The organism is Nocardioides baculatus, from assembly GCF_016735675.1.
In the GTDB taxonomy this organism is placed as follows: domain Bacteria; phylum Actinomycetota; class Actinomycetes; order Propionibacteriales; family Nocardioidaceae; genus Nocardioides; species Nocardioides baculatus.
Genome location: NZ_JAERSG010000005.1, coordinates 1 through 111,909, shown reverse-complemented (window position 1 = coordinate 111,909; position 111,909 = coordinate 1). Strand labels below are relative to the sequence as shown.

Genomic DNA, 111,909 nt, shown 5'->3' with positions numbered 1-111,909 from the left:
CCGTGTCGGACGGCATGAGGAGTGCCGCACTCAGACCCCGCTCGACGTGCCCGACGACGATCGCGACCATCGCCAGTGCGCGGGCGACGTCGACGCTGCGGTCACGCGCTGTGGTCCCCTCGGTCCTCACGGGGCACCACTATGGCCGACGAGCCGTACGATTCCTGCCATGTCGTCGGCACCCGTCGCTGTGCTCGTCCTCCTGCTCACGCTGTCCGCCGTGCTGCTGACGAGCGGAGCAGCAAAGCTGCGCGACGCGCGGGCGACACAGGATGCCTTCGTCGCGCTGCGCGTGCCGAGCGTGGTTCCGGTCGGCCCGAGCGCAGCTGCCCTCCCGTGGGCGGAGATCGTGCTCGCCGTGCTGTTGCTGGTGTCACCGGCCGCCGTCGCCTGGCTACCCGCGGCGCTCGTCCTGCTGCTGATGCTGGCCTACACCGCCCTGATCGCCCGGGCCCTGCGGTTCGACGAGTCGGTGTCGTGCTCGTGCTTCGGCAGCATCGGCAGTCACGAGGTGGGGCCGCGGACACTGGGTCGCAACATCCTGCTGTCGGTCATCGCCGCCATCGTGCTCTGGTACGCCCTCCAGGGCGGCTCGGCCGTCGACGCGTTCGGCGAACTGGGTGCCGCCGGTTGGTGGGCGCTGCTGGCGACGGCCGCAGCCGTTGCGGTTGCACTCCTGGTGGCCGCGGCATCGTCGTCTGCCCATTCCGCCGAGCGCGACGTCCTCCAGGATGCGGAGATCGCGGACTACGAGCGGCAGCCGATCCCCTACGGGGTCGTCCACCGCCTCGATGGACACCCGCTCACGCTGGTCGAGGCCGCCACGTCCCAGGCGCGCCTGGTCATCGCGCTCAACGCCAACTGCGGCCCGTGCGTCCGGACCGGGGAGAAGATCGACGAGTGGGCGCGGCGCCTCCACCCGGTGATCGGCGTCATCGTGGTCTACCCCGACGAGCACGCGGCGAGGGGACAGACCGGACACTCCCCGGAGCTCTCGACCTACGAGCCGGACTGGAACGTGCGCAGGGTCTTCGGTCTCCTTCCGCCCTCGGCCGTCCTCCTCGGTGCCGACGGCTTCCTGGCAGGCGGACCGGTGTCCGGCGAGGACGAGGTGCGCGATCTCGTCGAAGCCGTCTTCATCGAGCTGGGGGCACCTCCGCCAGAGCAACCCGTCAGCTGAGGCGGTCTCGATCCAAGGACAGCTCGGACGCACGGAATGCAGTCGTCCAGGTCGTAGGCATGGCGCGCGGAGACGGTTGACCCACAGCGTGGCCGCCAACAGCGCCGCCAAACATCCGTTCGGCACGCCAGGTCGTCGGCCGGAATCCAGTCCACGGGCCCTCCACTCAGCTCGGCCCACGAGGTCTTCACATGAGGGCCTGCCCTGAGCACGGCTTGTGAAACCACACCTGTACGTCAACCTCATGGTGGACACTCGTGCGGAATCGACAGAAAAGGAACGCCGACACATGACGCAACAGCACGATCACCACGGGCACGAGAGGGCGTCGACCCTGTCGACCGGGGTGAAGTGGTCGCATCTCGCTCTCTTGGGCACAGTGCTGCTCACGTATGGTTTCGAGCTGTTCAACTTCAATGTCTCGGTCGACGAGCCGCTCTACTGGAACATGTCTCGCGTCGAGATGCTGGAGGTCTGGAGCAACCAAGGGCGGTGGGGCATGGGTCTTGCGGCCCTGCTGCTCCCGTCGACCAACGTCCCGCTCGTTCCCCTCGCGCTCGGACTCGCCCTCAGCGTCGCGGCGTTCTGGTGGACGGCTCGCCGTGTGTTCGACCTGACCGAATGGGAGTCGGCACTCGCGGTCTCCCTCGCGATGAGCCTGCCAGCGCTCGTCTTCCACTTCAGCTTCATGATCAACGCCTTGGGCGTGGGCATCGCGTACGCCGCCTGCGCGGGTTGCGCGGCTGTACTGATGACAAGACACACACCGCTCTCGACGGTGGCCGCGACAGCGCTCGGAGCCGTCGCGATCGGCGTCTACGAAAGCTTCGCATTCGTGCTCGGGGTGACCTTGTTGGCCCTCATCTGGCGAAGCCCCAAGCTGTCAACCGTCCTGCGCTGCGCCGCCGTCGCGGTAGGGGCGACCGTGACGTGGTTCCTCGTGAGGTACGTCTTCATTCTCGCCCTCCCGCGCGAGGGCGGTAACTACGTGACCAGCATGGTGGACGTGAACGGTGCCGTCGCAGATCCGGTCACGCGGGTCGTCGATGCCGCGAGCCGAACGTTCGGCATCATTGTCGAGCGCTGGCTCTATCTCGGCTACTCGAACCCGCTGCCAGCCATCTTCGTCGGCATCGTCTTCATCGCCGGCGTACGTGTGGCGTGGTCGCGAACTGCAACTGCGCGGCTGTGGAGCATGCTCGTGCTGATCGCGTTGCCGATCATCCCGTTCGTGGCGGCTGTCATGACGCGCGTGATCTTCCAGAGGTCGATGGTCTACCTGCCCCTGATCGTGGTGATGGTGCTGGGCGTGGGGCTGCCGGCCATGCGCGATCGGTACCGGTCGTGGGCCGGTCACGCGATGGTGGTGCTCGCCATACTGGCCGTTGCGGGCAACGCCTCGCTCGGCAACGGCATCTTCTACTCCGGCACGATGGTGTACGAGGAGGATCTCGCTGTCGCAGCGAACGTGGCAACGACCTATCGATCACTGCCGGGCGACTTCACCGCACCGCTACCGGCAGTCATCGCTCCCCGGTCGGACGAGTACTCCAGACCGCCCGCCTGGTCCGGACGAAGCACCTTCGAGGCTGGAGTGATGGGAACGGATGGCGAGGCACTTCGCTTCCTGCAGATGCGCGGCATGAATGTCGTCGATCCCAGCTCCGATGAGCTGGAGCGAGGACATGAGCTGCTCCAGTCCATGCCTGCCTACCCCGAGCCGGGATACATGCAGGTCTCCGAAGGACTGCTGCTCATCAACCTTGAGACAGTTGCCGAACGGTGATGGCCACCCGGACGGTGGCCCCGCGCCACATCAACGCACTCCGCCCACCTTTCTAGGATCACCACGTGCCTGACGTCGCCATCTCCGTCGTCGTACCCACCCGGGGAGGGGTGTCCCGACTGCCTGGGCTGCTCGAGGCGCTCGCTCGGCAGGACCTGGCGGACCCATGGGAGGTGATCGTGGTCCTCGACGGCGAGGTGGACGGCAGTCGGGCACTGCTCGAGGAGTACGCCGACCGCTTGCCGCTGCGCGTGATCACACGCGAGGGCTCGAACGGCGTCGCTGCCGCCCTAGCAGCAGGCTATGCCGAAGCCGGCGGAGAGATCGTCCTGCGCTGCGACGACGACCTGTCACTTCCACGTGGACTTCTCGCGGGCCATCTTGCCTGGCACCGCGATCGGTCCCACGACGCGGCACCTCTCGGCGTCATCTCGTTGACGCGGGACGTCTTCGAGGACTCGCCTTACGCGGAGTCCTACGGCCGTCCAGCCAACGCGCGACTTCTGTCCGAGGCCTATTCACGCCCTGCGGACGAGAGGTGGAGGCACTGGGCTGCCTGCAACTCCGTGCCCAAGGCCGCATACGACGCAGCCGGAGGCTTCGACCTCACGATGGGCTATCGCGAGGACTCCGAGCTGGGGTTCCGGCTCGCGCGCTCGGGCGTAGAAATCGTGATCGACCCGGCCCTCGAGGTGGAGCACCGTGGACCTGCTCCCGACACGGCCGCCCGGGCCGCGCGTGCCTTCACCTCGGGGGCCTCTGCGCTCGACCTCGAGGCACGCCACCCCGGCACCCGTCCGACGACGACCAAGGCGGGCGGCCCGTGGAGCAGGGCCGTCGCTGCGGCCGCGGACCGGATCGACTCTCGGACCTCGGCCGCCGCACTCGGGGCCCGCGTGGACGCCGCGCTGCCCCGGATGCCACGGCGGGTGCGTGGAAAGGCAGTTGCATGGGTTGTCGAGGCGGCCGCGGTCGCTGGCGGACGAGTCGGCGACTCCGAGTGGGTCAGGCACGCGCCCTCGGCAATTGACTCCGTGAGCGTGGTGGTGCCCCACCACGGTGACCCGACTCCCACCCTCGCCCTCCTTGACCAGCTGGCAGTCCAGACGCATCCGGTGCAGGTGATCGTCGCCGACGACGCGTCACCCCAACCCTTTCCGGACCGTCCCGGGATCCAGGTGGTCCGGAGGCGATCCAACGGGGGCTTCGGCGCCAACGTGAACTCAGGAGCTGATGCAGCCACCGGCGATGCCGTGCTGGTGCTCAACAGCGACCTCACCATCGAGCCCACCTTCGTGGCCGAGATGGTCGCCGCTGCTCGGATGCACCCCAGTGCCGTGCTGGCACCACGGATGGTCGACGAGCACGGCCAGGAGGCGTGGGTCGGCCGCGACTTCCCGCGTGTCCGCCACCAGGTCGCTGCGTGGCTGACTCCACTCGCTCGCTTCCGCGGTACCTCCGCCTGGCACCGAGCGGTCGGCCATGACGTACGCGCACACGGAGCCGAGGCCGAGGTGGACTGGGTCGTGGGTGCCGCGATGTGGATCCCAACGGCAGAGTTCCGTGCCGTCGGCGGCTTCGACGAGCGGTTCTTCATGAACTCCGAGGAGGTCGACCTCCAGCTGCGCCTCCGCGGGCGCGGCGTCAAGGCCGTGGCCCTCCGGACACCCACGGTCGTCCATGAGGGTGGGGGCTCGTCACCCTCGGAGTCGCGGCGACGCTGGCTGGTCCAGGGGCAGATGCTGTACGCCGCCAAGTGGGGATCGCGGCGTCGACTGCAGGCGGCGCTCACGGCCGCGACCGCTGCCAACTTCGTCGTCAACTCGATGCGTCAGGCCGCGGGGCGGCAGATCGATGCTGCCGAGACCGCCCGCATCGAACTGTCTCTGATCCGAGGCAGACGTTGACGCGGGCGCTGGTCCTGTCCGAGCACGACCTGGACGCTTGGAGCGAGCGGTTCCAGCGAGCGGAAGTTCCGGCTGGTCTTCCCTACGGCGTCGACGCACTACGCGATGCAGGATGGACGCTCGAGTGGGTTCCGCGGTCGCCCCGTCCCGCGTGGAGCAAGGTGCGCGACGTCATCGAGCACCGCGCCGGTTTTCCTGTCGAGCGGGCCCTCCGCGGTACGGCTGCCGCGGCCCGCAGCGACGTGGTGCTGGCGCTTCTCGAGCAGCAGGGGGCCGCTGTGTCGACGGCACGCCGGTGGCGCCTGCCTCCCTACGCCTCGAAGCCGCTCGTTCTCTTCTCGGTGTGGCTCGCCGAAGACATCCGTTCGGCGGCGCCCGAGGCACGGCGGCAGCTGGCCAAGCGATACTCCGGCGCCGACCTCATCACCCACATGTCGGTGCACGAGACCGAGATCCTCGAAGACGCTGGGATCAGCCGTGACCGGACCTTGCCGGTGACTTTTGGAGTGAACGACGACTACTACACACCGGGTACCGGTCCCCGCGACATCGAGCTCCTCGCCGTGGGCCAGGACAGGGGCCGCGACTACCGGACGCTGTTCGACGCTGTTCGCGGGACCGATCTCGTGCTGACCCTCGTGTGCGCCCCGGCCAACGTGGCCGGACTCGATGTCCCGGACAACGTCCGGATGATGGGTCTCGTACCCCTGGCCGACTACCGCGAGCTGCTCAGACGAGCACGCGTGGTGGTCGTTCCTACCCACGAGCTCGCCTACCCCACCGGACAGAGCGTGGCACTCGAAGCTGCCTCGACAGGAGCGTGCGTTGCAGTGACCGGGACGCAGGCGATGCGGGAGTACTTCGAGGACGGCACAACTGCTCGCCTCGTCGACGTCGGTGACGCCGAGGGTTGGCGACAGCTGTTGCTCGAGCTCCGCGACGACCCGGCTCAACGAGCAGCGCTCGGTGCCTCAGCTCGTGTCGCTGCGCAGACCAGGTTCAGCGCGCGAGGCATGTGGGCGGAGATCGCCGCGTCCTGCGTGGAGCGAGGGCTGGTCTGAGGACGGTCCGTGACCGGCCCTCAACCGATCCACGTCGAGCGGACGATGTCCCGGAATCGTTCGCGCCCGTACACGCCTTGCGCCCACGTCTGCACCCGGTCCGAACGGAGCTGGGCCACGCCGGGATCGTCGAGCACGGACACCAGCGAGGCGGCCAGGGCCTCCGGCGCGTCGGCCAACCCTGCGTACAGGTCCTCCCCCTCGATGCCTTCGGCTCCGACGCTGGTGGTCACCACCGGCACCCCGTGGCACATGGCCTCGACAGTCTTGAACTTCACCCCCGCGCCCTGGAGCACCGGGACCAGCGCGGCAGACGCTTCGGCGTACTCCGCGAACAGGTCGTCGACGAAGCCCGCCAGCACGACGCCACCGTCAGGACCCAGATCTGCCACCCGGGTCCGCAGCTCGTCGGAGGCGCCACCACCGACGAACCGGAGCACCGCGTCGGGACGCCGAGCACGCACGAGCGGCCAGATGTGGTCGATCGCCCAGAGTGCGGCCTTGTTGTTCTCGTCGCGAGCGAGGTAGGACACGACGATCACCACCGGCTCGTCTGCTCGCTCGTGCCGGGGCTCGGCGCCATCGGACAGGGGCGGGTGCACGACAGTGTGCAACGGGTTGCCGAGCAGGTCGGCGTCCTTCTGGCTGAAGACCAGGACCTCGTCGAGCTGCTCCACCATCCGCGCCTCGCGCGCACGCGAGCGCCTGGCCACTCCTTGCCAGTAGCGCCGCTCGTCCTCCGTGGTCTGCGGCTCACGCGAGAATGACTGGCTCATCACGTCGTGGAAGGTGCCGGTGATCCGGGCGCTGGGATTGATGCGCCGAAGAAGGCGAACCAGGCGGATCGACTCGGAGTACTGCAGGTCGATGATGTCAGCCGCCTGCACTGCGGCTCGCGCCTCCTTCGAGCGCAGCAGGCCAAGCACGAACGCCGCCGACGGCATGCCCGGATCTCGCTTGTGCCGCCACGTCGTGTCGGCGAGGTGGGCGAGACGGTTGAGCACACGTCGGACGGGCCCACGTCCGGCCTCGTGCCCGAGCAGGAGCATCCGCCCCGGAATGCCTGGACGCGTTGCGGCCTCGTGATTGAGCTGGTTGCCGACGGTGAGCATGGTGAGGTCGGTCTCCGCGTCCAGAAGGCGCTGCAGCTCGAGGAGGTAGCGACCTCCCGCGTGCGGCACGCCCTCGTGTCCGACGTACATGCTGATCAGCACCACGCGGGGTCGGGTCACGCCTGCGATCCTTCCAGACCTGACGCACCTAGACTTCCGAGCGTCCCGACGAAGGAGCGCAGATGTTGCGGCTGATCCTGGCCCCCCACATGGACGACGAGGCCATGGGGTGCGGCGGCCTGATGGCCAAGCACCCGGACGAGTGCGTGGTCGTCGTGATGACGGAGAGTGGCGAGACCCGCGCCCGCGAGCACGTCGAGGCGATGAAGATCCTCGGTGTCGCCGAGTCGCGCCGCCTCGGCTTCCCCGACGGACAGACCCCGCAGCACATGACCGAGATGGTCGGTGCGATCGACGAGATCATGGCCGAGGTCAAGCCCGACGAGCTGTACCTCCCCTATCCCTCGCTCCATCAGGACCACATCGCGGTCTACGAGGCCGGCATGCGGTCGTGCCGGGTGTCGATGTCGCTCGACCACTGGTTCCCGCCGAGCGTCTACGTCTACGACATTGCGGTCTACGACGTGAACCTCTACCCCACCGACCTCCGGTGGAACGTCTTCGAGGCGCTGACGGAGGAGCAGATCACCGCCAAGGAGGCGGCCTGCCAGGCCTACCAGTCGGAGATCCCGACCGAGGTGCACCCGATCAACAGCGTCCGACAGATCGCCGGTGCGCTCGGACAGGTGCGGCTCGTGCCGTATGCCGAGCAGTTCGCGCTCGTCCGGACGGTCCGCCGGTGAAGGTCGCGATCCACCAGCCCGACCTCCTGCCGTGGCCGGGGTTCTGGTTCAAGATGGTCAACTGCGACCTCTTCGTCCTGGCCGTGCACGACCAGCTCCAGAAGCACTGGGTGCAGCGCCGCGTGATGATGCGCGAGACGTGGGTGACGCTCCCGTTGGAGACCAAGCCCCACCTGATCCCGATCAACCAGACGACGGTGAAGCCCGGCTGGCAGGACCACCTCGAGTCGTCGATCACCGGTCGTTACCGCAACGCCCGCCACTGGAAGGACCGCAGCGACGATGTGCTCGCGATGGTCCACGCTGTCGACTCGCACAACCTTGCCGACATCAATCACCAGCTGATCCTGTCGATGCGCGACTACCTCGGGATCACGACCGAGGTCGTGGTGACAGACCCACCGCAGGAGAAGGCGGCCGACCGTGTGCTCGAGCAGCTCCAGATGGTCGGTGCGACGTCGTACCTCTCCGGCACCGGCGCGAAGGACTACCTCGGCGACGAGGCGCAGGCCAAGTTCCGAGAGCTCAAGATCGGCCTCGAGTTCTCCGACCACCACAAGACCACCGGGGACTCGATCGTCACGGTCCTGATGGACTACGACGATCCGATGGACATCGTGGCGAGGGCGGCAGCGCCTCACTGAGGATCAGGGAGCCGCCACTGAGTGGGGATGTCCTCGACAACACTCCAGCGTGGATCGAGCTGCCATGCGGCACCGCCAAGATCGGTCCGGATGTGGAACCACGGAGCGACGACCTGCTCCGGCCGGCCGGACCGCCACGCGCTCAGGTAGCCGCCCCAGTAGGAGAACGTCGAGTTGGTCAGCACGAGCCTCGACGCGTGGGACAGGACCGCAAGATGCACCTCCGGCGGCCGACCGGTGTCCTCGAAGTCCAGCACCTCGCACCGGCGCGACAACCACCCCAGCTCCGCCTTGCACCACTCGATGCCGTCGGAGACGACGAGTATCCGCCGGATCGGCCCACCGACCGCAACGCTTCGGTCGAGCGCGACACGCAGGTAGTCGTGGACGTCGAAGCCGTAGTTGCGCCAGTTCGACTCGTTCGTGACGTAGTCCCCTCGCCTGACGTTGACCACGACGCCATCGTTGCCCAGCCTGAGGCCTGCGGGCACGCGGTCAGCGTCGAGGAGGCCGCTCGGTTCGAGGAAGCCTTCGATGAAACGACCGAGGGTGCTCTCGTCGAAGTGGGGACCGAACTCGTTGTGCAGCCCGCGCTCACGACGATCCGTCAGACGTACGTCTTCCCGATCGACGACCAGCTCGCGCGCCGGGTCACCGAACAGGGGCATCCACCGCTCCATCGCTGACGTACGCAAGCAGACCATGTCAGCACCCTGCCGGCGCTGGTCCCACGCGTGCATCCAGTCGTAGAGGAAGTTGCCGAGGTGCGCCGTCGGCTGGGTCCACAGGACGGTGCGCGGACCGCGACGGACCCACCGGTCCTGCGCCCGGTCGGCCGCCTTCCGAACTCGCCAGTGCATCAGCCGCTCACGTCTCGCCGGACCTGACGCCCTCGCCGGCCAGCACCCACTCCGGCTGCCAGCCGCCGGGGAGCTCATCGACGAAGCTCCACTGCTGGTCGTACTCGTAGCACCGTCCCGGGCCGTAGCGGGCCTGGAAGAACGCAGGCGCCCAGACGCTCGTGCGGCCCAGCGCCGTGGCGGCCACTGCTGCGCCCCAGATCGAGAAGGTGGAGTTGGAGATGACCAGTCGCCGAGACGACGAGACGTCCCTGAAGTTGTCGATCGGACCCTCGTCAGGGCCCGGGTAGGTGACCTCGTCCGCGACACCGGACAACCACGGGAGGCGCTGCCGGCACCAGGCCTGGTCGTCGGAAACGACGTGCACCCGTCGGACCGGCCCGTCTGTCTCGACGGCGGACGTGACCGCAAGGTGCAGGTAGGCGGACAGGTCAATGGCGAACTCCGGGCGGTGGACAGGGTTGCTGTAGTAGTCCCCACGCCGGACGTTGAGGGTCAGGACATCGTCCTGTGCGAGCTCGGAGTCCGCGAGGCAGGACAGGGCGGGCGACGTGAGCAGCCAGTCCCGGATGAACGCTGCCCGGCTCTCATCGGTGTAGCCCCGCGGATCACCCGAGTGCTCGAGCGGCTGGGCCCAGTGGTGGGCCCGCTGGTCGAGCGCCTTCACCTCCCCCGGCTCGAGCAACCACGGCTGGACGTCCGGGAAGTAGGAGATCCAGTAGCGCATCTTGTCGATCACGAGCACGCGCGGTGATGGCTTCTCGTCGCGGTGCGCATGGGCCCACGCCCAGAGGTAGAGCTGGTTGCCGAACCCCATGAAGTCCGGGGTCCAGTTCACCACGCGACGACCGAGGCCACGGCGCGCCGCGCTCAGGCCCGGGGCCGCGATCTTCCGTGCGACGTCCTTCGGTCCGCTCATCCGCGCAGGCCCTCGATCCGGTCCAGCACCCGCCGACCCGCACCGCGTACGACGACGCGCGCGCGGTTGTAGGGGTCGGTGGCCGGAGCGTGGGCCTGGTAGTGCTCCAACGTCACGGCCTCAGGCAGCAAGGACGGTGACCCGGGTGCGGTGATCGCGGCGAAGGCTGTGCTCAGGCGCTCCCGAACCAGCTCGCCGCTGTGGCGGGAGCGGACCCAGTCGTGGCCGCGACGCGCTCGGTCATCGATGACCGCCCGGTCGTGCTCGAACCAGTCCATCGCCTCGAGCGTGCGGTCGCACATTCCGACCACGTCGGAGTCGGCGATGACGGACGCGTGCTCGGCGAGCATGTACTCCTTCGCTCCGTCACCGGTGAAGCCGACGACGTAGCAGCCCGAGGCCATCGCCTCGGCGCCCGGAAGACCGACGCCCTCGCGCTCGGCCCCGAAGAGGAAGATCGCGGCGCGGCCGAGCTCGTCGGCCACCTGCTGCTGGGTCATGCCGTCGATGAGCACGATCTCCCAGTCACCGAGACGTCCCGAGCGACGTACGAGCTGGACGGCACCGAGCAGGTCCTCGCGCCGGCGGCGAGGCATCAGCGCGATGCGCTTCTCCTTCGCGCCGGGCTGGAACCAGTCCTCGATCTGCACTGGCACGTTGTGCAGCGGGAAGCCGTCGTGACAGGCGCGGTCGAGGAAGGTGTGGATCGCGTCCGACACGGTGATCGCGGCGGTCGCGTGCGGCCAGCCCGGGTAGTCGCCCGGCTCGTCGGTGAGGAAGTCGGAGTTGGCGAAGACGAAGTCCATGCCCTGGCAGAGCATCACGACCGGCTGACCCTCCGACAGGAAGCTCCACTTCGAGCCGCCCGTCTCAGGCATGACCAGGACGTCACCGGCCGCGAAGTCGAGCTCCACCCCGGTGTCGACCGGAGCCGTCGAACCCCACGACTCGTACGCGAACCCGGAAGCGCCGTGCCAGACACGAGCGTCGTACCCGAGGGCGCAGAGGTGCTCGACGTAGCGGTAGATCACCTTGATCCCCCCGCTGGGTGTCGGGAGGTCAGGCACCATGAAACGGATCGTCAAGAGCTCCACCTGCCGGGAATGTCCTCCACGACGGCACCCTAACTCTCGAGGCGCCCACGCGAGGTCGATGCGGCAAGGCAGACTGTGCGCGTGCGCAGCCTCACCGGTCCATCACTCCGACGTCTGGCCGGCGTCCTCGGCTTCCCGCCCGGGACCGGCGCACTGATCGACCACCCGACTCGCAAGCGGCTCGTCGTCTCCATCGGCCTGTCGGCGTTCCTGGCGGTGCTGGACATGGTCGGCGTGCTCGCCATGCTGCCGATGATGCAGTACGTGACAGGGCAATCGCTCGACTCTGGCGCCGTCGGGAAGGTGGGCGATGCGCTGGGCGACCCGGAGCCACGCGTCCTCGTGCTCTCCCTCGCGCTGATCATCTTCGGCGCGTTCGTTGCGAAGGACGTTGCGGCCCTGCTCGTCAAGCGATGGCAGCTGCGCTTCATGGCCATCCAGAACATCAACATCTCTACGCAGATGCTGCGGGGATACCTCACGGCTCCCTACTGGTGGCATCTCAGTCAGACCACCGGTGACAAGCTCTGGACCGTCCAGGGCGCGGTGGCGATGGGCTACGCGGGTGGGCTGGCGTCCGCGATGGGCGCTCTGACCGAGGTCTTCACCATCACCTTCATCTTCGTTTCGCTTCTCGTGATCTCGCCCACCATCGCACTCGCCGCCGGCCTCTACTTCGGCATCGCCGCCTTCGTGGTCCAGCGGATGATCCGCCCACGCATCCAGGCCGCCGGCGAGCGCACCCGGATCGCATCCCAGGCTGTGTCCAAGTCCAGCCTGCAGTCCCTGACCGCGGTGAAGGAGATCAGGCTGCGCCGGGCTCACCAGCCGTTCGTCGACGAGTTCCGGGAGAAGAGCACCGACGGCGCCGAGGCCGAGGTCCGGGCACAGATCCTGACCTCGCTGCCGTCCTACTTCCTGGAGATCACGTTCGTGCTGGGCATCGGCGTGCTGGCTGCGGTTGCCACCACAGGGGAGAGCGGCCAGAACGGGCTGGTCCTGCTGGGCCTCTTCGTCGCGGCGGGCACGCGGGTGCTGCCCAGCTCCGTCCGCCTCATCAGCGCGCTGTCCGGCGTCCGCTACGCCAGGGCACCCCTGGAGCATCTGGTGGCCGTCCACGATGAGATGCAGGTGAGTGCCAAGGAGGAGGAGCAGCGGGTCGTCACGGACGAGGTCCCGACCGGCGACCTGACTCTCGCCGGAGTTCACTACGCCTATCCCGGACGCCCCGAGGTCGACGTGCTGGACGGAGTGGACCTCGAGATCCCCTCCGGCACCTCGCTCGCCGTCGTTGGCATGAGCGGGGCCGGCAAGAGCACCCTGGTCGACGTCATCCTGGGTCTCCAGCACCCGCAGCGGGGCGAGATCCGGGCGGGCACCGTCTCCGTCTTCGACAACCTGCCCGCATGGCAGCGACAGCTCGCGGTCGTGCCCCAAGAGGTGACGCTCCTCGACGTCAGCATCAGCGAGAACATCGCCTTCAACGAGCCGCTCGACCCGACGCGACTCGCCCACACCATCGAACGCGCACAGCTCCAGGACCTCATCGACGACCTGCCTGACGGTCTCGAGACCCTCGCTGGCGAGCGCGGCATGCGCCTGTCGGGTGGACAGCGTCAGCGCGTCGGCATCGCGCGCGCGCTCTACCGGAACCCTTCTCTGCTGGTGCTGGACGAAGCCACGTCAGCGCTCGACAACCAGACCGAGCGCAGGATCACCGACACGATGGAGAGCCTGCGCGGGACAGTGACCGTCATCGTCGTCGCTCACCGGCTCTCCACCGTCCGCCACTGCGACCGTTTGGTGTTCATGGAGAGCGGCAAGGTCGCGAGCGCTGGAACATTCGAGGACGTGCGCTCGGAGAACTCGACCTTCGCCCGTCTGGTGGAGCTCGGCTCTCTCGACGCACCCGCATCCTCGGCCGAGTCACCGCTGCGGGCCGGTCGGGGCAGATGACCCGGGTGCCGGCCGACACACCCCGCGTCTCCGCGATCATTCCGCACTACGGCGATCCGGCGCTCGCGCAGCAGGTCGTCGCCGACCTCCACGACCAGACAAGCGGCCATCTGCTGGAGGTGATCGTCGTGGACGACTGTTCGCCGACTGAGTTCCCCGACCAGTCGGAGGTCGTCGTCGTACGCCGTCAAGACAACGGTGGCTTCGGTGCCGCCGTCAACAGCGGCGCCGCTGTGGCCCGAGGCGAGCTCCTGATGGTCCTCAACAGCGACGTCAGGCTCTCGCACGACCTCGTGGCGCGCCTCGTGGAACAGGCCACGCCGCTGATGCCGGCGGTGGTGGGGCCCCGCACCACGACCCCGGCGGGCGCCGAGGAACCGACCGGCCGTCGATTTCCGACCACCCACCACTGGGTGATCGAGCGTCTGGTGGCGCTCCAGAAGTTCTCGGAACAAGGCTGGTACCAGCGCGCCACTGGGCGTGTGCGCCCTCGCGATCCCCACCCGCGGAAGGTGGACTGGCTGCAGGGATCGCTGCTCCTGCTCCCGGCGAATGCCTTCCGGGCCGTCGATGGTTTCGACGAGCGTTTCTACCTCTACTCGGAGGAGGTCGACCTGCAGAGGCGATTGTCCGACGTCGGAGTGAGTGCCTGGTTGTTGCCCACGGTGTCCGTCGAGCACGAGGGCGGCTCGTCGACAGACTTCGACCGGTCGAACGAGTGGCTGGTGCGCTCCCGCATCACCTATGCGGACAAATGGGGAGGCCTGAGGTCCCTGCGGCACGCCATGCGCGCCGTCGCTGTGGTCAACTTCGCCACCCGATCCGTCCAACGGGTGGCGGGCCGACCGACCGCTCCGCGCGTGGCATGGAGGCGGGAGATGCGTGCTGCGAGCACGCCGCCATGGCCGTCGCCCCCGGACGTCGAGGAGACATGACCGAGCCTGTCAGCGACCGCCTCCCGGCATGAACCAAGATCCCCGCAGGCGGTTCTTCAGACCGGGCGCGCGGATGTTCTCGTGCGCGTAGTACCCATCGGTCCAGGTGGCTCGCAGCCTCGAGTGGTTGCGCATCCAGGAGTCGACGCGCTTCTCGAAGAGCTCCCCGCCATAGTCGGGATAGCGGTCGGACGCGGGGTGCGACTCCCCGTAGATCTGTGCGGAGAAGTCTGACGTCCGCACCAGGTACATCTGGTCGGAGAACCCGTACCCCAGGAGGAAGTCGCCGTCGCGATCCTCGGACTCGGCCTCGACGGCCGTGATGTCCGACGTCCAGCTGAGGTTGACCACGGCGACATCCGGACGCCGACGGAGGAGGTCAAGAGCGTCTGGCAGCCAGTTGTACTCCTGGCTGAGGATCGTGTCGCCCGCGAAGTGCAGTACATGGTCCGTCGTCGCCAGGTAGATGCTGACCAGCTCGCTGATCGAGTAGACGTACCCGCGGCCCAGGTCGGTCACGGTGAGACCGAAGTGGTCGAGGGCGGAGGCGGCGTGGTCCTCGACGAACACGACGTCGTCGACGAGTCCTGCGGCGACCACCGAACGCGCGCGACGCTCGACGGCCCGCCGGTTGTCGACGTTGTTGACATGGACCACGCGCCTGGCGAACTCGAAGCAGTTGCGGTCGAGCGCCGCGGACAGGCGCTCCTCCGTCAGGACGACGCGGTAGTCGCCCTCCCACACCTTCGTCTCGAAGGTGACGCTGGGCGCTGCGTCGCCGGTCTCAGTGCCGTCGCCCATGGCGGATCCTTCCCAGGGCCGCCCGGGCCCGCAGCACGAGGAGTCGGCGCGCCGACGGGCTGCGTACGGTGCCCCAGGCACCCAGGTCGGCGAGCTTGGACGCGTCGTGTGAGCTCATCGCCTCGTCGAGCGCGGCCGCGCTCATCGCGCGCCACACGTGAACGGCCTTGGGGCGGGACCCGAACCACTCAGGACGCCGACTCCGTAGCCAGCCATGGAGCTCGGACTCGTCGGGCGGTGCCACGTAGGTCAGCACTCCCCCGCCGCGTGCTCGCGACCGTCCGAAATGGTCGAGTGCCATGTCGTCGGACACCCCGAGCACCCGCTCTGCCGCCGAGGCCGCGAACTGGTACTCGGTGTGGCTGAAGGCGAGGAGCTTGGCCGCGAGAGCCGCCGCGTCGAACCCCATGAACGACAGGTGCGCTCCCCGCTCGCCGGTCACTTCCGGAAGCTCCTCGTCCAGCCGCAGAGCGTGCAGGTCACCTGGAAGGTCGCGAACGGGCATTGCCTTTGTCTTGAGGAACGGGGTGTCGAGCTCAAGACGCCAGTTCGCTCGACGGTAGAACGTGTCCAGCGGGACCACGACAGGCCCGTCGACGGTCTGAAGCGCTTGCGCCTGAGAGGAGCTGGGGAACTCGTCGACATCACCCAGCAGGACAACGCTGTCTTCCTCGAGCTGCTGCAGTCGCTGCAGCAGCGTCGTTCGGGCGAGACGTTCGCGATCCCACGCGCTGTCATCCCGACCCGGTGCGTAGATGACGATCTCCATGCGGTCCGCGTACTGCGCGAACCGGTCAAGATTCTGAGTGACGTGGAGCGGCTTGGGCTCGCCGGTGAAGGTCTGCGCCGACTCCGCGATCACGAAGCGGTCGACATATGGCGACAGGTGCTCGAGCCTGAGCTCGAGCAGGTCCAGCTCGTCATTGACCGGCACCGAGTCCACCACCACTCGTCTGCCCGGCATGGGATGAAGACTAGCGATCACTACCGGACGAGATGGTGTGCAAAACTGCCTGGTCATGCGCCTCATCGACATCGCACGTGAGGTCAAGCACGCGCAGCTCGTCGCACGCCGGAGACTGGCTCCCCGCCTCGATCCCGCCCGCGACCGCGTGCATCGCCTCGTCGACACCGTCCGGCCTTTCACCTACTCGGACGGGTTGTTTCCCGAATCGTTCATCGCCGAGACACCGAAGGTCGCCGTTCACGAGAGCGGGCCGGCTCCGGTGCGTGTCTTCGCGTTGTGGACCGGCGACAACCAGATGTCCGTCAACCGCGCCGCGGCCTTCGCGGACCTGGAGTCTCGGCTCCCGATCACGCTGATCACCCCGGCCAACCTCGAGGAGTGGGTAGTGCCTGACGCCCCGCTCCATCCGGCGTACGACCACCTGTCCTTCGTGCACCGCTCCGACTACCTGCGCGCGTACTTGATGCATCACCACGGTGGCGCCTACCTCGACATCAAGCGGGAGTACGGCGACGTCCTCGCGGCGGTCAACTCGCTCAACGCCTCGCCCCAGCACTGGATGATGAGCTTCCGCGAGCTCGGCCCCCACACGGTGGCTCCCGAGCAGGGTGAGGTCGGCGCAGCCCTCCGGCGCCACTATCGACTCCTCCTCGCGATGTGTGCCTTCGCCGCCAAGCCCGGGTCACCCCTCACGCACGAATGGCTGGCGGAGGTGCATCGACGACTGGACCACTACAGCCCCGCACTGCGGGCCAGCCCCGGCAATGCGCTGGGGGACAACGACGGCTACCCCATCCCGTGGACCGCGATCCTCGGTGGCGTCCTGCACCCGCTCTGCTTGAAGTACCCCGAACGCCTGATGATGGATGACGCGTTCCGTCCGTCGTTCCGCGACTACCGGTAGGGATGGCTCCGCAGCTCGTCGTACATGGGGTCTGTCGCTCCGGCCTGGCCGATCATGACGTTGCCGGTGTCATGGAGCAGCTTCGATCGCGCGCTGCATCTCGACCTCGAGGTCATCCGCCAGGAAGAGCGACCCGTAGGCATTGAGGTGCTCGGGGTCGCGGTACAGCGTCGTCCGGCCGTCGACCGCCGAGCACGTCACGGCACCACAGAAACGGTCGAACGGCGACCACAACGAGACGTTCTCGAGCCGTTCGGCCACGTCCGCATCGACGCCGAGGCCAGGACCTTGCACATCGAGCACCTGCTCTCGGCTCACCGTGCACGACGGATTGATGATCCCGTACCTGCAGGGCGACCCGTTGGCACCGACATACGGAACATCGCCAATGAGGAGCACCGGCACGCCGGCCGTGTCCAGCTGCTCCAGTACCTCGACGTTGCCGGAGACCCAGGCGTCGGGGTCTGACGCGCGATCGAGGGCGGACTGCGCGGTCACGACGAGATCGACCTTGTTCTCCGTCGCGAACTCGGTGCGCCACGCGGTCAGCTCGGGGCAGTTCGACACAAGGCCCGCAGTAGGCACGGCTGGCCCGACGTAAGGGCACGCTGCACCCGTGGCCATGACGACGTCGTACCCGAGATCGTTGCCCGCCTCGACCACGCCGTCCGACAGGCCATCGGCGTGCGAGTCGCCGACCAACATGATCGTGCCGGCGGACGCTCGGCCCTCGACCGGAAAAGTGCAACGGTCGAAGACGCCTGGGTCGGCCTCACCATCGACGAAGCACCCGGACCGCACTCCGAGAGTAGGGGCTGCGACGGAGTCTCGCTGGCCCTTGATGCGGTCGCTCCCCCAGCCGGTCGACACACCGCCCAGGACCGCCGCGGCGACGATCGCGGGAAGCGCCGTCGCGACGACGGCGACGCGCCAGGTCGAAACCGTCCCGAGCCTGATCGGATTCTCCACGTAGCGGTAGGCAACCATCGCCGGCACGACCGAGAGGAGTGCGCCCAGCAAGGGCAAGATGGGGAGGTCGAGGGGCACGATCGTCGAGAAGACGATGAATGGCCAGTGCCACAAGTAGAGGCTGTAGGAGCGATCCCCGATTGCCGACATCACGGGGGTGGACAACAGGCGGGTGGGAAGCGAGGACGACAAGGAGGTGCCGGCGGCGATGAGCATCGCCGTCGATGCGACCGGCACGAGTGCGATCGCGCCGGGGAAGGGGAAACGCCCCTCGCTGAGCAGGCCGGCGGACACCACGAGCCCGGCTGCGCCGACGGCAGCAGCAACACGCGTAGGTATGGCGCCCAGGCCGCGGAGCCGGGAAGCGGCGAGAGCGACGAGGGCGCCCGCTGCGAACTCCCACGCCCTCGTCAGGGGCACGTAGAAGGCGAATGCTGCGGGCACAGTGATCCCCGGCGGCGTGACCAGTTCGTACGACAGCACCACGCTGGCGAGCAACGACAGCGCGGCAACCACAGCCACCACTGCCGTCAGCACCGATCGCGACCCACCGACGCGACGGCGCGCGGCGAGAAGCACGATGAAGGGAAAGACGAGGTAGAACTGCTCCTCCACCGAGAGCGACCAGGTGTGCAGCAGCGGGTTGTCGGCGGCACGCTCCGCGAAGTAGCCAAAGACAGGGACCCTGTAGAGCACGGCGTTGGCGCTGAAGAACGACGCTCCGAGCGCCGTCTGCGCCGTCAGCTCCTGTCCTCCTGCCCGGGTGAGTGGCGACTGCAAGAACACGGAGAGGACCAGGACCGTCGTCAGCATCAGCGCCAGAGCTGGGGCCAGCCGCCGAAGGCGCCGTCCGTAGAACCGCCGCAGGTTGATCGTTCCCGACCTACCGTGCTCGCGCAGCAACAGCCCAGTGATGACGAACCCCGAGATCACGAAGAACACGTCGACCCCGATGTAGCCGCCCGGCACTGGCAGTCCGGCGTGGAATGCAATCACCATCAGGACCGCAATCGCTCGAAGGCCCTGAACGTCCGGCCGACGCGAGTGCTTCATCTGGGCTTGCACAGTGGACCGCGCTTCAGGCAGGTCGACTCGTGACATGAATGGAGATCCTGCCTCCTTCGAACCGACGGCGCGGGAGTTCCCGCAGACTCATCCACCGGCCCGGTCACTTGGTGCTCCAAGTGTTCTCCTCCAGCGGTGGTGCACCGCCCCGAATGACACAGGAGGCCACCTATAGTCCAGCGGTATGGCGGATTCCGAGCTGACGCACCTGTGGCAGGCACACCTTCGACTACAGGCGGACCTCTTCCGAGCGCCGGCCAGGCGTTATCAGGACCGAGCGCGAGCGCGTTCCACGGGGATCTTGAATGACCTGTTCTTCGCGCTCGTGGACGCCGCCCGGCCCGATCTCTTCGTCGAGGCCGGGGCTTTCGAGGCTGAGACGTCGCTGCACATCGCACGCACCCACTCCGACTGTTCGGTGATCGCTTTCGAGGCAAACCCCGACAATCACGCCCACTTCGCGAGGTTGCGAGAGTTCGACCGGAATGGGGTGCAGTACCTCAATTTCGCACTCACTGACGCGCCGGGCCCTGTCACATTTCATCGGCAGACCGTGAACGGGTCCACCATCGTCGGCCACAGCTCGTTGCTCGAGCGGAGCGCGAACCATGACGGACCGGTGCAGCCCGTCACGGTCCAAGGAGTGCGGCTCGACGATCACACTCCTGACGCCGCCCGTGTCGCCATGTGGGTGGATGTCGAGGGAGCGTCCGGACAAGTCCTTCGCGGCGCCGCTCGGCGTCTCGCTGCGTGTGACGTCCTGAAGATCGAGGTCGAGGAGGAACCGTTCTGGGAGGGACAGTCGCTCGCCACGGACGTCATTAGTCAACTGGGGGACTCAGGGCTGATTCCCGTAGCTCGCGACATCGAGCAGCCGAGCCAGTACAACATCGTTTTCGCCAGCACGCGTTTGCTGCGTCAACGACCTGCCATCGAGGCCATCGAGCTGTTCATCGCCCGAGCACAGGACCATGCGTCATGGCCCGTCGTCGAAGCCGTAAGGGCACACCCGTTCTACGGCAGGGCGTCATTCGCCATCCGCAAGAGGATGGGCGACATCTGACGATCCGTCGCTCAGAATGGGGCGGGGCTCGGCCGCTGCCTGACCGCACATCCGCACCGAGCAACCCTGTGGAATGATCAAGCGCATGTCTCGGGGCAGCCGGCACCTGCCTTCTCTGACGAGCCTTCGGTTCTTCGCCGCAATGCTCGTCGTCGCGTACCACGCTGCCCATCAGTCGACGCCGGCTGACGGCCACGCGTTTGCCAGCTTGCGGTTCGGCTACTTGGGCGTCACCTTCTTCTTCGTCCTCTCAGGGTTCGTCATGGTGTGGTCGGCACGCGATGGAAGTGCGGCTGCGTCCTACTACCGTCGGCGATTTGCTCGGGTATGGCCGGTTCATGCATTGACACTGGTCGCAGCCGCGACGTTGGTCGCGGCCGGAGTACTGGAGAGCCGCACCGGACTGGGCACGACCACGGCGAACGCGCTGCTGTTGCAGGCATGGACCATGGAGCTGAGCGTCGCGTACTCCTACAACAGCGTCGCGTGGTCGTTGTCGGCCGAAGCGTTCTTTTACGCGGTATTCCCTCTGCTCTACCTCGTCTTCCGACGGCAGGCGCCCACCTTGGCCATTGCCGTAGGGGTCGGTTGGCTGGTGCTGGGCGGCTTACTGGCCGAGGCACTGGCTACGCCAACAGCGACCTACGCGCTCACCTACACCTTCTCCGCATACCGAGTGGGCGAGTTCCTGATCGGCATGGGCATTGCGCTCCTCGTCCGCACAAACGACTCATCGGGTATCCGTCCGTTCCTCGCGGTCGCCTTCGCGGCTGTTTCTTACGCTGGCCTGATCGTCGTAGACCGGCTTTCCGCGGGCACACTTGGCGACCACCTGTGGGTCGTCTCCCTCATGTTCATCCCTGCTGTCGCGCTCATGCTCGTGGTCTTTGCTCGCCGCGACCTGAACGGCGACGAGGGATGGCTGAGTAGTCCTGCTCTCGTCCGACTCGGACGCTGGTCGTTCGCGCTCTACATGGTGCATGAGCTCGTCCTGCGAGTTGCTCGCCCGTTCATGCTCGGTCGGCCGTGGACGGCGGTGATCTTCGTGGCCTGCGCGATCGCACTGTCGGGTGCGGTGTACCGATTGGTTGAACAGCCCATCGAGAGGCGGATGCGCGGTTCACGGAAGCCCGCCGCTCAGCTCGACAACATCCCCGCATGACAAGCCCGGCTGCGGATTGGACTCTGAGGTGAGTTGGCCCGCAGATCGCCACTGCCCACAGATGCACGCATTACGGTTAGGCAGATGACCAGCGTCTCGATCGTCATCCCTTGCTACAACGGTGGCGACATGGTGCTCGCGGCGGTCGCGTCAGCCCTTGGTCAGACCCACGACGAGACGCAGGTGGTGGTCGTCGATGACGGGTCTTCCGACGAGGCCACGCTGCGTGCGCTGGACGAGCTGCGAGATGACGGTCGCGCGCTCGTGCTGAGCCAACCGAACGGCGGGCCGAGCGCAGCACGAAACCTCGGGATCGAAATGGCGTCAGGCGAGTACATCCTTCCCTTGGATCATGACGACGAGATCCACGCCGACTACGTAGCAAGGGCAGCATCGGTCCTGGACTCGGAGCCTGCGACTGGCATCGTCTACGCGCGGGCCGAGCGATTCGGTGCATCCGAGGGCGAGTGGGACCTTCCGGAATTCAGCCTGAAGGCGATGTTCGCGCGCAACGTCATCCACGCCTGCTCGATGTACCGCCGAACGGACTGGTCTCTGGTCGGCGGCTACTCGACCGAGCTACGCAGCGGCGACGAGGACTACGACTTCTGGCTGAAGATCCTTGCGCTGGGGCGCGGCGTCGTCCGACTGGACGAGATCCTGTTCCGCTACCGAGACGTGGGGTCATCGCGCGCACACGTCATGACACACGCCGACCGTGTCGAGGCGCTGGCCCGGATCTTCGCGGCAAACTCCGATCTCTACGTAGAGCACGCGGACGCGATGGCAGAGATGCTCATCGAGCACCAGCGGCAGTGGGACATGTTGGCGCACTTCAAGAAGCGCTACGGGCGGATCGAGGATGCGATCTCCCGGGCGGGCGGCTTCCGAGCTCGTCTGACCGGTCGAGGTCGCACTGCTCACTAGACTGGGCGGGTGACCCTGACCCAGCGGCTGACCGAGGCACGGCCGGCCCTCCGGTGGCGCGCAGGCCAGTTGGCGACACGGCTCGTCTACGCGCGGGCGTTCGGCGGCATCGGCGATGGGACTGTCATTGTCCGCCCTCACAAGTTGCAGGGGGTTGAGCGGATCCACCTCGGCACCGGCTGCTCGGTCTTCGAGGGCGCCTGGCTGGCGAGCGAGCCGGACGGCGGTGACCTGCGGATCGGAGACAACACCTACCTCGGCCACGACGTCCACCTCCACGCCTACGACGCCGTCACGATCGGGTCGGGCTGCGTGATCGCCGACGGCGTGTTCGTCGGCTCGTCCGACCACGATCGTGACGACCGGCACCTCGTGCATGGCACCGGCGCGATCACCATCGGTGACCGTGTCTTCCTGGGCCAGAGGTGCGTCGTGCTCGGTGGGGTCACGATCGGCGACGGCGCGACGATCGGCGCGCACGCCGTGGTCACCAAGGACGTCGCGCCGGGCCAGACGGTCGTCGGGATCCCCGCTCGTCCCGTCGGGGCGTGAGCCGATGAAGGTACTGGTGGTCAGCCCCGGCTTCCACGGCTACCACTCCGCCATCTCGGCTGCGCTGTCCGCTCGCGGGCACGACGTGACGACCCACGTGTACGACGACCACGGCGGTCTGGCGGGTCGAGCGTGGCACCAGCTGCGTCACCAGCTCCCGCACCGCGTCGGCGCCGGTTCGCTCCGACGACTGGCCCGGGAGGAGACGGTGCGGTCCGCGGCCGCGGTCGACCAGACCCGCCCTCAAGCCGTGCTCGTGGTGAAGGGCGACCGGCTGGGAGAGCAGTTCTGGACCGCGATCCGCGGGTTGCCGCGCATCATCTGGCTCTACGACGAGCTCCGACGCACGCAGTGGAGCGCCGAGCGACTGCAGCCGCTCGGTCCCGTGGCGACCTACTCCGCCCTCGACACGGCCGACCTCGATGCCGCAGGCCTCGACGTGCGTCACGTCCCGCTGGCGTTCGACCACCGACTCGTGCCACACCCCACCAGGCGCCGCGACCAACCGGTCACCTTCGTCGGGGCGCGCTACCCGTCGCGCGAGCACGTGCTGGCCGCGCTGGTCGCTGAGGGCGTGCCCGTCAGGGCCTACGGTCGCGACTGGTCGGGGCACCCCGTGGACCGCCTCCGCACCTGGCGCGTGGGTGCCCCGTCGATCCCAGCAGGACGGGACAGGTCGCGCGCCGACGCCTACGACCTGATGACCGCCTCGGTCGCGACGCTCAACCTGCACGGCGACCAGGACGGCTTCACGATGCGCACCTTCGAGGCCGCCGGCACAGGGACCGTCGAGCTGATCGACCGCGCCGATGTGGAGGGCCTCTACGAGCCCGGCGTCGAGGTGCTGCCCTGGAGCACGCTCGAGGAGCTCGTCGAGCTGTGCCGCCGCAGCATCGTCGATCGGACCTGGACCGACGCCGTCCGCACCGCTGCGCGGGCGAGAACCCTTGCCGAGCACACCTTCGACCACCGCGTCGCGGTCCTGGAGGACGCATGGGACACGGCCTGAGGCATCCCGGTGACCTCGTCGCGTGGCGCCGCTGGCACGAGTCGCGCCACCCGCTGCGTCACGCCGTTCGCACCGCGCGCTCGCGCATCCGCAAGCCGGCCTCGGCCCTGGTCGACGTGTTGGAGCCCGAGGGCGAGCCCGACGTCCTGGTGGCGGTGGAAGCGACCCATGCCAGCGTCCGCCATGCAGTCGCCGCTCCCCTCGACCACCTCGACCCCGGCCGGACGATCGTCGTCGCACCCACCGGCTGGCAGGCACCACCGGGCTTCGCCGGACACCGACGCCGGGCGACCGACCTCGCCGGGCTGACCACGTCGGCGCCACCGCGCGCGGTGCTGGCAGCAGGCCACTACACGGAGATCGGCAGTGCTGCCTACGACCTCGCCGAGCGGCACGGAGCGACCTTCTTCGTCGCGCAGCACGGAGCCCTGACGCCGTTCGCTCCGCCGCTCCCACGTGCTGCTCGCCTTCTCGCCTGGAGCGAGAGCGACGGTGACTTCTGGACGGAGGGTCGGCAGGACGTGCAGGTGTCCGCGACCGGGAGTCAGCTGCTCTGGACCGCGGGTCTCGTGACGGGCGCCAGCGCGCCCTCCTCGACCAGCAGTGGAAGCGCCAACGCGCCTTCCTCGACCAGCAGTGACAGCGAACGCCTCGTCTACCTGGGCCAGGGGCACGCGGCCGAGATCTCGCGCGCCCGTCTGGCCCACGCCGCGCTGGTCACCTGTCGCGAGCACGGCGCCGCCTACCGGCCGCACCCGTCGGAGCGCGACGTGACCTCGCGTGCGGTGCTCGGGGCGTACGCCCGCGCCGGCATCACGATCGACACGAGCGGCGTTCCCCTGGTCGACCTCGACGCGCCGATCGTCAGCGTGTTCTCCACCGGCGTGCTGGAAGCCGCCGCACGCGGGCGCCGGGCGTGGGTCGACTTCCCGCGACCTCCCGCATGGCTGGGTGAGTTCTGGGAGCGTTACGGCATGCACCGCCTCGGCACCGCGCCCACGCCCGCGCCAGACCAGCCGAGCGTCGAGCCCGCCCGCCGGATCGCCGAGATCGTGACCGAGGCCGCGCGATGACGCTCTGCGTGATCCCCGCCCGGGGCGGCTCGAAGGGCGTGCCGCGCAAGAACCTCCTCGACGTGGCCGGCAAGCCGCTGATCGTCTGGACGATCGAGCAGGCGTTGGCCGTCCCGGGCCTCGACGTCCTGGTGTCCACCGATGACGAGGAGATCGCCGAGGTCGCGCGCGCGGCCGGCGCCCGGGTGCCGTGGTTGCGACCAGCCGACCTGGCCCAGGACACCACGCCGACCGAGCCGGTCGTCCGCCACGCCATCGAGCAGGTGAGTGCCGACCGCGGTCGCCCGGAGGCGGTGATGCTGCTCCAGGCCACCTCGCCCGTGCGCCACGCCGACACGCTCGCGCGAGCGTTGACGGAGTTCACGGCCACCGGCGTGGACTCGATGGTCGGCGTGGTCGAGCAACCGCCGTTCATCTGGCAGGCGGGAGACCCGCCCTCGGCGGCGTACGACGTCACAGCGCGTCCACGCCGGCAGGACCTGACGGAGTCCACGCGGCGCTATCGGGAGACCGGTTCGCTCTACGTCACCCGCACCGAGGTCTACGAGGAGCAGGACAACCGGCTCGGCGGACGGATCGGTCTCTTCGTGATGGCGGAGGACGAGGGCATCGACATCGACACCGAGCTGGACGTCGCCCTTGCGGCGCGCTTGTTGACGGCGCGTTGACCAGACTGACCGCGCGATGTCGCTCGTCCCTTTACGGTTGAGGCGCACCACCACCCACGGAAGGCCTCTGCGTTGATCATCGAGCGTGACCTCACGCCCTACGTCGTCTACTCCGGCGACCCGGTCCTGCGCGCGCTGGAGAAGATCACCGCCAACCAGGCGCGAGTGATCTTCCTCGTCGACTCGCACGGCCACCTCGACGGTGTGCTGTCCGACGGCGACTTCCGCCGCTGGGTGAGCGGCGCCGCCAGCCTCACCGTCGACGTGCCGGCCATCGAGGCCGCCAACACCTCGCCGCGCAGCCTGCCCATCGGCAGCAGCCCCGCCGAGATCTCCCACGCCTTCGGCTCCGGCATCGACCACGTCGCCCTCGTCGACGAGCGCGGCCACCTCGTCGCGATCGCGATCAACCGCGCCGACGAGCTGCGGATCGGCCGCCACGTCGTCGCCGCCGACGCGCCCACGGTGCTGATCTCCGAGATCGGCATCAACCACCAGGGCGACGTCTCGCTGGCCAAGCAGCTCGTGGACCTGTCCGTCGAGGCCGGCGCCGACATCGTCAAGTTCCAGCTCCGCGACATGGAGTCGGTCTACCGCCAGGGCTCGTCGGGCTCGGGCGGGGAGGACCTGGGTCCGCAGTACACCCTCGACCTCCTCGCGAAGTACAACCTCGAGGCCGACCAGCTCTTCGAGGTCTTCGACCACTGCCGCGACGCCGGCATCGAGGTCATGTGCACCGCGTGGGACCCGGTCAGCGTCGACCGGCTGGTCGACTACGGTGTCCCGTCGCTCAAGGTCGCCTCCGCCGACATGACCAACCACGCGCTCCTGCGCCACATGGCCGCGAGCGGGACGCCGATGGTCATCTCGACCGGCATGTCCACTGAGGGCGAGATCCGCGAGACCGTCGAGGTGGTCCGCAGCACCGGCGTCGCGCACGCCTTCCTGCACTGCCAGTCGACCTACCCGGCGCCCTTCAAGGACATCAACCTCGCCTACCTCACGCGACTCGCCGAGCTGACCCAGGCACCGGTGGGCTATTCCGGGCACGAGCGCGGCTTCCACGTCCCGGTCGCGGCAGTCGCCCTCGGCGCGCGGATCATCGAGAAGCACTTCACCATCGACCGCGGCCTCGAGGGCAACGACCACAAGGTCAGCCTGCTGCCGGGCGAGTTCAAGGAGATGGTGCAGCGCGTCCGCGAGATCGAGGAGGCACTCGGCACCGCGGCGCCGCGCGCGGTCTCCACCGGCGAGATGATGAACCGCGTCAACCTCGCCAAGTCGCTCGTCGCCGCCCGCCGGATCGAGGTCGGCGAGACGCTCACCGACGCCGACATCGACATCAAGAGCCCCGGCCGCGGCCTCCAGCCCAATGCGTACGACAAGCTCGTGGGTCGCACGACGACGCGAGCCCTCGAGGCCGGTGACTTCTTCTACGCCACCGACCTCGGCGATGCGGCGCCACACGGCCGCGCCTACGACTTCCGCCGCCCCTGGGGGCTGGCCGTCCGCTACCACGACGTCGACGCGATGACGAAGGACACCACCCCCGACTTCCTGGAGTTCCACTTCTCCTACAAGGACCTCGACCTGCCGGTCGCGGAGGTCTTCGCGAAGTACCCCGGCGGCCTGCCGATGGGCTTCACCACCCACTCCCCCGACCTCTTCGCCGGCGACTTCCTGCTCAACCTCGCCTCCACCGACGACGACCACTGGGAGCGCTCGATCCGCGAGCTCCAGCGCGTCGTCGACACGACGCGCGAGATGCAGCAGCACTTCACGCGGAGCGCCGACGCGAAGGGCGAGACCGAGGGACCGGTGATCGTGGCCAGCCTGGGCGGGTTCACGACCGACGCCTTCGTGACCCCGGCCGAGAGGGAAGCGATGTACGACCGGGTGGCCGCCGGGCTCGCCCGCGTCGACGACTCCGGCGTACGCCTCTGCGCGCAGACGCTGCCGCCCTACCCCTGGTACATGGGCGGCCAGCTCTACTGCAACCTCTTCGTCGACCCGCGCGACACCGCGGCCTTCGCCGAGAAGCACGCCCGGCGGCTGTGCTTCGACGTCTCTCACTCCAAGCTCTCGGCCAACTACCTCGGGATGTCGTTCGCCGAGGCCACGGACCTCCTCGCGCCGCACAGCGAGCACCTCCACCTCGTCGACGCGACCGGCGTCGACGGCGAGGGCGTGCAGGTCGGCGACGGCGAGATCGACTGGGCCGTCCTCGCGCAGCAGCTCGACACGATGTCGCCGGGCGTCAGCTTCATCCCCGAGATCTGGCAGGGCCACGTCAACGACGGCGAGGGCTTCTGGATCGCCCTGGAGCGGCTGGAGCAATGGTTCTGACGCAGCCGACCGCCCTCTGGGCGATCCCGGTGAGCGACCTGGCCGGGGTGGCGCGCCACGTCCTCGACGTGGCACGCAACGGCATCCCTGGCTGGCGGCTGGTGTTCCTGACCCCGCCCGGCGACCTGCCGCGCGAGCTGCGCGCGGTCGGCGCCGAGGTGGTCGAGGGCGACTTCGGACCGGCGCACGGGCTGCGGTCGTCCGCGCGGACGCTGCGCAAGGTCGTACGCCGTGAGCGTCCGGCGGTCGTGCACACGCACCTGGCCTACGCCGACATCGTCTCGGCCCTCGTCGTGCGCGGGCCGCGGCTCGTGACGACCGAGCACGGCATCGCCCGCGACGACGTGGTCTACCACCGCTCGACGGCCAAGGGCCGCGTGATGGCGCTCGCGCACACCGCCCGGATGCGGCGCTTCGACGCGGCGATCGCCGTCAGCCGTGCGACCGCCGACGCGATGGTGCAGAAGTGGCACCCGAAGGTGCCGATCACCGTCATCCCCAACGGCGTCGACGTGGTTTCGAGGCTCGCTCCGCTCGCACCTCAACCATCAAGGGAACCCGGACTGCGGGTGCTGTCGCTCGCACGACTGTCGCCGGAGAAGCGGCTCCCGGCACTGGTCGACGGCTTCGCCGCGCTGCACCGGACGCACCCGGAGGCGCGACTCACGTTGGCCGGGACCGGGCCGGAGGATGCCGCGCTGCGCGCGCAGGTCGCGCGGTTGGCGCTCACCGACGCCGTGGCCATGCCGGGGTTCGTCGACCCCGACGTCGCCATGGCTGAGCACGACGTGCTCGCGATGCTGTCGGTCTGGGAGAACTGCTCGTACGCACTGCTCGACGCCGCCGCGCGCGGCATGGGCGTGGTGGCGAGCCCCGTCGGGGGCAACCCGGAGATCCTGCCCGCGAGCTCGCTCGTCGATGCCGCCGACTCCGGAGCCGTCGCCACCGCCCTGGCCGCCCAGGGCCTCGAGCCCGAAGTGCGTCCGGGCCTGGTCGACTGGCCGTCCGTCGCCGAGATGTGCGCGCGGGTGGCGTCGACGTACGCCGACGCCGGAGCACGGGCGTGAGCACCAAGAACACGCCGTGGGCACTTCCGGACAAGACGGTCGCGCGCGCCGACGAGGCCGACCGCGAGATCCGGATGAGCGACTTCGCCCTCCTCGCGCTGCTGCCCGTGCGCTCGATCGCGGTCGCGGGCTTCCCGCTCAACGAGCTGGCGATCGTCGCCCTCATCGGCCTGTGCCTCTTCCGGTCCCCGCGTGGCGGGGCCCGGTTGCCTGTTCAGGTCGTGCTGACCATCGGCGGCCTGCTCGCCGTGCTCACCTACTCCGGGCTCGCGAACGTCGGCTCCAACGAGGCTGACTGGACGCGTCGCGTCGGGCACGTCGTCATCATGGCGGGCCTCATCTGGGCCGGAGGAACCGGGCGACTCTCGCTGAGGTCGGCTGGCGCCGGGATGGCGACAGGGTTTGCCGTGGTGATCGGGCTCGCGATCGTCAAGGTGGGTGGCGACTACTACCCCGGACGGCTGACCGGCTACCTGGCGGACCCCAACGCTGCGGCGTACTTCATCGCCGTGGTGGGGATCATCGCCATCTTCTTCTGCGACGAGCGCACGAAAGTGCGGATCGCCGTCGCCGTCCCGATCGTGGTCGGACTCGTCCTCGTCTACTCCCGCACCGGCCTCCTCGCCGGCGTGTTCGCGGCCGTGTGGCTGCTGCTCGGACGCCGGCTGGGTCAGGTGGCGGGCGCCGTGCTCGCCCTCGTGATGGTCTGGGCCGTCAACAACATCCCCGAGAGCCTGACCACAGTCGGCCCCTTCTCGGACCGCTCCGGCAGCGACAAGCTGCGCCTGCGGATCATCGCGCAGGAGCAGGTCGAGCTCGCGGGAGCGCCGTGGTACGGCAACGGGCCGGGCTCGGCCACGGTGGAGATCCGCAACCTCACCTTCTACTTCCACAACAGCTACCTGGCGACCCGCCAGGAAGGCGGCTGGGTGGCTCTGGTTCTCGTCCTGCTGCTGCTGGCCTATTGCTTCGTCAGGCTGTCTGCCCAGTCCCGGAACGGTGACCTCCAGGCCGCGGCCTGCCAGGCCGCCATCATCAGCACCGGCGTCATGGCCATCACCCTCGGTGAGGTCCTGCTCGACACGCCGGTGAGCGTCGTCGTCGCGTTCGCCCTCGGCCACGCGCTGCGTCGCCCTGCCGAGGACCCACCCGATGGCTGAGCGGATCCACCTCGCCGCCAACAACGCCGACCTGGGCGGTGGCGAGCAGATGCTCGTCCGCGCCGCTGCCGCACTGCTCGACCTGGGCCACGACGTGGCCGTGGTCGCCCCCGACTCCCCGACCGAGGTGCTCGACGCTGCTGCGGGACTGGGCGCCGTGCCCGTGGCGATCCGGGCCGACGGCCGGAAGCAGTACATGCGGCGCCTGCGGTCGTGGGACCGGACGCAGAGGCGCGGACTGCTCTGGTGCCACGGCCTGGTCCCCGCGCTCGCCACCGCCGGCCATCGGCGTCGCATCGTGCACCTCCACCAGCTGCCGCGCTCCCGGGCACAGACGGGTGCGCTGGTGGCCGCGGGCATCGGGAGCGAGCGGCTGCTCGTGCCGTCGCAGTTCCTCGCCCGCCAGCTCGGCGGAGCCCAGCCGTTCGCCAACTGGACGGACGACGCGCCACGCCGCTCCGGGCACGACCGGGCGAGGCGCGTCGGCTTCCTGGGTCGGCTCTCGACGATCAAGGGGTTGGACGTGCTGGCAGAAGCACTGGCCCAACGAGGCCTCGACGACGTCGACCTCGTGGTGGCCGGCGACGAGCGCTGGGTGCCCGACACCGATGCCCGGCCCGTCCGCGAGGCGCTCGCAGCGCTGGGAGATCGGGTGAGCCTGCTGGGCCGCGTCGACTCCCCGGACGCGTTCTTCGACCAGGTGGACCTCGCCGTCATCCCGAGCCGCATCGCCGAGTCCTTCGGGCTCGTGGTGGCCGAAGCGATGGCGGCCGGGGTCCCCTTCGTGGTGTCCGACGCCGGAGCCCTCCCCGAGGTGGCCGGTCCGGCCCACCCGTGGGTCGCACGAAGCGGCGATCCGCACGACCTGGCGCGGACGCTGCGGGACGCCCTGTCGGCCGACACGGAGCAGGTGAGGACCGTGACCGACGCCGCCCGAAAGCGTTGGGAGGACGAGTACTCCCCAGCGGCTGGCCGCGAGCGCGTACGACGTCTCCTCGAGGAGCTGGGGGTGTGATGGCACAGCCGACCGTGGCGATCGCCCACGACTACCTCACCCAGCGCGGTGGCGCCGAGCGCGTCGTGCTCAGCCTGATGCGGGCCTTCCCGGACGCGCCGGTCCACACCACGCTCTACGATCCCGCGGGCACCTACCCGGAGTTCGCCGACGCCGACATCCGCACCTCGCCGCTCAACCGGCTCGGCGCGCTCCGGCGCGACCACCGCCTCGCGCTGCCCCTGCTCGCTCCCGCAGCGTCGCGCATGCGCATCGATGCAGACGTCGTGGTGGCATCGAGCAGCGGCTGGGCCCACGGCTTCCGCACCGCGGGTCGCACCGTCGTCTACTGCCACAACCCAGCGCGCTGGCTCTACCAGACCGACGAGTATCTCGGCGGTCCCGCGTGGCGCTCCCCCCTTGGACCGCCCGTCCTCGCCCTCCGCCCGATGCTGCGTCGCTGGGACCGCCGGGCAGCCGACGGCGTCGACGTCTACCTCGCCAACAGCCGCGTGGTGCAGCAGCGGATCGCGACGACGTACGGTCGCGAGGCGGAGCTGCTGCCGCCGCCGCACGGCATGGACGCCGCGGCCGACCAGGACCCCGTGACCGAGCTGACGGGCTGGGACCCGGGCTACGCGCTCGTCGTGTCCCGCCTGCTCCCCTACAAGAACGTCGACGCCGTCATCGAGGCCGTCCGCGGCACCGGCCGACGCCTCGTGGTCGTCGGCCACGGGCCCGAGGAGGCGCGCCTGCGGGCCACGCTCCCCGACCACGTGCGCCTGCTCGGCGGGCTGAGCGATGCCCAGCTGCGCTGGGTGTACGCCCGCGCGGGCGTGCTGGTCGCAGCGAGCCACGAGGACTTCGGGCTGGCGCCGCTCGAGGCGGCCGCCTTCGGCGTGCCGGCCGCAGCCCTGCGGGGAGGTGGCTTCCTGGAGACCGTCGTCGAGGGCAGCACCGGGCTGTTCTTCGATCGTCCCGATCCCGACGCCATCGCCGCGACCCTCGCGCTAACGGATCGCCACGACTGGGACGCTGACACAATGAGGGCGAGGGCCGAGCAGTTCGGGGAGGCACGGTTCATCGACAGGATCCGAGCCATCGCGCTCGGCGAGACCGACGGCCCAGGGAGGGGTGGACCGCATGCGCCCTGAGGGCATCAAGCTGCTCCCGTGGCTGGTCGGCACCATGGACCTCGCGATGATCGCCATAGCGACTGTCCTGGCGATCCGCTTCCGGGTCTCGCTGTCGATCTTCGACACGGCCGGCGACGTCCTCGAGAACTCAGCACTCGCCAGCGTCTTCTTCGTCGGCACCTGGCTGGTGATGCTGGTCTTCTTCGGAACCTACGAGCTGGACGTCTTCGGCGCCGGGACCGAGGAGTTCAAGCTCGTCGTCAACGCGTCGTTCTTCACGGCGGCGCTGGTGGCCACCATGGCCTTCCTCATGCAGTACCCGCTCTCCCGCGGGTTCTTCGTCCTGCTCTTCCCGATCGGCGTGCTCCTGCTCGTCCTCGGCCGGCTGCTGACCCGACGGCTGATCCAGAGGTTCCGGGCCGCGGGACACTTCAACGAGAAGGTGCTGCTGGTCGGCACGCCCGGCTACATCGGCGAGATCCACACGGTGCTGGCCCGCGAGAAGTGGCTCGGCTACCAGGTGATGGGGTGCCTCGTCCCGAGCGACTACGCGGGGCTGGAGACGACGTCGACCGGGATCCCGGTGCTGGGGCACAGCGAGGAGGTGCGGGCGGTCGTCGACGAGCTGAACCCCGACATCGTCTTCTTCACCGCGGGCGCGGTGAGCTCCTCGACGGCTCTGCGCCGCCTCGCGTGGGACCTCGAGGACCACGCCCACGTGCAGATCATCGTGGCACCCAACGTGACCGACGTGTCGAGCGAGCGGGTGCGCATCCGCCCGGTCGCTGGGCTGCCCCTCATGCACCTGGGCCGCTCGCGCTCGCAGCTGGCCACGAACGACGCCAAGCGTGCCTTCGACGTCGTCGGCGCGCTGGCGATCCTCGCCGTGCTGTGGCCGTTGCTCCTCGGCCTGATGCTGTGGATCAAGAGGCACGACGGCGGACCGGCGCTCTTCCGGCAGACCCGGGTCGGGCGGGAGGGGGCGGAGTTCACCTGCCTCAAGCTGCGCTCGATGTCGGTGGACGCCGAGCAACGACTGACGGAGGTCGAGGCGCGCGACCACGTGCTCTTCAAGAGCACCGAAGATCCCCGGGTGACCAAGCCCGGACGCTTCATCCGCCGGTTCTCGCTCGACGAGCTGCCGCAGCTCATGAACGTCCTCCGTGGCGAGATGAGCCTCGTCGGTCCTCGACCGCCGCTGCCGTCCGAGGTCCAGCAGTACGAGGACGACATGCTGCGCCGGCTCAACGTGCTGCCCGGCATGACGGGTCTCTGGCAGGTCTCCGGTCGCTCCGACCTGTCCTGGGAGGACACCGTCCGGCTCGACCTCTACTACGTCGACAACTGGTCGATGGTGCAGGACCTGCTCATCCTGGCGCGCACCGTCAGCGCTGTCGTCAGCAGCCGCGGAGCCTACTGACGCGCGGCCGCCGGGCTCACGCCTTGGTCGCCTTCTCCGCCTTGCTCGTGCGAGCGGCCTTGTCGACCTTGCCGGTCTTGTCGGTCTTTGCAGCCGACTTACGCCGACGGCCCTTGCCGGCCGTGGAGTAGGCGTCGAGTGCCTTGTACTCGGACTTGTACCCGCCGCCGTAGCCGCCGTAGCCGCCGTAACCGCCGCCGTAGACGATCGCGTTGGCGCCCTTCACGGGGGCCTTGTTGAGCACGACTCCCAGCAGCCGGCTGCCGACCTGGTCGAGGATCCGGCGGCAGTGCTGGCTCTGCTCGATCTGCGTCTTGCCCGACGCCTGCACGAGGAGGGCTCCGTCGCAGAAGGCGGACAGGAGGCCGGCGTCGGTGACGGGCAGCAGCGGAGGGGCGTCGAGGATGACGAGGTAGTCGACCGCGAGGTCGTCGATCATCTGCTTCATCTTCAGCGACCCGAGCAGCTCGCTGGGGTTGGGCGGGATCCGACCGGCGGGGAGGAGGCTGAGGTTGGCCATCCCGGACTCGACGATCACGTCCGTCACGTCGATGTCGCCGGCGAGGGCCTGAGTGAGGCCGACGGCCCCGTCGACCTCGAACGTGGTGGCGATCATCGGCCGACGCAGGTCGGCGTCGATCAGCAGCACCTTGGTGCCGGCCTGCGCGACCAGGCGCGCGATGTTGGACGACACGGTCGACTTCCCCTCGCCGGGCAGGGCCGAGGTCACCACGATCTTGCGCGGCTCGTTGTCGATGTCGACGAAGCGGAGGTTGGTGCGCAGCTGGCGGAACGCCTCGGCCGCCTTCCCGAGGTCGCCCCGCACCCCGCGGTTGCTGCGACCGAGGACCTCCTCCTTGGGGATCACGCCGAGCACGGCCGCCCCTGTCGCTTCCTCGACATGCTTGGCAGACCGCACCTTCCGGTCGATCAGGCGACGCGCGATCAGGAAGGCGTAGGCGATGGCCAGGCCACCAGCCGCTCCCTTCATCGCCGCCCTCTCGTAGTCGGGCGTGAACGGCGCGCCCGGCAGCTCGGCCGGCTCGAGCGGGATGATCTTGGTGAGGCCGGTGTCGCCGTCGACCTCCTTCGCCACGACGACCACCGCCTCGACCACAGCATTGGCGAGGTCGCGCGCCTCCTCGGGAGTCGTCCCGATCGCCGTGATGGTGAGTGCGTTGACGTCCGCGTCGACCGACGGCGTGAAACGACCGGCGATGGCGGCCGGCGGGACGTCGAGGTCGAGCTCGTCGATCACCTCCTGGGCCACCGGGGTCTTGGTGGCGAGGTAGGCGTAGAGGTTGGCCTTGTCCTCCGCGAGCTGGCTGTTGCCCTGCTCCGTGCCCGCGTCGGTGGCGTTGCCGACCCGTACGAGGCCCGACGAGGTCGCCGCGTAGAGCACCGGCTCCCGGGTCGTCTTGGCGATCATCAGGAGGGCGCCCAGGATCGTGCAGCCGATGAGCACCCACACGTAGGCGCGGCTCAGCCGGACGAAATCGGCAAACGTCATGCTCGCGAGTCTAGGCCGTGACACGCTGCCGTCCGGTCATAACGACGGACACCGCCGGGCGCGCTGCTGGCACGATGGCCCCCATGACCCAGGAGGCGAGCGCGGCGACGGGCCAGATGCCGATCGCGGCGCGTGTCCACCTCGCCCACGCCGTGGTGCAGAAGCTGGCCGACGACCGCGGGATCGACCTGCTCCACCTCAAAGGTCCGGCCGTCCTCCCCGGACTGCGGGCGGACGGCCGCCAGTCGAGCGACGTCGACGTGCTCGTGCGGCCCTCCCACCTCCACGTGCTGGTCGCGTCCCTGGAGTCGGTGGGCTTCGAGCAGCGCACCGACTTCGCCACCGGGTCGGTCTTCGCGCACGCCGCCAACTGGTGGCACGACCACTGGGGCTGGGTGGACGTCCACGTGTCGTGGCCCGGAGTCACGATCGACTCCGAGCGCGCGTTCGAGGTGCTGTCCCGCGACAGCGTCCGGCACCCGATCGCGCACCGCGCGTGCCCCGTCCCCGGCCGCACGGCGCAGCGTCTCGTACTCGTCCTCCACGCCGCCCGCTCGGGCGGAGGTCCCGATGTCGAGGGCGCGTGGGACGCCGCCGACCCCGCCGAGCAGGCCGAGGTGCGTGCGCTGACGGCCGAGCTGGGCGCCGAGGTCGCCCTCGCCGCAGGCATCGGGGAGCTCGAGCTGCACCGGGGGGCGCCGACGTACGCGCTGTGGCACCAGTTCGTGCACGGCGGCACCCGGCTGGACGAGTGGCGCGCTCGGCTCGCTGCAGCGCCCGGCGCCCGGGCCAAGGCCGATCTCCTGACCTCCGCCCTCCGCGTCAACCGCGACCACCTGCGGATGGAGCTCGGTCACGCGCCGACGCGGCAGGAGGTCCGCTCGCGCCAGCTGCGACGGCTGCGTCGCGCGGCCGACGAGCTCGCGCGGCGGGTCACGCGCCGATGACGACCTACCGGATAGCCGACGACGTGGCCTGGGTGAGCCACGAGGAGCTGGACGCCGAGGGGATGCCCTGCGCCTACGTGACGCGGCTGCCCCAGGGTCCACCGACCACCCTGAACGGCCCGGCCTGCGTCGTGTGGCTGGCGCTCTCCGAGAACGGTTCGCACGACGACATCGTCGCGGCGGCCGCGCTCCTGTGGGGCATCGATCCCGACGAGATCAGGGGCGACGTGCTGGCCCTGCTCGACGAGCTGGTCGCGCTCGGGCTCGCAACGGCAGGCTGACGGCCACGGCCCCCAGCAGCGCGCCGACGGTGTTGGCCGCGACGTCGCCCCAGCTGCCGTCCCGCTCCAGCCAGCGCCACTGCGCCTGCTCGATCAGGGCGGACACCACGAAGGCGGCAGCGGTCGTCACCCACCACCAGGGCCGACGGAGCGCCAGGGTCAGCAGCACGCCGAAGGGCACGAACAGCAGGACGTTGAGCAGCACGCCGTAGTCCTCCGGCGAGACGCGGCCCGGGGCGATGGGGACGTCGTGCCGGAAGAACACCCACAGTCGCACCGTCAGCCGGTTCAGCTCCCAGCCCCACGGCTGCGTCACGAGGATGGCGAGACCCACCCCGTAGGTCGTCAGCAACGCGAAGACGTACCTGCGATCGCCGACCCACCCCACGCCGCCCACCCTAGAGTGACCGGCGTGAGCAGCGAGGAGGTCTCTCCCGAGGTGGTGGTGGAGGCCCTCGGCGTGCCCGTGGGCATCCCCGTCACCGGCGAGGCCGCTGCCCGGCTCCGGCACCAGTGGAGCCGCTCGCTGACCGACCGCGACCCGGCGACCGTGGTGCAGCTCGACCACCTCGAGATCGAGCACGAGATCGCCCACGACTACGCCGTCACCTCCCTGGTCACGATGGCGGCGCTCGACGCGACCGCGGGGCTCCGGATCAACCTCCACGCCGGCGCGGTCGCGGACGAGCGGGGCCGCGTGCTCGCCGTGATCGGGCCGTCCGGCTCCGGCAAGACGACCGCGATCGGACTGCTCGCCACCCGGCTCGGCTACCTCTCCGACGAGACCGTCTCCCTCGACGAGTCGCTGCTCGTGCACGGCCACCCCAAGCCGCTGTCGGTCATCACCGACCCCGACGAGCCCCACCTCAAGAAGTCGCTGTCGCCCGATGATGCCGGGCTCCTCAGCCCTCCCGCCGAGTCCCACCTCCACCGCATCGTGCTGCTCCACCGCGGCGACGACGACGCCGGGCTCGTGCCTGTTGATCCGGCGTACGCCATCGCGGAGGTGGTCGCGCAGACGTCCTCCCTGCTCCGCCTCGAGGACCCAATCCTGCGGCTCGCCGAGACGATCGACGCCTGCGGGGGCGTCTGGAGCCTCCGCTACCGCGAGATCGGGGCGCGGCTCGACGACCTCGTCGGGCTGCTCGACCGAGAGCCACGCCCCAGCCCGGCCCGCCGGCACCACCCCGGCGGACCGGCGACCGAGCCCGTCGCGGGTGCGTGGCGCCGCGCGGCGTGGGTCGACGCCGTCGAGTACGACGAGGAGGTCGTGCTGATGGTCGATGCCGAGGTCCGCGTGCTCGCGGGGCTCGGCCTCCTGCTGTGGGTCGCACTGGAGGTCCCCCAGGCTCTCGACGAGCTCGTCGCGTCGACCACCGCGGTGCTGGGAGAGCATCCCGAGGCGGGGGCGCTGGTGGCCGACGCGCTCGCCCTGCTGGCCGGCGACGGGCTGCTGCTTCCACCCGGCTGACCTATTGCCTTGTGCACAAGGCATGGGCAAAATGCTCTCGTGAACGATCAGTACGACGATCTGCAGCGGCAGATCGACCAGCTCGTCGCCCAGGTGAAGAGCAATCGCGACGACATCCAGGGATTGACCGAGCGCGCCGACGCGGCCGACCTGCGCGCCGATGCCGCCCGTGACCGGGCGGACGACCTGGAGGCGCGATCCGTCATCGACCGCGAGCTCATCGCCGAGCTCCACACCGACGGGGTGGTCCGGCAGGAACACGTCGCGGAGCTGGAGGCGGCGCTCGCATCGTCGCGCACGATCGGGGCCGCTCTCGGGATCCTGATGGCCAGCCGCAACATCGGGCAGGCGGAGGCGCTCACCGTCCTCAAGGAGACCAGCCAGCGCACCAACACCAAGCTCCGCGACCTGGCCGCCACCCTCGTCAACGGCACCGAGGTCTCGGCCTAGCCGCTTCGTCCGACGGCGTGGGCCGCCGGTAGCGTGCAGAACATGACCGCTCGCCGCCAGCTGCCCACGGAGGAGTCGCGCGACCTCCTCGCGCTCACCCGCGAGATCGCGACCAAGGAGCTCGCGCCGCGCTCGGCGGAGGCCGAGGCGACCGAGACCTTCCCGCGTGACGTCTTCGCGATGCTCGGTCAGGCCGGCCTGCTCTCGCTGCCCTACCCCGAGGAGATGGGTGGCGGCGACCAGCCCTACGAGGTCTACCTCCAGGTGCTCGAGGAGATCGGCGCGGTGTGGGCGTCGGTCGGCGTCGGCGTCTCCGTGCACGCGCTCTCCTGCTTCGGGCTGGCCTACTTCGGCACCGACGAGCAGCGTGCCGAGTGGCTGCCCGACATGCTCAGCGGCGACCTCCTCGGCGCCTACTGCCTCTCCGAGCCGCACGCCGGCTCCGACCCGGCCGCGATGCGTACGACCGCGCGCCGCGACGGCGACTCCTACGTCCTCAACGGCGCGAAGGCGTGGACCACCCACGGCGGCCACGCCGACTTCTACAAGGTGATGGCGCGGACGTCCGACGACCGCAACGGCATCTCCTGCTTCCTCGTGCCCGCCACCGCCGAGGGCCTCTCGGCCGACCCGCCGGAGCGCAAGATGGGGCTCACCGGCTCGGCCACCGCGACGATGCGCTTCGACAACGTCCGCGTCTCCTCCGATCGCCGGCTCGGGGAGGAGGGCGAGGGGCTCAAGATCGCGCTCGCCGGCCTCGACTCCGGCCGGCTCGGGATCGCCGCCGTCGCGGTCGGGCTCGCCCAGGGGGCCCTCGACTCCGCGGTGGCGTACGCTCGCGAGCGGGAGACCTTCGGCACCCGGATCATCGACCACCAGGGCCTCGCCTTCGTGCTCGCCGACATGGAGGCCGCGATCGTCTCGGCCCGCGCGACGATGCTCCACGCCGCGCGCCTGCGCGACGCCGGCCTGCCGTTCTCCCGCGAGGCATCGGTCGCCAAGCTCGTCGCCACCGACAACGCCATGAAGGTCACCACCGACGCCGTCCAGGTCCTCGGCGGCTACGGCTACACCCGCGACTTCCCCGTCGAGCGCTACATGCGCGAGGCGAAGGTGATGCAGATCTTCGAGGGGACCAACCAGATCCAGCGGATGGTCATCTCCCGCTCGCTCGCCAAGGACAACGCGGGCGGGATCTCCTAGACGTCGGTGACCCGCACCCCGGCGTGGGCCTTGTAGCGCCGGTTGATGGAGATCAGGTTGGCGGTCAGCGCCTCGACCTGGTGGGCGTTGCGGAGCCGGCCGCCGTACATCCCGCGCATGCCGGGCACGACGTCGGCCAGGGCCTGCACGAGGTCGGTGGCCTCCCGGTCGTCGCCGAGGACGAGGACGTCGGTGTCGACGGACTCGACCGACGGGTCCTCGAGCAGCACGGCGCTGACGTTGTGGAAGGCGCCCACGACGCGCGACCGGGTGAGGATCGCGGCAGCCTGCTGGGTCGCAGAGCCCTCCTCGACCGGGAGGGCGTAGGCGCCCTGCTTGTCGAAGCCGAGCGGGTTCACGCAGTCGACGACGACCTTGCCGGCCAGCTCATCGCGGAGCGACTCGAGCAGCTCGGCGTGGCCGTCCCACGGGACGACCACGAGCACGATGTCGCCGGCGACTGCGGCCTCGGCGTTGGACGCCCCGCGCACGCGACCGACGGCGGCGAGGTCGTCCGCGGCGGAGGCGGCCCGGGCGGCGTCGCGCGAGCCCAGCACCACGTCGAGCCCGGCAGCGGCGAAGCGACGCGCCAGCCCGCGGCCCTGCGGTCCGGTGCCCCCGAGCACGGCGATGGTCAGGGCAGCGAGGTCGACGTCCATGCGGTCGACGCTAGCGAACGTCGTACGACGCCCACCCCGAGGGCTGTTGTCGGCCCGCGGCGGTCGAGCAAACGTGGGGACATGTCCAAGCGCATCGCATTCCTGACCGCAGCCGAGGGCGTCGAGGAGGTCGAGCTGACCCAGCCGTGGAAGGCCGCCGTCGACGCCGGCCACACCGCCGAGCTCCTGTCCCTCGACGAGGGCGAGGTCCAGCTCTTCCAGCACCTCGACAAGTCCTCCACCCAGCGGATCGACCGTCGCGTCAGCGACGTCGCCGTCGCCGACTACGACGCACTCGTCCTCCCCGGCGGCGTGGCCAACCCCGACGCCCTGCGGGCCGACGAGACCGCGGTGTCGTTCATCCGCGACTTCGTCGACTCCGGCAAGCCCGTCGCGGCGATCTGCCACGCACCGTGGACCCTCGTCGAGGCCGACCGGGTGCGAGGCAAGCGCCTCGCCAGCTGGCCGAGCCTGCAGACCGACATCCGCAACGGCGGCGGCGAGTGGGTCGACGAGGAGGTCGTCGTCGACGGCAACCTCATCACCAGCCGCAACCCCGACGACATCCCGGCGTTCAACAAGGCCCTGCTCGACGCTCTCGGCTGACCCTCCCCCAGACGGGGGTGTGGCGCTCATCACGCTCATGCGGCATGCTGAGTGGAAGCGCTTCCACCCCCGTCTCGGAAGGTCCTCCATGCCCCGCTCCCGCCTCGGACGCCGTACGCCCGGCGTCCTGACCGCGCTCCTCCTGACCGCCGCGAGCCTCGCGGCCACCTCCGTGCTGCCGGCGCAGGCCGCAGCCCCGCCGCCGGCCGTGGCCGCTCCCGACCTCGGTGACCGGGTCGTCGTGTTCGACCCCTCGATGCCGGTCGCGCAGATCCGTGCGCGAGCGGACGCGATCTGGCAGCAGCAGGTCGACGCCGAGATGTCGTCGGAGCGCTGGAGCATGCTGTTCCTCCCAGGCACCTACGGCACCGCCACCGACCCGTTGCAGATCAAGGTCGGCTACTACACCGAGGTCGCCGGGCTCGGCGCGTCGCCGGGCGACACCGTCATCAACGGCAAGGTCGAGGTCTACAACCGCTGCCTCACCGACGGCCCCACCGAGACCTACTGCGTCGCGCTCAACAACTTCTGGCGCTCGCTGTCCAACCTCACCATCGACGTCAACGGCACCGGGCAGGACGGCTGCCGGCAGTCGGCCAACTTCTGGGCGACCTCCCAGGCCGCCTCGCTGCGCCGCGTCGACATCCGCGGCGGCAACCTGTCGCTGATGGACTACTGCACCGCCGGTCCGCAGTTCGCCAGCGGCGGCTACCTCGCCGACTCGCGCGCCGGGACGGTCATCAACGGCTCGCAGCAGCAGTGGCTCACCCGCAACAGCGAGGTCGGGTCGTGGTCCAACGGCGTCTGGAACCAGGTCTTCGCCGGCACCATCGGCGCCCCCTCCGAGGCGACCTTCCCCAACCCGCCCTACACGACCCTCGACCGGACGCCGCTGAGTCGCGAGAAGCCGTTCCTCCACGTCGCCGACGGCCGCTGGATGGTCCGCGTGCCCGACGCCCGCCGCGACTCGCTCGGCACGACGTGGGCCGCCGGCACCACGGCCGGCCGCGACCTCCCGCTGTCGTCGTTCCACGTCGCCCGGCCGAACGACTCCGCGCAGGTGCTGCGCCGGGCCCTCGACCAGGGCCGCAACCTCCTGCTCACCCCCGGCGTGTACGACGTCGACCGCAGCCTCACGGTCCGCCGCGACCACACCGTGGTGCTCGGGCTGGGCCAGGCCACGCTGACCGCCGTCGGCGGCGCCACCCCCGTCGTCGTACGCCCGGACGCGACCGACGTCGTGCTCGCCGGCATCACCGTCGACGCGGGCACCCGGCTCTCGGCCAACCTGATGCACCTGCAGGGACACCCCGGTCGCTCCGGCCACCACCGCCCCGGCAGCACGCCGACCACGACCCTCAACGACGTCTACTTCCGCGTCGGTGGACCGCACGTCGGCAAGGCCGACACGTCGCTGCGGATCGACGCCGACGACGTGCTGATCGACCACGCGTGGGTCTGGCGCGCCGACCACGGCATCGAGGGCTTCACGGCCGGCGCGAGCGGCGACACCGACCGCTGGAACACCAACACCGGCCGCGTCGGGCTCGTCGTCGACGGCGACCGCGTCCGCGCGACCGGCCTCTTCGTCGAGCACTACCAGCAGCACAACACGATCTGGAACGGCGAGGACGGCGAGGTCGTGCTCTACCAGAACGAGCTGCCCTACGACCCGCCCTCGCAGGCCGACTGGACCCGGCCGGACGGCACCCTCGGCTGGGCCGGCTACAAGGTCGGCGACGGCGTGCGGCGTCACCAGCTCTACGGCGGCGGGGTCTACGTCTTCAACCGCAACGATCCGACGATCGTCACCGAAAGCGGCTTCGAGGTGCCGGACCGCACGGGCGTGCGCCTGCACCACGTGCTGACCGTCAACCTCGACGCCGGCACCATCCAGCACGTCGTCAACGACACCGGCGACCAGGTCGACAGCACCCGGTCCGGCCTGCCGAGCTACGTGGTGGACTACCCGGCTCCCTGAGCCCGGACCAACCAGCGACCCAGCAGCGTCCCGTCCTGCTCGAGCAGCAGGGCGGGGCGCGCGTCCACGTCGACCGTGGGCCCACCCGCGATGCGCGGTCCGTCCCCGGCGACCAATCGCGGCGAGATGGTCCAGCAGAGCTCGTCGACGACACCCGCGGCGAGCAGGTCACCGAACAGCGACGGCCCTCCCTCGCAGAGCTGGTCGCGCCACCCGCGGTGCAGCAGCTCCGCCTTGAGTGCCACCAGGTCGATCTCGTCCTCCCCCAGCACCAGCACGTTGTCGTGACCGAGCAGCTCGCGCGCACGGTCGAGGCCCTCGGACGACGACACCGTGGCCATCAGCACCCGCCCGCGCGGCGCCTCCCGGAGCGTCGGCGGCACGTCGGCACGACGGCTGACGACCACCACCGGGACGGCGGGGACGTCGTACTCCTCGTCGCGGATCGTCCCGGCACCCACCACGAGGCAGTCCGCGTGCTTGCGCAGGGTGTCGAAGACCCGCTTGTCGGCGTCGTTGTTGATGCTGCCGCTGAGTCCGTCGGCGCCGGTCGCCGAGCCGTCGACGGTGCTGACGAAGTTCACCCGCAGCCATGGCTCGCCGCGAGGCGCATAGGCCTCCTGCAGCTGGTCGTCGGAGAGGTCGCGAAGGCGTTGCAGCTCGAAGGAGTCGGTCACCGTTCCATCCTGCCCTCTACCCTTTCGGGCGTGATCACCCTCGCGGACCTGGCCGCGCTCCAGAACGCCCACGGCGACGCCTGGGCCAGCCCGGTCGCGCCGGTGGTGGTCGACGGGCCACGCGGCTCCGTCGTGATCGGCGACGGGCCGGTCACCCTGATGGGCTGCGTCAACCTGTCCCGCGACTCGACCTACCGCGAGAGCATCGCGACGAGCCCCGCCGACGCCGTACGCATGGGGCGGGTGCAGGCCGCGCAGGGGGCAGGGATCATCGACCTCGGCGCCGAGTCGAGCACGGCGAAGGCGGCCCGCGTCGCCGCCGACGATCAGATCGCCGCCCTCGTCCCCACCGTCAAGGGCCTCGCCGCCGAGGCGGTCGTCTCCGTCGAGACCTACGAGCCCGACGTCGTGCGTGCGTGCCTCGACGCCGGCGCGCGCATCCTCAACATGACCGGTCGCGAGCACGAGGACGAGATGCTCAAGCTCGCCGCGGAGTACGACGCCGCTGTCGTGCTGTGCTTCGGCGAGACGGCCAACGTCCGCGAGATCTCCGACGTGCCCCCCGACGCCGACCCGTTGCCGGTCCTGCTCGACCACTTCGCGCCCCGCATCGCCCACGCCCGCGCGCTCGGCACCCACCGCGTGGTCATCGACCCCGGCATGGGGTTCTACTACGGCAACCTCGTCGACCCGCTCACCCGCGCGCGGCACCAGGCCCGGGTGCTTGCGCAGGGCTTCCGCCTGCGCCCCCTCGGCGTACCCGTCTGCAACGCCGTCCCGCACAGCTTCGACCTCTTCGGCGACGAGTTCCGCAAGGGCGAGGGCTTCTTCGGCGTGCTCGCCACCCTCGGCGGCACCCACCTCGTCCGCACCCACGAGCCCGCCCACCTGCGGGTCGTGCTCCGGGCGCTCGACGAGCTCGACGTGCGCTGAGACCTCAGTCGAGGAAGCCGCGGACGCCGGCGACGAGCCCGCGGGCGTAGCGCGCCCGGCCGGCGGCGGAGGTCATCACCCGGGCCTCGGCGGCGCTGCGCATGTTGCCGAGCTCGACCATCACGGTCGGGACGTCGGAGAGGTTGAGGGTGCCGAGGTCGGAGCGGACGTCGAGGCCGTCTCCCCCGGCGATGTAGTTGGCGGGGGCGAAGCCCTTCGCGACCAGACCGGACTTCACGTCCCTGGCCAGGCGCGACGACGGCTCGAAGATGTCGTCGGTCCACGGTGCCCGGTCGGCCGGGGCGATCACGTGGAAGCCGCGGGCACCGGCGGCGTACGACCCGTCGGCGTGGACCGACAGCTTGAGGTCGGCGTCGATCGAGTTCCCGGCGCGACCGCGGGCGTCGACGCACGGACCCCAACGGTCCTGCCGGTTGCTGTGGCGGGTGAGGACGACCGTCGCGCCGAGCGCGCGCAGGCGCCGGGCGACCGCGCGCGAGACCTGCCACACGAACGTCGCCTCGGCGTAGCCGCCGTCGGTCGCGGTGCCGGTGGTGTTGCACGGCTTGGTGAAGCCCCCGGCGGGGACCGGGCGGTTGATCTGCTGGGGGAAGCGGTGGTTGCCGAGCTGGTGGCCCGGGTCGATGACGATCGTGCGACCGTCGAGCGGTCTCGAGGGCTGCGCCGACGCGGACCCGGGCGCGGCCAGCCCGGTGAGGACCAGCAGCGCCGCCGCCGCGAGCCGCAGGATCACCCGGCGAAGCCCTGCGGGTTCTGCGACTGCCAGCGCCAGGTGTCGGCACACATCTCGTCGACCGTCTTCTGGGTGCTCCAGCCGAGCTCGGCGTTGGCCTTGGACGGGTCGGCGTAGGACGTCGCGATGTCGCCCGCGCGTCGCGAGACGACCTCGTAGGGGAGCTCGCGCCCGACGGCGCGCTCGAACGCGTGCAGCATCTCCAGGACGCTGGTGCCCTTGCCGGAGCCGAGGTTCCAGGTGTTGACGGGCTCGTCGGTGGTCTCCAGCGCCTTGAGCGCCGCGATGTGGCCGGCGGCGAGGTCCTCGACGTGGATGTAGTCGCGCACGCCGGTGCCGTCGACGGTGTCGTAGTCGTCGCCGAAGACCATCAGCTTCTCGCGCTTGCCGACGGCCACCTGGGCGATGAAGGGCACCAGGTTGTTGGGGATGCCGGAGGGGTCCTCGCCGATCGTCCCCGACGGGTGCGCGCCGACCGGGTTGAAGTAGCGCAGCAGCGCGAACCGCATCTTCGGCGACGCCACGGCGACGTCGCGCAGGATCTGCTCCTGCATGACCTTGGTCCAGCCGTAGGGGTTGGTCGCGTAGGTGCGGCGGTCCTCGGTCGCGCCGGCCTGGTCCTCGCCGTACACCGTGGCGCTGGAGGAAAAGACCAGCTTGTCGACGTCGTAGCGCTGCATCGCGCGGACCAGGGAGAACGTGGAGACGAGGTTGTTCTCGTAGTACTCCAGCGGCTTCTCGACGCTCTCGCCGACCGCCTTGTAGCCGGCGAAGTGGATGACCCCGTCGAACTCCTCGGTCGAGAAGAGGTGCTCGGTCTTGTCGTGGTCGGTGAGGTCGAAGGAGTGCAGCGTGATCCGCGTCCCGGTCAGCGCCTCGAGCCGACCGAGCACGGTCGGGTGGGCGTTGCTGAAGTTGTCGACGATGACCACGTCGTGACCGGCGGCGATGAGCTGGACGACGGTGTGCGAGCCGATGTAGCCGGCGCCGCCGCTGACGAGGATCTTCATGCGGCCACCCTAGGACAGGGCCTCCTGACAGACTGAGCCCATGCCCAGTGCTCTGATCACCGGAATCACCGGCCAGGACGGCCTCTACCTCGCCGAGCTGCTGCTCGAGAAGGGGTACGACGTCCACGGGCTGATCCGCGGGCAGAACAACCCGCGCCGCGAGCTGGTCCAGAAGGTCGTCCCCGAGGTGCAGCTGCACAACGGCGACCTCACCGACCTCTCGAGCCTGATGCGCGCGATGCGCGACTCCGACCCCGACGAGGTCTACAACCTCGGCGCGATCTCGTTCGTCGCCTACTCCTGGGAGAACGCCTTCGTCACCAGCGACGTGACGGGCATGGGCGTGCTCAACATGCTCGAGGCCGTACGCCTCCACGCCGGGGACGACCCGGCGAGCATCCGCTTCTACCAGGCCTCGAGCTCGGAGATGTTCGGCAAGGTGCAGGAGGTGCCCCAGAAGGAGAGCACCCTGCTGTGGCCGCGCTCGCCCTACGGCGTGAGCAAGGTCTACGGCCACTACATGACGATCAACTACCGCGAGTCCTACGGCATGCACGCCTCGTCCGGCATCCTCTTCAACCACGAATCGCCGCGCCGCGGGCCCGAGTTCGTCACCCGCAAGATCAGCCAGGCCGTCGCCCGGATCCACCTCGGCCAGCAGAAGGACATCACCCTTGGCAACCTCGACGCCCGCCGCGACTGGGGCTTCGCCGGCGACTACGTCGACGCGATGTGGCGGATGCTCCAGCAGGACGAGGCCGACGACTACGTCATCGCGACCGGCGAGACCTGGTCGATCCGCGACTACCTCGAGCTGGCGTTCGCCCACATCGGCATCGACGACTGGGAGCCCCTGATCAAGCAGGACCCCCGCTTCATGCGGCCCGCCGAGGTCGAGCTGCTCATCGGCGACGCGTCGAAGGCGAGGGACAAGCTCGGCTGGTCGCCCACGGTGTCGTTCGCCGAGCTCGTGGCGATGATGGTGGACAGCGACATCGCCGCCGCCAAGGCCGGCTGGTGACGGCTCGCGCCTTCATCACCGGCATCGGCGGACAGGACGGCACCTATCTCGCCGAGCGCCTCGTCGCCGAGGGCCTGGAGGTCCACGCCCTCGTCCTGACCGCTGACGGCCACCCGGCGCACTGCCCGGACGAGATCGTCCTCCACCCGGGCGACCTCGGCGACGTCGAGGCCACCCGCCGGCTGGTGCTGGAGCTGGCGCCGCGGGAGGTCTACAACCTCGCCGCGATCAGCTCGGTCGCCCAGTCGTGGGACGAGCCCGACCTCACCGCCCACGTCAACGGGCAGGCAGCGGTCGCGCTGATGGAGTCCGCGCGCCAGGTGGGCGGCGTACGCCTCGTGCAGGCGTCGAGCGCCGAGATCTTCGGGGAGGCGGCCGAGTCGCCGCAGACCGAGGAGACGCCGATCCGGCCGGTGAACCCGTACGGCGCCGCGAAGGCCTTCGCCCACCTCTCCGCCGGCGTCTTCCGCCAGCGCGAGGAGCACGTCTCGAGCGTCATCCTCTACAACCACGAGTCGCCGCGGCGCCACGAGCGCTTCGTGACCCGCAAGATCACCTCGACCGTGGCCGCGATCGCCCGCGGCGAGGCCGACGAGCTGGTGATGGGCAACCTCGACGCGCGCCGCGACTGGGGCTGGGCGCCCGACTACGTCGACGCGATGGTCCGCGCCGCGCGGGCCGACCAGCCGGGCGACTACGTGGTCGCGACCGGGCGCGCCCACTCCGTACGCGAGTTCGTGGCGGCCGCGTTCGCCGCCGCGGGCATCGACGACTGGGAGCCGCTGGTGCGCCAGGACGAGCGGTTCTTCCGCCCCGCCGACCCGACCGAGCTGGTCGGTGACGCGTCGCGGGCGCGCGAGGTGCTCGGCTGGGAGCCGACCGTCGGGTTCGAGGAGATCGTGGCCCGGATGGTGGCGGCCGACCTCTCCTGACCCCCGGAGCGACGCGCGCTTCCGGTCCCAAACTGGAGCCTCACCCGCGAAGTTTCGGGGTCAAGGCTCCAGTTTCCCCGGGTACCCGGGGATCGCGACCAGAGGCGCCGACCTCAGCCGTGCTCGATCAGGCCGCGCAGGTACTCGCCGTAGCCGCTCTTGCGCAGCGGCTCGGCGCGCTCGACCAGGTCGTCGTCGGAGAGCCAGCCCATCCGCCAGGCGACCTCCTCGGGGGCGCCGACCTTGAAGCCCTGGCGGCCCTCGATGGTGCGCACGAAGTTGGAGGCGTCGTTCAGCGAGTCGAACGTGCCGGTGTCGAGCCACGCCGTCCCGCGGGGCAGCACCTCGACGTGGAGGCGGCCCTCCTCGAGGTAGCGGCGGTTGAGGTCGGTGATCTCGAGCTCGCCGCGCGGCGACGGCTCCAGCTCGGCGGCGTACTGCACGACGTCGTTGTCGTAGAAGTAGAGGCCCGGCACCGCGAAGTCGCTCTTCGGGTGCTCCGGCTTCTCCTCCAGCGAGAGCGCCTTGCCCTGGTCGTCGAACTCGACGACGCCGTAGGCCCGCGGGTCGGCGACGTGGTAGCCGAAGACGGCGGCCCCGTCGAGGTCCTTGAAGCGCAGCAGCTGGGAGCCGAGGCCCGAGCCGTAGAAGATGTTGTCGCCGAGCACGAGGGCCGAGCGCTCGCTGCCGATGTGGGCGGCGCCGATGATGAAGGCCTGGGCGAGGCCGTCGGGCGAGGGCTGCGTCGCGAAGGTCAGGTTGATCCCGAACTGCGAGCCGTCGCCGAGCAGGCGGTGGAACCCGTCGGCCTCGTGCGGCGTGGTGATGATGAGGACGTCGCGGATGCCGGCGAGCATCAGCGTCGAGAGCGGGTAGTAGATCATCGGCTTGTCGTAGACCGGCACCAGCTGCTTGCTGATGCCCTGGGTGATCGGGTGCAGCCGCGAGCCGGTGCCGCCGGCCAGGATGATTCCGCGCATGGGGGTCACCCTAAGGGGCCACGACCTGCGGACCGTGCTGGCACCATGTGGGCATGCCGTCCACCCGTCGTCCGTCCGCCAGCACGTGGCGACGACGGCTGCTGCGGCCGGGCACGATCATCTCGGTCCTCGTCCTGCTCCTGATCGGCCTCGCGCTCCTGGCGATCCCCTTCCTCAAGGCGCCGGGCAACGCCAAGGCGGCGAAGGCCGACCTCGAGTCCGCGAAGGTGTCGCTCAGCAGCGGCGACGTCGCCGCGGCGCAGACGGCGATCGAGAGCGCCCGCAAGCACGCTGACGAGGTGCAGGGGGCGATGCAGGGCATCGGGGGCGACATCTGGAGCCTGGTCCCCGTCGTCGGCGAGCCCGTCTCGGACGTACGCCACCTCGGCAACGCGCTCGACAACATGACCTCGGCCGCCGAGATCGCCGTCGCCGCCTGGCCGGCCGTCGACGGTGACGACGCGACGCTCTTCGCCGACCAGTCGATCGACGTGCCGACGCTGCGCACGCTCGTCTCCTCGGTCGAGGAGGTCAGCCTCCACCTCGACACCGCTCAGCTCGAGCTCGGCGAGGTCAACGACTCGGCCCTCGGCGTGGGGACGATGCTGGCCGAGGCACGCGACCAGGCGACGGACGTGGTCGCCCCGCTCGCCCGCGACGCCCGGCGCGCCAAGCCGCTCGCCGACGTGCTCCCGACCCTCTTCGGTGCCGACGGCGACCGGACGTACCTCCTGGTCCTGCTCAACCCCAGCGAGCAGCGCTTCTCCGGCGGCGCACCCCTGACGATGGTCCCGATGGAGGTGTCCGACGGGAAGCTGACGATGGGCGAGGCGCGCGACACCTCCGACCCCGAGCTCTTCAAGGTGGGCCGCTGGGACAAGGTCGAGGGCAACCCGTTCCACGACGGCAAGCTGCGCCTCTCGACCGCGACCTACGCCCCCGACTGGTCGGTGTCGGGCGAGGAGCTCCTGCGCGGGTGGGAGCGGCGCACCGGTCAGGCGACCGACGGCCTCGTGGCCGTCGACGTGGTCGCCCTCGCCGACATGCTGCGCATCACCGGCCCCATCGACACCGACCTCTACGGCACCCTCGACTCCTCCAACTTCACGCAGAAGCTCGTCGGCGACTACGACACCTACCCCGACAACGACGCCCGCCACGACTCCAACCTGCAGATCGTGCCGGTGTTCGCCGACCGCCTCTTCGAGCCGGGGCAGGGACTCGAGAAGATCGAGTCGATCCGCAACTCCGCCCGCGGGCGGCACTTCGCGCTCTGGATGCGCGACGAGGACCTCCAGTCCGCCGTCACGGACATCGGACTGTCCGGCACCCTGTCCGAGACCGAGAACGACTACGTCGCCGTCTTCAACCAGAACACCAACATCAGCAAGTCCGACTACTGGCAGAAGCGCACGGTCACCAGCAACGTGCAGCTGCGCGAGGACGGCTCGGCGAAGGTCGAGCTGACCATCTCGGTGTTCAACGACTCGCCTCCCTACGGCGCGAACCAGATCTACGGCGACCCGCGCGGCGGCAGCAGCCGGACCCGCTGGAACGGGATGACCGTCGGCGTCTTCCTGCCGCAGGGCGTGGAGATCTCCAGCGCGACCGTGGCCGGCGGACCCGTCGGCACCGAGACCTTCGACTACTACGGCCGCCCCTACAAGCTGCTCCGCCTCACCCTGCCGCCCGGCGAGACGCGGGAGGCGACGCTCGTGTACGTCGTCCCGGAGGCGGCGCGCGCCACGGGCGACGACGACCTCACCTACCAGCTCGACCTCACCCCGCAGGGCCTGGTCGTCCCCGAGGTGGTGTCGGTCTCCGTGCAGTGGCCGCAGGGCTACCGGGTCACCGAGCTGCCCGAGGGATGGGCGCGTGCCGGCCGAGGCCGGGCGACGTACGACGACCCGGGACTCGTGACCCAGCCGCGGTTCAGCGTCACCGCGTCGGCCTCCTGACAGGACCCGCCCTAGACTCCCGGCCATGGAACGCCTTCTCGTGACCGGGGGCGCGGGGTTCATCGGATCGAACTTCGTGCACCACCTCGTCGAGCACACCGACTACCAGGTGACCGTCCTGGACAAGCTGACGTACGCCGCCTCGAAGGAGTCGCTGGCCGGCCTGCCGGAGGACCGGGTGCAGCTCGTCGTCGGCGACATCGCCGACGAGGACACCGTGGACCCGCTGGTCGCGGCCCACGACGCGGTCGTGCACTACGCGGCGGAGTCGCACAACGACAACTCGCTCAACGACCCGAGCCCGTTCATCAAGACCAACATCCTGGGGACCTACCAGATCCTGGAGTCGGTGCGGAAGCACGACAAGCGCCTCCACCACGTCTCGACCGACGAGGTCTACGGCGACCTCGAGCTCGACGACCCCAAGCGCTTCACCGAGGACACGCCCTACAACCCGTCGTCGCCCTACTCCGCCTCCAAGGCCGGCTCCGACCACCTGGTCCGCGCCTGGGTCCGCAGCTTCGGCGTGCGCGCGACGGTGTCCAACTGCTCCAACAACTACGGCCACTGGCAGCACATCGAGAAGTTCATCCCCCGCCAGATCACCAACGTCATCGACGGCATCCGCCCCAAGCTCTACGGCTCCGGCGAGAACGTCCGCGACTGGATCCACGCCGACGACCACTCCTCGGCCGTCCAGACGATCCTGGAGAAGGGCGAGATCGGCGAGACCTACCTGATCGGCGCCGACGGCGAGAAGAACAACCTCGAGGTCGTCCGCCTGATCCTCACGATGATGGGCAAGGGTGCCGACGAGTTCGACCACGTCAACGACCGCGCCGGGCACGACCTGCGCTACGCGATCGAGTCGGGCAAGCTGCGCCAGGAGCTCGGCTGGCAGCCGCGGTTCCAGGACTTCGAGTCCGGCCTGGCCGACACCATCGAGTGGTACCAGCAGCACGAGGACTGGTGGCGCCCGCACAAGGACGCGGTCGAGGCGAAGTACGCGGAGAAGGGCCAGTGAGCCTCCCCTCGCTGGAGGAGACGCCGATCCCCGGCCTCGTCGTCGTACGGCTCGACCGGCGCGACGACGACCGCGGGTTCTTCAAGGAGAACTGGCAGCGCGAGAAGATGCTCGCGATCGGCCTGCCCGACTTCGGTCCCGTGCAGAACAACGTCTCGTACAACAGCGACCGTGGCGTCACCCGCGGCATCCACACCGAGCCGTGGGACAAGTTCATCTCGCTGGCCACCGGCCGGATCTTCGGCGCGTGGGTCGACATGCGCCAGGGCGAGTCCTTCGGTGCCACCTTCACCCTGGAGATGGACACCTCGGTCGCGGTCTTCGTGCCGCGCGGTGTGGGCAACAGCTACCAGGTGCTCGAGGACGCGACGGCCTACACCTACCTCGTCAACGACCACTGGCGACCGGGGGTCGCCTACCCCGCGCTCGCCCTCGGTGACCCGACGGCCGCGATCGACTGGCCGATCCCGCTGAGCGAGGCGATCATCAGCGAGAAGGACCAGAACGCTCCCGCGCTCGACCCGAGCACCGCGATGGCGCCGAAGAAGACCCTCATCGTCGGTGCGCTCGGCCAGCTCGGTCGGGCGCTCCTCGCCGCCCACCCCGACGCCGACCGCGTCGACCTCGTCGAGGGCGAGGGCGTCACGTCGCTCGACCTCACCGATCCCGAGGCCGTCGAGGCCTGGCCCTGGCACGAGTACGCCGTCGTGCTCAACGCAGCGGCCTACACCGCCGTCGACGCCGCCGAGACCCCCGAGGGCCGGGTCGCCTCGTGGTCGGCCAACGCCACGATGCCCGCGATCCTCGCCGGCCTCGCCCGCGTGCACCGCTTCACGCTGGTGCACTACTCCTCCGACTACGTCTTCGACGGCACCGCCGCGCTCGACCCCGGGCACACCGAGGACGAGCCGCTGTCGCCGCTCGGCGTCTACGCGCAGTCGAAGGCGGCCGGCGACATCGCCGTCGGCCTGGCGCCGCGCCACTACCTGCTCCGCACGTCGTGGGTGATCGGCGAGGGCAAGAACTTCGTCCGCACCATGCGGTCGCTCGCGGAGAAGGGCGTCTCGCCGAGCGTCGTCGACGACCAGGTCGGTCGGCTGACCTTCACCGAGGAGCTCGTCCGCGCGACGCAGCACCTCTTCGACTCCGGCGCGGCCTACGGCACCTACCACCTCTCCAACGGTGGCTCCCCGATGTCGTGGCGCGAGATCGCCCAGGCGGTCTTCGAGCGCTCGGGCCGCAGCGCGGACGACGTCGCCGGCACCAGCACGACGGCGTACGCCGAGGGGGTGCTGGCGCAGGGCAACCCGTTCGCCCCGCGCCCGCTCAACTCGGCGATGTCGCTGGAGAAGATCCGGGCCACCGGCTTCGAGCCCGAGGACGCCCTCGTCGCCCTCGACCGCTACCTCGCCGCCGACTGATCAGCGGCGCCCGGACGTCACCTCGGCCAGCGCGGGGCGCACGTCGGCGATGTAGACGAGCGAGGCGATCGTGAAGACCAGGTGGATGATCCCGAGCGGCGACAGGCCGATCATGATCAGCTGGGCGGCGAAGCCCAGCCCGGTGATCGCGCACCAGGCCTGCTTGGTGAGCTTGCCGGCGGCCTCGTAGGCCTCGGTGGAGTAGCTGAGGGCGTTGATGAACGCGAAGCCCTTGATCGCGAGCAGCACCACGAGCACGACCAGCATGAGGGTGCTCTGGAACGCGTAGATGTTCACGGCCCCAGAGTAGGCGACGGACCGCGACCTCGGACATGCGAAGACCCCCGGCCGGTCGGCCGGGGGTCTCCGGGTGCGTTGGTCAACACGTGGCCGTCACGAGCGTCGTCCAGCGCGTGCGATGGCAAGGCAGACGAGCGAAGGCGTGGCGGAGCCACGTCGAGCCGAGGACAACGCCGCCAGCGTGCGTGATGGGCGGCGCGCAGGAGGCCGGGGGTTGACCGACGCGCCCTAGAACAGCGTCAGCTGGTCGACGTCGTCGACTGCTCTTCAGTCGCCGATCTTCTCGGCGGCGTCGGCGACGGCCTTGACGGCGTTGGACGCGGTCGCCTGGGCAGCGGTGGTGGTGGCCTTGGCGCTGCTCTGGGCGGCGGTCGTCTTCTTGGCCGCGGTCTTGCGGGCGGTCGTGGCGGACGCCTTCTTGGCGGCGGCGGAGCGCGTGGCCTTCTTCGCGGTCTTCTTCGGCTTCGGCGCGACCTTGGTGGCGGCGGTCTTGTCCGCGGCGGTGGCGTTGGCGTCGACGGCCTTCTTGGCCTGGGTCGCGGTGGTCTTCGCCTTGGTGGCCGTGGTCTTGGCGGACTTCACGGTGGCCTTGGTCGACTCCTGGCGGCGGATGCGGGTCACGAGGGACTCGCCGCGCTTGACCAGGTCGGTGTAGGTGGCGTTGGCGGCCGCGACGTTCTCGTCGACGAGGGTCGAGAGCTGGGTGGAGACCTTGGTCGGGTACGCCTTCGCCTCGGCCTGCAGCAGGCTCACGCGGGCCTCGATGGCGGAACGACGGGCCTTGGCCTCGGCCTTGGGGTCGAAGTTGCGCGCGTCCTTCTGGACGGCCGCGGCGCGCTTCTGGACGTCGGCGACGGCCTCACGGACGGCCTCGACGGCGAGGTCGGTGACACCGACGCCCGCGAGGAGGGGCTTGAGGGCCTCGGTCTTGATGTCGAACTTGGTGGCCATTGCTGGTCTCCTTCTGTGTGGTGGTGCAGGTCTGGATCAGGGGGCTGCAGGGTCAGGCAGGGTCGGTCGTGCTGTCGCGCTCGTTGAGCGCGAGGAACGAGGCGTACACGTCGAGCAGCGACTGCTTCTGCCGCTCGGTGAGCCCGGTGTCGGCGAGGACGGCGAGCTCGACGGAGCCCGCCTGGCCGGGGTCGGGGTGCACGATGCCGGCGCGGACGTAGAGCTGCTCGGCGGAGACGCGGAGCGCGCGGGCGAGCTGCTGGAGCACCTCGGCCGACGGCTTGCGCAGGCCGCGCTCGATCTGGCTCAGGTAGGGGTTGCTCACGCCCACCTGGTCGGCGAGCTGTCGCAGCGAGAGGCTGGCGCCCAGGCGCTGCTCCTTGAGGTAGTCGCCCAGCGAGCCCAGCGAACCGACGACGGTGGCACTCGCCTTCGTCGACTTGGTGCTCTTGTCCTTGGCCATGCCTCCAGTGTGCTAACTGTTGTTAGCAGAATCAAACTGAGAGGGGGTGACTGTCCTCACAGAGCCTATGTTTTACTTGTGTTCTCGGCGCTAGCTAGAAGGCAGCACGGATCATGCCGACGGGCTTCCCGCCGCCGAGCAGCTCGAGCCGACCGGTGGTCTCGACCGCCTCCACGTCCACGCCGTCGTCGGTCAGCACACCCGACCGGCGGAGCGCCTCGGCCATCAGGACCGGGCGCACCCGCGGCGCCCCGTCGTCCGTCTTGAGCGCCCAGGCACGACCGTCGGGCAGGGCCACGGCGTAGCAGGACTCCGCGCCCGCCTTGCCGATGAGGCCCGGGATCGCGCGGTGCAGGGCGAGCTCGTCGCGGGTCGTACCGCTGACGAAGTCGGGGTGCTGCCGGATCGCCTCGGCGACGCGGCGCTCGGCACCGTCGGTCGCCGTGGCGAGGGTCGCGAACGCTCGCGCCAGGCCCGTCAGCGACGTGGACAGCAGCGGCGCGCCGCACCCGTCGACGGCCACCGTGGTGACCGGCTCGCCCGTGATCCGCGCGAAGGTGTCGGTGATGGCGACCTGGAGCGGGTGCTCGGGGTCGAGGTAGGTGGCGGTGTCCCAGCCCTTCAGGACGCAGGTCGCGAGCATCGCGGCGTGCTTGCCCGAGCAGTTCATCAGGATCGACGACCGTGTCCCGCCGGAGCGGATCACCGCCTCGCGGGCGTCGTCGTCGAGGGGGTAGTCGGGCGGCGTCCGGAGCGCCGACTCGTCGAGGCCGGCGGACGCGAGCGTGCGGCGTACGCCCTCGACGTGGAACGGCTCGCCCGAGTGGGACGCGCACGCCAGCGCCAGCAGGTCCGCCGGGAGGTCGAGGCCGAGCTCGACCATGGCGAGCGCCTGGATGGGCTTGTTGCTGGACCGCGGCAGCACCGGCGCCACGACCTCGCCGACCGACCAGTCGACCGTCCCGTCGGCGGCCAGCGCCACGATCGAGCCGTAGTGGTGGCCCTCGACGAACCCGGAGCGGACGATCTCGGCGACGACGGGCAGACCGGCAGTAGGCATGGGCGCAGGCTACTCAGGGCCGTTCTGAGAGGATGCGCGGGTGATCCAGCACTGCCCGACGCCGACCGAGCTCGACGACCTGGAGCTCCTGGTCTCCGGCGCCTACGCCCCGCTCACCCGGTTCAACGAGCCCGGCAGCCCGGTCACCCTCGACCTCCCCGACGGAGCGACCGAGGCCGAGCTCGTCGACCCGGAGGGCCTGCCCCTCGCCCGGGTGTCGTCCCACGGCAGCCTGGAGCCGCTCACGCACGCCCAGTACGGCCCCTTCCGCCGGCTCCACCTCACGCCGGCCCAGGTGCGCGAGCAGCACGCCGGCGCCACCTTCGTCCCGGTCGTGGACGCGCTCAGCGACGCCGAGCTCGAGGAGGTGCGCGGCCTCGGCCGCGTGGTCCTCGTCGCGCTGACCGGGACCGGCACCGCCGACCTCTCCCCCGTCGCCCTCGTGCGGGCCTCCCTCGCAGCGGCCGATCTCCTCGACGACGCCCACGTGGTCGCCGTCCCCCTCCCGTCCCACGGCGACGCCGACGTCGACCACGAGCTCGGCGCCCAGGTGGTCGCGACCTACGCCGGCGACGACCCGGTGCACGCGCTGACCGAGCACCCGGACGACTCCTACCCGGCCGGGATCGCCGAGATCGTCGACGCCGACCGCCCCGAGCCGGAGGACCAGGGCCTCGTGCTCTTCTTCACCGGGTTGTCGGGGAGCGGCAAGTCGACCCTCGCCCGCGCCCTGATGGACCTGCTGCTCGAGCAGGGCGGCCGCACGGTCACCAGCCTCGACGGCGACGTCGTACGCCGCCACCTGTCCGCCGGGCTGACCTTCTCCAAGGCGGACCGCGAGACCAACATCCGCCGCATCGGCTGGGTCGCCGCCGAGATCGCCCGGCACGGCGGGGTCGCGGTGTGCTCGCCGATCGCCCCCTTCGCCGAGACCCGCGACCAGGTGCAGCAGATGGTCGAGGACGCCGGCGGTGCCTTCTTCCTCGTCCACGTCGCGACCCCGCTGGAGGAGTGCGAGCGCCGCGACCGCAAGGGGCTCTACGCCAAGGCCCGCGCGGGTGAGATCCCCGAGTTCACCGGCATCTCCTCGCCCTACGAGGAGCCGCAGGACCCGGCCGTGCGCGTCGACACGACCGGCCGCACCATCGAGGACGCGCTCGACGACGTGCTCATCGCCCTCGACGAGGCCCGCCTGCTCCACCTGCACGGCCTCCACCGGGGGCGGGGAGACGCGGGAGCATGACCGAGCCGCTCTCGGTGCTGTTCCTCTGCACCGCCAACATCTGCCGCTCGCCCGCGATGGAGATCATCGCGCGCGACCTGGCCGGCGACGCCGACATCGACTTCTCCAGCTCGGGGACCCACGCGCACACCGGTCACCGGATGAACCCGGTCCAGGCCGCGACCATCCCGCACCTCGACACCGCAGGCTTCCGCAGCCGGCGGCTCAAGCCCGACATGGTGGAGGGCGCCGACCTCGTGCTGACCGCAGAGTCGATCCACCGTCAGCACGTGCTGGACGACTACGCGCACCTGCACCGCAAGATCTTCACGCTCGGCCAGTTCGAGGCGGCGATCGCGGAGATCCCCGACCTGTCCGGCCGTGAGCTCGTGACCGCCGTCGGCCAGAAACGTCAGCCGGCGCACCCCGAGCTCGACGTCGCCGATCCCTATCGGCGTGGGGAGAAGGCAGCGGCCACCGCCACCGCCACAATCACTGAGATGTTGCGCGTCGTCGTCCCCCGTCTGACCGGAGACAGCTGATGGACTGGATCACCGTCACGTTCTTCTCGATCCTCGCTGCCGGCTTCTTCGTCGGCATCGTGGTCGGGCTGACCGGCATGGGTGGCGGTGCCCTGATGACGCCCGCCCTCATCTTCCTGGGCGTCGGCGAGGCGGCGACCGTCGTCACCGCCGACCTCACCGCCGCCGCGATCTACAAGACCGGTGGCGCGATCGTGCACAAGCGCGAGGGCTCGCCCAACATGCAGCTCGCCAAGTGGCTGATGATCGGGTCGATCCCGATGGCCCTGCTCGGCCCGCACCTCGTGGCGTGGGTGGTCGACCCGGAGGACATCGACGACACCCTCAAGCTCTGCATCGGCTTCGCGCTGCTGCTGGCAGCACTGACGTACGCCCTGCGGCTCTACCTCAACCTCCTGCGGGTCCGCGGCGGCGACCACCCCGACGACAACCCGGCGATCCGGCCGATCCCCACGCTGCTCGTCGGTGCGCTGGGCGGCCTGCTCGTCGGCATCACCAGCGTCGGCTCCGGCTCGGTCATCATGATCGCGCTGCTGATGCTCTACCCCGGCCTCTCCGCCGTACGCCTCGTCGGCACCGACCTCGTGCAAGCGGTCCCGCTGGTCCTGGCCGCGGCGATCTCCAACATCGCCCTCCACGGTCTCGACTGGGCGATCCTGGTCCCGCTGGTGATCGGCTCGGTCCCCGGCACCCTCATCGGCTCCGCCATCGCCCCGCGCGTCCCGCAGTCGTTCATCCGGCGCGGCATCGTCGTCGTCCTGACGATGAGCGGCGTCGCGCTGCTCGACAAGGCCGGCTGGGCGCCGCTCGGCGCCGGCGAGGACGAGACGCATCCGATGCTGATCGCCGGCGTCGGCCTCTTCGTCCTGCTGGTGCTCCCCGTCGTGTGGGGCTTCATCCGCAAGTCCCAGGGGCTGCCCATGTTCGGCTCGCCCACGATCGCGCAGCTCGAGGACCCGGGCTACCGACCAGGGGTCGTCGGGATGAAGAAGGTCGACGACTCCTGACGTCGCGGGCCGGTCCGGTCGGCCCGACTTCGCCGGTCGCGGCGTGTCGCCCACGTCGTACGGCGTGTCGGGGCCGCGTGCCGCCGCACGTGGCCCCTGTGGAGAACCGTTCGCGCTCGCTGGGCGCCCTGACGAGACTTCCGGCATGGACCCGGTTGCCGCGCTGACCCGCCTCGGCGGGATCGGCTCGACGGCAGATCTCCTGAGGCTGACGACCCGCAAGCGGCTGCGCCGTGCCGTGCCGTGGCGCATGGTCGCGTCACCCACGTCTCCCGCGGTCGCTATGCCGTCTCGGGCGGTGACGTGGCCCGAGCGATCGCGATGGAGGTGGACGGTCACCTGCGCCTTCTCAGCGCCGCCGCGCACTGGGGCTGGGAGGTGAAGTGGCCCGCCAGGTGGCCGGAGCTCGCTGTCGCCGCCCCGCCCGGCACACCGGTCGACGCCTCGGTGACGGTGCAACACCTGGCCCGCACCGAGGTCGATGGATGGGCCACCAGCAAGGTGCGAACAGTGCTGGACTGCGCCGCCTCCCTGCCCTTCGACGAGGCGCTCGCCGTCGCGGACTCGGCTTTGAGGCACGGCGACGTCACCGAGGACGACCTCGTCGCCGCCGCTGACCTCGCGTCCGACGCCGTCCGGCTCGTGGTCGAGCACGCCACGCCCCTGTCAGCCAACCCCTTCGAGTCGGTGCTGCGGGCGATCCTCGTCGAGGCGGGCATCGACATGGTTCCGCAGTGGGCGACCACCATCGGCGGCATCACCTACCACCCCGACCTGGCCGACCCGTTCGCCGGCGTCGCGGTCGAGGCCAACTCGTGGGCGCACCACGCGACCAAGGCCGACCACGACGCCGACTGCCGCCGCTACAACGCGCTCGTGACCCACGGGTGGGTCGTGCTCCGGTTCACCTGGGAGCAGGCGATGTTCGCACCGCAGGAGGTCGTCGACACCGTCCGCCGCGCCTACACGCTGCCCGCGATCGCGGCGTGAGGGCCGGATCCGGGTTCGGATCGTCCGCTGCCACGGCGTGTCATCGAGGCCGTACGGCGTGTCGCGACCGCCGCCGACCTCGATCGGCCCTCAGGACAGGCCGAGGAGCTCCCGGCAGTGGGCGGGCGACATCGGCGTGCGCTGGGCGATCCGGCCGAGGTCGACGGCGCGCTCGACGAGCTGGGCGTTGGAGTCGACGGGCACGCCGCGGCTGATGGTGAGCACATCCTCCATCCCGACCCGCAGGTGGCCGCCCATCGAGAGGGAGGCCATGGCCACGGCGAGCGTCGAGCGGCCGATGCCCGTGGCGGACCACGAGGTCACCTCGGGCGGGAGCGCGGCCACGCCGGCGACCAGCGCCGGGGTGGTGCCGGGCATGCCGCCGGGGACGCCCATCACGAAGTCGACGTGGACCTTGCCGCCGGCGGGGACGCCGTACTCACGGACCAGGCGTCCGAGGGCGTGCACCTGACCGAGGTCGAAGAGCTCGAACTCCGGCGCGACGCCCCGCTCGAGGGCGAGCTGGTAGAGGTCCTTCACGAACGGCCAGGGGTTGAGGAAGACGTCGTCGCCGAAGTTCGTCGTGCCCATGGTCAGGCTGCACGAGTCGGGCTCGGCGTCGAGCACCCGGAGCCGCTCGTCGAGCGGGTCGTGCACCGAGCCGCCCGTCGAGAGCTGGACGACGAGCGACGACGACTCACGCACCGCGGCCACCCACTCGCGCAGCAGCGACTGGTCGAGGGTGGGCGCGTGCGAGGTGTCGCGCACGTGGATGTGGATCATCGCGGCGCCGGCCGCCTCGCACTCGGCCGCGGTGCGGGCGATCTCCTCCGGGGTGGTGGGGAGCTGCGGGCAGTCGGCCTTGGCGGTCTCGGCGCCGGTGGGTGCGACCGTGATCAGCAACGACTCTGCAGGGACCTGGGGGGACATGGCGGCATCCTTGCACCATGCGCGCAGTCATCCAGAGGGTCCTCTCCGCCAGCGTCCGCGTCGACGGCGAGGTCGTCGGCGAGCTCGACGGTCCGGGCCTCCTCGTCTACCTCGGCGTCACCCACGACGACGGCGACACGGAGGTCGCGTGGACGGCCCGGAAGATCTGGGACCTGCGGCTGCTGCGCGAGGAGAAGAGCGCCAGCGACGTCGCCGCGCCGGTGCTGGTCGTCAGCCAGTTCACGTTGTACGGCGACGCGCGCAAGGGGCGGCGGCCGACCTGGCAGGCGGCCGCGCCGGGGCCGGTGAGCGAGCCGCTCTACGACGCGGTCTGCGCCGAGCTCGAGCGACTCGGTGCCCGCGTCGAGCGCGGCCGCTTCGGCGCCGACATGCGGGTGGAGAGCGTCAACGACGGGCCGATCACGCTCGTCCTGGACTCGGTCTGACCGTCAGGGACCGGTCGCCCAGACCCGCGCCCAGTCGACCTCCATCGACTCCGGCAGCTCACCGTTGAAGCGCGGCAGCTCGTAGTCGGAGGAGAGCAGGCTCAGGATGAGGAACTCCTCGCGGCCGGAGGTCTCGCCCTCGAGCCGCTGGGTGACCTGGCCGTCGATCCGGAAGACGTACTCGCTCGGAGTCCACTCGACGGAGAACACGTGGTACTGGTCGGCCCAGTCGTCGCCGAGCTCGTCGACGTCGGGCAGCCAGCCGCCGACGGTCTGCTTCTTGCCGGCCTTGTCGAGGTAGTAGGTGAAGCTGGTGAGGCCGCCCTCGGGGTGGTCGTCGCCGAAGTACTCCATGATGTCGATCTCGGCGCCGCCTGCCTTGGGCCCGCCGGTCTGCTGCCCGCCGACCGCCTGCATCCAGAAGGCGGCGTGCTGGCCGCGCGCGGACTGCGTACGGATCCGGGCCGCCGCGTAGCCGTAGGTGAAGCCGTAGGTGCCCTCGGTGCCGACGTGGCCGTTGAGCCGCTGGGGGAACCGCTTGCGGCGCCCGGGCAGCTGGCACTCACCACCGTCGGGGTCCTCGAGCACGCTCAGCACCAGCACGCCGTCGGTGACCTCCGCGGCGCTGGCGTCGGCGCGCGAGCACTGCCGCACGCCGGTGAAGCCCTGGGCGCGGGTGTGCCAGGTCGAGTCCTTGCCGTCGACGTCGTCCTCGTCGAAGTCGTCGGTGAACGTCGCCTCGGGGGCGTCGTCGGTCGAGACCTCGGTGCCGATCGCGTCGGCGCCGTCGCCCGCGACGACGGTGAGCTTGCCGGCCGTGTCGCTGGTCAACGACACGTGGCCGTCCGCGTCGGTCTCGGCGTCCGAGACCGACTCCCACTGGCCATCGGCCTTGGCGAGGAGGGTGACGGTCGTGCCTTCGTCCACGCCGTCGATCGTCGCGTCGACGACCCACAGCGCGTCGTCCGCGGCCTCGACGTCCTCGCCGTTGGCGGCGATCTGGGGCAGCACGCGCGCCTGCACGTCGTCGCTGGTGCGGTAGACCGGCGCCTCGCCGTCGCTGCTCGGCGACGAGGAGCAGGCGACAGTGACACTGGCCACTGCGAGGAGGGATGCGAGTCGGGTGGTACGGCTCATCCGGCGAGTCTCCCCGACACCCTCTCGCGAGCGCGAATCGTCCGTGGGGACGCCCGTCGCTACGATGTTGGCTGCTGTCCCGAGAGAGGCCCTCCCTGCGTCATGACCACCACCCACGTCGACTACCAGCTGAGCCAGCTGGACCAGCTCGAGGCGGAGTCGATCCACATCTTCCGTGAGGTCGCCGCCGAGTTCGAGAAGCCGGTCCTGATGTTCTCCGGCGGCAAGGACTCCATCGTCATGCTCCGCCTCGCGGAGAAGGCGTTCTTCCCGGCCAAGCTGCCCTTCCCGCTGCTCCAGGTCGACACCGGCCTCGACTTCCAGGAGGTGCTCGACACGCGGGACTCGTGGGTCGAGCGGCTCGGCGCGCGGATGATCGTCGCCACCATCGACGAGGCGATCGCCGCCGGCCACGTCGTCGACGACGGCAAGACCAGCCGCAACCGCATGCAGATCGGCACGCTGCTCGGCGCCATCGAGGAGAACGGTTTCACCGCCGCCTTCGGTGGGGGTCGCCGCGACGAGGAGAAGGCCCGCGCCAAGGAGCGCGTCTACTCCCACCGCGACGACTTCGGCCAGTGGGACCCCAAGATGCAGCGCCCCGAGCTGTGGAGCCTCTACAACGGGCGCATCCACGCCGGCGAGCACATGCGGATCTTCCCGCTGTCCAACTGGACCGAGCTGGACATCTGGCACTACATCCACCGCGAGCAGATCGAGATCCCGTCGATCTACTTCGCCCACGAGCGCGAGGTCATCGCGCGCGACGGCATGCTGCTGTCGCTCGGCGAGGAGATCCAGCCCAAGGGCAACGAGACGGTCGAGAAGAAGATGGTCCGCTTCCGCACGGTCGGGGACCGCACCCAGACCGGCTGCGTGGAGTCCGAGGCCACCGACACCGCCGCCATCATCGATGAGATCGCCATCGCCCGGGTCACCGAGCGCGGCGCCACGCGTGGCGACGACCGTTTCTCGGAGGCGGCCATGGAAGACCGCAAGAAGGAGGGCTACTTCTGATGGCCAGCACTGACCCCCACACCGCCGCCCAGGGCGAGATGGACCTGCTCCGCTTCGCCACCGCGGGTTCCGTCGACGACGGCAAGTCGACCCTGATCGGGCGCCTGCTCCTCGACTCCAAGTCGATCTTCGAGGACCAGCTCGAGGCCGTGGAGTCGACCAGCCAGTCCAAGGGCTACGACTACACCGACCTGGCGCTGCTGACCGACGGGCTGCGCTCCGAGCGCGAGCAGGGCATCACGATCGACGTGGCCTACCGCTACTTCGCGACGCCCAACCGCAAGTTCATCATCGCCGACACCCCGGGCCACATCCAGTACACCCGCAACATGGTGACCGGCGCCTCGACCGCCGACCTGGGCCTGGTCCTCGTCGACGCCCGCCAGGGCCTCACCGAGCAGTCGCGCCGCCACGCGGTGCTGCTGTCGCTGCTGCGCGTCCCGCACCTCGTGCTGGCGATCAACAAGATGGACCTCGTCGACTGGTCGGAGGAGGTCTACGAGAAGATCCACCGCGAGTTCACGACCTTCGCGACCAAGCTCAACATCCCCGACCTCGAGGTCATCCCGATCTCGGCGCTGCAGGGCGACAACGTCGTCAACCGGTCCGAGAACACCCCGTGGTACTCCGGTCCGACTCTCATGCACCACCTCGAGCACGTCCACGTCGCCTCCGACCGCGACCTCGTGGACACCCGCTTCCCGGTGCAGTACGTCATTCGCCCCAAGTCCGACCAGTACCACGACTTCCGTGGCTACGCCGGCCAGGTCGCCGGTGGCGTGCTCAAGAAGGGTGACGAGGTCGTCGTGCTGCCCAGCGGCATGACCTCGACCATCTCGCGCGTCGAGCTCTTCGACAACGAGGTCTCCGAGGCGTTCCCGCCGATGTCGGTGACCGTCCACCTCGAGGACGACGTCGACGTCTCGCGCGGCGACATGATCGCCCGGCCCAAGAACGCCCCGAAGCCGAGCCAGGACATCGACGCGATGGTGTGCTGGATGACCAACGAGCCGCTGCGCCCGCGCCAGAAGCTCGCGATCAAGCACACGACCCGCACGGGCCGCGCGATGGTCAAGGACATCCAGTACCGCCTCGACGTGAACTCGCTGCACCGCGACCAGGAGGCGGGCGAGCTCGGTCTCAACGAGATCGGCCGCGTCCAGCTGCGCACCACGGTGCCGCTGCTGTGCGACCCCTACTCCAAGAACCGGACCACGGGGTCGTTCATCCTGATCGACGAGGCGACCGGCGTGACCGTCGGCGCGGGCATGATCAACAGCGGCAGCTGAGCGTAGAAAACCGCAAGACGCACGGCGTTCTCTCTGGGTTCGCCGTACCGACGCGGTGCCGAGGCAACCGGTGCGCAGGGTCTCCTAAGTTAATACTTGACTGAATTCGCCTGTTTTGCGGCAAACGTGCCGCAGAATGACCCTCATGGACTCGCGACTTGCGGCTGTGCTGGCGCAGACCGACCGTGTGGAGCTGGGCGGACGGCTGCGTTCTGCGCGCCAGGCCAGCGGTCTCACGCAGGGTGAGGTCGCCGAGGACGTGATGTCGGTGGCCTACCTGTCCCGGATCGAGTCGGGGCACCGCCAGCCCACCGCGCTCGCGCTGGAGGCTCTGGCGGTCCGCCTCGACGTCTCCGTCGAGTCCCTGCTCGGAGTCGCCGACCGTCGCGAGGTCGACGAGATGCGCCTCGCGCTCGACTACGCCGAGCTCTCCCTCGAGTCCGGCCAGCCGCATGACGCCGAGAAGCACCTCAGCAAGGCGCTCGACGCCCTCGCGAGCAAGGAGATGGAGGGCATGCGCGAGCGCGCCCGCCTGCTCCACGCACGTGCCCTGGAGGCCACCAACCGCGAGGACGACGCCGTCCTGGAGCTCGAGTCCCTCCTCGAGGACGCGCACACCAACGGCATGACCAAGATCAAGGCCGGCATCGCGCTGAGCCGGATCTACCGGGAGACCGGCGACCTCGGCCGCGCCATCGAGTGCGGCGAGCGCGTCATCTCCCAGATCGAGGACGCCGGCCTCGGCGCCAGCGACGAGGCCGTGCAACTCGCCGTCACGGTGGCGGCCGCGCACTTCGAGCGCGGTGACACCTCCCACGCCGTGCGGCTGTGCCGCAAGGCCATCGCACGCGCCGAGTCGCTCGGCTCACCGAGGGCTCGTGCCTCGGCCTACTGGAACGCCAGCGTCATGCAGGGCAGGCGTGGCGATGCCGCGGCGGCCGTGCCTCTCGCGGAGCGCGCCCTCGCGCTCATGAGCGAGGGCCAGGACGCGCGCAACCTGGCCCGCCTGCGCACCGAGGTGGGACGGCTCCAGCTCGAGCTCGACCCGCCTGCTCTGGCCGACGCGCGCCACAACTTCGAGCAGGCCGCCTCCGACATGAAGTGGAGCAGCGCCAGCCCGATCGACGTCGCCTACACCCTGCTGGGCCTGGCCCGAGTGGCATTCATCGCCGGCGACCTCGCGGAGAGCCGCGACCTGGTGGCCCAGGTGCACACGACGACGGAAGGACATGCGCCGATCGTCGAGGCAGAGGCGCTCACCCTCGAAGGGCGGACGCACGCGGCTGAGGGCGAGACGGATCGCGCCGCCGCGTGCTACCAGAATGCCGTGCTCCGTTTGTCGGCCATCGGCTCCGACCAAGAGGCAGCCCAGCTGTGGTTCGACCTCGCCGACCTCCTGCACGGAGTCGGTCTGCACGAGGACGCGCTGGATGCCTACCGCCGGGCGGCGGTGTCGTCCGGTCTGCGGGCGCGCGTCACGGCGACGACGTACGCCCGCAGCTGAGACCTCGAGCCGTCAGGCTCGGCTCACCGAACGGTTCAGCAGCACCAGACGCTGCGCGCGGTCTGCTTGGCAGGCGCGGCGTCAGCGGGGACGGTCATGCCGGCGACGCCGACGATCGCGATGAGGGCAACGACGAGGCGGGGGGCCTTGGTCTTCATGTGGGTCTCCAGGGTTTGTTGTGCTGTGTGGGGTTGGTGAGCAGCGTCCCGAGAGAAAGCTGTCGAAAGAAATAGTCCCAAAACCTGTGCAGAGTGTGTCGTGCTTTGGCAAACTTAGGCAAGAGCCGTTGGCAAATGCTCCTGATGGCAGTTGTTGGCGACAGCCTCGCGGGATGGCCCCCACCTCGCGAGACACGCACCGGACCCCACCCGGTACGCGCCCGGACCCCCCGCACACGTGCGGGGGGTCCTCGCGTTTCCCGGGCGTCGCCACTGGTGTTTCACGCCTGTGGGTGCCCTCACCGTAGGAGCAGACGGCCCCGCCCGAGCCGCCCTGGGCGATACCTGCGGCCAAACTGGGCCGGACCGATCCGGGCGCTCAAGAAGGAATGGGTGCTGGTCTGGACCGGACGCGCGTGATTGCGTCGTCGGCGGGGCGGCTCGATACGGATAACCGCTGCCCGGTCCCTTAGCCGGAGGCGGTCGACCGGACGGTCCCTACCGGGGCAGCGCCACGCGGACGGTCGTGCCCTCGCCCGCCACGCTGGCGACGGTCACGTCGCCACCGTGGGCCTCCACGATCATCTGCACGATGGTCAGGCCCAGCCCCGTCCCGCCGACGAGGCGTCGCCGGGCGTTCTGGCCGCGGAAGAAACGGTCGAAGACCTCGGGGACGTCGGCGGCGTCGATGCCCTCGCCGTCGTCGGCCACGGTGATCACGACGCCGGCCTCCGTGTCCTCGAGGGACACGTCGACACGACCTTCCGGGCGGCTGTAGCGGATGGCGTTGGCGAGGAGGTTGTCGAGGACCTGGCGCAGCCGGATCCCGTCGGCGTGCACCTCGACGGCGGCCGGGTGCTCGCTGGCGATCCGGACCCCGGCTCCGGCGGCGTCCACGTCGGCAGCGTCGACGGCCTCGCGCAGCACCCGGACGAGGTCGACGCGGTGGGGGTCGATCACGGATGACCCGGAGGACGCGCGGGTGGAGAAGATCAGGTCCGCGACGAGGTGCGAGAGCCGCAGCATGTTGCGCCGGGCCGCCGTCACCTGCTGGCGGGCCTCGGGCACGGCCTCGATCGACTCGTCGAGCAGCTCGAGGTAGGCCAGCGCCGACGTGAGCGGCGTACGCAGCTCGTGGGAGACCGTCGACACGAACTCGTCCTTCACTCGGGTCGCCAGGATCACCTGGGTCACGTCGTGGTAGGCCAGCACCGCGCCCGTGAGGACCCCTGAGCGGTCCGTCACGACGCGTGCCGAGACCGACAGCGCCCGCCGGGTCGCCGGGTCTTCACCGATCCAGATGAGCAGGTCGTCGAACTCCGCACCTCCGCCCGCGACCGCCCGGGCGCAGGGGAACTGGTCGAACGACAGGGCGTGCTGCTGGTCGGCGTCGTACACGAAGCCGGGCTGGCCGGCACGACCGCCGTGACCGTCGGGGAACGCGATGTCGAGCAGCTCCTGCTGGCGTCGGTTCCACGCGCTGTAGGTGCCGTCGACGTCGACGAGCAGCAGTCCCACGGAGACGCTGTCGAGGATCGCCTGGCCCTTGCTCAGCAGGTCGTGGGTGGCCTCCTCGGCGGCGTCGAGCCGCTCCGCGAAGGCGTGCACCTCGGTGCGGTCGATGATCTGCATGATGAACTGCAGCGGCGCACCCTCCGTGTCGCGCAGCAGGAGTGCCGACAGCTCGCCCTGGAGGAGGCTGCCGTCGGAGCGGAAGCACCGCTTGCGCACGCGGTAGGACGTCGTCGAACCGGCCATCGCCTGCCGCATGAGGTCGAGGTCCGTGGCGAGGTCGTCAGGGTGGGTGAGGTCGGCCACGGAGCGGTGCACCAGGTCTGCCGGGGCGTAGCGCAGCATCTCTCCGAGTGCCGCGTTGGCAGCCAGGATCTCGCCGTCCGGCGAGACCAACGCCATCCCGACCGGGGAGTGCTCCATGGTGAGGCGCCACAGCTCCCCCGTGTCGAGGACACCGGCGTGAGCATCCACGACGGCCCTCCCTCCCGATACCCGAGATTCCACGGTACGTCCGGTTCAGGCTTCCTCCGTGGCTTGCCCGGAATCGCGGCGAAAATGCGGAAACCGCCCCGTACGACGAGCGTTCGGGGCGGTCTCCTCGATCAAGCGTCCGGTCTAGGCCGAGACGAGCACCTGCACCTCGGCCACCGAGCCGGTGGTCGCCGTGACGGCCGTGTCCACGGGCTCGGACTTGGGAGCCAGCGTCCGCAGGGTCCACTCGCCGTCGCCGGCGAAGAACCGGAAGTGACCGGTGGCCGAGGTGGGGACCTCGGCGGTGAACTCACCGGTGCGGTCGAGCAGGCGCACGTAGGCGTTGCCGACGGGCTCGCTGCCCCGCAGGACCTGGCCCTGGATCACGGCCTCCTTGGCGACGTTGACGCCGTCGAGCGACAGCCCGCCCTCGGTCGCGCCGCACATCAGGCGTCCGCCTTGCCGGGCTCGTCGCCGAGGGCGACGGGGACGCCGACCAGCGAGCCGTACTCGGTCCACGAGCCGTCGTAGTTCTTGACGTTCTTGCGGCCCAGCAGCTCGGTCAGCACGAACCAGGTGAGCGACGAGCGCTCACCGATGCGGCACAGGGCGATGGTGTCCTTCTCGGTGTCGAATCCGACCTCGTCGTAGAGGGCGGCCAGCTCGTCGTCGGACTTGAAGGTGCCGTCGTCGTTGGCGTTCTTGCTCCACGGCACGTTGACCGAGGTGGGGATGTGGCCGGCGCGCTGGGCCTGCTCCTGCGGAAGGTGGGCCGGGGCGAGCAGCCGGCCGGCGTACTCGTCAGGGCTGCGCACGTCGACCAGGTTCTGCGTTCCGATGGCCGCGACGACCTCGTCACGGAAGGCACGGATCGAGGCGTCCTGCTCGGTCGCGGTGTACGACGTGGTGGCGCGCGACGGCAGCGCGTCGGTCAGCTCGCGGGAGTCGAGCTCCCACTTCTTGCGGCCACCGTCGAGCAGCTTGACGTCGGAGTGGCCGTAGAGCTTGAAGTACCAGTAGGCGTAGGCGGCGAACCAGTTGTTGTTGCCGCCGTAGAGCACGACGGTGTCGTCGTTGGAGACGCCGCGCTCGGAGAGGAGGGCCTCGAACTGCTCCTTGTTGACGAAGTCACGGCGGACCTGGTCCTGGAGGTCGGTGGTCCAGTCGAGCTTGATGGCTCCCCGGATGTGGCCCTTGTCGTAGGCGGTGGTGTCCTCGTCGACCTCGATGAGGACGATGCCATCGGTGTCGAGGTTGTCCTCGACCCACTGGGCGGTGACGAGCGTGTTCTCGCGGCTCATGGTGGGTGTGCTCCTTGTGGTGGTGAACAGTCAGGTGTCGATCAAGCGGTTGCGATGACGCGGCGGATGAGCAGGTAGACCTCGCATCCCAGGCAGAAGGCGAAGACGGCGTTGAGCAGGGCGGCGACGAGTGCGGCACCCACGGCGACCTGGGCGACGAGGCCCGCGCCAGCCAGGAAGGCGACCAGCCCGACGAGCGTGAAGGCCAGGCCGACCCCCTGGGCGAAGCGCGGCGGCTCAGGCGCCTCCAGCTCGGCGGGCGGCGCCAGCCGCGGGCGGACGAACGTACGGAACAGCCAGGCGTGCGGGGTGGCCTGTACGCCACGCACCGCGCCGATCCCGAACAGGACCGCCTGCACGGCGAGCAGCACCGTCGCGGCGGGCTGCGGCAGCAGCAGGACGGCGACCAGCACCACCGCGGTGATGCCGGCCGCGAGCTGCGGGCCGCGCGGGTCGACGCCGCGGACGGGGCGGTCGACGCCGGACCCGGCGTGGGGCGATGCGGTCGTGGTCATGTCTCTCCTGAGGTGGTCGGCGCAGCACAAGGGCCGGGCACGCCGGGGCGTGGCCCGGCGCTGGATCCCACCGTGGAGCATAGTCCAGTAATTACATGGACTTTATGGCTCAGTTGAGCGGCGGGACCGCTACGACATTCGACACAGCGCCGAGCGCACGCGGCAGTGGTCCACTGCGCGGCGCTTGGTGAGCATGGTCGAGGACATGCGGACGACAGTAGGCGACTCCGGGCGACGATCCGCGCGCTGTCTCGTCATGTGGTCACTCCATCCACATCGTGAGATCACAGACGTGCCAGTGCGCTCAGGACCTGGTCGCGCGTAGGCGCTCCGGTCGCTCGAGTGACCTCGGCGCCGGTCGCGTCGAGGACGACCGTCGTGGGCGTACGCAGGATCGACAGGGCCCGGGTCGCGTCGAGGTGGTGCTCGGCGTCGACCTCCACGTGCGCCACCCCGTCGACCAGACTGGCGACCTCGGCGAGCACGCGGCGCGTCGCCCGGCAGGGCGCGCAGAAGGCGCTGGAGAACTGGAGCAGCGTGGCCCGGTCCCCCAAGGGCTCGCCCAGCGCGGCGACCAGGTCGGCAGCGGGCCGCTCGGCGGGTGCGTCGTCGGGAGGAGCGACAGCCCCGGAACGGCGTACGGCGTGGGTGCCGCGGAAACGACCGTCGGTGGCGAGCCGCCACAGCCCGAACGCGAGCGCCAGCGCAACGGCCGTGACGGCGATCCAGGCTCCGGAGGTCATGCAGCCTCCAACGCCGACGGCCCCCGCGGGTGTTCCCGCAGGGGCCGTCGTGTGTCGCTCTGGGCGAGCGCGGAGCGCTGATCAGCGCTTGAGCTTGACCTTCTTCTGGATGTCGCCAGAACCGACCTTGCCCTTGCCCTTCACGGTGAAGACGAGCTTGTGCTTGCCCTTGCCGAGCGCCTTCGTGAAGCGGACGACGCCCTTGCCGTTGGCGATCTTGCCCTTGCCGAGCTTCTTGAGCTTGTCGTCACCGTTCTTCTTGGTGCCGACGATCTCGAACACCTTCACGGTGGCCTTGACCTTCTTGGCCTTGAGCGGCTTCACCTTCAGCGTGATCGCCGCGGACTTCTTCGAGACCTTGGCCTTCACCTTGGGCTGGTAGCCGACCTTGGGGGTCGACTTCGTGACGGCCTGCCCCTGGGCGAAGCCGGCGTCGTTGGTGACGCGACCGATGAGCTTCTTGCCGAGGAGCTTCTTGGTCACCTTGAACGACGGACCGGTGCCCACGACGGTGCTGCCGACCAGCCACTCGTAGGTGAACCGCGAGGTGTCCTCGGTGTTCCACGCGCCCTCGTCGAGGCGGACGGTCTTGCCGACCCACGCGCCGCCCTTGACCTCGGGCCGCTCGATCGCCTTGACCTGCTTGCTCAGCACCGCGGAGATCCCCGTGACCATCTGGCCCGGCTTCACGGTGATGGTGACCGCCTCGTCGGGGGTCGCGTTCTTCCACCACTGCGTGACGTGGTCGGTGGCCGAGAATCGCACCGTGTAGGTGCCGGCCCACAGCGAGCGCTGGTCGTACGAGCCATCGCCGAGGATCTCGTCGGCGAAGCTGTCGTCCTTGCCGGCGTCGAAGAAGGTGACTCCCGCGCCGTCGGGACGGCCGCCGGCCTCGCTGGTGACAGCGCCGCTCACGCCGCCCGCGACGGGCAGGACGACGTCGAGCGTGCTCGGCGCCACGCCGACAGGAGCTGCGGTGTTGTAGCCGACCTTGTTGCCCGACCACGTCGTACGACGGGCGAAGTCGCCGTCCTCGCGCGGGCTCTCGCCCACGACCTGGATCTTGAACTCCGTCTCGCCGGGGACCTTGTCGAGCTGGGTGAAGTAGTACTGGCCGGTCCGGCTGCTCACGGTCGAGGCGACGACCTTGGCGGACTTCGGGTCGGCTGGGGTGTCCCAGAGGTTGATCTCGTAGCCCACACCGAGGTTGCCGAGCTCGTCGCGGACCGTGCCGCTGACGTCGACACCCTGCGGGGCGGCGGCGGGAGCGGCCGCGAGGGCCGCGTCGACGCCGGTCACGGCCTGGCCGGGAGCGACCGTGACGACGTTGGGCGACGTGCTGGAGTTCAGCGGCACGTTGTTCCAGTACTCACCGGTGAATTCACCGATCGGGTCCTCGAAGGAGACGATGTTGTCGCCGGTGCCCGCGCCCTCGATCGTGTACACGCCGTTCGAGTCGGTGAAGTCGCACGTGTTGCCGCTGTTGCTGGCGCTCGCGCACGCCTCGACGCGGTAGAGGGGCGCGCCTGCTTCGTTGGTGACCCGGCCCGAGATCGACCCGGCGGGTGCGAGCGACACGACGCCGATGTCGGCGCCGGCGGAGGTGGGCGTCACGGCATCGGCGCTCGCGAACGTCGCCTTGTCGTTGTACCACTCACTGGCGAGGGACTTCCCGGTCGACGGGTCGGTGCCGCGGACGAAGACCTTGACGGACGCCGCGCTCGTGTAGACGGGCACCCGGAACGCGCCGGAACGGTCGATCGGCGCACTGCCGATCTGGCTTCCGGTCGTGGCGTCGTACGCCTCGACGTAGCCCTGCCGGACCACGCGGCCGTCGTTGGTGCGGACCGCGCCGACGACATTGGGGCGGCGCTCGATGGTCCACGGGGCCAGAGTCTGGGCGGCACCCGCGACCGTGACGACGTCGGCCGTGGCGAGGTCGACCTTGTCGCGGTAGTACTCGGTGACGTAGTCGTTGTTGAACAGCGAGTTGGAGAACTCGAGCTTGTAGCCACCGTCGTTGAGCGGGATGTCGAACGTGCCCGCCTGCGTGTCGTAGGAGCCGACCTCGTCGCCGGCGCTGGTGAAGACGGTGATCGTGCCGTCGACGTAGTTGCCGGCAGCATCGATGGTGCTGCCGCTGACCATCACGGCGGCGTTGGCCGGCGCGACGGAGATGGTGCTCAGTGCTGCCGTGGCGAGCGCTCCCGCGGCCACGACCGAGACGAGGCGCGAACGCACCCCTGACCCAGCTTGCATGGTGTTTCCCCCTTGACGAACGGATCACTGCAGGGGGCCGCGCGAGCCCGTACGACGACGCAGTGCGTCGCCGACCGGCACGTCCCCCGTGCGGAGCCATGGGACTCCGAACGGGGAGCATCATGGCCCACTCCCGTCACTCCCCAAACATGGGGTCGTGGGATTTCTTGCTCACCCGCCGGCAAAGGGCGGCAGCAGCTCGACGACCGACCCCGGTGCCACGACCACGGTCGCCGGGTCCTGCGAGCGGACCGGGCGGTCACCGAGGAGGACCGAGCACACGGCCACCGTGCGCGACATCCGGTCGTCGGGGTGGCGCTCGAGCACGAGCGAGACGACGTCGGCCAGGGTCACGTCGCCGTCGACGTCGAAGGAGTCCTCGGCCGTGCCCGCGGCGGCGCGGGCTCCTGCCCAGTAGCGCACGGTGACCGTCTCACGACTCCCGTCACGCCCGCTCGCTGCTTCCATGCGGGATATCCTTCCTCATCGCCCCAGCACCCGAGGAGGTCCGGCCATGAGTGCACTCCTGCTGCTGACGGGCGCGCTCCAGCCCTCGGCGGAGGTGCTGCCGGGGCTGGCCCTGCTCTCGCACACCGTGAAGATCCTGCCCGCCCAGGGCAGCGCGTTGCTCGACGCTCCCCCAGCCGACCTGGTCCTCGTGGACGGCCGCCAGGACCTCGCCGCGGCGCGTGACCTCTGCCGGCTCATCCGGACGACCGGCGCCGATGCCCCGGTGCTCCTCGTCGTCACCGAGGGCGGCCTGGCCGTCGTCGCGCACGACTGGGGCATGGACGACGTGGTGCTCCACACCTGCGGGCCGGCCGAGCTCGAGGCGCGGATCCGGCTGGCGATCGGCCGCGCCGGCGCCGAGGCCGCGGACGACCCGTCGGCCCACGTGATCCACCGGGGCGAGGTCGTCGTGGACGACGCGACCTACACGGCCCGCATCGGCGGCCGCCCCCTCGACCTCACCTACAAGGAGTTCGAGCTCCTCAAGTACCTCGCCCAGCACCCCGGCCGCGTCTTCAGCCGCGAGCAGCTGCTGCAGGAGGTCTGGGGCTACGACTACTTCGGCGGCACCCGCACCGTCGACGTGCACGTGCGGCGGCTGCGCGCCAAGCTCGGCACCGAGCACGAGCATCACATCGGCACGGTCCGCAACGTCGGCTACCGCTTCGTGGTGCCCTCGCGCGAGACGTCGTCGGAGACTTCCGGAAGCACCGCACGCACCGACGCCTGACTAGGTTGGGGCCATGGACACCGCCGCCGAGGTCACCCGTATCGCGGACGCCGCCGAGGCCGCTGACGGCGCCTCGCCGCTCGACGAGGCTGCCCGGATGGCGCTCGCCGACGGCGTCGCCACGGTCACCGTCGCGGACGGCGGTTTCACCCTGCTGCACGACGGCGACCTCAGCCTCGCGGTGCACCCCGACTCGCGGGGGCGCGGCGTGGGCGGCGACCTGCTGCAGCGCGTGGCGTCGTACGACGGCGCGCTGGTCGCGTGGTCGCACGGCAACCACCCGGCCGCGGCGCGGCTCGCGAGGGCGTACGGATGGGAGCGGGTCCGCGACCTCTGGGTGATGCGGCGCCCCACCTCGCTGCCGCTGCCGCCGCTCGACTCCCCCGAGGGCCTGCGGATCCGGTCCTACACCGACGCGGACGCCGACGCGATCGTCGCGGTCAACGCGGCCGCGTTCGCGAGCCACCCGGAGCAGGGCGCGATGGACCGCGACAACCTGGCTCGCCGGATGGCCGAGCCGTGGTTCGACCCCGCCGGCCTGCTGGTGGCGGAGGACGCCTCGGGGGTGCTGGGGTTCCACTGGACCAAGCAGCACGACGCCGCGCTGGGTGAGGTGTACGTCGTCGGCGTCTCACCGCAGGCCCAGGGCCGCGGTCTCGGGCGGCTGCTCACGCTCGCCGGGCTCCACCACCTCGCCGGCCTCGGCGTCGACGAGGTGCTGCTCTACGTCGAGTCCGACAACGCACCGGCCGTGGCCGTCTACTCCCGCCTCGGTTTCGGGCACGCGGACGCGGACACCCACGTGCAGTACCGCCGCCCCTGACCAGGCGGGCGGGCGCTCAGCGAAGGGGGCGGACGTGCAGGCCGACCTCGGGGTCGACGATGACCTCCTGCGCGGCGGGCATCTCGTCGACCGTCAGCGTCGCGTCGACCGGGACGTTGCGCTTGACCAGGGCGAGCGCGATCGGGCCGAGCTCGTGGTGGCGCGCGCTCGAGCCGACGAAGCCGATGTCGCGACCGTCGTGGGACACGGGCGACCCGACGGGCGGCAGCCGGTTCTCGGAGCCGTCGAGGTGCAGCAGCACCAGCCGGCGGGGCGGGCGGCCGAGCGTGTGGACCCGCGCCACCGTCTCCTGGCCGCGGTAGCAGCCCTTGTCGAGGTGGACCGCCGGGCCGATCCAGCCGACCTCGTTGGGGATCGTCCGGTGGTCGGTGTCCAGGCCGAACCGCGGCTCACCGCGCTCGATCCGCAGCGCCTCGAAGGCCCAGAGCCCCGCCGCCGGCCCGGCCGCTTCGGCGTACGCCTCGAGCTTGTCGCGGGGCACGAGGTCGTAGCGGCCGGCGCCGTCACCCGGTCGCCACATCACGGCGAGGTCGTCGACGAGCGACACCTCGGCGCGGGTCATGAACTTCATCCGCTCGAGCCACTCGACGAGGGCCGCACCCGCGCCGGGCTCGGCGTGGGCGGTGAATGCCTCACCGTCGTCGACGCCTGCGAAGGCGTGCTCGACGTGGCCCTGCGGGCTCAGCACGAGGGCCTGCGTCCAGGTGCCGGGCGCGAGGCCGTCGAAGTACTGGGTGGTGAGGTTGTGCAGCCAGCTCAGCCGCTCGGGCCCGGAGATGCGGAGGACGTCGCGGTGGGACAGGTCCACGAAGCCGTCGCCCTGCGCCAGCGTCCGCTGCTCGGTGTTGAACGAGCCGTAGTGCGCGGCGACCGCGGCGTCGATGCCGTCGCCGGCGACGGCGCCGGGGAGGGCGAGGAGGGGGCTGGACATGCCTCCGAGTCTAGGCCGCGACCCACAGTGGCCCGTGAGTCTCCAGGAGACTCAAGTGCCCGTGGCCCCGCACTCGGCGCACTCGCCGAAGATCGCGAGGTGGCCGACGTCGACGACGAACCCGTCCGCGGCGAGGGCGTCGACGACGGGCTGCACGACAGCGGGGTCGTACGACCGCACCGTGCCGCAGCGCCGGCACACCGCGTGGACGTGCTCGTGCTCGACGGTGGAGTGGTAGGTCGGCGCACGGTCGCTGAGGTGCGCGTGGCGGACCAGCCCGAGCTCCTCGAGCACCTCGAGCGTGCGGTAGACCGTCGAGGCGTTGACCGAGCTGACCTGGCTGCGGACGTGGGCGAGGACCTCGTCGGGCGTCGCGTGGCGGAGGTCCTCGACGGCGCGCAGGATGAGCTGGCGCTGCGGGGTGAGCCGCAGGCCCTGCTCCTTCAGCCGCGTGGCGAGGTCGTCGTTCATGGGGGTGGTCTTCATGCTCGCTGGAGGCGCGCCCAGGTGTGGGGCTGGAGCTCCTGGCCGACGGCCGCCATGTCGTAGGCGTAGAGCAGGTCGCCCTCCACGTTGCCGTACATCCGCGACCCGGCCGTGACCTCCTTGGCGGTCTCGGTGAAGGAGACGCCGGCGGTGTGGAGCTCGACCTTGCCGGCGTCGGCAGCGCCGTACCAGATCTCCGAGAAGCCGATGTTGTGCGACAGGAGGAACTCGACCTTGCCGGGCTCGGGGCAGCGCAGGAAGCCCGTCTCCATGGCCGCGTCGCGGACGAACTCGCCGTCCTCGTCGACGATCCACGCGCGCGACATGTAGTGGAAGAACGGCCGGCCGTCGTGGGTGAAGATCAGCTCCTGGCCGAACTGGAAGGACTCGATCGTCGGGTACGCGCCGTGGCCGTTGCCGCGCCACGTGCCGAGGAGCCAGGCGACGGGGCCGCAGTTGGGGTGCAGGTTGTCCGGCAGCTCGAAGGGCATGTGCTGACTCTAGTCTGGGCGGATGCCTCGCTCACTCGTCGTCAAGGTCACCTGCGGAGCAGAGGAGGCCGAGCGCCTCAACCAGGGCTTCACGGTCGCCGCCGCGGCCGCCGCCGCAGGCGCGGAGGTGTCGCTGTGGCTCACCGGCGAGGCGGCGTGGTTCGGCGTCCCGGGACGGGCGGAGGCGTTCGCCCTCGACCTCGCGACGCCCCTCGACCAGCTGCTGTCGGTCGTGCTCGACGCCGGGACGGTGACGGTGTGCTCGCAGTGCGCCGCGCGGCGCGGGATCACCGAGGGCGACCTCCGCGAGGGCGTACGGATCGCGGGTGCGGCCGTGTTCGCCGAGCAGGTGCTGGAGGACGACGTGCAGGCGCTCGTCTACTAGTCCATCTGCTCGGGAGATCGACATCCGGCGTTCACCTCCCGGTGCCACACTGGGCCCATGCCGGACCCCGCCACCCTCTCCAGCACCACCTCGCCGTCCGTCGACGAGGGTCCGGTCGCGGAGCCCTTCGGCCACCCCACCGACACCTTCGACGTCGAGCCTCCCTACACGCCGGACGCCGCCCAGATCGAGGCCGTCGAGAAGTTCGACGACCGCTTCATCGACCGCGAGGTCTCGTGGGTCCGCTTCAACCAGAGGGTGCTCGAGCTCGCCGAGGACCCGCGGCTGCCGCTGCTCGAGCGGGCCCGGTTCCTCGCGATCTTCGCCAGCAACCTCGACGAGTTCTTCATGGTCCGCGTCGCCGGCCTCAAGCGCCGGATCGCCGCCGGCGTGGCGGTCCGCGCGGCCAGCGGGCTGATGCCGCGCGAGCAGATCGAGCAGCTGTGGACCAGCAGCCGTGAGCTGATGGAGCGGCACACGCGCGCGTTCGCGGACCTGCTGCCCGAGCTGGGCGCGCAGGGCATCGAGATCGTCCGCTGGGCCGAGCTCGACCGCGAGGAGCAGAAGGTCTGCAAGAAGCTGTTCAAGGACCGGATCTTCCCCGTCCTCACCCCCCTCGCCGTCGACCCCGCCCACCCGTTCCCCTACATCTCGGGGCTGTCGCTCAACCTCGCGGTCGTCGTACGCCACCCCAAGACGGGCACCGAGCACTTCGCCCGCGTGAAGGTGCCGCCGACGTTCGGGCGCTTCGTCGAGCTCGGCAACCAGCGGTTCGTGCCGATCGAGGACGTGATCGGCGAGCACCTCAAGAAGCTCTTCAACGGCATGGAGGTGCTCGGCGCCCACACCTTCCGGGTCACCCGCAACGAGGACCTCGAGGTCGAGGAGGACGACGCGGAGAACCTCCTCAAGGCGCTCGAGAAGGAGCTCCAGCGACGCCGCTTCGGACCGCCGGTGCGCCTCGAGGTCGAGGAGTCGATGGACCCCAAGGTCCTCGACCTGCTGGTGTCCGAGCTCGGCGTCAGCCGCGACGAGGTGGTCTCGCTGCCGGGACCGCTCGACCTGACCGGCCTGCACTCGATCGCGGACCTGCCGCGTGACGACCTGAAGTACGCCGGCTTCCTCCCGTCGACGCACCCGAGCCTGGCCGAGGTCGAGTCCGCCTCCCCCGTCGACGTCTTCGACTCGGTGGCGCGCCACGACGTGCTGCTCCACCACCCCTACGACTCGTTCGCGACGTCGGTGCAGCGGTTCCTCGAGCAGGCGGCCGCCGACCCGCACGTGCTGGCGATCAAGCAGACGCTCTACCGCACCTCGGGCGACAGCCCGATCATCGAGGCGCTGATCGACGCCGCCGAGGCCGGCAAGCAGGTGCTGGTCATCGTGGAGATCAAGGCCCGCTTCGACGAGCAGGCCAACATCCGCTGGGCGCGCAAGCTCGAGCAGGCCGGCTGCCACGTGGTCTACGGCCTGGTCGGGCTCAAGACGCACTGCAAGCTCTCGATGGTGGTGCGCGACGAGCCGGACGGGATCCGGCGCTACGTCCACGTCGGCACGGGCAACTACAACCCCAAGACGGCGCGCCTCTACGAGGACCTCGGGCTGCTCACCGCCGACCCGGAGATCGGCGAGGACGTCGCCCTGCTCTTCAACAACCTGTCGGGGATCAGCCGCAACCGCACCTACGAGCACCTCCTCGTCGCCCCGCACGGCGTACGCGACGGGCTGGTCGCGCAGATCCACCAGGAGATCGCCCACCACCAGGCCGGCCGCGAGGCGGGCATCCGGATCAAGGCCAACTCGGTGGTCGACGAGGCGGTCATCGACGCGCTCTACCTCGCCTCGCAGGCAGGGGTGCGGGTCGAGCTGATCATCCGCGGGATCTGCTCGCTGCGTCCGGGTGTGCCCGGCCTGTCGGAGACCATCCGGGTCCGGTCGGTGCTCGGTCGCTTCCTCGAACACAGCCGCGTCTTCTGGTTCGAGAACGGCGGCGAGCCCGCCGCGTGGATCGGGTCGGCCGACATGATGCACCGCAACCTCGACCGCCGCGTCGAGGTGCTCGTACGCCTGCGCGACGACCACGTGGTCGACGAGGTCCGGGCGCTGCTCGACCTCGCGCTCGACCCCGGCACGACCGCGTGGGACCTCGACTCCGAGGGTGAGTGGCACCTGCACTCCGGCGAGCGGCACCTGCACGACGAGCTGATCCAGCGGCAGCGACGCCGCCGGCACTGACGTCGTACGCATCACAACCGGCCCCGAGGGGGGCTCGCGGTTGCGCCCGCACGCGGGTCACCCCCTAGCATGAAGCACGGTTCATCCGTCCCCCCTCCGGAGTTCACCGTGCGTTTGAAGTTCCGCCCTGTCGACAGCTCGTTCTACGACCTGTTCAGCGAAGCCGCCAACCACCTCGTCGTCGGGGCCCAGCTCCTCAGCGAGATGCTGTCCGACGGCAACTCGAAGGCCGACATCGCCCAGCGCATGCGCGAGGCCGAGCACGCCGCCGACGAGACCACCCACTCGATCGTGCGCCGCGTCAACAGCACCTTCGTGACGCCGTTCGACCGCGAGGACATCTACAACCTCGCCTCGGCGCTCGACGACGTGATGGACATGATGGACGAGGCCGTCGACCTCGTCCTCCTCTACGAGGTCACCTCGCTGCCGCCGGAGACGACCCAGCAGGTCGAGGTGCTCCAGCGCTGCGCCGAGCTCACCGCCGCGGCGATGCCGTCGCTGGAGTCGATGGCCTCGCTCGACGAGTACTGGATCGAGATCAACCGTCTCGAGAACACCGGCGACAAGTCCTACCGGCGCATCCTCGCCAACCTCTTCAGCGGCGAGCACGAGGCGCTCGAGGTCCTGAAGCTGAAGGACATCGTCGAGTCCCTCGAGGGGGCGATCGACGCCTTCGAGAAGGTCGCCAACATCGTGGAGCAGATCGCCGTCAAGGAGTCCTGACTCGATGGAAATCGCGATCATCGTCGCGGTCGTCGTCGTGGCCCTGGTGTTCGACTACACCAACGGGTTCCACGACGCGGCCAATGCGATCGCCACCTCGGTCTCGACCGGCGCGCTGAAGCCGCGCGTGGCCCTGGCCATGGCTGCGGTCATGAACTTCGTCGGCGCGTTCCTGGGCCAGAAGGTCGCCCACACCGTCTCCGACACGATCGACCCCGGGCCGGGGACACACGGGCTGGTGATCGTGATGTGCGGCCTCCTCGGCGCCATCACGTGGAACCTCATCACCTGGTACTACGGCCTGCCGTCGTCCTCGTCGCACGCCCTCATCGGCGGCCTCGTCGGCGCCGCGGTCGCGGCCGGCGCCTCCGCCAACTGGGCGCTGGTGCTCGAGAAGGTCGTCCTCCCGATGTTCGTCTCGCCCGTGGTGGCGTTCAGCCTCGGCTTCGCGCTGATGCTCGGCATCATGTGGGCCTTCCGCAACGCCAACCCGAGCAAGGCCAACCGCGGCTTCAAGGTCGCCCAGACCATCTCCGCCGCGGCGATGGCCCTCGGCCACGGTCTCCAGGACGCCCAGAAGACGATGGGCGTGATCTTCCTGGCGCTGCTCACCGGTGGCTACGTCGCCGAGTCCGACGGCCTCCCGCTCTGGGTGATCCTCGCCGCCGCGACGGCCATCTCGCTCGGCACCTGGTCGGGCGGCTGGCGCATCATGCGCACCCTCGGTCGCCGCATCATCCACCTCGACCCGCCCCGCGGCTTCGCGGCCGAGTCGGTGGCGGCCTCGGTCCTCTACACGACGTCCTACGTCTTCGAGGCGCCGATCTCCACCACCCACACCATCACCTCCGCGGTCATGGGCGTCGGCGCCACCAAGCGCCTCTCCGCCGTCCGCTGGGGTGTCGCGAAGTCGATCCTCACCGCCTGGGTGCTGACCTTCCCGGCCGCCGCCCTCGCCGCCGCGATCTGCTACTGGGTGGCCCACCTCTTCCTCCCCTGATGCGGTAGTTCAAGGTGGAACGGCTCCCCGGGGATCGGTTCGACGACCATCTCGCCCTGAACTAGCGCGGGCGAAGCGGTCAGGCCGCGCTGCGGTAGCGCAGCAGCCGCTCACGACGTACGCCTGTGAGCGCGCGTCGCGCTTCCACGGTCGAGGTGTCCGTCCACCATGGCGGCTGCTCGACGGTCCATCGCCTGGTCCGCCCGACCGCGCGCTCGTAGGCCGAGTCGAGGCGCGCCAGGAACCCCGTCGGATCACTCAGGTCCGGTGACACCATCACCACCACCTCGAGGCCGGTGGCCCTCAGCCGCTCCTCCCGGACCACGTCCTCCGCGCGCTGCTGTCCGGCGAGATGCAGTCCACCGTGGTACTCACCCACGACGCCCCCATCCGGGTCGAGCACGTCGACGGTGGCGACGTGGCGGCCCGACCGATCGAAGATCGGGCAGTTGTGGAGCAGACCTGCCTCCGGGTGCTCGTCCTTCCAGTGCCACGCCATCGACACCTCCGTCGGAGACCACGCATTCTCCGTGAGTCGCGCGAGAGCCTCACGGACCCGGCCGACACCGGTGCACCGCGGGAGGTGGGTCGCGCAGTAGGCGCGCAGCTCCTCGATCGAGACGAGGTCGTCGTAGGCCGCCATGGCGAAGGCCTGCGCCGCCTGCAGCACAGTCGGGGCATGCCGCATCTCAAATGAGACGCTCCGGAGCGCAGTCGTGATGCGCAGACCGTCGAGCCTGATGACCTCGTCGGGGTGAAGGAACTCCTGCGTGACTGCGACGAGGTGCGGTTGCGCAGAAGTGCCTTCGTCGGCCTGGAGCGCCAACGGAACCGGGCGCTCGGTGTCCTTGAACCAGCGCGCCGCCAGCCACGCCAGCCCGGCCCAACCCGTGACCACGCCGGCCCGGTAGGTCGCTGCGGCTTCGACGATGCGCTGCTCCCCTGTCCCGTCCACCTCAGCCGGGACGTACAGCCCGAAGGAGCTCTTGCGGTAGCGCGGGCCACGGGCCTGGCCTCGGGTGGGTCCGTCGATCGCCGTCGGATCCACGGCCGCCGGCCACACCAGCCCGGGACGAAGACCCTCGCGCGGTCCGATGCCACGCAGCGCCCTGGCGCCGGGCGTGGGATCGGTCATGGGACCAGCGTCGTACGGATGGCCCAGGTGCCGCTGCGGTCATCCACAGCCCCCCGCTAGTTCAGGGCGAGACGGTTGTAACGCACTCGGATCCGCAGCCACCTCACCCTGAACTACCGAGGTGGAGGGCGGCCCCGGGCACCCCCGGTCCCGGACCAACGACCGCTGGCCACCGGCGACGTAGTTCAGGGCGAGACGGTCGCCAGGCGGGATCCCGTACGACCGACTTCCCCTGAACTACCGGATCAGCCGAAGCGGCCGGAGATGTAGGCCTCGGTGGCCTCGTTGTCGGGGTTGGCGAACATCTTCTGGGTCGAGTTGAACTCGACGAGGTGGCCGGGCTGGCCGGCGGCCTTGAGGTTGAAGAAGCCGGTCTCGTCGGAGACGCGGGCCGCCTGCTGCATGTTGTGGGTGACGATGACGATCGTGTACTCGGACTTCAGCTCGTGGATGAGGTCCTCGATGGCGGAGGTCGAGATCGGGTCGAGGGCCGAGCAGGGCTCGTCCATCAGCAGGACCTGGGGCTCGACGGCGATCGCGCGGGCGATGCAGAGGCGCTGCTGCTGGCCGCCGGAGAGGCCCATGCCGGGCTTGCCGAGGCGGTCCTTGACCTCGTTCCAGAGGTTGGCGCCCTTGAGCGAGCGCTCGACGATGTCGTCGGCCTCGGCCTTCTTCATCTTCTTGGAGTTGAGCCGGTTGCCGGCCAGGACGTTGTCGTAGATCGACATCGTCGGGAACGGGTTCGGCCGCTGGAAGACCATGCCGATCTGACGGCGTACGGCGACGGGGTCGACCGCGCTGTCGTACAGCGACTGGCCGTCGACCATCACCTTGCCCTCCACGCGGGCACCGGGGATCACCTCGTGCATGCGGTTGAGGGAGCGCAGGAAGGTCGACTTGCCACAGCCGGACGGGCCGATGAAGGCGGTGACCGACCGCGCCTTGACGGTCATGCTGACGCCCTGCACGGCGAGGAAGTCGCCGTAGTAGATGTCGAGGTCGTCGACGGTGATGCTCTTGGCCATGGGGGTGGGTCTCTCTTGTCTCTACGAAAGGGGATGGCGGCTCAGTGGCCGGTCTTGGGGGCGAAGATCGCGCCGATCGTGCGCGCCACGATGTTGAGGAGCATCACGATCACGATCAGCACCAGCGCGCCGCCCCAGGCGATCTCGATGCCCGGACGGATCCCGCCCGGAGTCTCGGCGATGCCGGGGTTGGCGTTCTGCGTGAAGATCAGCACCGGCAGCGTCGTCATCCGCTCGGCGAAGACGTTGAAGTTCGTCCTGGTCGTCAGACCCGCGATCAGCAGCAGCGGCGCGGTCTCGCCGACGACGCGGGCGATGGACAGCGTGACGCCGGTGACGATGCCGCCGAGCGCGGTCGGCAGCACGACCTTGACGATCGTGCGCCACTTCGGCACCCCGAGGGCGTACGACGCCTCGCGCAGCTCGTCGGGCACGAGGCGGAGCATCTCCTCGGTGGAGCGCACGACGATCGGGATCATCAGCAGGGACAGGGCCACCGAGCCGCCGAAGCCCATCCGCGTCGAGGGCCCGAAGAGCAGGATGAAGAGCGCGAAGGCGAAGAGGCCGGCGACGATCGACGGGATGCCCGTCATCACGTCGACGAGGAACGTGATCCACCGCGCCAGGCGGTTGCCCTTGCCGTACTCGATGAGGTAGATCGCGGCCATGATCCCGATGGGCACGGAGATCAGCGCCGCGAACAGCGTGATCAGCAGGGTGCCGATCAGCGCGTGGTAGATCCCGACCTCCTGGTCGAGGTCAGTGCGGTACATCGAGAAGGTCAGGAAGGTCGTGTTGATCGCCGGCAGCCCGCGGTCGACGACGGTCCAGAGCAGCGAGACCAGCGGGACGATCGCGACGGCGCAGGCGGCCCAGACGAGACCCGTGACCAGTCGGTCGGTGGCACCGCGCGAGCCCTCGACGGCGCGCGCCCAGAGGGGCAGCGCGACGAGGTAGACGATGCCGGCGAGGACCGCCCACGTGATGGCCCCGGCGCCCATGAAGAGCACCGGGAGCGCGGCGGCTGCGATTGCCACGACGGCCACGAGGGCCGGGGCGAAGCGCGGGAGCTTCGCGGCGGTGAACGAGACCGCCTCGGAGCGGGGCCGGACGGGAGTGGTGGGGGTGACGGTGCTCATCGGGCGAGCCTCCTCTCGCTGCGCTGGACGACCCAGCGGGCGGCGAAGTTGACCAGGAAGGTGACCAGGAACAGCACCAGTCCGGTGGCGATGAGCACCTGGATCTTGCCCGGCGTGCCCTCCTTGTAGTTGGAGGCGATGTTGGACGCGATCGAGGCCGGGTTGGTGCTCGAGATCAGGTTGAACGAGATCCCGCCGCCTGCGGAGAGGACCATCGCGACCGCCATCGTCTCGCCGAGCGCGCGACCCAGTCCGAGCATGACGGCGGAGACCATGCCGGAGCGGGCGTAGGGGAAGACCGCGAGCCGCAGCATCTCCCAGCGCGTGGCACCGAGGGCGAGCGCGGCCTCCTCGTGCAGCCGCGGCGTCTGCGCGAAGACCTCGCGTGAGATCGCGGTGATGATCGGGATGATCATGATCGCCAGCACGATGCCGGCGGTGAGGATGGTGCGCCCGGTGGTGGAGGCGGGGCCGGCGAAGAACGGCACCCAGCCGGCGTTCTCGTCCAGCCACGCGTAGGCCGGGGTCAGCCGGGGGGCCAGCACGCTGATGCCCCACAGGCCGAAGACCACCGAGGGCACCGCGGCGAGCAGGTCGATGACGTACGCGATGGGCGTCGCGACCCGCTTGGGGGCGTAGTGGCTGACGACCAGCGCGATCCCCCACGACAGCGGCACGGCCACGATCAGCGCGATGATCGCGGCCAGCACCGTGCCGAACAGCAGCGGGGCGACGTAGCCCCAGAAGTTGCTCGCGTCGCCGTAGAACTCGGCGGGCTTGGCGAGGCCGGGAATGCCCTCGATCGCCAGGAAGATGAAGACCGCGGCGAGCGCGGCCAGGATCGCGATGCCGGCCGACAGGGCGAGCCGGGAGAAGACCCGGTCGCCGAGCCGGGACCTGGCCCGGGCGGTGTCCTCAGCAACGACAGTGGTTGCCACGTGCTACCTCATTCAGTGGTGTCATGCGCCGGTGCGGCGGACCGAGTCATCTCGGTCCGCCGCACGCGGTGCTGGGCGGTACGGGGGCAGGCCCCCGGACCAGTGGATCAGCCGGCGGAGATCGCGTCCACGATGCTCTGGGCCTTCTCGGCGACCGTGGCGGACAGCGGCGCGGAGCCGGCCTCCTCCGAGGCGGCCTGCTGGCCCTCGTCGGACACGATGTAGGAGAGGTAGCCCTTCACGAGGTCGGCCTCGGCCTGGTCCTCGTAGGTCTGGCAGGCGATGAGGTAGCTCAGCAGGACCACCGGGTAGGCACCGGCCTCGGTGGTGGTGCGGTCGATGTCGACGGCCATGTCGACGTCGGCGCGACCCTCGGCGGCCGGGGAGGCCTCGACGACCAGCGCGGCGCCTTCGGCGGACGGGGCGACGTACTCCTCGCCGACCTTGACCGAGACGACCGACAGGTCGCCGACCTGCGACTCGTCGGCGTAGCCGATGGTGCCGTCGCCACCGGAGACGGCGGAGATGACGCCCGAGGTGCCCTCGGCCGCTTCACCACCCTTGACCGGGAAGGCGTCCTCGGCTTCGTAGGACCACGACGAGCTGGCCTTGCCGAGGTAGTCGGTGAAGTTCTTGGTCGTGCCCGAGTCGTCCGAGCGGTGGACCGGCGTGATGGCCGTGTCGGGGAGGTCGACGTCGGCGTTGATCTCGGCGATGGCCGGGTCGTTCCACTTCGTGATCTTGCCGTCGAAGATCTGCGCGATCGTGTCGGCGTCCATGTTGAGCGAGTCGACGCCCTCGAGGTTGAACGTGACCGCGATCGGCGAGACGTAGGCCGGGACCTCGATCGGGTCCTCGCCGTTGCAGCGCTCCTTGGCGGCGGTGAGCTCGCCCTCGTCGTCGTTGAGGTAGGAGTCGGAGCCGGCGAAGCTGACGCCGCCCTCGATGAAGTTGGTGCGACCGTCGCCGGAGCCGACGGGGTCGTAGTTGACGGTCACGTTGCCGTCGTTCATGCCCTGGAAGCCGGTGGCCCAGGCGCCCTGCGCCTTCTCCTGCGAGGAGGCGCCGGCGCCGTTCAGATCGCCGGAGAGGCCCGACGTCTCGCTCGAGCCGCTGTCGGTGCCGGTGTCGCCGGTCTCGTTGCTCGCGCCGCAGGCGCTGAGGGAGATCGTGAGGGCAAGCAGCGCCACGCTGGGGGCGAGCAGCGTGCGGGAAGAAGTGCGATTCACTTCGGTTGCTCCTGATGAGTCTGATGAGTGCTGACGTCGGGGACGTTAGGGACGTCAGGAGAACGACCACGGCGCCGTCGGTGAACGCAGCGTGAACTCGACCGGACCGGATGGCGTCGCTGCACCGTAGGTGAGACGGCGATCACATGAACTCGGCCCGCGACCCTTGACCGGGGCGGACCTACAGGTCTATCAGGACCGCCGGACCTCGGTCGCCACGACCCGGCCCCTGCGGTGGTGCACCACGAGCATCGCGCCCGGCTCGAGGTCGACGTCGTCGACCCCGAGGGCGTCGATGACGGTCGGCAGCACCGGGCGGTGGGTGCACAGCACGACACCCTCCGAGCCGTGGAGCAGCGCATCGACGAGCTCGACCACGCCGTCGGCGCTCGCGTGCTCCTCGCTGAGCTCGTCGTAGAGCTTGGTCGGCCACCCCGTGGTGTCGACGTACGGCCTCACGGTCTGCACGCAGCGCACGCTCGACGAGGTGTGGGCGGCCGTCACGTCGAAGGCGGAGAGCAGCGGCACCAGCCGCTCGGCCTGGGCCTCGCCGAGCTGGAGCAGCGGCCGCAGCCGGTCGTCCTTGCGCCAGCCCCCGCGTGAGCGGGCCTTGGCGTGCCGCAGCACGACCAGGGCGTGCGTACGCCGGCGGAGCGGGTGCGCCTCGGCGAGGGTCTCACGGTCGTGGGGGTAGGTCAGCCGCGTCGTCGCGGCCTTCCACGGCACCCACTCCACGAGGTCGATCTCGTCATTGGGGCGGTAGCGCCCGACGTCGTCACTGCCGAGGACCTTCGCGGTCCAGTAGTCGACGTGCTTCCAGCGACCGCTGGACATCCGGTAGCGCTGGGGAGTCAGCGCCGGGCCGAGCCGGACGTCGAGCCCGGTCTCCTCGGCGACCTCCCGCACGGCGGCGGTCACCTCGTGCTCGCCCGGGTCGAGCTTGCCCTTGGGGAACGACCAGTCGTCGTACTTCGGCCGGTGCACGAGCAGCACCTGCGGCTCCTTCGACCCGGCCTTGCGCGTCACCACGGCACCAGCGGCGCGCACGTCGCGCGGCTCACCCATCGGCATGCCCGTAGTCTCACACCCACCACCCGTCCGCGAGGAGACAGGCGAGGAGACAGACCGTGTCGCGTCGTGCCGTGGCCGCCCTCGCGGCCGTGCTCGTGGTCGTCGCTGCCGCGCTCGTCGCGTGGCGCCTGCTGGCCCCGACGACGCCACTGGTGGACGCGCTGGCCTACGCCCCCGACGGCACCAGCCGCGCGTCGTGGACCGACTGGGAGGGCGTACGCCGTGAGCTCGGCTCCGACGTCGGCGCGGGGTCGTCGGCCGAGGAGGTGGACGCGTTCGTGACCGAGGCCTTCAGCTCCGACCTGTCGTCGATGTCGGCGCTCGGCACGTCCGCCGCGACTATGCAGACCGAGCTCGGCTTCTCCCCCGCGTCCCTGGACTGGGAGCTGCTCGCCCAGTCGGCCGACGGTGCCGTGGAGGCGATGGGTGTCGGCGAGGACCTGTCGTTCGACTACCTCGCCCAGCGGCTGGAGGACGCCGGGTGGACCGCGCCGGAGGACGACGAGGGGGTCTGGGTCGGCGGGCCGGACGTGGCGGCCGGCGTCGGCTCGCTCACTCCCGAGCTCCAGCACTTCGCCCTGCTGGCCGACCGCGGGGTTGTCCTGGCCTCCGACGAGGCGCCCTACCTCGAGCAGGTGCTCGAGGTGGTGAACGGCGACGCCGACGCGGCCGACGGGCTCGGCGACCTCGCCTCGGCGCTCGGGGAGCCGCTCGCCGCCGCCGTCTACGACGGCGCCTACGCCTGCGAGCACCTCGCGATGGCCCGGGCCGACGAGGCCGCCCAGGCCGAGGCCGACCAGCTGGTGGCGGCCGCCGGCGACGTGCACCCCCTCACGGGGTTCGCGATGGGCGCGTTCCCCGGCGGCGACGTACGCGCGGTGCTCGAGGTCGAGGACGCCGACGACGCCCCCGGTGATGCGGACGCGCGGGCGCAGCTCGCGGCCGGACCGGCACCGGGTCAGGGCGGCGACTTCGCCGACCGGTTCTCGGTCGAGGCCGCCGGGTCGGACGGGCGCGAGATCACCCTCGACCTGCGACCGGTGGAGGGGGCGTACGTCCTCTCGGACCTGACGAGCGGTCCGGTGCTGTTCGCGACCTGCTGAGCAGGGATCAGGGGCGACGCGGGTCGGGCGGGCGCGGGACCACGCCGAGGAGCGTGTCGATCTCCTCCTGGGAGAGGTGCTCCTCGGACTCGCTCGCGGCGATGATCAGCGTGGTGGTGAGCTCGACCTCGTTGAGCAGGTCGCCGTCCTCGAGGGTCACGTCGAACTGGTCGTGCACGTCCCCTCCATTCATCCGCGGATCATCCGACTGTAGGCGTCCGGACCAATTGTGACGGACCGCACCGCCCGACGACATGGCCCGAATGGGCCAAGTCTCTTACATCCAGTGTTGCTCGGAAAGGGAAACGGCCCCACCCCCCGAGGGGGATGGGGCCGATCCTTGATCAGATCTGGAACAGGTCCAGCATCAGCCGATCAGAGCGGGCGGACGTTCTCCGCCTGCGGGCCCTTCGGGCCCTGGGTGACGTCGAACTCGACCTTCTGGTTCTCGTCCAGCGACTTGTAGCCGTTGGTCTGGATGGCCGAGTAGTGCACGAAGACGTCGTCGCCGCCGTCCTCCTGCGCAATGAAGCCGAAACCCTTCTCGGCGTTGAACCACTTCACGGTGCCTTGAGCCATGTGCTCGGTACTCCTGTTATCGGAACGAGAAGCCGCCACTTCGACGACTCCGCATCAAGTGCGGTGACACGTCGCTCCGACTCACAAGCTGGAAGGCCCGAAGAGGGAAACGCCGTTGGATCACAAACTCCGCTGGCGTCAACCTGCTGGAACTTGCACCTGTTGCATGACGAACCCTACCAACAAATCGATCGAGGTCACGGTCCGGGATTCACCTGTTGATGAACGTGGCGCCAACGGGTCCGCCGAGGGCGCCGCCGGCAGTGCCTGACACCCCCCCTCTGGCACGATCGCCCGGTGCCCCTCCCTCGCATCGCCGTCGGCGGCATCAGCCTCGAGGCCTCCACCTTCTCGCCCGCACTGACGACCGCAGCGATGCTCGCCCCGCGCCGCGGCCGGGAGGTGCTCGACGCGTGGGACTTCTGGCGCGAGGGCGGCTCGCTCGCCGACCGCGCCGAGTGGATCGGCGTGCTCCAGGCGCGCAGCATCGCCGGGGGCGCGATCCCGGCCGACGACTACGCACTCCTCCGGGCCGAGATCCTCGCCGGGCTCGTCGCGCTGGTCGGGGAGGCGCCGCTCGACGGCCTCGTCCTCGACCTCCACGGCGCGGCCAGCGTCGTCGGGATGGACGACATGGAGGGCGACCTCGCCGTCGCCGTACGAGCCGTGGTCGGGCCCGACTGCCTGATCAGCACGGGGATGGACCTGCACGGCAACGTCTCGAGGACGCTCGCCGGGACCGTCGACCTGCTGACGACCTACCGGACCGCTCCCCACGTCGACTGGCAGGAGACCAAGGAGCGCGCCGCCCGCAACCTCGTGGACCGGCTCGCCCTGCCGCTCGGGCAGCGGCGACCGGCGAAGGCGTGGGTGCCGGTGCCGATCCTGCTCCCCGGCGAGATGACCAGCACGCGGCAGGAGCCTGCGACCAGCCTCTACGCCCGCGTGCCGGAGGTCGAGGCGCTCGACGGGATCCTCGACGCGGGGATCTGGGTCGGCTACCCGTGGGCCGACGAGCCGCGCAACTGTGCCGTCGTGATGGTGGTCGGCGACGACGCCGACCTCGCGCTCTCGTCGGCGACCGGCCTGGCGGGCGAGCTGTGGGAGCGCCGCGAGGACTTCGGCTTCGTGGCACCGACCGGGACCTTCGACGAGGTGCTGGCCGCCGCGATCGCGTCGCCGGTGGCGCCCTACTTCGTCTCCGACTCGGGCGACAACCCGACCGCGGGCGGGGCCGGCGACGTGACCTGGACCCTAACCCGACTGCTGGCGAGCGAGGAGCTGGCGGCGAGCGGGAAGCGGGCGATCTACGCCTCGATCCCCGACGCGATGGGCGCGCTCGCGGCCGCCGAGGCCGGCGTCGGGGCGGACGTACGGCTCACGCTCGGCGCGCGTGTCGACGACCGGCCGGCCCCACCCGCCGAGGTCTCGGGCCAGGTGGTCGCCGTCGTGCCGAGCGACGACAACCTCGAGGTCGTCGTTCGCACGCCGGCCGTCGACGTGGTGCTGACCCGGCGCCGCCGCCCCTACCACCTCGAGTCCGACTTCACCGGGCTCGGGCTGGACCCCCGAGGGGCCGACATCGTGGTGGTGAAGATCGGCTACCTCGAGCCCGAGCTCTTCGACATGGCCGCCGACTGGATGCTCGCGCTCACGCCCGGCGGGGTCGACCAGGACCTCGCACGTCTCGGGCACCAGCGGATCCAGCGACCGATGTTCCCGCTGGACGACGTGTCCGGGGTCGACCCGCTGGCGAACGCCGTGCTGTTCCCCGGGGACACGGCGCACTAGCGTCCGCGAAGCCCGCGCGTCACCCCTGGTCGGCCGCGCGCTGCAGCCGCTCCGCGATCTGCTTGATCCGCGCCAGCCGGCCGTCCCAGCTCGCGCCCACGGCGGCCAGCTGGGCCACGGCCCGGGCCAGCTGGGCGCTGTCGACCTCGTAGCGGCGCTCCCGGCCGACGACCTCCGCCTGCACCAGCCCGACACGGTCCATCACCTGGAGGTGCTTGGCGACGGCCTGGCGGGTGATGGGCAGCTCCTCACTGAGAGTCGTCGCGGTGCTCGGTCCACCTGAGAGCAGGAGGTCGAGCATGCGGCGCCGCATGGGGTCGCCCACGGCGGACCAGAGGTCGTCGTCGACCGCCGCGCTCACCGGCGCGCACCCACCGTCTCGGCGTGCGCCATCAGCCGAGGCAGGAAGTGGTCCCAGCCCCGGACGTGGTCGGCGTACGCCTCCTCGAGGACGGCCGCCTCCCACCCCTTCTCGCGGAAGCCGGTCTCGGAGAAGCGCACCAGAGTGCCTCCGTCGACCTGCTCGAGGTGGAAGGTGACGAGGAGCGACCTGGCGGCTCCCCCCACCTCGTCCTCCACCCAGCTGAACACGAAGCGCCTGGGCGGGTCGGCCTCGACGACCGTGATCGGCGCGTGGACGGCATCGGGAGCACCGGCCTCGCCGAACGTCAGGATGCCGCGGGCTCCGACCACCGGCTCCAGCGCGGCCCCGTCGGGCCACCACTCGCGCAGGTGCTCGGGGGACGTGATGACCTCGTAGACGATCTCGGGCGACGCCTCGACGAGCATCTCGCGGTCGATGCGGCCGAGCTCCTGGGCAGGGTGCTCGTCGGTCATGTCACTCCTCGGGTCACCGGCGGTCCCGCGCACAGTAGCAACCGACGGTTGCAGGTCAGGGCTCGCACTCGGTCACTCCTCCGCGAGCCGGCGTACGGCCCGGTCGAGGTCGGCCAGCGCCGCACGGTAGAAGCGTGGTCCGTAGGACACCCGGGCCACCCCGAGGTCGCGCAGCACGGCGAGGGGCAGGTCGGGACCGCTGTTGCCGTTGACCGGGCCGTCGATCCCCTCGACCAGCCGCGCCAGCACGTCGGGGTCTCCGACGCCGATCGGGTAGACGCAGTCGGCTCCGGCCTCCCGGTAGAGGCGCGCGCGCCGGAGCGCCTCGTCGACGCGCCCGTCAGCGGGCACGCCGGCCGGCGGGAGGAACACGTCGACGCGGGCGTTGAGGACGAGGGGGACCTCCCGCGCGGCACAGGCGGCCCGGACCTCGGCCAGGTAGGCCGCGTGCCGGTCGGCGTCCACCAGACCACCGGCCGCGTGGTCGCTGTCCTCGAGGTTGCACCCGACGACGCCGGCGGCGAGGAGACGGTCGACCAGCTCGGCCGGGGGCAGCCCGTAACCGGCCTCGGCGTCGATGCTCACCGGCACCGACACCGCCCGGGCGATGCGCGCGGCGGCGGCGAACATCTCGTCCGACGGGGCGACGTCGCCGTCCTCGTGGCCGAGCACAGCGGTGACGGCGGCGCTGGCGGTGGCCAGGGCGCGGTAGCCGGCGCCCTCGACCACCCGGGCGCTGCCGACGTCCCACACGTTGGGGAGGACGAGCATCCCGCCGGAGTGCAGTCCACGGAGGTCCGTGGCGAGCCGGGCGAGGCGCTCGGCGTCGTCCGCGCTCACGCGGTCCGCCTGGTGGTGTGCTGAGCGACTGCGGCCTCGTCCTCCTCGCGGGTACGCATCGTGCCGCTCCCGGTGGCGATCCGCTGCGCGAGGCTCCCGGCGACGTAGTGCCCCCAGGCGTCGTGGCAGACGTCGAAGCACTCGTCCGTGGACGAGAGGCCCTCGTGGGTGAACCTCACGGTCGTCCGGTCGCCGTCGGAGGAGATGTCGAACCGCGCCGTGGTGCCGATCCACTCGCCGGCGTCCTCGACGAAGTCGAGGTGGCCGTCGGTGAACTCCCACACCACGCGTTCGCCGGGCACCAGCTCGGCGGTGCGCTGCTTGGAGAAGTGGATGTCCGGCACGAGGTAGTACCACTCGGCGCCGACCCGGTCGGTCGGGCCGACGATGTTGGTCGCGCCCCACCACGAGCGGACGTCGATGATCGCGTCGTAGGCCTCGAGCGGGGTGGCGTCGACGGTGATCGTGTGGGTCAGGTCGCTCATGGGCAGTCCTCGGGTCGTGGCGCAATGCGCAATGATTGGTTGCGCGTCAGCCTAGGCGCGACAACCGTGATGCGCAACCTGTGGTTGCGATGCACGCGGTACGTCGTCGACGTCGTGCTCGAACCGTGCGGACTAGCGACCGAGCGCCGTCATCACCTCGGCCAGCACATCTGCGCTGGTCACGCTCCGGCGGCCGTCGTCGTAGCCGGCCGACGTGCCTGCGGGCACGACCGTGCCGGGTGCCCGCAGGTGCACCTCGCGTGCGCCGGTCTCCGCGACGATCCGGGCGACGTTGGCCGGGCGGACGCCGCCGCCGACCGCGATCCGCACGTCATCGCCGCCCCGCTCGACGAGGTCGGCCAGCACCGGCAGGTGGTCGAGCGCCGGCCCGGGGCCGCCGGAGGTGAGGACCCGGCTGATGCCGAGGTCGCGCAGGAGCGCCAGCCCCGAGGGCTTGTCCGGCACGGAGTCGAAGGCCTTGTGGAAGGTGACCGGTGCGTCCCCTGCCGCGGCGACGAGGCGTCGTACGGCGTCCGGGGCGATGTCTCCCGTGGCGGTCAGCGTGCCGATCACGAAGCCGACGCTCGCGGCGGCCGGCACGGCCGCGCGCACGGCCTCGATGTCGGCTGCCATCACGTCCACCTCGGCGGGCGAGTGGACGAAGTCGCCGGCCCGGGCCCGCACCAGCACCCGGTGCTCGAGGTCGGGCGCGGCCGCGAGGCAGTGGAGGACGAAGCCCAGCGTCGGCGTCGTACCACCGTCGGCGAGCCCGGCGCAGACCTCGATCGCCTCGGCCCCTGCGGCCGACGCGACCGCCGCTCCCCCGACGTCCTCGAGGCAGACCTCGACGAGGGTCACGACGGCAGGTCGCGCAACCGGACGGACAGGCAGGTCACGCAGCCCTCCATCTTCTCGAACTCGGAGATGTCGACGGTGACGACGTCGAGGCCGCGGTCGCGGAACAACGCTGCGGACTCCGGCGCGGAGGCGGCCATCAGCACCGTCGAGCCGTCGAGGAGCACGACGTGCGCGCCGGACTCCTCCGGCACGGCGAGGAAGTGCCCGGCCCACACGTCGGGCTCGTCGACGAGCGGCAGGTGGCCGACGACGGTGCCGTCGGGCAGGGCGGTGACCGCGGACTTGAGGTGCAGCACCTTCTCGACCGGTACGCCGACCACGTCGGCGCCGAGAGGCGCGAGGAGCTCGCGCAGCTGGTCGACGCCGGCCTCGTTGGTCCGACCGCCGACGCCGACCCAGACCGTGCCGTCGTGTTTGAGCACGTCGCCGCCGTCGAGGGTGCCGGGCGCCTCGATGCGAGCGATGCGGTAGCCGTGGCCGCGCACCGCCGCCTCGGCCGCCTCCGTCTCCCCGCGGCGCTCGTCGGCGCCGGGACGGGCGATCACGGCGAGGTCGCCGTAGACGACCATCGTGTCCTCGACGAAGACGGCGTCGGGGTGGTCGTCGGCCGGCTCGACCTCGGTGGTGGTCCACCCGGCCGCGTGCAGCGCGTCGACGTACGCCTGCCACTGGCGCCGCGCGAGGTCGATGTCGACCTCGGTGCGCTCGATGTGGGTGACGAGCCCGTCTCCGAGCCGCGACGACGGCTGCCTGACCAGGGCGTGGCGGGACTCCATGGGCCGAACGTACAAGACCGGGACGGCGTGCTCCCCGCGAGCGCTCGTCCGTGACCCGGCACGGTACGAGTGCCGTGCCACGATGGGCGCATGCAGCCGGAGCGGGGGGAACGGGGCCTTCTCCGCGCGCAGTGGGAGCGCTGGCGCAGCACGGCGGCGTGCGCCGGCGTGGGCCTGCTCTGCGTTGTCGCCGTGGTGTGGCTGGGCGACCGCAGCCAGCAGACACGGCTCGGCCAGGCGCTCGACCAGGCCGGCATGGACGTCGTGGCGGGCGACGAGGCGACGACGCGCCGTCTGGTCGGAGTGCTGGGCAACGTCTCCCTCGGCTCGATCGCCGTGGCGGTGCTCGTGGCAGTGGCCGTCGCCGTGCTGCGTGGACGCTACGTCGCCGCGGCGGCCGCCGCCGTGCTGGCCCTCGGCGCCAACGTGACCACCCAGGCGATCAAGGCGCTCACGGAGCGGGCCGACCACGGCTACCTGACGGTCGAGAGCTTCCCCAGCGGCCATGCGACGGTGGTCGTCTCCCTGGTGTTCGCCGCCCTGCTCGTCGCTCCCGGCGCGGCCCGGACGACGGTCTCCCTCGTGGGCTCGGGCGCCGTCACCGTCACGGCGGCGGCGACCCTGGTCGCCAGCTGGCACCGCCCCGCCGACATCGTGGGCGCGCTGCTCGTCTCGCTGGCGTGGGGCACTGCCGTCCTGACGACCTGGAGCGTGCTGCGCGGCGGGATGCCGAGCATGGCATCGGCCCGGCCGCACCGGATCTTCGCGACCACCGGGGTCGTCCTCGCCGTCGCGGGTCTGCTCGCCGTCGGCGTACGGCCCGGCGGCGGGTGGGGCGGCTTCCTCGACGCGGGTGTCGTGCTGGCCGGGATCGGCCTCGCGGCCGCCCTCACCGTCACCACCTTCGCCCAGCTGGCCGGGCCGATGGCGACGGGTGCCGACACCGCGGGACCGACGCCCGGCTCGTTGCGCGAGCGGATCAGGTCGTGGCGCGCTCCTCGACCGGGACCTCCGTGATCGAGCCGTTGCGGCGTCCCTCGCGGAAGGACCGCAGCTCGTCGCGCACCTTGGGCAGGAGCAGGTAGCAGGCGAGCAGGTTGACGATGGCGCACACGAAGAGCATCGAGTCCGCGAAGTCGAGGACCGAGGTGAACGTGATGACGCTGCCGATCACGGTGAAGCAGCAGAAGACGACCTTGAACGTCGCCTCACTGCGCCGGGACCGTCCGAAGATCTCGGTCCAGGCCTTCATCGTGTAGTAGGACCAGGTGATCAGGGTGGAGAAGGCGAAGAGCGCCACCGCGATGGCCAGGATCACCGGGAACTGCGGGAGGAAGGTCTCGAAGGCCCGGGAGGTCACGACGACGCCGTCGGGGGTCGGGCCGCCACTGGCGACGACCTCGCGCTGCTCGGCGTAGTAGGGCGCGTCGGCGATGACGATGGTCAGCGCGGTCAGCGTGCAGATGATGACGGTGTCGATGAAGGGCTCGAGGAGGGCGACGAAACCCTCGCTCACCGGGTGCTTGGTCTTGACCGCGGAGTGGGCGATCGGCGCCGAGCCGACGCCTGCCTCGTTGGAGAACGCCGCGCGCTGGAAGCCGATGATCAGCACGCCGACCGCGCCGCCCGCGACGCCTTCGGGCGCGAAGGCGCCCGAGACGATCTCCCCGATCGCGCCGGGCACGTTGCCGATGTTGCCCGAGATCACCAGAAGGCAGGTGCCGAGGTAGAGCAGGCCCATGGCCGGCACGAGCCGCGAGGTGACCCGCGCGATCGAGGTGATGCCGCCGAGGATGACGGCCCCGACGAGGAAGGCCAGCACCAGTCCGAAGACCAGGGCCGACCCGGAGGAACCGAGGAACCCGTCGTCCCCACCGGTCACCTCGCGCGCCTGGGCGAAGGTCTGATTGGCCTGGAACATGTTGCCGCCGACGGCCCCGAACAGGAACAGCGCAACGGCGAAGACGAGGGTCAGCGCGCGCGAGGCGCCGCTGCCGAAGCGCTCGAAGGCGACCGGCAGGTAGCGGAACGGCCCACCGGTGACACTGCCGTCCTCGTGCACCTCGCGGTACTTCACCCCGAGCGTGCACTCGACGAACTTGGTGCACATGCCGAAGAGCCCAGCGACGATCATCCAGAACGTCGCCCCCGGCCCGCCGAGCGTGACCGCCGCCCCCACGCCGGCGATGTTGCCGAGCCCGACGGTCCCTGACACCGCGGACGACAGCGCCTGGAAGTGCGTCACCTCGCCCGGGTCGCTGGCACGGGAGAACTTGCCGCGCACCAGGTCGAGGCTGGTGCGCCACGAGACGAACTGGATGCCCTTGAAGTAGATGGTGAAGACGATCGCGGCGACGACGAGCCACAGCACGATCAGCGGGAACGTGACGCCACCGATGGTCGGTGCGTAGAAGATCACCGACGTCACCGCGGCGGCGACCGGGTCGAAGGTCGAGTTGATCGCGTCCTCGATGGCCGCGAGCCACTCCCACTGGTTGTCCGTCGCCATCAGCGATCACCACATCTCGGTCGGGTGCGTCGATGCAACCAAGACCCGCCTGCGGGCGACAACCTGTGTGACAGCCTTGTCGCACAACTGACCCGGGACCGTCGCGCCACGTGCGCCGGGCGGGGTGAAGCCCCCCGGGCCCATGACCCGGAGGGCTTCTCTTCCCCACATGCACTCGCCGCCCCCCAGCGGCGAGCGGTCATCTGTCCCGGTCGTGGAAGTACGGCGAGGGGTAGCCGTCCTCCCAGTAGGGCGTGTAGCCGAAGTAGCTGTAGACGGGGCGGTAGTCGACGGGGCCTGGCGGTTCGGGGTCGTAGTCGAAGCCGGACTCGACGTGGAGGTCGCTGCGCTCGAGGAGCACGGCGTCGCGCACCCGGGCCACGGCGTCCACCGGCACCAGCCGGTGGTGCTGGGCGAGTCCGAGGAAACCTCCGGAGGCGACGACGAGCAGCCGCGCCCGACGCTGGTCGGGGTCGAGGAGGATCTCCTCCACCTCGCCCACCCGGTGGTCGCGCACGTCCATCACCGGCATTCCCCGCACGTCGTCCTGCTGATCGGCCAACGCCATGGCGCCCGCACCGAGTGGCACGAGCTCGTGCACCATCGTCATCGTCGACTCCTCCTCGTTCATGTACGGCACCTGCGTCCTCACGTGCCTCAACGGTGCCAGCCGGAGATGACGGGGAACCTGATCGACCCATTGCAGTTCCGTGACAAAGCCGCCGAGCCGTCGGTCGGACCGCCGGCATCGGCCGCGATGGTTAGGTGGAGCCCATGACGACTCGCGTACTGGTGCTCGAGGACGACATCGGCCTGCGCACGTCGCTCCGCCTGGTGCTCGAGGACGACGACTACGAGGTCGAGGAGGCGGGAGACGCGGAGACCGCGCTCCGGCTCGTCGAGGAGCGCGACATCGAGATCATGCTGGTCGACCTGATGCTGGGTGGCGTGGACGGCTTCACGTTCATCCGGCGCGCGCGCCCGCTCACCGACGCCCCCATCGTGGTCATCAGCGCCCGGGACGGCGTGCAGGACATCGTCTCCGCCCTCGAGGCCGGCGCCGACGACTACGTCAGCAAGCCCTTCGACGTCACGGAGGTGCAGGCTCGTCTCCGCGCGCTGCTGCGGCGGCCGGCGCTGGCACAGGCGGCGTCCTCGCCGGATCAGCAGCCGGACGCCCCCCACGCCGGCGAGGTCTTCGTCCTCGACTCCGGCGCCGGCCCGCTCGTCTTCGACCGCGCCGCCGCTCACCTGCGACGCGGCGAGCGGGAGATCCACCTGACCATGACGGAGTACAAGCTGCTCACCGTGCTGTCCGAGAACGCCGGTCGCGTGCTGAGCCGGGCCGCCCTGCTCGACCACGTGTGGGACCGCGGGTTCTTCGGCGACGAGCGGATCGTCGACGTGCACGTCCGGCGACTGCGCAAGAAGCTCGAGCTCGACCCGGCCGAGCCGCGGACGCTGGTCACGGTCCGCGGTCTGGGCTACCGGCTCGACGCTCGGTGACGGGTCGAGCAGTGCGTCCGGGCCTGCGCGCGTCGGTGACGGCGACGTTCGCCCTGGGCGCGCTGCTGCTGTCGGTGGCGCTGTCGGTGGGGACGTACGTCTCCGCACGTCAGCTCCTCGTCGAGCAGCGTGAGCGCACGGCGCTGCGGCAGGCGTACGCCGACGCGGCGCTCGTGCGTGACGGCCTGGCCACGGCCGGCACCAGCGTCAGCGAGGCGCTCGGGGCCGTGGCACCGCCGGCCGGAGCGTCGATGCACGTGTACCGACGCGGACAGTGGTTCTCCTCGACCCTCGACCAGTCGGGCGAGGCGCTGACCGCGGGGGTGCGTCCCACGGTGGACGAGGGGTCGGCGAGCCTCGCGTGGACCGACCGCACCGACCCGCACGCCGTCGTGGTGGGCATCCCGCTGCCGTCCGTCGACGCGCAGTACTTCGAGATCGCGGTGGCCGACGAGCTGCAGGCGACGCTGCACACCCTGGCCCTCGCGCTGGCCGTCGGCGCCGCGCTGACCACCCTCGCGGGCGCCGCGCTGGGACGCACGGCGAGCGGTCGGCTGCTCTCGCCGCTGCGCGAGGTGTCGCGCGCCGCCACGGACATCTCCGCAGGGGACCTCCACCGACGGCTGGCGGGCAGCGACGACCCGGACCTGTCGGTGCTGGTGGACTCCTTCAACCACATGGTCGACGACCTGCACGACCGCATCGAGCGCGACGCCCGGTTCGCTGCGGACGTGAGCCACGAGCTGCGCACCCCGCTGACGACCCTGACCACCAGCCTCGCGCTGCTCCAGCGCGCCCGCGACCTCAGCCCGCAGTCCCAGCGGGCCGTCGGGCTGATGGCCGACGAGCTGGCGCGCTTCCGGCGGGCCCTCGAGGACCTGCTCGCGCTCGGTCGGCTGGAGGCGGGGATCGACGAGTCGGCGCTCTCGCCCACCGCGGTCGACGACCTCGTCCGGCACGCGCTGGCGACGGGCGGTGCGGAGGGGCTCGACGTGCGCTCCGACGGATCCGGGGCGCAGGTGCTCGTCGACCGCCCGCAGATGGTGCGAGCGCTGGTGAACCTGGTGCGCAACGCCGAGCTGCACGGCGGCGGGCTCGCGAGCGTGCGCACGGAGGTACGCGGCGACCACGTCGACATCACCGTCCGCGACACCGGCCCCGGCGTGCCGCCGGACGAGCGCGAGCGGATCTTCGAACGCTTCGCCCGGGCCGGCGGCACGAAGGTGGGGACCGGCAGCGGTCTCGGCCTCAGCATCGTCGCCGAGACGGTGCGCCGCCACGGCGGCACGGTGCGGTGCGCCGGTGCGGACGGCGGCGGCGCGGAGTTCGTCGTACGTCTCCCCCTGTCACGCCCGGAGGTGGACCGGTGAGCCGCGTCCGGCGTCGTCGTGGGGTCCCGCTCCTGCTCACGGTCGTCCTCGCGGCGGGGACGGGCGGCTGCGGACTCCCCGACGGGAGCCGCACCCAGGTGGTCGAGGACTCGTCCGTGCCCTACGACCTGCTCGGCGCCGGTGACGCCACCTCGGGCTCGCCGAGCGACGTCACGACGCTGCCGGGGGACGTCCCGGTCGTGTTCTGGGTCGGACCGGACGACAGGCTGGCTCCCGCGACCGTGGACTCGTCGTGCGACCGCCCGCCCGAGGTCGTCGTGCGGGAGGTGCTGGACGCGCTCGAGGCAGCACCCACCGCGGCGCAGCGCGACAGCGGCCTGGCCTCGGCCATCCCGTCCACGGCCGCGCTCGGGCTGGCGCGGGTCGTCTCGGGTGTCGCCGAGGTCGTGCTCGACCCCGTCGCCGTCGGTGACGCCGAGCGACTCCCTCTGGCCGTCGGCCAGATCGTGCTCTCGGTGACGTCGGCGCCGGGGGTGCGCGCCGTGCGGCTCGTGACATCCGGCCAGGCGGTCGACGTCCCCCTGCCCGGCGGTGCGCTCGCGACCGGTGACGTCACGGCGAAGGACTACGCCGTGCTGCTGCCCGGACGACTCGCCGACGGCATCGCCGACGCGGGCGACATCGGGTGCCCCGACCCGCCGACATGACGATCGGATGACAGGCCGGTGACGCCTCCCGGACAGTCCCCGACCACGTCCGCCACCTTCCTTGCCCGCACGTCCGAGCGCTGTCTTGATGGAAGGACGGGCACCGAGCCGGTGCCACCCGAGCGAGAAGGAGACGACATGATCACCATGACTCCCCGCGCACACCGCGTCGTCCGACAGGTCACGGCGCACCCCCGGGTCGGACGTCGGTCCGGCCTCCGGATCGCCGCGCCCGAGCCCCACGCCGAGACCCTCGACGTACGGACGGTGGCCGCGCCGGAGCCGGGGGACCGCATCGTGGAGGACGACGGCGCGCGCCTCTACCTCGACGACGAGGCCGAGCCGCGGGTCGACGGCCACCTCCTGGACGCCGTCACCGGGGAGACCGGCCAGATCCACTTCGTCGTACGCGCCGGCTGAGCGTCGGGCTCAGCCGTTGTCGACCTTCAGCGGTGCGAGCGTGCCCAGCGACTCGGCGACGACCACCGCGTCGTCGCCGGGCTGGAGCCGGAAGCCGGGGCCGGGGTTGACGAACGACGCGGACTCGCGGCCGACCGCGAGGAGGGTGGCGTTGTGCTCGCTCCGCATCCGCGACGAGAGCTCGTCGACGGAGAGGCCGATGTACTCGTCGGGGAGGGTGACGCGGTAGAGCTCGGACCCCTCGCCGCCGGACACGATGTCGGTGACGATGCCCGCGATGCCCGGGTAGAGCGACGAGCGGGCGAGCAGCCGGGAGGCGATGCGCGAGGTCACGACGATCTCGTCGGCGCGCGCCCGCTTGAAGTGCTCGACGTGCGCCGGGTTGTTGGCCTCCACCACCGTGCGCACCTGGGGTGCGATCGTCTCGACCGCCATCACCGTGAGGATCGAGCGCATGTCCGCGTCGTTGCTGGCGTCCGCGGGGCAGATGATCGCCGCCATCGCCTCCTCGATCCCCGCCCGCCTGAGCACGTCCGCGTCCGTGCAGTCACCGCTCACGAAGTAGGCGAGCGACCCGGCCGGGTTCTTGTCCGAGTCGTGCACGACGACGACCCGAGGGGTGTACTCGTCGGTGGACAGCTCCGTGATCAGCTCGCGCGCGGTGGGGTTCCACCCGCACACCACGATGTGGTCGCGGTAGCCCGCTGCACCCATGCCCTGACCTTCTTTCAGCAGGAAGTCGATGACGAAGCCCACGAGCGCCCCGGTGATCGCGGCGACGATCGCCACGCCGAAGAGCACGAGCAGCCAGCTCACGAGGTAGCCGGCCACGGAGGTGACGTACGACGCGTCGCCCGCGCCCATGACCGTGGTGACGCCCCAGTAGAAGGTCGCCCCGAACGACTCGGCGACCGAGCCGACCGAGTCCTTGTCGCCCTCGATCGCGGTCACCAGGACCGAGGCCACCGCGACCACGGCGAAGAGGCCGAGCATCAGGCGGAGGAAGAAGCCGCGCTCCATCCCGGCCGTGAGCCGGTTGACGTGGAAGCCGATGCGGCGGAGCACGGGTGACAGGAACAGCCCGTGCAGCCTGCGTGCCAGCCGTCCCCTCATGGCATCCCTCGACCCCGCCGTCAGCGGCCCCTCCGCCGACGCTCGGATGCTGCCAGCAGTCCCGCGCCGCTGACCAGACCCGGCGCAGGTGGTCCAGACCCGCCCCGCCCGAGCCAGCCAAGCCCTCTGAGATGATCGGTGCCGGCACGGCGCCCCGTGCCGCGGGCCTCTAGCTCAATTGGTAGAGCAGCGGACTTTTAATCCGTTGGTTCAGGGTTCGAGCCCCTGGAGGCCTACCGCGACCCCTACCGCGACCGTGCCGAACCGGACCGCAGCGACCGTCGTCGCCCCAGCACCAGTGCGACTGCGGCACTGCCCACGAGGAGTGCCGCCGGCACCGCGATCCCCGGGCCATCCTCCTCCGGCTCGTCCGCCGACCGGACGGGGGCGGGGGCGCTGCTGGCGTCGGGGTCGGTGGAGGTGCCGGGTTCGAGGACCGAGAGCGCGCCGACCTCGAAGTGCAGGTCGCCACGCACGTCGTGCCCGTCCTCGGACACGACGAAGTAGGACATCGTGTAGTCGCCCGCCGGGCCCGCCCACAGGGTCTGCATGACCTCAGCACCGTCGAACGTCGCCTCACCGTTGGTGACGCTCCCCTCCGGACCGATGACCGCGATCTCCTTCACCTCGCGGACCGGTGCCGAGAAGGTGAGGTAGGCACGCGAGGGCATCACCTCGACCAGCCCGTCGGCGGGCGGCTGGGACGCGACCAGAGCACTGTGGGCGACCGCGGGCTGCACCTGCGGCCAGCCGGAGAGCACAGCGGCCGAGGCGACGGCCAGCAGGACGGCGACGCGGCGCAGACCCGCTCGCACACCGCTCATGCGGATACGTCGTGCGGGCAGCTGTGGTGACGGGTGTCGAGGCACGGCTGGGTCTCCGTTCGTGGATGGTGGGGCGCGGGCTCGAGGCGTCCGAAGGCGGTCGCGACGCGGGCGGTGACCTCCGGGTCGGCGTCGTCGAGGACCACGAGGGTGGCGCGAGCGAGGGCCTCCACGCCCCAGCAGCCCCACGCCGAGGCCGCGGGTGGGAGCGAGGATCGCGCTTCCCGGAGCTCGCTGACGACGAGCTCGAGCACCTCGTCCACGCCACGGCCGTCCGGCACGAGCGAGAGCCGGGTCGGTACGCCGTTGCGCGCGTCGGCACCCGTCGGCTTGCCGGTCAGGGCCGGGTCGCCGTAGCGGTCCAGCAGGTCGTCGACGTGCTGGAAGGCGCGTCCGAAGTGCAGCCCGTACCGACCGTGCGCGGCCACCACCCCGGCGTCCGCACCCGCCGCCAGGGCGCCCGCCTCGGCGGACGAACGGAACAGCTCGGCGGTCTTGAGCGAGGCGTACTCCGCCTGTGCGGCGAGGGAGGGCAGGTCGACCAGCTCCCCCTCGTGCAGCTGACCGGCCGCCATCAGGTCGAGGGCCCGCGCCCACACCGTGGACACGCCCGGCGCCGAGGCCGCGGCTGCAGCACTCCCACGGGCGAGGAGCAGGTCACCCACGACGATCGCCGTCGACAGGCCTGCCTGTGCGACCACCGACGCGCGGCCGCGACGCAGGTCCGCTCCGTCGATGATGTCGTCGTGGACGAGGGTGGCCACGTGCAGCAGCTCCGTCGCGAGCGCCGCCTCCACGACGGCGTGCCGCACCTCCGCCGCAGCGAGGTCGGCACCCGCGGCCGCGGCGCTGCGGACCACCATCGCGGGCCGCAGCAGCTTGCCCGGCCGCAGTGCGTCCGCGACGACGCCGTCGACCCGCGGGACCCCGCACGACGCCGGCGTACGCAGCCGGTCGCGCACGCGGTCGAGGAGGGCGTCGACGTCGGTCACGAGGAGGTCCCGGCACCTGCGTCGGCAGCGGCAACCGCCGATGCCCCCGCCATCCTGAGCAGCAGGTCGCGGACGTCCGTCGCCGCGATGCGCCCGTCGAGGACGTCGGGGCGGTCGCACAGCACCATGGGTGAGTCGCCGTCGCGAGCGGGGAGGCGACCGTGGGTCCCGCGCACGGGCGACGGGTCGAGCGGGACGACCTTCATCGCGTAGCGCAGGCCGGCCGCCTTGCGGGCGAGGGTCAGCGCGGCCTTCGCCTTGACGAGCCTGTCCTCGGGGTCGAAGAAGAGCTCCGCCGGGTCGTAGCCGGGCTTGCGGTGGATCTCCACCCCGCGGGCGAAGTCGGGGGCACGGTCGTCGTCGTCCCAGTAGTAGTAGGTGAACCACGCCGTCGGCTCCGCCACGAGCACGAGCTCGCCCGAGCGCGGGTGGTCGAGGCCGACCGCGGCCTGGCCGGAGGCGTCGAGCACCTCGGCCACGCCCTCGAGCCCGGCGCAGACCGCGCGGACCCGCTCGAGGTCGGCGGGATCGGCGACGTAGACGTGGGCGACCTGGTGGTCGGCGACCGCGAACGCCCGGGAGACCCACGGGTCGAGGTACTCCATCCCGTCCTGGGTGTAGACCTCGAGCAGGCCCTCCGCCCGCAGCAACCGGTTCACGTCGACCGGCGTGTCGGCCCTCGTGATGCCGTACTCCGACACGACGACGACGCGGGTGCCGGCGCGCGCGGCGTCGTCGAGCAGCGGCGCGAGGGCAGCATCGACGTCACGGGCCGCCTGGTGCGCCTCGGGGGCGTCGGGGCCGAAGCGCTGGAGGTCGTAGTCGAGGTGCGGGAGGTAGGCGAGCGTCAGGTCGGCCCGGGGCATCAGGCGGCGAGCGGCGCCGACGATCCACTCGGTCGAACGGATCGAGGCCGTCGGACCCCAGTACTGGAACAGCGGGAACTCGCCCAGCTCGGCGACGAGCTCGTCGCGCAGCTCGGGCGGGCGGGTGTAGCAGTCGGGGGCCTTCTTGCCGTCGGCGTAGTAGATCGGGCGCGGGGTGACCGTCCAGTCGGTCGAGGCGCCCATCGCGTACCACCAGCACACGTTGGCGACCGTGTAGCCCGGGTCCTGCCGGCGGATCGTCTCCCACACCTTCTCGCCGCCCACGAGCGCGTTGTGCTGGCGCCAGAGGAAGACCTCGCCGAGGTCGCGGAAGTACCACCCGTTGCCGACGATGCCGTGGCCGGACGGCGGCAGCCCCGTCAGGAAGGTCGACTGCACGCTGCAGGTGACAGCCGGGAGCACGGTGTCGAGCACCGCGGACGACCCGGTGTCGGCCAATCTCCTCAACCGCGGCATGTGCTGCAGCAGGTCGGGCGTCAGTCCGACCACGTCGACGACGAGCAGCTGGTCCATCAGGTCCTCCAGGGGTGGTGTGGTCAGAGCGGTACGAGCCCGAGGTCGACGAGCTCGGCGTGCACCCACGCGAGCTCGGCGGCCAGGCCGTCGGCCAGTGCGTCCTCGTCGGCCGGGGCGCCGCCGGGGAGCACCGACCAGGTGTAGGTCTCGACCTCGAGGTGGTCCACCCGCGCGGTGGGGCCACCGAGGAGGGCGGCCAAGGACGCGCGCAGGTCCTCGCGCCCGGTGCGCAGCGGCGGGGCGGGGTCGGCGTGGACGGGGACGTGGAAGTGGACCCGCCAGGCGGAGTCCGTCGCGAGCGGCTCCGGACCGTCCAGCGCCTCGGGGAGGTCGTCGCGGCCGGCGATGTCGCGGCCACCGGGCAGCTCCTGCCGCACCTGGTGCAGGAAGCGGTCCTCGGCGTAGGACGTGAGGGCGCGCCGGGCCTCCGGGTGCCCCGGGTCGTCGACCACGAGCGCCGACGCGGGCTGTGCCTTGACCACGCGCAGCCCGGCCTCGTCGAGGAGCCCCAGCGCCCGGACCGCGTCGTCGAAGCCCACGGACAGGTGGCACAGGTCGAGGCAGACGCCCACCCACTCGCGGTCGACCCGGGCCAGCCGGTCCACCGCGTCCTCGATCGTCTCGACCACGCAGCCGGGCTCGGGCTCGATGCCGACGACCACCCGGCGACCGGTGCGCGACTCCAGGGCGGCGAGCCCGGCCGCGAGCTCGGCGAGGTGCGTCTCGGCGACCGACTGGTCGGTGGGTGACCACGGGGTGCGCCACCCCAGGGGCAGCGAGGAGATCGAGCCGTGGTCGGCGTCGTCGGGCAGCAGCCCGGCGAGCACCCGCGCAGCGGCGAGCGTGTAGTCGAGGCGGTCGCGGTCGGTCCACCTCGGGAGGTAGACCGCGTGCTTGACCACGGACCCCTGGAAGTCGGCGTAGGGGAACGCGTTGACGGTCACCACCTCGACGCCGTGGTCGGCCAGCCGGCCGCGGATCCGGCGTACGCTGTCGGGGTCGGCCGCCAGCCGGTGGGCGGCTGCGGCGGGGAGCCACAGGCCGAGACCCACGCGATCGCCCGTCGTGCCGCCGGTTCGCTCGGTGAGTGCTCGACGGATCAGTCCGCCCATCGAGGTCGCCTGGCGGACGAGGCCGTCGACGTCCTCGGCCGGCAGGACGTTGGTGCCGTAGCCCAGGTGGACGACGGTGCCATCGGGGTGGCGCAGGCGCATCAGGCCACCGGCTCTCCGCGCAGGACGGAGTTGCCCTCGAACGTCGCCGGCGACCGCAGGTCGGCGCCGTCCGACTCCCCGTCGAGGAGGAGTCGTCCGCTCTGGCCGAAGAACTCCACCGGGTTGCGCCACATCACCGTGTCGACGTCGTCGTCGCTGAAGCCGGCCGCCAGCATCGCGTCCGCGGTGACACGGGTCAGGAGGGGATCGCTCCGCCCCCAGTCGGCGGCCGAGTTGACCAGCACCCGCTCGGTGCCGCGGTCCTGGAGGATGCGGACCATGCGCTGCGGGTCCATCTTGGTGTCGGGATAGATGGAGAAGCCCATCCAGCACCCGCGCTCGTCGACAGGACCGACGGTCAGCTCGTTGAGGTGGTCCACGACGACCATGCCGGGGTCGATCCCCGACTCCTCGACGAGCTCGAGGGTGCGGGCGGTGCCCCCCTCCTTGTCCCGGTGCGGGGTGTGCACCATCGCGGGCAGGGCGAACTCCACGGCCAGCGCCAGCTGGCGACGGAACGCCTCCTCCTCGGCCTCGCCCATCGAGTCGAAGCCGATCTCGCCGACGGCGACCACCCCGTCCTTGCCGAGGTAGCGCTCGAGGACGTCGAGGACGCCGACGCACCGCGGGTCGTTGGCCTCCTTGGGGTTCAGCGCGATCGTGCAGTGGTGGGTGATGCCGAACTGGGCGGCACGGAACCGCTCCCACCCGACGAGCGCATCGAAGTAGTCGGTGAAGGAGCCGACGTTGGTGCGGGGCTGCCCCAGCCAGAACGCCGGCTCGACCACGGCGCGCACCCCCGCGGCGTGCATCCGCTCGTAGTCGTCGGTGGTGCGCGAGGTCATGTGGATGTGCGGGTCGAAGATGCGCATGTCAGCCTTCCGGGGCGGTCGCGGTGGGGTCGGGCGCACTCATCGCGAGGACGGTGCGGGCGTCGTCGGGGACCGGGCGTCCCGCCGCACGGCGCTCGTCGGAGAAGCGGCCCACCATGGCGACGAGCTCGTCGTCGGCGCGGGTGCGCAGGTCGGCGACCGCGGACAGGGGGACTCCGACGAACAGGCACTTCAGCACGCCGTGCCGCCAGTCGTGCGCGGAGAGCCGGCTCGCGTGGGGACCCATCGCCGCAGCCACGAGCCGTACGTCGTTGGTGCGGAGCGCATCGAGCAGCAGGGCCGAACCGTCGACCCGGGGGTCGTCGATCCCGGCCAGCGCGTGCAGCACGGCACGCTTCTCATCGGCGTCCCCGTGGCGGTAGAGCAGGGTGAGCTCGTCGAGCAGCGCCTCCGGTCCGAGGTCGGTGGCCGCCGTCGCGATCAGCTCGACCCGCACCGCGTCCTCGATGCGGTGGCCGTCGCCGTCGCCGAACGGCCCCCGGGCCGTGCGCCGCGCGGCCGCCGGGAAGGTCCGGGCGAGCGTCGTCGTCCCCGCGGCCACCGAGGCGAGCATGTCGTCGAGCGCCGCCGAGGGGTCGGCACCCAGGGCGGTGCGCAGGTCCGCGGCCGGGAGGAGGAGTCGCACGTCGGTCATCGGCCACCTCCGGAAGCGCCCACGGTCCGGTTGACCCGGTCGAGCGAGGCCCGCAGGGTGGTCATCGACGACGCCGCGACCACGGGCGCGGCGTGCGAGTGCCGCGGCAGCTCGACGCACGCGAGCCCGCTGTAGTCGGACTCGACGAGGGCTCCGAGGACGCGGTCGAGGTCCAGCTCGCCCGTGCCGAGCTCGAGGTGCTCGTGGACGTCGCGGACCATGTCGTCGACCTGGACGTTGGCGAGGAGGGAGCCCGCGGCCTCCACCGTCGCGGCAGGGGTGCGGGGCTCGTTGCAGACCAGGTGACCCAGGTCGAGGGTGACCCGGAGGTGCTCGGGGGCACCGAGCCGCTGCCGCAGCTCGAGCACGTCGTCGAGGGTCGCGAGGAACATCCCGGGCTCGGGCTCGACGCACACGACGACGCCGCGGGCGTCGGCGAGCTCGAGCACCGGGCCGAGGCCGTCGACCACCCTCTGCCAGAGGACCTCGGTGTCCACGCCCGCGCGCGGCGTGCCCGACCAGCACGACATGGCCTCCGACCCGAGCTCGGAGGCGATCCACACCGCACGGCACAGCAGGTCGACCCGCCGGTCGCGTCCCTCGTCGCTGACGAGGGTCGGCTCGTGCTTGCGCAGCGGGTCCAGGACGTAGCGGGACCCGGTCTCCACCACGGAGGCCAGGCCGTAGGACTCCAGGCAGCGGCGGGCGTGCGAGACCTGGGCGGGCAGGTCACCGAAGGGGTCGAGGTGGGGCTGGTCGAGCGTGAGCCCGACGCCCTCGTAGCCGAGGGAGGAGACGACGCTGCAGGCGTCCGCCAGCCGGTGGCCGGCGAAGCCGTTGAGCCCGTATCCGAGACGCAGGCTCATGTGGGGCTCATCCTGCGCGCGAGCCGCGGGAGCACGAGACCAGCACCGGCCACGACCGCGGCCCGTCCGGTCCGCCCGGCCGCTGCGAGCCAGGCGGCCTGGAGGAAGGTGAGTCCCACGATGCCGGAGCCGGTCGCCCGCCGGACGGTAGCGGCGTCGGGCGAGGCGTGGGCGCGTCGCTGCGGCCCGCCCACGGCGATGCCGTAGCCGACCACGGCCGCGACGGCGACCAACCGGTCGCTGCCCCGGCCGCTGCGGGACACGGAAGCCAGGAGGACCGAGCCGGCAGCGATCGTGGCCGCCAGTGCTGCGGTCGTGCTCACCGGGTCGGCTCCGTGCACCTCCCCGCGGCTCAGCACCGTGACGCCCAGAGTGTGCAGGGCGACGGACGCAGCCGGGGCCAGCGCGGCGGCGGGGGCCACCGCCGAGCCGAGCAGCACGTCGAGCCCGCGCGTCGAGGCCATCACGAAGGGCCCTGCCGCGGAGTCCTTGGCCACGACGTCGTACGCCGCCACCAGGGCGGCGAGCGGCACGCTGACCCGCAGTGCCGCGCGACCGCCCACGGCCGCCGTCACCGCGACGCCGCAGGCCGCGAGGAGACCGGCCGCCAGCAGCGCCTGCTCGGGCGCGACGCGACCCGACGGGATGACCCGCTCGGGTCGCTCCACCGCGTCGAGGTCACGGTCGGCCCAGTCGTTGAGCGCCATGCCGGACCAGTAGAGGAGGACCGAGCCGACGGGCATGAGGGACGTGCCCGACGCAGCTGCGCTCCTCGAGGCACCCGTCCACGCGTCGCCCGGGACCGTGAGCGCCGCCGGGAGGCGGACGAGCTCGGCGAGGTCCCGCACCAGCGACGAGGACGTCACGAGGCCAGTCCCCGACGCCAGGCGACCAGCTCGTGGAACTGCTCGGTCAGCCGGTGCTCGGTGCCACCGACCGGGTCCTTGAAGAAGAAGCCCAGCTCAGGGAGGGCCCCGGAGCGTCCTGCTGCGTGTGCGGCGGACACCAACCGGACGAGGTCGAGCACCAGTGGGGCGGCGAGGGCCGAGTCGCAGCCCTGCCAGGTGAGCTGGAGCGTCATCCGGGTGCCGAGGAAGCCGTCGAAGCGCACGTGGTCCCACGCGGTCTTCCACTCCCCCAGGTCCTCGAGCTGGTCGATGTGCATCGGACCTGGCACCGGTCGCCCGACCATGGCGTCGAGCCCGCTCCGCTTGGCCACGGTCTTGCTGCGGGCCGCCTCGGGGTCCGCCAGGGTGCGACCGTCACCGCCGCCGAGCAGGTTGACCGACGTCCACGACCGGAGGTCGAGCGCCCGCATCACGAACATCGGCGCGAGGGCGGACTTGAGGAGCGTCTCCCCGGTCTTCCCGTCGCACCCGGCGTAGGGCAGGCCGTGCCGCGCCGCCGCGTCGACGACCACCGGGAGGCGCAGGCAGGGGCTCGGCGTGAACGACACGAAGGACGCCCCGGACCGGAACGCCGCGAGTGCGTAGACCGCTCCGACCGGCAGGGGACCGTCGAGGTCCGTCAGCTCCTCGGGGTGGTCCACCGGGGGTTGCGTGCTGGCGACGTCGACGACGACCACACGTGCGAGGTCGTGACGCCGGCGGAAGTCGGAGATGTCGTCGGCCAGTCGCTGGACGGCGGTGGCGACGTCCTCCTCGCCCGGGGCGTACCCGGGACGGACCTCTGCGTCGACCTTCTCCAAGTCGGCGGCGACCGCGCTGACCAGGGCTGCCGGGACCACTCCCCCCTCCGCCAGGGACTCGGCCTTCTTGGCCACCCCCTGGGGGTTGACGTCGTGGCCGCCGAAGACGAGGTCCACGAGCTGGGGCAACCCGTCGGGGTCGAGCTCCTCGAGCTCGGTCACGAGCCCGGTGGCCGGCGCCAGGCCCTGGGCCACGCCGAGGGCGCCCACGACCGCCGTGGTCGCCACGGATCCCCGCGCACCCACGAACCACACGCCGGTCCGCTCGGGGGCGCGAACGGGGACGTCCTCGTTGCTCGACATCATGACCTCAGGACTGCGTGGAGAAGGCGGCGTCGAAGGCCGCGTCGGGGGCGTCGAACGCGAGGCGGCGCACGAACTCCAACGCCTCGGGCGCACCCAGGAGCCGGTCCATCCCGGCGTCCTCCCACTCCACCGAGATCGGGCCGTCGTAACCGATCGTGTTG

Annotated in this window: 114 protein-coding genes and 1 tRNA gene (1 of these 115 only partly in view); 57 read left to right on the top strand and 58 right to left on the bottom strand. The window is 70.7% G+C overall.

What is annotated here, in order from left to right; all coding sequences use genetic code 11:
- Positions 1-130: the start of an acyltransferase family protein gene (locus JI751_RS16100; protein WP_201938908.1), read on the bottom strand. Its footprint begins 923 nt before the window's first position; the window shows 130 of its 1,053 coding nt (coding positions 1-130); the start codon lies at positions 128-130; its stop codon lies off the left edge, out of view.
- Between the two features lie 39 nt (positions 131-169).
- Between JI751_RS16100 and JI751_RS16095 the strand changes: the two genes are divergently transcribed.
- The 4 genes from JI751_RS16095 to JI751_RS16080 all read left to right on the top strand — a co-directional run bounded on the left by JI751_RS16095 (position 170) and on the right by JI751_RS16080 (position 5,934).
- The gene (locus JI751_RS16095; RefSeq protein WP_201938906.1) at positions 170-1,180 is read left to right on the top strand and encodes a MauE/DoxX family redox-associated membrane protein; all 1,011 of its coding nucleotides are present in this window, start codon (positions 170-172) and stop codon (positions 1,178-1,180) included.
- Positions 1,181-1,469: 289 nt separating this feature from the next.
- On the top strand, positions 1,470-2,966 hold the full coding sequence (locus JI751_RS16090; protein WP_201938905.1) for a glucosyltransferase domain-containing protein: 1,497 nt from the start codon (positions 1,470-1,472) through the stop codon (positions 2,964-2,966).
- Positions 2,967-3,031: 65 nt separating this feature from the next.
- A complete protein-coding gene (locus JI751_RS21960) occupies positions 3,032-4,873 on the top strand; it encodes a glycosyltransferase family 2 protein (RefSeq protein WP_201938904.1) in 1,842 nt (613 codons plus the stop codon).
- 161 nt (positions 4,874-5,034) lie between these two features.
- Positions 5,035-5,934: a glycosyltransferase gene (locus JI751_RS16080; RefSeq protein WP_201938902.1), complete on the top strand. Its 900-nt coding sequence runs from the start codon at positions 5,035-5,037 to the stop codon at positions 5,932-5,934.
- A gap of 20 nt (positions 5,935-5,954) precedes the next feature.
- Here JI751_RS16080 and JI751_RS21955 read toward each other — a convergent pair whose 3' ends face one another.
- Positions 5,955-7,166, bottom strand: a complete 1,212-nt coding sequence (locus JI751_RS21955) for a glycosyltransferase (protein ID WP_201938900.1) — start codon at positions 7,164-7,166, stop codon at positions 5,955-5,957.
- Between the two features lie 62 nt (positions 7,167-7,228).
- Here JI751_RS21955 and JI751_RS16070 point away from each other — a divergent pair, with 62 nt between their 5' ends.
- On the top strand, positions 7,229-7,849 hold the full coding sequence (locus tag JI751_RS16070) for a PIG-L deacetylase family protein (RefSeq protein ID WP_201938898.1): 621 nt from the start codon (positions 7,229-7,231) through the stop codon (positions 7,847-7,849).
- A complete protein-coding gene (locus tag JI751_RS16065) occupies positions 7,846-8,493 on the top strand; it encodes a WbqC family protein (protein WP_201938884.1) in 648 nt (215 codons plus the stop codon). The genes JI751_RS16070 and JI751_RS16065 overlap by 4 nt, the downstream gene beginning before the upstream one ends.
- Here the strand turns inward: JI751_RS16065 and JI751_RS16060 are convergent.
- The 3 genes from JI751_RS16060 to JI751_RS16050 all read right to left on the bottom strand — a co-directional run bounded on the left by JI751_RS16060 (position 8,487) and on the right by JI751_RS16050 (position 11,342).
- Positions 8,487-9,173 carry an alpha-1,2-fucosyltransferase gene (locus tag JI751_RS16060; protein WP_201938882.1) on the bottom strand — a complete coding sequence of 229 codons (687 nt, stop codon included), beginning with the start codon at positions 9,171-9,173 and terminating at the stop codon, positions 8,487-8,489. The two genes, JI751_RS16065 and JI751_RS16060, sit on opposite strands and share 7 nt — an antisense overlap.
- Before the next feature lie 187 nt (positions 9,174-9,360).
- Positions 9,361-10,272 carry an alpha-1,2-fucosyltransferase gene (locus JI751_RS16055; protein ID WP_201938880.1) on the bottom strand — a complete coding sequence of 304 codons (912 nt, stop codon included), beginning with the start codon at positions 10,270-10,272 and terminating at the stop codon, positions 9,361-9,363.
- Positions 10,269-11,342 (bottom strand): glycosyltransferase family protein, encoded by a 1,074-nt coding sequence (locus JI751_RS16050; RefSeq protein ID WP_201938878.1) that lies wholly within the window; start codon positions 11,340-11,342, stop codon positions 10,269-10,271. Before JI751_RS16050 ends, JI751_RS16055 begins: the two co-directional genes overlap by 4 nt.
- Positions 11,343-11,447: 105 nt before the next feature.
- Here JI751_RS16050 and JI751_RS16045 point away from each other — a divergent pair, with 105 nt between their 5' ends.
- Positions 11,448-13,322 carry an ABC transporter ATP-binding protein gene (locus tag JI751_RS16045; protein ID WP_201938877.1) on the top strand — a complete coding sequence of 625 codons (1,875 nt, stop codon included), beginning with the start codon at positions 11,448-11,450 and terminating at the stop codon, positions 13,320-13,322.
- 5 nt (positions 13,323-13,327) lie between these two features.
- Positions 13,328-14,257 (top strand): glycosyltransferase family 2 protein, encoded by a 930-nt coding sequence (locus tag JI751_RS16040; RefSeq protein ID WP_201938876.1) that lies wholly within the window; start codon positions 13,328-13,330, stop codon positions 14,255-14,257.
- 9 nt (positions 14,258-14,266) lie between these two features.
- On the opposite strand, the gene JI751_RS16035 is transcribed toward JI751_RS16040, so the two are convergent.
- Together JI751_RS16035 and JI751_RS16030 are read right to left on the bottom strand one after the other, a co-directional pair.
- Positions 14,267-15,058 (bottom strand): hypothetical protein, encoded by a 792-nt coding sequence (locus JI751_RS16035; protein WP_201938875.1) that lies wholly within the window; start codon positions 15,056-15,058, stop codon positions 14,267-14,269.
- Entirely contained in the window at positions 15,042-16,022 is a 981-nt protein-coding gene (locus JI751_RS16030) for a glycosyltransferase family 17 protein (protein ID WP_201938874.1), read from the bottom strand. The genes JI751_RS16035 and JI751_RS16030 overlap by 17 nt, the downstream gene beginning before the upstream one ends.
- Positions 16,023-16,077: 55 nt before the next feature.
- Between JI751_RS16030 and JI751_RS16025 the strand changes: the two genes are divergently transcribed.
- A complete protein-coding gene (locus JI751_RS16025) occupies positions 16,078-16,929 on the top strand; it encodes a glycosyltransferase family 32 protein (protein WP_201938873.1) in 852 nt (283 codons plus the stop codon).
- A gap of 69 nt (positions 16,930-16,998) precedes the next feature.
- Here the strand turns inward: JI751_RS16025 and JI751_RS16020 are convergent, their stop codons facing one another.
- Positions 16,999-18,999, bottom strand: coding sequence for an acyltransferase family protein (locus JI751_RS16020; protein ID WP_201938872.1), 2,001 nt, complete (start codon positions 18,997-18,999; stop codon positions 16,999-17,001).
- Between the two features lie 265 nt (positions 19,000-19,264).
- Between JI751_RS16020 and JI751_RS16015 the strand changes: the two genes are divergently transcribed.
- From JI751_RS16015 to JI751_RS15955, 13 genes are all read left to right on the top strand, one after another.
- Positions 19,265-20,026 (top strand): FkbM family methyltransferase, encoded by a 762-nt coding sequence (locus JI751_RS16015; RefSeq protein WP_201938871.1) that lies wholly within the window; start codon positions 19,265-19,267, stop codon positions 20,024-20,026.
- 73 nt (positions 20,027-20,099) lie between these two features.
- Positions 20,100-21,188 (top strand): acyltransferase family protein, encoded by a 1,089-nt coding sequence (locus JI751_RS16010; RefSeq protein WP_201938869.1) that lies wholly within the window; start codon positions 20,100-20,102, stop codon positions 21,186-21,188.
- Between the two features lie 84 nt (positions 21,189-21,272).
- A complete protein-coding gene (locus JI751_RS16005) occupies positions 21,273-22,115 on the top strand; it encodes a glycosyltransferase family A protein (protein WP_201938867.1) in 843 nt (280 codons plus the stop codon).
- A gap of 144 nt (positions 22,116-22,259) precedes the next feature.
- Complete coding sequence (locus tag JI751_RS16000) at positions 22,260-22,667, top strand: acyltransferase (protein ID WP_236666401.1); 408 nt, start codon at positions 22,260-22,262, stop codon at positions 22,665-22,667.
- A 4-nt stretch (positions 22,668-22,671) separates the two neighbouring features.
- Positions 22,672-23,676, top strand: a complete 1,005-nt coding sequence (locus JI751_RS15995) for a CgeB family protein (RefSeq protein ID WP_201938866.1) — start codon at positions 22,672-22,674, stop codon at positions 23,674-23,676.
- On the top strand, positions 23,661-24,749 hold the full coding sequence (locus JI751_RS15990; protein WP_201938865.1) for a hypothetical protein: 1,089 nt from the start codon (positions 23,661-23,663) through the stop codon (positions 24,747-24,749). The genes JI751_RS15995 and JI751_RS15990 overlap by 16 nt, the downstream gene beginning before the upstream one ends.
- Positions 24,746-25,417 (top strand): acylneuraminate cytidylyltransferase family protein, encoded by a 672-nt coding sequence (locus JI751_RS15985; protein ID WP_201938863.1) that lies wholly within the window; start codon positions 24,746-24,748, stop codon positions 25,415-25,417. Before JI751_RS15990 ends, JI751_RS15985 begins: the two co-directional genes overlap by 4 nt.
- 72 nt (positions 25,418-25,489) lie before the next feature.
- Positions 25,490-27,763 (top strand): N-acetylneuraminate synthase family protein, encoded by a 2,274-nt coding sequence (locus JI751_RS15980; RefSeq protein WP_201938862.1) that lies wholly within the window; start codon positions 25,490-25,492, stop codon positions 27,761-27,763.
- Positions 27,754-28,830 (top strand): glycosyltransferase family 4 protein, encoded by a 1,077-nt coding sequence (locus JI751_RS15975; RefSeq protein WP_236666400.1) that lies wholly within the window; start codon positions 27,754-27,756, stop codon positions 28,828-28,830. The genes JI751_RS15980 and JI751_RS15975 overlap by 10 nt, the downstream gene beginning before the upstream one ends.
- Positions 28,827-29,990: an O-antigen ligase family protein gene (locus tag JI751_RS15970; RefSeq protein WP_201938861.1), complete on the top strand. Its 1,164-nt coding sequence runs from the start codon at positions 28,827-28,829 to the stop codon at positions 29,988-29,990. Before JI751_RS15975 ends, JI751_RS15970 begins: the two co-directional genes overlap by 4 nt.
- Positions 29,983-31,005, top strand: a complete 1,023-nt coding sequence (locus JI751_RS15965) for a glycosyltransferase family 4 protein (RefSeq protein WP_201938859.1) — start codon at positions 29,983-29,985, stop codon at positions 31,003-31,005. The genes JI751_RS15970 and JI751_RS15965 overlap by 8 nt, the downstream gene beginning before the upstream one ends.
- Positions 31,005-32,138, top strand: coding sequence for a glycosyltransferase (locus JI751_RS15960; RefSeq protein ID WP_201938857.1), 1,134 nt, complete (start codon positions 31,005-31,007; stop codon positions 32,136-32,138). The genes JI751_RS15965 and JI751_RS15960 overlap by 1 nt, the downstream gene beginning before the upstream one ends.
- The gene (locus JI751_RS15955; RefSeq protein WP_201938850.1) at positions 32,128-33,540 is read left to right on the top strand and encodes a sugar transferase; all 1,413 of its coding nucleotides are present in this window, start codon (positions 32,128-32,130) and stop codon (positions 33,538-33,540) included. Before JI751_RS15960 ends, JI751_RS15955 begins: the two co-directional genes overlap by 11 nt.
- Before the next feature lie 16 nt (positions 33,541-33,556).
- Here the strand turns inward: JI751_RS15955 and JI751_RS15950 are convergent, their stop codons facing one another.
- Positions 33,557-35,050 (bottom strand): tyrosine-protein kinase domain-containing protein, encoded by a 1,494-nt coding sequence (locus JI751_RS15950; protein ID WP_201938848.1) that lies wholly within the window; start codon positions 35,048-35,050, stop codon positions 33,557-33,559.
- An 83-nt stretch (positions 35,051-35,133) separates the two neighbouring features.
- Here JI751_RS15950 and JI751_RS15945 point away from each other — a divergent pair, with 83 nt between their 5' ends.
- Entirely contained in the window at positions 35,134-35,997 is an 864-nt protein-coding gene (locus JI751_RS15945) for a nucleotidyltransferase family protein (RefSeq protein ID WP_201938844.1), read from the top strand.
- Positions 35,994-36,278 (top strand): PqqD family protein, encoded by a 285-nt coding sequence (locus tag JI751_RS15940; RefSeq protein ID WP_201938843.1) that lies wholly within the window; start codon positions 35,994-35,996, stop codon positions 36,276-36,278. Before JI751_RS15945 ends, JI751_RS15940 begins: the two co-directional genes overlap by 4 nt.
- Here the strand turns inward: JI751_RS15940 and JI751_RS21950 are convergent.
- Positions 36,214-36,666 (bottom strand): VanZ family protein, encoded by a 453-nt coding sequence (locus tag JI751_RS21950; protein ID WP_201938842.1) that lies wholly within the window; start codon positions 36,664-36,666, stop codon positions 36,214-36,216. The two genes, JI751_RS15940 and JI751_RS21950, sit on opposite strands and share 65 nt — an antisense overlap.
- Positions 36,667-36,690: 24 nt before the next feature.
- Here JI751_RS21950 and JI751_RS21945 point away from each other — a divergent pair, with 24 nt between their 5' ends.
- Genes JI751_RS21945 through JI751_RS15920 form a run of 3 tightly spaced genes read left to right on the top strand, consistent with a single transcriptional unit; the run spans position 36,691 to position 39,402 of the window.
- Positions 36,691-37,749: a P-loop NTPase family protein gene (locus tag JI751_RS21945; protein WP_201938841.1), complete on the top strand. Its 1,059-nt coding sequence runs from the start codon at positions 36,691-36,693 to the stop codon at positions 37,747-37,749.
- A 39-nt stretch (positions 37,750-37,788) separates the two neighbouring features.
- Entirely contained in the window at positions 37,789-38,199 is a 411-nt protein-coding gene (locus tag JI751_RS21600; protein ID WP_201938840.1) for an ANTAR domain-containing protein, read from the top strand.
- Positions 38,200-38,241: 42 nt separating this feature from the next.
- Positions 38,242-39,402 (top strand): acyl-CoA dehydrogenase family protein, encoded by a 1,161-nt coding sequence (locus tag JI751_RS15920; protein WP_201938838.1) that lies wholly within the window; start codon positions 38,242-38,244, stop codon positions 39,400-39,402.
- On the opposite strand, the gene npdG is transcribed toward JI751_RS15920, so the two are convergent.
- On the bottom strand, positions 39,399-40,061 hold the full coding sequence (gene npdG / locus JI751_RS15915; RefSeq protein ID WP_201938835.1) for an NADPH-dependent F420 reductase: 663 nt from the start codon (positions 40,059-40,061) through the stop codon (positions 39,399-39,401). The genes JI751_RS15920 and npdG overlap by 4 nt on opposite strands.
- Positions 40,062-40,142: 81 nt before the next feature.
- Here npdG and JI751_RS15910 point away from each other — a divergent pair, with 81 nt between their 5' ends.
- Positions 40,143-40,667: a type 1 glutamine amidotransferase domain-containing protein gene (locus JI751_RS15910; protein WP_201938834.1), complete on the top strand. Its 525-nt coding sequence runs from the start codon at positions 40,143-40,145 to the stop codon at positions 40,665-40,667.
- 88 nt (positions 40,668-40,755) lie between these two features.
- Entirely contained in the window at positions 40,756-42,648 is a 1,893-nt protein-coding gene (locus JI751_RS15905) for a pectate lyase-like domain-containing protein (protein ID WP_201938832.1), read from the top strand.
- Here JI751_RS15905 and JI751_RS15900 read toward each other — a convergent pair.
- Positions 42,633-43,325, bottom strand: coding sequence for a dihydrofolate reductase family protein (locus tag JI751_RS15900; protein WP_201938830.1), 693 nt, complete (start codon positions 43,323-43,325; stop codon positions 42,633-42,635). The two genes, JI751_RS15905 and JI751_RS15900, sit on opposite strands and share 16 nt — an antisense overlap.
- A gap of 30 nt (positions 43,326-43,355) precedes the next feature.
- On the opposite strand from JI751_RS15900, the gene JI751_RS15895 reads away from it, so the two are divergent.
- Entirely contained in the window at positions 43,356-44,258 is a 903-nt protein-coding gene (locus JI751_RS15895) for a dihydropteroate synthase (protein ID WP_201938826.1), read from the top strand.
- A gap of 4 nt (positions 44,259-44,262) precedes the next feature.
- On the opposite strand, the gene JI751_RS15890 is transcribed toward JI751_RS15895, so the two are convergent.
- Entirely contained in the window at positions 44,263-45,012 is a 750-nt protein-coding gene (locus JI751_RS15890) for an N-acetylmuramoyl-L-alanine amidase (RefSeq protein ID WP_307814294.1), read from the bottom strand.
- Positions 45,009-46,022: a UDP-glucose 4-epimerase GalE gene (gene galE, locus JI751_RS15885; RefSeq protein ID WP_201938825.1), complete on the bottom strand. Its 1,014-nt coding sequence runs from the start codon at positions 46,020-46,022 to the stop codon at positions 45,009-45,011. The genes JI751_RS15890 and galE overlap by 4 nt, the downstream gene beginning before the upstream one ends.
- A 40-nt stretch (positions 46,023-46,062) precedes the next feature.
- Here galE and gmd point away from each other — a divergent pair, with 40 nt between their 5' ends.
- Positions 46,063-47,043 (top strand): GDP-mannose 4,6-dehydratase, encoded by a 981-nt coding sequence (gene gmd, locus JI751_RS15880; RefSeq protein ID WP_201938824.1) that lies wholly within the window; start codon positions 46,063-46,065, stop codon positions 47,041-47,043.
- A complete protein-coding gene (locus tag JI751_RS15875) occupies positions 47,040-47,975 on the top strand; it encodes a GDP-mannose 4,6-dehydratase (RefSeq protein WP_307814293.1) in 936 nt (311 codons plus the stop codon). Before gmd ends, JI751_RS15875 begins: the two co-directional genes overlap by 4 nt.
- Before the next feature lie 113 nt (positions 47,976-48,088).
- Here the strand turns inward: JI751_RS15875 and rfbA are convergent, their stop codons facing one another.
- Complete coding sequence (gene rfbA, locus JI751_RS15870) at positions 48,089-48,955, bottom strand: glucose-1-phosphate thymidylyltransferase RfbA (RefSeq protein WP_201938823.1); 867 nt, start codon at positions 48,953-48,955, stop codon at positions 48,089-48,091.
- Positions 48,956-49,008: 53 nt separating this feature from the next.
- Here rfbA and JI751_RS15865 point away from each other — a divergent pair, with 53 nt between their 5' ends.
- From JI751_RS15865 to JI751_RS15855, 3 genes are read left to right on the top strand one after another with little or no spacing between them, the layout of a single operon-like run.
- Positions 49,009-50,913 carry a DUF4012 domain-containing protein gene (locus JI751_RS15865; protein ID WP_201938822.1) on the top strand — a complete coding sequence of 635 codons (1,905 nt, stop codon included), beginning with the start codon at positions 49,009-49,011 and terminating at the stop codon, positions 50,911-50,913.
- Between the two features lie 25 nt (positions 50,914-50,938).
- Positions 50,939-51,937, top strand: coding sequence for a dTDP-glucose 4,6-dehydratase (gene rfbB, locus JI751_RS15860; protein WP_201938821.1), 999 nt, complete (start codon positions 50,939-50,941; stop codon positions 51,935-51,937).
- The gene (locus JI751_RS15855; protein WP_201938820.1) at positions 51,934-53,358 is read left to right on the top strand and encodes a sugar nucleotide-binding protein; all 1,425 of its coding nucleotides are present in this window, start codon (positions 51,934-51,936) and stop codon (positions 53,356-53,358) included. The genes rfbB and JI751_RS15855 overlap by 4 nt, the downstream gene beginning before the upstream one ends.
- Here the strand turns inward: JI751_RS15855 and JI751_RS15850 are convergent, their stop codons facing one another.
- The 4 genes from JI751_RS15850 to JI751_RS15835 form a co-directional block, all read right to left on the bottom strand.
- Positions 53,359-53,655 (bottom strand): DUF2516 family protein, encoded by a 297-nt coding sequence (locus tag JI751_RS15850; RefSeq protein WP_201938819.1) that lies wholly within the window; start codon positions 53,653-53,655, stop codon positions 53,359-53,361.
- 270 nt (positions 53,656-53,925) lie between these two features.
- On the bottom strand, positions 53,926-54,609 hold the full coding sequence (locus JI751_RS15845; RefSeq protein ID WP_201938818.1) for a hypothetical protein: 684 nt from the start codon (positions 54,607-54,609) through the stop codon (positions 53,926-53,928).
- Between the two features lie 52 nt (positions 54,610-54,661).
- Entirely contained in the window at positions 54,662-55,072 is a 411-nt protein-coding gene (locus JI751_RS15840; protein ID WP_201938817.1) for a helix-turn-helix domain-containing protein, read from the bottom strand.
- 94 nt (positions 55,073-55,166) lie between these two features.
- Positions 55,167-56,132, bottom strand: coding sequence for an asparaginase (locus JI751_RS15835; protein WP_201938814.1), 966 nt, complete (start codon positions 56,130-56,132; stop codon positions 55,167-55,169).
- A 40-nt stretch (positions 56,133-56,172) separates the two neighbouring features.
- Here JI751_RS15835 and cysC point away from each other — a divergent pair, with 40 nt between their 5' ends.
- The 4 genes from cysC to JI751_RS21935 all read left to right on the top strand — a co-directional run bounded on the left by cysC (position 56,173) and on the right by JI751_RS21935 (position 59,893).
- Complete coding sequence (gene cysC, locus JI751_RS21940; RefSeq protein ID WP_201938813.1) at positions 56,173-57,375, top strand: adenylyl-sulfate kinase; 1,203 nt, start codon at positions 56,173-56,175, stop codon at positions 57,373-57,375.
- Positions 57,372-57,896, top strand: coding sequence for an arsenate reductase/protein-tyrosine-phosphatase family protein (locus JI751_RS15825; protein ID WP_201938811.1), 525 nt, complete (start codon positions 57,372-57,374; stop codon positions 57,894-57,896). The genes cysC and JI751_RS15825 overlap by 4 nt, the downstream gene beginning before the upstream one ends.
- The gene (locus JI751_RS15820; protein ID WP_236666399.1) at positions 57,896-58,903 is read left to right on the top strand and encodes a sulfite exporter TauE/SafE family protein; all 1,008 of its coding nucleotides are present in this window, start codon (positions 57,896-57,898) and stop codon (positions 58,901-58,903) included. Before JI751_RS15825 ends, JI751_RS15820 begins: the two co-directional genes overlap by 1 nt.
- A 303-nt stretch (positions 58,904-59,206) precedes the next feature.
- Positions 59,207-59,893, top strand: coding sequence for an endonuclease domain-containing protein (locus JI751_RS21935; protein ID WP_201938810.1), 687 nt, complete (start codon positions 59,207-59,209; stop codon positions 59,891-59,893).
- Between the two features lie 90 nt (positions 59,894-59,983).
- Here JI751_RS21935 and JI751_RS15810 read toward each other — a convergent pair whose 3' ends face one another.
- Positions 59,984-60,823, bottom strand: coding sequence for a beta-keto acid cleavage family enzyme (locus JI751_RS15810; protein WP_201938809.1), 840 nt, complete (start codon positions 60,821-60,823; stop codon positions 59,984-59,986).
- 17 nt (positions 60,824-60,840) lie between these two features.
- Between JI751_RS15810 and dtd the strand changes: the two genes are divergently transcribed.
- The gene (dtd, locus tag JI751_RS15805) at positions 60,841-61,269 is read left to right on the top strand and encodes a D-aminoacyl-tRNA deacylase (protein ID WP_201938808.1); all 429 of its coding nucleotides are present in this window, start codon (positions 60,841-60,843) and stop codon (positions 61,267-61,269) included.
- 3 nt (positions 61,270-61,272) lie between these two features.
- On the opposite strand, the gene JI751_RS15800 is transcribed toward dtd, so the two are convergent.
- Positions 61,273-62,406: a glycoside hydrolase family 16 protein gene (locus JI751_RS15800; protein ID WP_201938807.1), complete on the bottom strand. Its 1,134-nt coding sequence runs from the start codon at positions 62,404-62,406 to the stop codon at positions 61,273-61,275.
- Between the two features lie 102 nt (positions 62,407-62,508).
- On the opposite strand from JI751_RS15800, the gene cysD reads away from it, so the two are divergent.
- The 3 genes from cysD to JI751_RS15785 all read left to right on the top strand — a co-directional run bounded on the left by cysD (position 62,509) and on the right by JI751_RS15785 (position 66,216).
- Positions 62,509-63,423 (top strand): sulfate adenylyltransferase subunit CysD, encoded by a 915-nt coding sequence (gene cysD, locus JI751_RS15795; protein WP_201938806.1) that lies wholly within the window; start codon positions 62,509-62,511, stop codon positions 63,421-63,423.
- Positions 63,423-64,712, top strand: coding sequence for a sulfate adenylyltransferase subunit CysN (cysN, locus tag JI751_RS15790; protein ID WP_201938805.1), 1,290 nt, complete (start codon positions 63,423-63,425; stop codon positions 64,710-64,712). Before cysD ends, cysN begins: the two co-directional genes overlap by 1 nt.
- A 145-nt stretch (positions 64,713-64,857) precedes the next feature.
- Positions 64,858-66,216 (top strand): helix-turn-helix domain-containing protein, encoded by a 1,359-nt coding sequence (locus tag JI751_RS15785; RefSeq protein ID WP_201938804.1) that lies wholly within the window; start codon positions 64,858-64,860, stop codon positions 66,214-66,216.
- Between the two features lie 35 nt (positions 66,217-66,251).
- Here the strand turns inward: JI751_RS15785 and JI751_RS21595 are convergent, their stop codons facing one another.
- From JI751_RS21595 to JI751_RS15750, 8 genes are all read right to left on the bottom strand, one after another.
- Entirely contained in the window at positions 66,252-66,374 is a 123-nt protein-coding gene (locus JI751_RS21595) for a hypothetical protein (protein WP_268929993.1), read from the bottom strand.
- A gap of 498 nt (positions 66,375-66,872) precedes the next feature.
- Complete coding sequence (locus JI751_RS15780; protein WP_201938803.1) at positions 66,873-68,360, bottom strand: sensor histidine kinase; 1,488 nt, start codon at positions 68,358-68,360, stop codon at positions 66,873-66,875.
- A 144-nt stretch (positions 68,361-68,504) separates the two neighbouring features.
- Positions 68,505-68,807, bottom strand: a complete 303-nt coding sequence (locus tag JI751_RS15775; RefSeq protein ID WP_201938801.1) for a DUF1416 domain-containing protein — start codon at positions 68,805-68,807, stop codon at positions 68,505-68,507.
- Positions 68,807-69,661, bottom strand: coding sequence for a sulfurtransferase (locus JI751_RS15770; protein WP_201938800.1), 855 nt, complete (start codon positions 69,659-69,661; stop codon positions 68,807-68,809). The genes JI751_RS15775 and JI751_RS15770 overlap by 1 nt, the downstream gene beginning before the upstream one ends.
- Positions 69,662-69,702: 41 nt before the next feature.
- A complete protein-coding gene (locus JI751_RS15765; RefSeq protein ID WP_201938798.1) occupies positions 69,703-70,176 on the bottom strand; it encodes a DUF4395 domain-containing protein in 474 nt (157 codons plus the stop codon).
- 284 nt (positions 70,177-70,460) lie between these two features.
- The gene (locus JI751_RS15760; protein ID WP_201938797.1) at positions 70,461-70,919 is read right to left on the bottom strand and encodes a TlpA family protein disulfide reductase; all 459 of its coding nucleotides are present in this window, start codon (positions 70,917-70,919) and stop codon (positions 70,461-70,463) included.
- A gap of 81 nt (positions 70,920-71,000) precedes the next feature.
- Positions 71,001-73,160, bottom strand: a complete 2,160-nt coding sequence (locus tag JI751_RS15755; RefSeq protein ID WP_201938796.1) for a hypothetical protein — start codon at positions 73,158-73,160, stop codon at positions 71,001-71,003.
- Between the two features lie 189 nt (positions 73,161-73,349).
- A complete protein-coding gene (locus JI751_RS15750; RefSeq protein ID WP_201938794.1) occupies positions 73,350-73,646 on the bottom strand; it encodes a MoaD/ThiS family protein in 297 nt (98 codons plus the stop codon).
- Positions 73,647-73,692: 46 nt separating this feature from the next.
- On the opposite strand from JI751_RS15750, the gene JI751_RS15745 reads away from it, so the two are divergent.
- Entirely contained in the window at positions 73,693-74,418 is a 726-nt protein-coding gene (locus JI751_RS15745) for a response regulator transcription factor (protein WP_201938793.1), read from the top strand.
- Between the two features lie 13 nt (positions 74,419-74,431).
- Positions 74,432-75,241, top strand: coding sequence for a mycothiol synthase (gene mshD, locus JI751_RS15740; RefSeq protein WP_201938792.1), 810 nt, complete (start codon positions 74,432-74,434; stop codon positions 75,239-75,241).
- Positions 75,242-75,257: 16 nt separating this feature from the next.
- Here the strand turns inward: mshD and ygfZ are convergent, their stop codons facing one another.
- From ygfZ to JI751_RS15725, 3 genes are read right to left on the bottom strand one after another with little or no spacing between them, the layout of a single operon-like run.
- Positions 75,258-76,193 carry a CAF17-like 4Fe-4S cluster assembly/insertion protein YgfZ gene (gene ygfZ, locus JI751_RS15735; RefSeq protein WP_201938791.1) on the bottom strand — a complete coding sequence of 312 codons (936 nt, stop codon included), beginning with the start codon at positions 76,191-76,193 and terminating at the stop codon, positions 75,258-75,260.
- 51 nt (positions 76,194-76,244) lie between these two features.
- Entirely contained in the window at positions 76,245-76,679 is a 435-nt protein-coding gene (locus JI751_RS15730) for a Fur family transcriptional regulator (RefSeq protein ID WP_236666398.1), read from the bottom strand.
- Entirely contained in the window at positions 76,676-77,170 is a 495-nt protein-coding gene (locus tag JI751_RS15725; RefSeq protein ID WP_201938790.1) for a heme-binding beta-barrel domain-containing protein, read from the bottom strand. The genes JI751_RS15730 and JI751_RS15725 overlap by 4 nt, the downstream gene beginning before the upstream one ends.
- Positions 77,171-77,192: 22 nt before the next feature.
- On the opposite strand from JI751_RS15725, the gene JI751_RS15720 reads away from it, so the two are divergent.
- The 4 genes from JI751_RS15720 to JI751_RS15705 all read left to right on the top strand — a co-directional run bounded on the left by JI751_RS15720 (position 77,193) and on the right by JI751_RS15705 (position 81,516).
- A complete protein-coding gene (locus JI751_RS15720; RefSeq protein WP_201938789.1) occupies positions 77,193-77,555 on the top strand; it encodes a DsrE family protein in 363 nt (120 codons plus the stop codon).
- A gap of 57 nt (positions 77,556-77,612) precedes the next feature.
- Positions 77,613-79,790, top strand: coding sequence for an RNA degradosome polyphosphate kinase (locus JI751_RS15715; protein WP_201938787.1), 2,178 nt, complete (start codon positions 77,613-77,615; stop codon positions 79,788-79,790).
- Positions 79,791-79,898: 108 nt separating this feature from the next.
- Positions 79,899-80,516, top strand: coding sequence for a DUF47 domain-containing protein (locus tag JI751_RS15710; RefSeq protein ID WP_201938785.1), 618 nt, complete (start codon positions 79,899-79,901; stop codon positions 80,514-80,516).
- 4 nt (positions 80,517-80,520) lie between these two features.
- Positions 80,521-81,516: an inorganic phosphate transporter gene (locus tag JI751_RS15705; RefSeq protein ID WP_201938783.1), complete on the top strand. Its 996-nt coding sequence runs from the start codon at positions 80,521-80,523 to the stop codon at positions 81,514-81,516.
- Positions 81,517-81,595: 79 nt separating this feature from the next.
- Here JI751_RS15705 and JI751_RS15700 read toward each other — a convergent pair whose 3' ends face one another.
- The 6 genes from JI751_RS15700 to JI751_RS15675 all read right to left on the bottom strand — a co-directional run bounded on the left by JI751_RS15700 (position 81,596) and on the right by JI751_RS15675 (position 88,053).
- Positions 81,596-82,651 (bottom strand): hypothetical protein, encoded by a 1,056-nt coding sequence (locus JI751_RS15700; RefSeq protein ID WP_236666397.1) that lies wholly within the window; start codon positions 82,649-82,651, stop codon positions 81,596-81,598.
- A gap of 245 nt (positions 82,652-82,896) precedes the next feature.
- Positions 82,897-83,676 carry a phosphate ABC transporter ATP-binding protein PstB gene (pstB, locus tag JI751_RS15695; RefSeq protein WP_201938782.1) on the bottom strand — a complete coding sequence of 260 codons (780 nt, stop codon included), beginning with the start codon at positions 83,674-83,676 and terminating at the stop codon, positions 82,897-82,899.
- A gap of 41 nt (positions 83,677-83,717) precedes the next feature.
- Positions 83,718-84,815, bottom strand: a complete 1,098-nt coding sequence (gene pstA / locus JI751_RS15690; RefSeq protein WP_201938781.1) for a phosphate ABC transporter permease PstA — start codon at positions 84,813-84,815, stop codon at positions 83,718-83,720.
- Positions 84,812-85,753, bottom strand: coding sequence for a phosphate ABC transporter permease subunit PstC (gene pstC, locus JI751_RS15685; RefSeq protein ID WP_201938780.1), 942 nt, complete (start codon positions 85,751-85,753; stop codon positions 84,812-84,814). Before pstC ends, pstA begins: the two co-directional genes overlap by 4 nt.
- Positions 85,754-85,860: 107 nt before the next feature.
- Positions 85,861-86,982: a phosphate ABC transporter substrate-binding protein PstS gene (pstS, locus tag JI751_RS15680; RefSeq protein ID WP_201938776.1), complete on the bottom strand. Its 1,122-nt coding sequence runs from the start codon at positions 86,980-86,982 to the stop codon at positions 85,861-85,863.
- A gap of 192 nt (positions 86,983-87,174) precedes the next feature.
- Positions 87,175-88,053 carry an NUDIX hydrolase gene (locus JI751_RS15675; RefSeq protein WP_236666396.1) on the bottom strand — a complete coding sequence of 293 codons (879 nt, stop codon included), beginning with the start codon at positions 88,051-88,053 and terminating at the stop codon, positions 87,175-87,177.
- Positions 88,054-88,109: 56 nt separating this feature from the next.
- Here JI751_RS15675 and JI751_RS15670 point away from each other — a divergent pair, with 56 nt between their 5' ends.
- Positions 88,110-89,156: a hypothetical protein gene (locus JI751_RS15670; protein WP_201938773.1), complete on the top strand. Its 1,047-nt coding sequence runs from the start codon at positions 88,110-88,112 to the stop codon at positions 89,154-89,156.
- 7 nt (positions 89,157-89,163) lie between these two features.
- Here JI751_RS15670 and JI751_RS15665 read toward each other — a convergent pair whose 3' ends face one another.
- Together JI751_RS15665 and JI751_RS15660 are read right to left on the bottom strand one after the other, a co-directional pair.
- The gene (locus tag JI751_RS15665; protein ID WP_201939681.1) at positions 89,164-89,349 is read right to left on the bottom strand and encodes a hypothetical protein; all 186 of its coding nucleotides are present in this window, start codon (positions 89,347-89,349) and stop codon (positions 89,164-89,166) included.
- Between the two features lie 182 nt (positions 89,350-89,531).
- Positions 89,532-89,735, bottom strand: a complete 204-nt coding sequence (locus JI751_RS15660; protein WP_045548871.1) for a cold-shock protein — start codon at positions 89,733-89,735, stop codon at positions 89,532-89,534.
- Between the two features lie 297 nt (positions 89,736-90,032).
- Between JI751_RS15660 and JI751_RS15655 the strand changes: the two genes are divergently transcribed.
- Positions 90,033-91,526, top strand: a complete 1,494-nt coding sequence (locus JI751_RS15655) for a M81 family metallopeptidase (protein WP_201938771.1) — start codon at positions 90,033-90,035, stop codon at positions 91,524-91,526.
- Positions 91,527-91,545: 19 nt separating this feature from the next.
- Here the strand turns inward: JI751_RS15655 and JI751_RS15650 are convergent, their stop codons facing one another.
- The 6 genes from JI751_RS15650 to ddaH all read right to left on the bottom strand — a co-directional run bounded on the left by JI751_RS15650 (position 91,546) and on the right by ddaH (position 95,322).
- The gene (locus JI751_RS15650) at positions 91,546-91,887 is read right to left on the bottom strand and encodes an ArsR/SmtB family transcription factor (protein WP_201938769.1); all 342 of its coding nucleotides are present in this window, start codon (positions 91,885-91,887) and stop codon (positions 91,546-91,548) included.
- Positions 91,884-92,363, bottom strand: a complete 480-nt coding sequence (locus tag JI751_RS15645; RefSeq protein ID WP_201938766.1) for an SRPBCC domain-containing protein — start codon at positions 92,361-92,363, stop codon at positions 91,884-91,886. The genes JI751_RS15650 and JI751_RS15645 overlap by 4 nt, the downstream gene beginning before the upstream one ends.
- Before the next feature lie 72 nt (positions 92,364-92,435).
- On the bottom strand, positions 92,436-93,203 hold the full coding sequence (locus JI751_RS15640; RefSeq protein WP_307814289.1) for an isocitrate lyase/PEP mutase family protein: 768 nt from the start codon (positions 93,201-93,203) through the stop codon (positions 92,436-92,438).
- The gene (locus tag JI751_RS15635; RefSeq protein ID WP_201938757.1) at positions 93,200-93,688 is read right to left on the bottom strand and encodes an SRPBCC family protein; all 489 of its coding nucleotides are present in this window, start codon (positions 93,686-93,688) and stop codon (positions 93,200-93,202) included. The genes JI751_RS15640 and JI751_RS15635 overlap by 4 nt, the downstream gene beginning before the upstream one ends.
- A gap of 132 nt (positions 93,689-93,820) precedes the next feature.
- The gene (locus JI751_RS15630; protein ID WP_201938756.1) at positions 93,821-94,546 is read right to left on the bottom strand and encodes a copper homeostasis protein CutC; all 726 of its coding nucleotides are present in this window, start codon (positions 94,544-94,546) and stop codon (positions 93,821-93,823) included.
- Positions 94,543-95,322, bottom strand: coding sequence for a dimethylargininase (gene ddaH, locus JI751_RS15625; RefSeq protein ID WP_201938755.1), 780 nt, complete (start codon positions 95,320-95,322; stop codon positions 94,543-94,545). The genes JI751_RS15630 and ddaH overlap by 4 nt, the downstream gene beginning before the upstream one ends.
- A gap of 90 nt (positions 95,323-95,412) precedes the next feature.
- Between ddaH and JI751_RS15620 the strand changes: the two genes are divergently transcribed.
- Positions 95,413-96,339, top strand: coding sequence for a phosphatase PAP2 family protein (locus JI751_RS15620; protein ID WP_201938754.1), 927 nt, complete (start codon positions 95,413-95,415; stop codon positions 96,337-96,339).
- Here the strand turns inward: JI751_RS15620 and JI751_RS15615 are convergent.
- The gene (locus tag JI751_RS15615; RefSeq protein WP_201938753.1) at positions 96,302-97,831 is read right to left on the bottom strand and encodes an alanine/glycine:cation symporter family protein; all 1,530 of its coding nucleotides are present in this window, start codon (positions 97,829-97,831) and stop codon (positions 96,302-96,304) included. The two genes, JI751_RS15620 and JI751_RS15615, sit on opposite strands and share 38 nt — an antisense overlap.
- 199 nt (positions 97,832-98,030) lie before the next feature.
- Positions 98,031-98,462 carry a PRC-barrel domain-containing protein gene (locus JI751_RS15610; RefSeq protein ID WP_201938752.1) on the bottom strand — a complete coding sequence of 144 codons (432 nt, stop codon included), beginning with the start codon at positions 98,460-98,462 and terminating at the stop codon, positions 98,031-98,033.
- Between the two features lie 143 nt (positions 98,463-98,605).
- Between JI751_RS15610 and JI751_RS15605 the strand changes: the two genes are divergently transcribed.
- From JI751_RS15605 to JI751_RS15590, 4 genes are all read left to right on the top strand, one after another.
- The gene (locus JI751_RS15605) at positions 98,606-99,337 is read left to right on the top strand and encodes a response regulator transcription factor (protein ID WP_201938750.1); all 732 of its coding nucleotides are present in this window, start codon (positions 98,606-98,608) and stop codon (positions 99,335-99,337) included.
- A gap of 11 nt (positions 99,338-99,348) precedes the next feature.
- A complete protein-coding gene (locus tag JI751_RS15600; RefSeq protein ID WP_201938748.1) occupies positions 99,349-100,707 on the top strand; it encodes a sensor histidine kinase in 1,359 nt (452 codons plus the stop codon).
- Positions 100,704-101,375 (top strand): GerMN domain-containing protein, encoded by a 672-nt coding sequence (locus JI751_RS15595; protein ID WP_201938746.1) that lies wholly within the window; start codon positions 100,704-100,706, stop codon positions 101,373-101,375. The genes JI751_RS15600 and JI751_RS15595 overlap by 4 nt, the downstream gene beginning before the upstream one ends.
- A gap of 138 nt (positions 101,376-101,513) precedes the next feature.
- The gene (locus tag JI751_RS15590; protein ID WP_201938744.1) at positions 101,514-101,795 is read left to right on the top strand and encodes an iron-sulfur cluster assembly accessory protein; all 282 of its coding nucleotides are present in this window, start codon (positions 101,514-101,516) and stop codon (positions 101,793-101,795) included.
- A 9-nt stretch (positions 101,796-101,804) separates the two neighbouring features.
- On the opposite strand, the gene JI751_RS15585 is transcribed toward JI751_RS15590, so the two are convergent.
- On the bottom strand, positions 101,805-102,908 hold the full coding sequence (locus JI751_RS15585; protein WP_201938742.1) for a potassium channel family protein: 1,104 nt from the start codon (positions 102,906-102,908) through the stop codon (positions 101,805-101,807).
- A 163-nt stretch (positions 102,909-103,071) separates the two neighbouring features.
- Between JI751_RS15585 and JI751_RS15580 the strand changes: the two genes are divergently transcribed.
- Positions 103,072-103,144 (top strand) — tRNA-Lys (locus tag JI751_RS15580).
- Positions 103,145-103,153: 9 nt separating this feature from the next.
- Here JI751_RS15580 and JI751_RS15575 read toward each other — a convergent pair.
- Genes JI751_RS15575 through JI751_RS15535 form a run of 9 tightly spaced genes read right to left on the bottom strand, consistent with a single transcriptional unit; the run spans position 103,154 to position 111,748 of the window.
- Complete coding sequence (locus tag JI751_RS15575; protein WP_201938740.1) at positions 103,154-103,732, bottom strand: copper resistance CopC family protein; 579 nt, start codon at positions 103,730-103,732, stop codon at positions 103,154-103,156.
- Complete coding sequence (locus JI751_RS15570) at positions 103,729-104,724, bottom strand: polyprenyl synthetase family protein (RefSeq protein WP_201938738.1); 996 nt, start codon at positions 104,722-104,724, stop codon at positions 103,729-103,731. Before JI751_RS15570 ends, JI751_RS15575 begins: the two co-directional genes overlap by 4 nt.
- Complete coding sequence (locus JI751_RS15565) at positions 104,721-106,124, bottom strand: alkaline phosphatase family protein (protein WP_236666395.1); 1,404 nt, start codon at positions 106,122-106,124, stop codon at positions 104,721-104,723. The genes JI751_RS15570 and JI751_RS15565 overlap by 4 nt, the downstream gene beginning before the upstream one ends.
- 23 nt (positions 106,125-106,147) lie before the next feature.
- The gene (gene eboE, locus JI751_RS15560; protein WP_201938737.1) at positions 106,148-107,341 is read right to left on the bottom strand and encodes a metabolite traffic protein EboE; all 1,194 of its coding nucleotides are present in this window, start codon (positions 107,339-107,341) and stop codon (positions 106,148-106,150) included.
- Positions 107,341-108,213, bottom strand: coding sequence for a TatD family hydrolase (locus tag JI751_RS15555; protein ID WP_201938734.1), 873 nt, complete (start codon positions 108,211-108,213; stop codon positions 107,341-107,343). The genes eboE and JI751_RS15555 overlap by 1 nt, the downstream gene beginning before the upstream one ends.
- A gap of 1 nt (position 108,214) precedes the next feature.
- Positions 108,215-108,868: an EboA domain-containing protein gene (locus tag JI751_RS15550; RefSeq protein WP_201938732.1), complete on the bottom strand. Its 654-nt coding sequence runs from the start codon at positions 108,866-108,868 to the stop codon at positions 108,215-108,217.
- Positions 108,865-109,734 carry a sugar phosphate isomerase/epimerase family protein gene (locus JI751_RS15545; protein WP_236666394.1) on the bottom strand — a complete coding sequence of 290 codons (870 nt, stop codon included), beginning with the start codon at positions 109,732-109,734 and terminating at the stop codon, positions 108,865-108,867. The genes JI751_RS15550 and JI751_RS15545 overlap by 4 nt, the downstream gene beginning before the upstream one ends.
- Positions 109,731-110,600 (bottom strand): SCO3242 family prenyltransferase, encoded by an 870-nt coding sequence (locus JI751_RS15540; protein WP_201938726.1) that lies wholly within the window; start codon positions 110,598-110,600, stop codon positions 109,731-109,733. Before JI751_RS15540 ends, JI751_RS15545 begins: the two co-directional genes overlap by 4 nt.
- Positions 110,597-111,748 carry an inositol-3-phosphate synthase gene (locus tag JI751_RS15535; RefSeq protein ID WP_236666393.1) on the bottom strand — a complete coding sequence of 384 codons (1,152 nt, stop codon included), beginning with the start codon at positions 111,746-111,748 and terminating at the stop codon, positions 110,597-110,599. Before JI751_RS15535 ends, JI751_RS15540 begins: the two co-directional genes overlap by 4 nt.
- Between the last annotated feature and the right edge of the window lie 161 nt (positions 111,749-111,909).

Excerpts from the sequence above, each read along its gene's own strand:
- JI751_RS16095 (WP_201938906.1), top strand. The coding sequence starts at position 170 with ATGTCGTCGGCACCCGTCGCTGTGCTCGTCCTCCTGCTCACGCTGTCC.
- JI751_RS16090 (WP_201938905.1), top strand. The coding sequence starts at position 1,470 with ATGACGCAACAGCACGATCACCACGGGCACGAGAGGGCGTCGACCCTG.
- JI751_RS16070 (WP_201938898.1), top strand. The coding sequence starts at position 7,229 with ATGTTGCGGCTGATCCTGGCCCCCCACATGGACGACGAGGCCATGGGG.
- JI751_RS16060 (WP_201938882.1), bottom strand. The coding sequence starts at position 9,173 with ATGGAGCGGTGGATGCCCCTGTTCGGTGACCCGGCGCGCGAGCTGGTC.
- JI751_RS16055 (WP_201938880.1), bottom strand. The coding sequence starts at position 10,272 with ATGAGCGGACCGAAGGACGTCGCACGGAAGATCGCGGCCCCGGGCCTG.
- JI751_RS16050 (WP_201938878.1), bottom strand. The coding sequence starts at position 11,342 with ATGGTGCCTGACCTCCCGACACCCAGCGGGGGGATCAAGGTGATCTAC.
- JI751_RS16035 (WP_201938875.1), bottom strand. The coding sequence starts at position 15,058 with ATGGGCGACGGCACTGAGACCGGCGACGCAGCGCCCAGCGTCACCTTC.
- JI751_RS16030 (WP_201938874.1), bottom strand. The coding sequence starts at position 16,022 with ATGCCGGGCAGACGAGTGGTGGTGGACTCGGTGCCGGTCAATGACGAG.
- JI751_RS16025 (WP_201938873.1), top strand. The coding sequence starts at position 16,078 with ATGCGCCTCATCGACATCGCACGTGAGGTCAAGCACGCGCAGCTCGTC.
- JI751_RS16020 (WP_201938872.1), bottom strand. The coding sequence starts at position 18,999 with ATGTCACGAGTCGACCTGCCTGAAGCGCGGTCCACTGTGCAAGCCCAG.
- JI751_RS16010 (WP_201938869.1), top strand. The coding sequence starts at position 20,100 with ATGATCAAGCGCATGTCTCGGGGCAGCCGGCACCTGCCTTCTCTGACG.
- JI751_RS16005 (WP_201938867.1), top strand. The coding sequence starts at position 21,273 with ATGACCAGCGTCTCGATCGTCATCCCTTGCTACAACGGTGGCGACATG.
- JI751_RS15995 (WP_201938866.1), top strand. The coding sequence starts at position 22,672 with ATGAAGGTACTGGTGGTCAGCCCCGGCTTCCACGGCTACCACTCCGCC.
- JI751_RS15990 (WP_201938865.1), top strand. The coding sequence starts at position 23,661 with ATGGGACACGGCCTGAGGCATCCCGGTGACCTCGTCGCGTGGCGCCGC.
- JI751_RS15985 (WP_201938863.1), top strand. The coding sequence starts at position 24,746 with ATGACGCTCTGCGTGATCCCCGCCCGGGGCGGCTCGAAGGGCGTGCCG.
- JI751_RS15975 (WP_236666400.1), top strand. The coding sequence starts at position 27,754 with ATGGTTCTGACGCAGCCGACCGCCCTCTGGGCGATCCCGGTGAGCGAC.
- JI751_RS15965 (WP_201938859.1), top strand. The coding sequence starts at position 29,983 with ATGGCTGAGCGGATCCACCTCGCCGCCAACAACGCCGACCTGGGCGGT.
- JI751_RS15960 (WP_201938857.1), top strand. The coding sequence starts at position 31,005 with ATGGCACAGCCGACCGTGGCGATCGCCCACGACTACCTCACCCAGCGC.
- JI751_RS15955 (WP_201938850.1), top strand. The coding sequence starts at position 32,128 with ATGCGCCCTGAGGGCATCAAGCTGCTCCCGTGGCTGGTCGGCACCATG.
- JI751_RS15950 (WP_201938848.1), bottom strand. The coding sequence starts at position 35,050 with ATGACGTTTGCCGATTTCGTCCGGCTGAGCCGCGCCTACGTGTGGGTG.
- JI751_RS15945 (WP_201938844.1), top strand. The coding sequence starts at position 35,134 with ATGACCCAGGAGGCGAGCGCGGCGACGGGCCAGATGCCGATCGCGGCG.
- JI751_RS15940 (WP_201938843.1), top strand. The coding sequence starts at position 35,994 with ATGACGACCTACCGGATAGCCGACGACGTGGCCTGGGTGAGCCACGAG.
- JI751_RS15920 (WP_201938838.1), top strand. The coding sequence starts at position 38,242 with ATGACCGCTCGCCGCCAGCTGCCCACGGAGGAGTCGCGCGACCTCCTC.
- npdG (WP_201938835.1), bottom strand. The coding sequence starts at position 40,061 with ATGGACGTCGACCTCGCTGCCCTGACCATCGCCGTGCTCGGGGGCACC.
- JI751_RS15910 (WP_201938834.1), top strand. The coding sequence starts at position 40,143 with ATGTCCAAGCGCATCGCATTCCTGACCGCAGCCGAGGGCGTCGAGGAG.
- JI751_RS15905 (WP_201938832.1), top strand. The coding sequence starts at position 40,756 with ATGCCCCGCTCCCGCCTCGGACGCCGTACGCCCGGCGTCCTGACCGCG.
- galE (WP_201938825.1), bottom strand. The coding sequence starts at position 46,022 with ATGAAGATCCTCGTCAGCGGCGGCGCCGGCTACATCGGCTCGCACACC.
- gmd (WP_201938824.1), top strand. The coding sequence starts at position 46,063 with ATGCCCAGTGCTCTGATCACCGGAATCACCGGCCAGGACGGCCTCTAC.
- rfbA (WP_201938823.1), bottom strand. The coding sequence starts at position 48,955 with ATGCGCGGAATCATCCTGGCCGGCGGCACCGGCTCGCGGCTGCACCCG.
- JI751_RS15865 (WP_201938822.1), top strand. The coding sequence starts at position 49,009 with ATGCCGTCCACCCGTCGTCCGTCCGCCAGCACGTGGCGACGACGGCTG.
- rfbB (WP_201938821.1), top strand. The coding sequence starts at position 50,939 with ATGGAACGCCTTCTCGTGACCGGGGGCGCGGGGTTCATCGGATCGAAC.
- JI751_RS15845 (WP_201938818.1), bottom strand. The coding sequence starts at position 54,609 with ATGGCCACCAAGTTCGACATCAAGACCGAGGCCCTCAAGCCCCTCCTC.
- JI751_RS15840 (WP_201938817.1), bottom strand. The coding sequence starts at position 55,072 with ATGGCCAAGGACAAGAGCACCAAGTCGACGAAGGCGAGTGCCACCGTC.
- JI751_RS15835 (WP_201938814.1), bottom strand. The coding sequence starts at position 56,132 with ATGCCTACTGCCGGTCTGCCCGTCGTCGCCGAGATCGTCCGCTCCGGG.
- JI751_RS15825 (WP_201938811.1), top strand. The coding sequence starts at position 57,372 with ATGACCGAGCCGCTCTCGGTGCTGTTCCTCTGCACCGCCAACATCTGC.
- JI751_RS15820 (WP_236666399.1), top strand. The coding sequence starts at position 57,896 with ATGGACTGGATCACCGTCACGTTCTTCTCGATCCTCGCTGCCGGCTTC.
- JI751_RS15810 (WP_201938809.1), bottom strand. The coding sequence starts at position 60,823 with ATGTCCCCCCAGGTCCCTGCAGAGTCGTTGCTGATCACGGTCGCACCC.
- dtd (WP_201938808.1), top strand. The coding sequence starts at position 60,841 with ATGCGCGCAGTCATCCAGAGGGTCCTCTCCGCCAGCGTCCGCGTCGAC.
- JI751_RS15800 (WP_201938807.1), bottom strand. The coding sequence starts at position 62,406 with ATGAGCCGTACCACCCGACTCGCATCCCTCCTCGCAGTGGCCAGTGTC.
- cysD (WP_201938806.1), top strand. The coding sequence starts at position 62,509 with ATGACCACCACCCACGTCGACTACCAGCTGAGCCAGCTGGACCAGCTC.
- cysN (WP_201938805.1), top strand. The coding sequence starts at position 63,423 with ATGGCCAGCACTGACCCCCACACCGCCGCCCAGGGCGAGATGGACCTG.
- JI751_RS15785 (WP_201938804.1), top strand. The coding sequence starts at position 64,858 with ATGGACTCGCGACTTGCGGCTGTGCTGGCGCAGACCGACCGTGTGGAG.
- JI751_RS21595 (WP_268929993.1), bottom strand. The coding sequence starts at position 66,374 with ATGAAGACCAAGGCCCCCCGCCTCGTCGTTGCCCTCATCGCGATCGTC.
- JI751_RS15775 (WP_201938801.1), bottom strand. The coding sequence starts at position 68,807 with ATGTGCGGCGCGACCGAGGGCGGGCTGTCGCTCGACGGCGTCAACGTC.
- JI751_RS15770 (WP_201938800.1), bottom strand. The coding sequence starts at position 69,661 with ATGAGCCGCGAGAACACGCTCGTCACCGCCCAGTGGGTCGAGGACAAC.
- JI751_RS15765 (WP_201938798.1), bottom strand. The coding sequence starts at position 70,176 with ATGACCACGACCGCATCGCCCCACGCCGGGTCCGGCGTCGACCGCCCC.
- JI751_RS15760 (WP_201938797.1), bottom strand. The coding sequence starts at position 70,919 with ATGACCTCCGGAGCCTGGATCGCCGTCACGGCCGTTGCGCTGGCGCTC.
- JI751_RS15750 (WP_201938794.1), bottom strand. The coding sequence starts at position 73,646 with ATGGAAGCAGCGAGCGGGCGTGACGGGAGTCGTGAGACGGTCACCGTG.
- JI751_RS15745 (WP_201938793.1), top strand. The coding sequence starts at position 73,693 with ATGAGTGCACTCCTGCTGCTGACGGGCGCGCTCCAGCCCTCGGCGGAG.
- mshD (WP_201938792.1), top strand. The coding sequence starts at position 74,432 with ATGGACACCGCCGCCGAGGTCACCCGTATCGCGGACGCCGCCGAGGCC.
- ygfZ (WP_201938791.1), bottom strand. The coding sequence starts at position 76,193 with ATGTCCAGCCCCCTCCTCGCCCTCCCCGGCGCCGTCGCCGGCGACGGC.
- JI751_RS15730 (WP_236666398.1), bottom strand. The coding sequence starts at position 76,679 with ATGAAGACCACCCCCATGAACGACGACCTCGCCACGCGGCTGAAGGAG.
- JI751_RS15725 (WP_201938790.1), bottom strand. The coding sequence starts at position 77,170 with ATGCCCTTCGAGCTGCCGGACAACCTGCACCCCAACTGCGGCCCCGTC.
- JI751_RS15720 (WP_201938789.1), top strand. The coding sequence starts at position 77,193 with ATGCCTCGCTCACTCGTCGTCAAGGTCACCTGCGGAGCAGAGGAGGCC.
- JI751_RS15715 (WP_201938787.1), top strand. The coding sequence starts at position 77,613 with ATGCCGGACCCCGCCACCCTCTCCAGCACCACCTCGCCGTCCGTCGAC.
- JI751_RS15705 (WP_201938783.1), top strand. The coding sequence starts at position 80,521 with ATGGAAATCGCGATCATCGTCGCGGTCGTCGTCGTGGCCCTGGTGTTC.
- JI751_RS15700 (WP_236666397.1), bottom strand. The coding sequence starts at position 82,651 with ATGACCGATCCCACGCCCGGCGCCAGGGCGCTGCGTGGCATCGGACCG.
- pstB (WP_201938782.1), bottom strand. The coding sequence starts at position 83,676 with ATGGCCAAGAGCATCACCGTCGACGACCTCGACATCTACTACGGCGAC.
- pstA (WP_201938781.1), bottom strand. The coding sequence starts at position 84,815 with ATGAGCACCGTCACCCCCACCACTCCCGTCCGGCCCCGCTCCGAGGCG.
- JI751_RS15675 (WP_236666396.1), bottom strand. The coding sequence starts at position 88,053 with ATGCCGATGGGTGAGCCGCGCGACGTGCGCGCCGCTGGTGCCGTGGTG.
- JI751_RS15665 (WP_201939681.1), bottom strand. The coding sequence starts at position 89,349 with ATGAATGGAGGGGACGTGCACGACCAGTTCGACGTGACCCTCGAGGAC.
- JI751_RS15660 (WP_045548871.1), bottom strand. The coding sequence starts at position 89,735 with ATGGCTCAAGGCACCGTGAAGTGGTTCAACGCCGAGAAGGGTTTCGGC.
- JI751_RS15645 (WP_201938766.1), bottom strand. The coding sequence starts at position 92,363 with ATGACCGACGAGCACCCTGCCCAGGAGCTCGGCCGCATCGACCGCGAG.
- JI751_RS15635 (WP_201938757.1), bottom strand. The coding sequence starts at position 93,688 with ATGAGCGACCTGACCCACACGATCACCGTCGACGCCACCCCGCTCGAG.
- ddaH (WP_201938755.1), bottom strand. The coding sequence starts at position 95,322 with ATGGAGTCCCGCCACGCCCTGGTCAGGCAGCCGTCGTCGCGGCTCGGA.
- JI751_RS15620 (WP_201938754.1), top strand. The coding sequence starts at position 95,413 with ATGCAGCCGGAGCGGGGGGAACGGGGCCTTCTCCGCGCGCAGTGGGAG.
- JI751_RS15615 (WP_201938753.1), bottom strand. The coding sequence starts at position 97,831 with ATGGCGACGGACAACCAGTGGGAGTGGCTCGCGGCCATCGAGGACGCG.
- JI751_RS15610 (WP_201938752.1), bottom strand. The coding sequence starts at position 98,462 with ATGAACGAGGAGGAGTCGACGATGACGATGGTGCACGAGCTCGTGCCA.
- JI751_RS15605 (WP_201938750.1), top strand. The coding sequence starts at position 98,606 with ATGACGACTCGCGTACTGGTGCTCGAGGACGACATCGGCCTGCGCACG.
- JI751_RS15590 (WP_201938744.1), top strand. The coding sequence starts at position 101,514 with ATGATCACCATGACTCCCCGCGCACACCGCGTCGTCCGACAGGTCACG.
- JI751_RS15585 (WP_201938742.1), bottom strand. The coding sequence starts at position 102,908 with ATGAGGGGACGGCTGGCACGCAGGCTGCACGGGCTGTTCCTGTCACCC.
- JI751_RS15575 (WP_201938740.1), bottom strand. The coding sequence starts at position 103,732 with ATGAGCGGTGTGCGAGCGGGTCTGCGCCGCGTCGCCGTCCTGCTGGCC.
- JI751_RS15565 (WP_236666395.1), bottom strand. The coding sequence starts at position 106,124 with ATGGACCAGCTGCTCGTCGTCGACGTGGTCGGACTGACGCCCGACCTG.
- eboE (WP_201938737.1), bottom strand. The coding sequence starts at position 107,341 with ATGCGCCTGCGCCACCCCGATGGCACCGTCGTCCACCTGGGCTACGGC.
- JI751_RS15555 (WP_201938734.1), bottom strand. The coding sequence starts at position 108,213 with ATGCGCATCTTCGACCCGCACATCCACATGACCTCGCGCACCACCGAC.
- JI751_RS15550 (WP_201938732.1), bottom strand. The coding sequence starts at position 108,868 with ATGACCGACGTGCGACTCCTCCTCCCGGCCGCGGACCTGCGCACCGCC.
- JI751_RS15545 (WP_236666394.1), bottom strand. The coding sequence starts at position 109,734 with ATGAGCCTGCGTCTCGGATACGGGCTCAACGGCTTCGCCGGCCACCGG.
- JI751_RS15535 (WP_236666393.1), bottom strand. The coding sequence starts at position 111,748 with ATGATGTCGAGCAACGAGGACGTCCCCGTTCGCGCCCCCGAGCGGACC.